Annotated in this window: 92 protein-coding genes, 10 tRNA genes, 3 rRNA genes and 1 pseudogene (2 of these 106 only partly in view); 76 read left to right on the top strand and 30 right to left on the bottom strand. The window is 41.8% G+C overall.

Annotation, left to right across the window (positions count from 1 at the left end):
• From trkA to def, 4 genes are all read right to left on the bottom strand, one after another.
• Positions 1-1,003, bottom strand: partial view of a Trk system potassium transporter TrkA gene (gene trkA / locus JI723_RS18920; RefSeq protein WP_070928783.1) — the 5' portion only. 374 nt of this gene lie to the left of the window's left edge; the window shows 1,003 of its 1,377 coding nt (coding positions 1-1,003); the start codon lies at positions 1,001-1,003; its stop codon lies beyond the left edge, outside the window.
• A gap of 33 nt (positions 1,004-1,036) precedes the next feature.
• A complete protein-coding gene (gene rsmB, locus JI723_RS18915; protein WP_283126825.1) occupies positions 1,037-2,323 on the bottom strand; it encodes a 16S rRNA (cytosine(967)-C(5))-methyltransferase RsmB in 1,287 nt (428 codons plus the stop codon).
• 72 nt (positions 2,324-2,395) lie between these two features.
• Positions 2,396-3,343, bottom strand: coding sequence for a methionyl-tRNA formyltransferase (gene fmt / locus JI723_RS18910; protein WP_272581379.1), 948 nt, complete (start codon positions 3,341-3,343; stop codon positions 2,396-2,398).
• A 24-nt stretch (positions 3,344-3,367) separates the two neighbouring features.
• Complete coding sequence (gene def / locus JI723_RS18905; RefSeq protein WP_070928780.1) at positions 3,368-3,892, bottom strand: peptide deformylase; 525 nt, start codon at positions 3,890-3,892, stop codon at positions 3,368-3,370.
• A gap of 132 nt (positions 3,893-4,024) precedes the next feature.
• Between def and dprA the strand changes: the two genes are divergently transcribed.
• Genes dprA through JI723_RS18880 form a run of 5 tightly spaced genes read left to right on the top strand, consistent with a single transcriptional unit; the run spans position 4,025 to position 7,327 of the window.
• On the top strand, positions 4,025-5,104 hold the full coding sequence (dprA, locus tag JI723_RS18900; RefSeq protein ID WP_319069207.1) for a DNA-processing protein DprA: 1,080 nt from the start codon (positions 4,025-4,027) through the stop codon (positions 5,102-5,104).
• Positions 5,105-5,121: 17 nt separating this feature from the next.
• The gene (locus tag JI723_RS18895) at positions 5,122-5,661 is read left to right on the top strand and encodes a DNA topoisomerase family protein (RefSeq protein ID WP_272581378.1); all 540 of its coding nucleotides are present in this window, start codon (positions 5,122-5,124) and stop codon (positions 5,659-5,661) included.
• Positions 5,662-5,676: 15 nt separating this feature from the next.
• Positions 5,677-6,246 (top strand): L-threonylcarbamoyladenylate synthase type 1 TsaC, encoded by a 570-nt coding sequence (gene tsaC / locus JI723_RS18890; protein WP_272581377.1) that lies wholly within the window; start codon positions 5,677-5,679, stop codon positions 6,244-6,246.
• Between the two features lie 8 nt (positions 6,247-6,254).
• A complete protein-coding gene (aroE, locus tag JI723_RS18885) occupies positions 6,255-7,073 on the top strand; it encodes a shikimate dehydrogenase (protein ID WP_272581376.1) in 819 nt (272 codons plus the stop codon).
• Positions 7,070-7,327, top strand: coding sequence for a DUF1488 family protein (locus JI723_RS18880; protein WP_272581375.1), 258 nt, complete (start codon positions 7,070-7,072; stop codon positions 7,325-7,327). Before aroE ends, JI723_RS18880 begins: the two co-directional genes overlap by 4 nt.
• Here JI723_RS18880 and JI723_RS18875 read toward each other — a convergent pair.
• Positions 7,303-7,848, bottom strand: coding sequence for a gamma carbonic anhydrase family protein (locus JI723_RS18875; protein ID WP_272581374.1), 546 nt, complete (start codon positions 7,846-7,848; stop codon positions 7,303-7,305). The genes JI723_RS18880 and JI723_RS18875 overlap by 25 nt on opposite strands.
• Before the next feature lie 581 nt (positions 7,849-8,429).
• Between JI723_RS18875 and JI723_RS18870 the strand changes: the two genes are divergently transcribed.
• The 6 genes from JI723_RS18870 to JI723_RS18845 all read left to right on the top strand — a co-directional run bounded on the left by JI723_RS18870 (position 8,430) and on the right by JI723_RS18845 (position 13,749).
• Positions 8,430-9,969: ribosomal RNA gene (locus tag JI723_RS18870) — 16S ribosomal RNA — on the top strand.
• An 85-nt stretch (positions 9,970-10,054) separates the two neighbouring features.
• Positions 10,055-10,130 (top strand) — tRNA-Glu (locus JI723_RS18865).
• 242 nt (positions 10,131-10,372) lie between these two features.
• Positions 10,373-13,277, top strand: a 23S ribosomal RNA gene (locus tag JI723_RS18860).
• 139 nt (positions 13,278-13,416) lie between these two features.
• Positions 13,417-13,532 (top strand): 5S ribosomal RNA (gene rrf, locus JI723_RS18855).
• Together the 16S, 23S and 5S rRNA genes with 3 tRNA genes alongside form the textbook arrangement of a ribosomal RNA operon.
• 56 nt (positions 13,533-13,588) lie before the next feature.
• Positions 13,589-13,665: transfer RNA gene (locus tag JI723_RS18850), tRNA-Asp, on the top strand.
• A gap of 8 nt (positions 13,666-13,673) precedes the next feature.
• Positions 13,674-13,749 (top strand) — tRNA-Trp (locus tag JI723_RS18845).
• Positions 13,750-14,029: 280 nt separating this feature from the next.
• On the opposite strand, the gene hdfR is transcribed toward JI723_RS18845, so the two are convergent.
• Complete coding sequence (hdfR, locus tag JI723_RS18840) at positions 14,030-14,875, bottom strand: HTH-type transcriptional regulator HdfR (RefSeq protein ID WP_319068957.1); 846 nt, start codon at positions 14,873-14,875, stop codon at positions 14,030-14,032.
• A 111-nt stretch (positions 14,876-14,986) separates the two neighbouring features.
• On the opposite strand from hdfR, the gene JI723_RS18835 reads away from it, so the two are divergent.
• On the top strand, positions 14,987-15,325 hold the full coding sequence (locus tag JI723_RS18835; RefSeq protein ID WP_070928533.1) for a MaoP family protein: 339 nt from the start codon (positions 14,987-14,989) through the stop codon (positions 15,323-15,325).
• A 233-nt stretch (positions 15,326-15,558) separates the two neighbouring features.
• Here the strand turns inward: JI723_RS18835 and JI723_RS18830 are convergent, their stop codons facing one another.
• Positions 15,559-17,085, bottom strand: coding sequence for a YifB family Mg chelatase-like AAA ATPase (locus tag JI723_RS18830; RefSeq protein WP_319068959.1), 1,527 nt, complete (start codon positions 17,083-17,085; stop codon positions 15,559-15,561).
• A gap of 481 nt (positions 17,086-17,566) precedes the next feature.
• Between JI723_RS18830 and ilvL the strand changes: the two genes are divergently transcribed.
• The 6 genes from ilvL to ilvA all read left to right on the top strand — a co-directional run bounded on the left by ilvL (position 17,567) and on the right by ilvA (position 24,146).
• Entirely contained in the window at positions 17,567-17,668 is a 102-nt protein-coding gene (gene ilvL / locus JI723_RS18825; protein WP_081335957.1) for an ilv operon leader peptide, read from the top strand.
• A gap of 132 nt (positions 17,669-17,800) precedes the next feature.
• On the top strand, positions 17,801-19,447 hold the full coding sequence (gene ilvG, locus JI723_RS18820; RefSeq protein ID WP_319068963.1) for an acetolactate synthase 2 catalytic subunit: 1,647 nt from the start codon (positions 17,801-17,803) through the stop codon (positions 19,445-19,447).
• Complete coding sequence (ilvM, locus tag JI723_RS18815; protein ID WP_070928539.1) at positions 19,444-19,713, top strand: acetolactate synthase 2 small subunit; 270 nt, start codon at positions 19,444-19,446, stop codon at positions 19,711-19,713. Before ilvG ends, ilvM begins: the two co-directional genes overlap by 4 nt.
• An 11-nt stretch (positions 19,714-19,724) precedes the next feature.
• Positions 19,725-20,654: a branched-chain amino acid transaminase gene (locus JI723_RS18810; RefSeq protein ID WP_070928541.1), complete on the top strand. Its 930-nt coding sequence runs from the start codon at positions 19,725-19,727 to the stop codon at positions 20,652-20,654.
• 64 nt (positions 20,655-20,718) lie between these two features.
• Complete coding sequence (ilvD, locus tag JI723_RS18805) at positions 20,719-22,569, top strand: dihydroxy-acid dehydratase (RefSeq protein WP_337979644.1); 1,851 nt, start codon at positions 20,719-20,721, stop codon at positions 22,567-22,569.
• A gap of 2 nt (positions 22,570-22,571) precedes the next feature.
• The gene (gene ilvA / locus JI723_RS18800; protein WP_337979643.1) at positions 22,572-24,146 is read left to right on the top strand and encodes a threonine ammonia-lyase, biosynthetic; all 1,575 of its coding nucleotides are present in this window, start codon (positions 22,572-22,574) and stop codon (positions 24,144-24,146) included.
• Here ilvA and ilvY read toward each other — a convergent pair.
• Entirely contained in the window at positions 24,138-25,034 is an 897-nt protein-coding gene (ilvY, locus tag JI723_RS18795) for an HTH-type transcriptional activator IlvY (protein WP_070928545.1), read from the bottom strand. The two genes, ilvA and ilvY, sit on opposite strands and share 9 nt — an antisense overlap.
• Positions 25,035-25,216: 182 nt before the next feature.
• Between ilvY and ilvC the strand changes: the two genes are divergently transcribed.
• Both ilvC and rep read left to right on the top strand, forming a co-directional pair.
• Positions 25,217-26,692 (top strand): ketol-acid reductoisomerase, encoded by a 1,476-nt coding sequence (gene ilvC, locus JI723_RS18790; protein ID WP_319068969.1) that lies wholly within the window; start codon positions 25,217-25,219, stop codon positions 26,690-26,692.
• A gap of 461 nt (positions 26,693-27,153) precedes the next feature.
• Entirely contained in the window at positions 27,154-29,175 is a 2,022-nt protein-coding gene (gene rep / locus JI723_RS18785; protein WP_070928549.1) for a DNA helicase Rep, read from the top strand.
• 177 nt (positions 29,176-29,352) lie between these two features.
• Here rep and gppA read toward each other — a convergent pair whose 3' ends face one another.
• A complete protein-coding gene (gppA, locus tag JI723_RS18780; RefSeq protein WP_337979642.1) occupies positions 29,353-30,858 on the bottom strand; it encodes a guanosine-5'-triphosphate,3'-diphosphate diphosphatase in 1,506 nt (501 codons plus the stop codon).
• Between the two features lie 11 nt (positions 30,859-30,869).
• Positions 30,870-32,156 carry an ATP-dependent RNA helicase RhlB gene (gene rhlB / locus JI723_RS18775; protein WP_070928553.1) on the bottom strand — a complete coding sequence of 429 codons (1,287 nt, stop codon included), beginning with the start codon at positions 32,154-32,156 and terminating at the stop codon, positions 30,870-30,872.
• A gap of 117 nt (positions 32,157-32,273) precedes the next feature.
• On the opposite strand from rhlB, the gene trxA reads away from it, so the two are divergent.
• The 19 genes from trxA (at position 32,274) to JI723_RS18680 (ending at position 51,416) form a co-directional block, all read left to right on the top strand.
• On the top strand, positions 32,274-32,600 hold the full coding sequence (gene trxA / locus JI723_RS18770; protein WP_070928555.1) for a thioredoxin TrxA: 327 nt from the start codon (positions 32,274-32,276) through the stop codon (positions 32,598-32,600).
• A gap of 803 nt (positions 32,601-33,403) precedes the next feature.
• The gene (rho, locus tag JI723_RS18765) at positions 33,404-34,663 is read left to right on the top strand and encodes a transcription termination factor Rho (protein ID WP_140182136.1); all 1,260 of its coding nucleotides are present in this window, start codon (positions 33,404-33,406) and stop codon (positions 34,661-34,663) included.
• A gap of 1,498 nt (positions 34,664-36,161) precedes the next feature.
• Positions 36,162-37,247, top strand: coding sequence for a UDP-N-acetylglucosamine--undecaprenyl-phosphate N-acetylglucosaminephosphotransferase (gene wecA / locus JI723_RS18760; protein ID WP_070928557.1), 1,086 nt, complete (start codon positions 36,162-36,164; stop codon positions 37,245-37,247).
• A 31-nt stretch (positions 37,248-37,278) separates the two neighbouring features.
• Positions 37,279-38,337: an ECA polysaccharide chain length modulation protein gene (gene wzzE / locus JI723_RS18755; RefSeq protein WP_337979641.1), complete on the top strand. Its 1,059-nt coding sequence runs from the start codon at positions 37,279-37,281 to the stop codon at positions 38,335-38,337.
• A 96-nt stretch (positions 38,338-38,433) separates the two neighbouring features.
• A complete protein-coding gene (gene wecB, locus JI723_RS18750) occupies positions 38,434-39,564 on the top strand; it encodes a non-hydrolyzing UDP-N-acetylglucosamine 2-epimerase (protein WP_070928559.1) in 1,131 nt (376 codons plus the stop codon).
• On the top strand, positions 39,561-40,823 hold the full coding sequence (gene wecC / locus JI723_RS18745) for a UDP-N-acetyl-D-mannosamine dehydrogenase (RefSeq protein ID WP_140182133.1): 1,263 nt from the start codon (positions 39,561-39,563) through the stop codon (positions 40,821-40,823). The genes wecB and wecC overlap by 4 nt, the downstream gene beginning before the upstream one ends.
• Positions 40,820-41,887 carry a dTDP-glucose 4,6-dehydratase gene (gene rffG, locus JI723_RS18740; protein ID WP_319068975.1) on the top strand — a complete coding sequence of 356 codons (1,068 nt, stop codon included), beginning with the start codon at positions 40,820-40,822 and terminating at the stop codon, positions 41,885-41,887. Before wecC ends, rffG begins: the two co-directional genes overlap by 4 nt.
• Positions 41,888-41,896: 9 nt before the next feature.
• Entirely contained in the window at positions 41,897-42,778 is an 882-nt protein-coding gene (gene rfbA / locus JI723_RS18735; protein WP_070928568.1) for a glucose-1-phosphate thymidylyltransferase RfbA, read from the top strand.
• The gene (gene rffC / locus JI723_RS18730) at positions 42,756-43,496 is read left to right on the top strand and encodes a dTDP-4-amino-4,6-dideoxy-D-galactose acyltransferase (RefSeq protein ID WP_319068977.1); all 741 of its coding nucleotides are present in this window, start codon (positions 42,756-42,758) and stop codon (positions 43,494-43,496) included. Before rfbA ends, rffC begins: the two co-directional genes overlap by 23 nt.
• Positions 43,483-44,613 carry a dTDP-4-amino-4,6-dideoxygalactose transaminase gene (gene rffA, locus JI723_RS18725; protein ID WP_140182127.1) on the top strand — a complete coding sequence of 377 codons (1,131 nt, stop codon included), beginning with the start codon at positions 43,483-43,485 and terminating at the stop codon, positions 44,611-44,613. Before rffC ends, rffA begins: the two co-directional genes overlap by 14 nt.
• Complete coding sequence (gene wzxE / locus JI723_RS18720) at positions 44,613-45,863, top strand: lipid III flippase WzxE (protein WP_070928571.1); 1,251 nt, start codon at positions 44,613-44,615, stop codon at positions 45,861-45,863. Before rffA ends, wzxE begins: the two co-directional genes overlap by 1 nt.
• Positions 45,860-46,942, top strand: coding sequence for a TDP-N-acetylfucosamine:lipid II N-acetylfucosaminyltransferase (locus tag JI723_RS18715; RefSeq protein ID WP_337979640.1), 1,083 nt, complete (start codon positions 45,860-45,862; stop codon positions 46,940-46,942). The genes wzxE and JI723_RS18715 overlap by 4 nt, the downstream gene beginning before the upstream one ends.
• Entirely contained in the window at positions 46,939-48,294 is a 1,356-nt protein-coding gene (gene wzyE / locus JI723_RS18710; RefSeq protein WP_319068982.1) for an ECA oligosaccharide polymerase, read from the top strand. Before JI723_RS18715 ends, wzyE begins: the two co-directional genes overlap by 4 nt.
• Positions 48,295-48,303: 9 nt before the next feature.
• Entirely contained in the window at positions 48,304-49,041 is a 738-nt protein-coding gene (gene wecG / locus JI723_RS18705; RefSeq protein WP_319068984.1) for a lipopolysaccharide N-acetylmannosaminouronosyltransferase, read from the top strand.
• 378 nt (positions 49,042-49,419) lie between these two features.
• Positions 49,420-50,811, top strand: a complete 1,392-nt coding sequence (gene thrP / locus JI723_RS18700; protein ID WP_319068986.1) for a bifunctional threonine/serine APC transporter ThrP — start codon at positions 49,420-49,422, stop codon at positions 50,809-50,811.
• Positions 50,812-50,964: 153 nt separating this feature from the next.
• Positions 50,965-51,041, top strand: a tRNA-Arg gene (locus JI723_RS18695).
• Between the two features lie 81 nt (positions 51,042-51,122).
• Positions 51,123-51,198 (top strand) — tRNA-His (locus JI723_RS18690).
• A 15-nt stretch (positions 51,199-51,213) separates the two neighbouring features.
• A tRNA-Leu gene (locus JI723_RS18685) sits at positions 51,214-51,299 on the top strand.
• A gap of 40 nt (positions 51,300-51,339) precedes the next feature.
• Positions 51,340-51,416: transfer RNA gene (locus JI723_RS18680), tRNA-Pro, on the top strand.
• Positions 51,417-53,036: 1,620 nt separating this feature from the next.
• On the opposite strand, the gene hemY is transcribed toward JI723_RS18680, so the two are convergent.
• The 4 genes from hemY to hemC are packed head-to-tail and all read right to left on the bottom strand — an operon-like array spanning position 53,037 to position 57,158.
• Positions 53,037-54,230 carry a protoheme IX biogenesis protein HemY gene (gene hemY, locus JI723_RS18675; RefSeq protein WP_319068987.1) on the bottom strand — a complete coding sequence of 398 codons (1,194 nt, stop codon included), beginning with the start codon at positions 54,228-54,230 and terminating at the stop codon, positions 53,037-53,039.
• Positions 54,231-54,232: 2 nt separating this feature from the next.
• Positions 54,233-55,459 carry a uroporphyrinogen-III C-methyltransferase gene (hemX, locus tag JI723_RS18670; protein WP_337979639.1) on the bottom strand — a complete coding sequence of 409 codons (1,227 nt, stop codon included), beginning with the start codon at positions 55,457-55,459 and terminating at the stop codon, positions 54,233-54,235.
• A 2-nt stretch (positions 55,460-55,461) separates the two neighbouring features.
• Positions 55,462-56,217, bottom strand: a complete 756-nt coding sequence (locus JI723_RS18665; RefSeq protein WP_319068992.1) for a uroporphyrinogen-III synthase — start codon at positions 56,215-56,217, stop codon at positions 55,462-55,464.
• Positions 56,214-57,158, bottom strand: coding sequence for a hydroxymethylbilane synthase (gene hemC, locus JI723_RS18660; RefSeq protein WP_319068995.1), 945 nt, complete (start codon positions 57,156-57,158; stop codon positions 56,214-56,216). The genes JI723_RS18665 and hemC overlap by 4 nt, the downstream gene beginning before the upstream one ends.
• A gap of 603 nt (positions 57,159-57,761) precedes the next feature.
• Between hemC and JI723_RS18655 the strand changes: the two genes are divergently transcribed.
• Complete coding sequence (locus tag JI723_RS18655; RefSeq protein WP_319068997.1) at positions 57,762-60,338, top strand: class I adenylate cyclase; 2,577 nt, start codon at positions 57,762-57,764, stop codon at positions 60,336-60,338.
• A gap of 3 nt (positions 60,339-60,341) precedes the next feature.
• Here JI723_RS18655 and cyaY read toward each other — a convergent pair whose 3' ends face one another.
• Entirely contained in the window at positions 60,342-60,659 is a 318-nt protein-coding gene (gene cyaY, locus JI723_RS18650; protein ID WP_070927845.1) for an iron donor protein CyaY, read from the bottom strand.
• Positions 60,660-60,955: 296 nt separating this feature from the next.
• Here cyaY and lptM point away from each other — a divergent pair, with 296 nt between their 5' ends.
• From lptM to JI723_RS18605, 9 genes are all read left to right on the top strand, one after another.
• The gene (gene lptM / locus JI723_RS18645) at positions 60,956-61,144 is read left to right on the top strand and encodes an LPS translocon maturation chaperone LptM (protein WP_070927843.1); all 189 of its coding nucleotides are present in this window, start codon (positions 60,956-60,958) and stop codon (positions 61,142-61,144) included.
• 21 nt (positions 61,145-61,165) lie between these two features.
• Positions 61,166-61,990, top strand: coding sequence for a diaminopimelate epimerase (gene dapF / locus JI723_RS18640; RefSeq protein ID WP_070927841.1), 825 nt, complete (start codon positions 61,166-61,168; stop codon positions 61,988-61,990).
• A 16-nt stretch (positions 61,991-62,006) separates the two neighbouring features.
• Positions 62,007-62,711, top strand: coding sequence for a DUF484 domain-containing protein (locus tag JI723_RS18635; protein ID WP_070927840.1), 705 nt, complete (start codon positions 62,007-62,009; stop codon positions 62,709-62,711).
• Positions 62,693-63,622 carry a tyrosine recombinase XerC gene (gene xerC / locus JI723_RS18630; RefSeq protein WP_337979638.1) on the top strand — a complete coding sequence of 310 codons (930 nt, stop codon included), beginning with the start codon at positions 62,693-62,695 and terminating at the stop codon, positions 63,620-63,622. The genes JI723_RS18635 and xerC overlap by 19 nt, the downstream gene beginning before the upstream one ends.
• On the top strand, positions 63,622-64,338 hold the full coding sequence (yigB, locus tag JI723_RS18625) for a 5-amino-6-(5-phospho-D-ribitylamino)uracil phosphatase YigB (protein WP_140182107.1): 717 nt from the start codon (positions 63,622-63,624) through the stop codon (positions 64,336-64,338). Before xerC ends, yigB begins: the two co-directional genes overlap by 1 nt.
• Positions 64,339-64,406: 68 nt before the next feature.
• A complete protein-coding gene (uvrD, locus tag JI723_RS18620; protein ID WP_140182105.1) occupies positions 64,407-66,569 on the top strand; it encodes a DNA helicase II in 2,163 nt (720 codons plus the stop codon).
• A 438-nt stretch (positions 66,570-67,007) separates the two neighbouring features.
• On the top strand, positions 67,008-67,934 hold the full coding sequence (locus tag JI723_RS18615; protein ID WP_337979637.1) for a hypothetical protein: 927 nt from the start codon (positions 67,008-67,010) through the stop codon (positions 67,932-67,934).
• Between the two features lie 186 nt (positions 67,935-68,120).
• The gene (locus JI723_RS18610; protein ID WP_319069004.1) at positions 68,121-68,708 is read left to right on the top strand and encodes a 2OG-Fe(II) oxygenase; all 588 of its coding nucleotides are present in this window, start codon (positions 68,121-68,123) and stop codon (positions 68,706-68,708) included.
• Positions 68,709-68,934: 226 nt separating this feature from the next.
• Positions 68,935-69,831 carry a hypothetical protein gene (locus JI723_RS18605; protein WP_319069007.1) on the top strand — a complete coding sequence of 299 codons (897 nt, stop codon included), beginning with the start codon at positions 68,935-68,937 and terminating at the stop codon, positions 69,829-69,831.
• A gap of 210 nt (positions 69,832-70,041) precedes the next feature.
• On the opposite strand, the gene prfH is transcribed toward JI723_RS18605, so the two are convergent.
• The 6 genes from prfH to JI723_RS18575 all read right to left on the bottom strand — a co-directional run bounded on the left by prfH (position 70,042) and on the right by JI723_RS18575 (position 77,987).
• A complete protein-coding gene (gene prfH, locus JI723_RS18600; protein ID WP_319069009.1) occupies positions 70,042-70,653 on the bottom strand; it encodes a peptide chain release factor H in 612 nt (203 codons plus the stop codon).
• The gene (locus JI723_RS18595; protein ID WP_337979636.1) at positions 70,653-71,789 is read right to left on the bottom strand and encodes an RNA ligase RtcB family protein; all 1,137 of its coding nucleotides are present in this window, start codon (positions 71,787-71,789) and stop codon (positions 70,653-70,655) included. The genes prfH and JI723_RS18595 overlap by 1 nt, the downstream gene beginning before the upstream one ends.
• 289 nt (positions 71,790-72,078) lie before the next feature.
• Complete coding sequence (locus JI723_RS18590) at positions 72,079-73,800, bottom strand: amidohydrolase (RefSeq protein ID WP_070927825.1); 1,722 nt, start codon at positions 73,798-73,800, stop codon at positions 72,079-72,081.
• Positions 73,801-73,937: 137 nt separating this feature from the next.
• Positions 73,938-75,290, bottom strand: coding sequence for an APC family permease (locus tag JI723_RS18585; RefSeq protein ID WP_140182095.1), 1,353 nt, complete (start codon positions 75,288-75,290; stop codon positions 73,938-73,940).
• Positions 75,291-76,316: 1,026 nt separating this feature from the next.
• Positions 76,317-77,213, bottom strand: coding sequence for an EamA family transporter RarD (gene rarD / locus JI723_RS18580; protein WP_140187570.1), 897 nt, complete (start codon positions 77,211-77,213; stop codon positions 76,317-76,319).
• Between the two features lie 303 nt (positions 77,214-77,516).
• Complete coding sequence (locus tag JI723_RS18575; RefSeq protein ID WP_070927821.1) at positions 77,517-77,987, bottom strand: thioesterase family protein; 471 nt, start codon at positions 77,985-77,987, stop codon at positions 77,517-77,519.
• 352 nt (positions 77,988-78,339) lie between these two features.
• Between JI723_RS18575 and pldA the strand changes: the two are divergent.
• From pldA to yigL, 4 genes and pseudogenes are all read left to right on the top strand, one after another.
• Positions 78,340-79,125 (top strand): annotated as a pseudogene (pldA, locus tag JI723_RS18570) (phospholipase A); the annotation flags it as partial.
• Positions 79,126-79,337: 212 nt separating this feature from the next.
• Positions 79,338-81,164, top strand: a complete 1,827-nt coding sequence (gene recQ, locus JI723_RS18565; RefSeq protein ID WP_337979635.1) for an ATP-dependent DNA helicase RecQ — start codon at positions 79,338-79,340, stop codon at positions 81,162-81,164.
• A gap of 18 nt (positions 81,165-81,182) precedes the next feature.
• Positions 81,183-82,178: a lysophospholipase L2 gene (gene pldB, locus JI723_RS18560; protein ID WP_070927815.1), complete on the top strand. Its 996-nt coding sequence runs from the start codon at positions 81,183-81,185 to the stop codon at positions 82,176-82,178.
• A 13-nt stretch (positions 82,179-82,191) separates the two neighbouring features.
• On the top strand, positions 82,192-83,001 hold the full coding sequence (yigL, locus tag JI723_RS18555; RefSeq protein WP_070927814.1) for a sugar/pyridoxal phosphate phosphatase YigL: 810 nt from the start codon (positions 82,192-82,194) through the stop codon (positions 82,999-83,001).
• A gap of 103 nt (positions 83,002-83,104) precedes the next feature.
• Here the strand turns inward: yigL and JI723_RS18550 are convergent, their stop codons facing one another.
• Positions 83,105-83,314 (bottom strand): helix-turn-helix domain-containing protein, encoded by a 210-nt coding sequence (locus JI723_RS18550; RefSeq protein ID WP_369427535.1) that lies wholly within the window; start codon positions 83,312-83,314, stop codon positions 83,105-83,107.
• A 429-nt stretch (positions 83,315-83,743) separates the two neighbouring features.
• Here JI723_RS18550 and JI723_RS18545 point away from each other — a divergent pair, with 429 nt between their 5' ends.
• The 4 genes from JI723_RS18545 (at position 83,744) to JI723_RS18530 (ending at position 87,721) form a co-directional block, all read left to right on the top strand.
• Positions 83,744-84,520: a helix-turn-helix transcriptional regulator gene (locus JI723_RS18545; protein WP_319069018.1), complete on the top strand. Its 777-nt coding sequence runs from the start codon at positions 83,744-83,746 to the stop codon at positions 84,518-84,520.
• Between the two features lie 179 nt (positions 84,521-84,699).
• Positions 84,700-85,893, top strand: coding sequence for an MFS transporter (locus JI723_RS18540; RefSeq protein ID WP_337979634.1), 1,194 nt, complete (start codon positions 84,700-84,702; stop codon positions 85,891-85,893).
• Between the two features lie 13 nt (positions 85,894-85,906).
• Positions 85,907-86,683: a helix-turn-helix transcriptional regulator gene (locus JI723_RS18535; RefSeq protein WP_319069023.1), complete on the top strand. Its 777-nt coding sequence runs from the start codon at positions 85,907-85,909 to the stop codon at positions 86,681-86,683.
• Positions 86,684-86,929: 246 nt separating this feature from the next.
• Complete coding sequence (locus tag JI723_RS18530; protein WP_070927804.1) at positions 86,930-87,721, top strand: tetratricopeptide repeat protein; 792 nt, start codon at positions 86,930-86,932, stop codon at positions 87,719-87,721.
• 13 nt (positions 87,722-87,734) lie between these two features.
• On the opposite strand, the gene JI723_RS18525 is transcribed toward JI723_RS18530, so the two are convergent.
• The 4 genes from JI723_RS18525 to rsgA form a co-directional block, all read right to left on the bottom strand.
• Positions 87,735-88,064, bottom strand: a complete 330-nt coding sequence (locus tag JI723_RS18525; protein WP_070927802.1) for a hypothetical protein — start codon at positions 88,062-88,064, stop codon at positions 87,735-87,737.
• Positions 88,061-91,402 (bottom strand): miniconductance mechanosensitive channel MscM, encoded by a 3,342-nt coding sequence (gene mscM, locus JI723_RS18520; RefSeq protein WP_337979633.1) that lies wholly within the window; start codon positions 91,400-91,402, stop codon positions 88,061-88,063. Before mscM ends, JI723_RS18525 begins: the two co-directional genes overlap by 4 nt.
• A 33-nt stretch (positions 91,403-91,435) precedes the next feature.
• Complete coding sequence (asd, locus tag JI723_RS18515; RefSeq protein ID WP_070927797.1) at positions 91,436-92,347, bottom strand: archaetidylserine decarboxylase; 912 nt, start codon at positions 92,345-92,347, stop codon at positions 91,436-91,438.
• Positions 92,348-92,603: 256 nt separating this feature from the next.
• Positions 92,604-93,656 carry a small ribosomal subunit biogenesis GTPase RsgA gene (gene rsgA, locus JI723_RS18510; protein ID WP_319069030.1) on the bottom strand — a complete coding sequence of 351 codons (1,053 nt, stop codon included), beginning with the start codon at positions 93,654-93,656 and terminating at the stop codon, positions 92,604-92,606.
• 111 nt (positions 93,657-93,767) lie between these two features.
• Here rsgA and orn point away from each other — a divergent pair, with 111 nt between their 5' ends.
• The 7 genes from orn to JI723_RS18475 all read left to right on the top strand — a co-directional run bounded on the left by orn (position 93,768) and on the right by JI723_RS18475 (position 96,134).
• Entirely contained in the window at positions 93,768-94,310 is a 543-nt protein-coding gene (gene orn, locus JI723_RS18505) for an oligoribonuclease (protein ID WP_337979632.1), read from the top strand.
• A 117-nt stretch (positions 94,311-94,427) separates the two neighbouring features.
• On the top strand, positions 94,428-94,685 hold the full coding sequence (locus JI723_RS18500) for a type II toxin-antitoxin system HicA family toxin (RefSeq protein WP_140187679.1): 258 nt from the start codon (positions 94,428-94,430) through the stop codon (positions 94,683-94,685).
• Positions 94,679-95,032, top strand: a complete 354-nt coding sequence (locus tag JI723_RS18495; RefSeq protein ID WP_319069033.1) for a type II toxin-antitoxin system HicB family antitoxin — start codon at positions 94,679-94,681, stop codon at positions 95,030-95,032. Before JI723_RS18500 ends, JI723_RS18495 begins: the two co-directional genes overlap by 7 nt.
• A 248-nt stretch (positions 95,033-95,280) precedes the next feature.
• Positions 95,281-95,493 (top strand): YdgH/BhsA/McbA family protein, encoded by a 213-nt coding sequence (locus JI723_RS18490; protein WP_070927787.1) that lies wholly within the window; start codon positions 95,281-95,283, stop codon positions 95,491-95,493.
• A 336-nt stretch (positions 95,494-95,829) separates the two neighbouring features.
• Positions 95,830-95,905: transfer RNA gene (locus JI723_RS18485), tRNA-Gly, on the top strand.
• 40 nt (positions 95,906-95,945) lie between these two features.
• Positions 95,946-96,021: transfer RNA gene (locus tag JI723_RS18480), tRNA-Gly, on the top strand.
• Positions 96,022-96,058: 37 nt separating this feature from the next.
• Positions 96,059-96,134: transfer RNA gene (locus JI723_RS18475), tRNA-Gly, on the top strand.
• Between the two features lie 129 nt (positions 96,135-96,263).
• On the opposite strand, the gene JI723_RS18470 is transcribed toward JI723_RS18475, so the two are convergent.
• Entirely contained in the window at positions 96,264-96,923 is a 660-nt protein-coding gene (locus JI723_RS18470; protein ID WP_319067361.1) for a JAB domain-containing protein, read from the bottom strand.
• An 851-nt stretch (positions 96,924-97,774) separates the two neighbouring features.
• The gene (gene queG, locus JI723_RS18465) at positions 97,775-98,932 is read right to left on the bottom strand and encodes a tRNA epoxyqueuosine(34) reductase QueG (protein WP_319067360.1); all 1,158 of its coding nucleotides are present in this window, start codon (positions 98,930-98,932) and stop codon (positions 97,775-97,777) included.
• A 316-nt stretch (positions 98,933-99,248) separates the two neighbouring features.
• Here queG and tsaE point away from each other — a divergent pair, with 316 nt between their 5' ends.
• The 8 genes from tsaE to hflC all read left to right on the top strand — a co-directional run bounded on the left by tsaE (position 99,249) and on the right by hflC (position 108,206).
• Positions 99,249-99,713: a tRNA (adenosine(37)-N6)-threonylcarbamoyltransferase complex ATPase subunit type 1 TsaE gene (tsaE, locus tag JI723_RS18460; protein WP_319067359.1), complete on the top strand. Its 465-nt coding sequence runs from the start codon at positions 99,249-99,251 to the stop codon at positions 99,711-99,713.
• A 14-nt stretch (positions 99,714-99,727) separates the two neighbouring features.
• Positions 99,728-101,014 carry an N-acetylmuramoyl-L-alanine amidase AmiB gene (gene amiB, locus JI723_RS18455; RefSeq protein ID WP_070925665.1) on the top strand — a complete coding sequence of 429 codons (1,287 nt, stop codon included), beginning with the start codon at positions 99,728-99,730 and terminating at the stop codon, positions 101,012-101,014.
• Positions 101,015-101,025: 11 nt separating this feature from the next.
• Positions 101,026-102,954: a DNA mismatch repair endonuclease MutL gene (gene mutL, locus JI723_RS18450; RefSeq protein ID WP_319067358.1), complete on the top strand. Its 1,929-nt coding sequence runs from the start codon at positions 101,026-101,028 to the stop codon at positions 102,952-102,954.
• On the top strand, positions 102,947-103,885 hold the full coding sequence (miaA, locus tag JI723_RS18445) for a tRNA (adenosine(37)-N6)-dimethylallyltransferase MiaA (protein ID WP_070925663.1): 939 nt from the start codon (positions 102,947-102,949) through the stop codon (positions 103,883-103,885). The genes mutL and miaA overlap by 8 nt, the downstream gene beginning before the upstream one ends.
• Positions 103,886-104,234: 349 nt before the next feature.
• Positions 104,235-104,531 carry an RNA chaperone Hfq gene (hfq, locus tag JI723_RS18440; RefSeq protein ID WP_070925661.1) on the top strand — a complete coding sequence of 99 codons (297 nt, stop codon included), beginning with the start codon at positions 104,235-104,237 and terminating at the stop codon, positions 104,529-104,531.
• Between the two features lie 101 nt (positions 104,532-104,632).
• Entirely contained in the window at positions 104,633-105,913 is a 1,281-nt protein-coding gene (gene hflX / locus JI723_RS18435; RefSeq protein WP_070925659.1) for a ribosome rescue GTPase HflX, read from the top strand.
• Positions 105,914-105,999: 86 nt separating this feature from the next.
• The gene (gene hflK, locus JI723_RS18430; protein ID WP_070925657.1) at positions 106,000-107,202 is read left to right on the top strand and encodes an FtsH protease activity modulator HflK; all 1,203 of its coding nucleotides are present in this window, start codon (positions 106,000-106,002) and stop codon (positions 107,200-107,202) included.
• A gap of 2 nt (positions 107,203-107,204) precedes the next feature.
• Positions 107,205-108,206 carry a protease modulator HflC gene (gene hflC, locus JI723_RS18425; RefSeq protein ID WP_140181090.1) on the top strand — a complete coding sequence of 334 codons (1,002 nt, stop codon included), beginning with the start codon at positions 107,205-107,207 and terminating at the stop codon, positions 108,204-108,206.
• A 46-nt stretch (positions 108,207-108,252) separates the two neighbouring features.
• Here the strand turns inward: hflC and JI723_RS18420 are convergent, their stop codons facing one another.
• Positions 108,253-108,390 (bottom strand): hypothetical protein, encoded by a 138-nt coding sequence (locus JI723_RS18420; protein WP_319067355.1) that lies wholly within the window; start codon positions 108,388-108,390, stop codon positions 108,253-108,255.
• Positions 108,391-108,494: 104 nt separating this feature from the next.
• On the opposite strand from JI723_RS18420, the gene JI723_RS18415 reads away from it, so the two are divergent.
• Positions 108,495-109,793, top strand: coding sequence for an adenylosuccinate synthase (locus JI723_RS18415; RefSeq protein ID WP_070925653.1), 1,299 nt, complete (start codon positions 108,495-108,497; stop codon positions 109,791-109,793).
• A 92-nt stretch (positions 109,794-109,885) separates the two neighbouring features.
• Here JI723_RS18415 and JI723_RS18410 read toward each other — a convergent pair whose 3' ends face one another.
• Positions 109,886-111,088 carry a mechanosensitive ion channel family protein gene (locus JI723_RS18410; protein ID WP_319067353.1) on the bottom strand — a complete coding sequence of 401 codons (1,203 nt, stop codon included), beginning with the start codon at positions 111,086-111,088 and terminating at the stop codon, positions 109,886-109,888.
• Positions 111,089-111,655: 567 nt separating this feature from the next.
• Here JI723_RS18410 and nsrR point away from each other — a divergent pair.
• The 3 genes from nsrR to rlmB form a co-directional block, all read left to right on the top strand.
• Positions 111,656-112,078, top strand: coding sequence for a nitric oxide-sensing transcriptional repressor NsrR (gene nsrR, locus JI723_RS18405; protein ID WP_070925675.1), 423 nt, complete (start codon positions 111,656-111,658; stop codon positions 112,076-112,078).
• Between the two features lie 41 nt (positions 112,079-112,119).
• Positions 112,120-114,594 (top strand): ribonuclease R, encoded by a 2,475-nt coding sequence (gene rnr / locus JI723_RS18400; RefSeq protein WP_283125995.1) that lies wholly within the window; start codon positions 112,120-112,122, stop codon positions 114,592-114,594.
• A gap of 102 nt (positions 114,595-114,696) precedes the next feature.
• On the top strand, positions 114,697-115,343 hold the 5' portion of the coding sequence (gene rlmB / locus JI723_RS18395; RefSeq protein ID WP_140181087.1) for a 23S rRNA (guanosine(2251)-2'-O)-methyltransferase RlmB. The gene runs 91 nt beyond the window's last position; the window shows 647 of its 738 coding nt (coding positions 1-647); its start codon is at positions 114,697-114,699; its stop codon lies off the right edge, out of view.

Raw genomic sequence — 115,343 nt, 5'->3', positions numbered from 1 at the left:
AAGCAGTGCGTTGAATGAGCACCATTGCTTTTTTGGCTCCCATTTTTTTTGCTAGCATAGCTGACATAATGTTAGCTTCATCATCATTGGTCAACGCGATAAACACATCCATCTGTTCAATGTGTTCTTCAGTTAGCAATTCTTGGTCTGATGCATCACCATAAAAAACAATAGTATCGTGTAGCAGTTCGGCGAGCTCTGTAGCTCTTTGCTGGTTTCGTTCGATTAATTTCACGCTATAATCTTTTTCAAGCCGTTTGGCTAAACCAGCGCCAACATTTCCTCCACCTACAATCATAAGCCGTTTATAGGGTTTTTCTAGTCGTTGCAGCTCACTCATGACCGCTCGAATATGTTGTGTAGATGCAACGAAAAATACTTCATCGCCTGCTTCTATGATAGTGGAACCTTGAGGGCGGATTGGGCGATCTTGGCGAAATATAGCAACTACTCTGGCATCAATATGTGGCATATGCTCACGTAAACTAGAGAGCGCGTTACCCACTAATGAGCCACCATAATAGGCTTTAACAGCAACGATGCTTACCTTACCTTCAGCAAAATTAACAACCTGTAACGCACCAGGGTACTGAATAAGTTTATAGATATAATCAATGACTAATTGTTCAGGGGATATCAAATAATCAATAGGGATCTGTTCTGGTAAAAACAGTTTATCCGCTTCACGAATATATTCGGTAGCCCTGATCCGTGCGATTTTATTGGGGGTATTGAAAAGGCTGTATGCTATTTGGCATGCGATCATGTTAGTTTCGTCAGAGTTAGTAACGGCAACTAACATATCTGCATCTTCCGCACCTGCATCACGAAGTACGCGAGGGTGGGAACCATGCCCATTAACGACGCGTAGATCAAATTGATCTTGTAATTGGCGTAAACGATCGGCATTGGTGTCAACGACAGTAATATCATTGTTTTCATCGACTAGATTTTCAGCAAGCGTACCGCCAACTTGTCCAGCACCTAAGATAATGATTTTCATTGATTATTCCTATCTCAGACAAAGTTCATATAGTTAAATGGCTTGTTTTACTAAACGTGCATAAAAAAAGCCATCACCGCCTGCTGCACTTGGTAGTATTTGTAAACCTGCTTCGGTTCCATCGTTGAGTATAGCTTCAGGATGTTTTGCTAAAAAGTTTTTTACTTGAAGGCTATTTTCTTCTGGCATCACTGAGCATGTTGCATAAACAAGTGTTCCACCAACTTTTAAGTAAGGCCAAATTGATTCAAGTATTTGAGACTGAAGCGTAGTTAATTCGTTAATATCAGAATCACGCCTTAGCCATTTGATATCAGGGTGGCGGCGTATTACACCTGTCGCTGAACACGGTGCATCAAGCAGAATGCGATCAAACAGTTGTGCATCTGCCCATTGCTCAGGTTTCGTACCATCGCCTTGGACTACAGCTGCTTGCTGTTTGAGTCGTAACAGATTTTCTTTTACCCGTTTAAGACGATGTTCATCAATGTCGACTGCTAGTACATGGGCTTTAGGGGCGAGCTCTAATATATGTGTTGTTTTACCGCCGGGTGCTGCACATAGATCAAGAATAGAATCACCATTTTGGGGGTCAAGTAATTCAGCGCAGCCTTGGGCTGAAACGTCTTGTACTGTTGACCAACCATCTTCAAAGCCAGGTAACTTTGTTACTGATATGGGTTCAGCTAATCTTATTGCAGAAGGATGTAATGGGTGTAGCTCAGCATTAATTCCTTCATTCGCTAATAATTCTTGGTATTGCTTAGCATTATGATGTTGTGAGTTAACTCTTAACCACATAGGAGGACGCAAATTATTTGCTTCCACAATAGATTGCCAGTCTTGTGGGTATGCGCTTTGTAGACGTTTTAATAGCCAACTAGGATGAAGATATTGGCTAGCATTGCCTGTACTACGTTCTTCGAGTTGAGCTTGTTGTCTTTGAAATGATCTGAGTACCCCGTTGACTAAGCCTTTTAATTGGGGACGTTTGAGTGCAACAGCGCCATTCACCGTTTCTGCTAGTGCTGCGTGAGCAGGGATACGAGTATAGAGTAGTTGATAGATCCCAACCATAATCAGGTAATGCAATGTTCTTTGTTTACCTGTTAATGGTTTTTCCATTAGTTGACTGACGAACCATTCCAACTTAGGTAAATAGCGTAGTACACCAAAGCAAATCTCTTGTAATAGAGGTTTATCTTTATCATTTATATTTTTTTGTAATTCAGGTAATACCGCGCTAAGAGATTGTCCACCATCGATGACTTGGCCGATGGCTACCGCTGCGATACTACGCAAGTTATATGTATTTTTCATAAGTGAGGATGAATTCATTAGTCACTAAAATAAATTTGCCTAATTATAGTATCAGGCAAATTTATTGGTGTTTTAATTAATTTGCTGGCCCGGTACGAACCATTCACGGCGAGAGTTGAGCAAATCTTGGGCGCTCATTGCTTTTTTACCTGGAGGCTGCAATTGAGTGATATTTAGCAGCCCATTGGCAGTCGCTATGCATATGCCATTTTTATCAGCGCTAATGATGGTACCTGGTTTTTCATTATGCTCTCTAGCAATGACTTCAGCGTTCCAAACTTTGATCAGTTGTTCTTGGATCGTAAAATAGCTCATTGGCCAGGGGTTAAAGGCTCTAATACAACGCTCAATTTGTTCTGCTGATAATTTCCAGTCAATTTTAGCTTCTTCTTTCGACAGTTTTTCTGCGTAATTTGCCAGTGAGTCGTCTTGTTTTTCTGGTGCACATTGATGTTTAGAAATAAGATCTAAAGTAGCTATCAATGCTTCAGGGCCGATAACAGCCAATTTGTCATAAAGTGTTGCACTAGTATCTTCAGGCATAATTGGACATTTTGCTTTATAAAGCATGTCACCTGTATCTAGCCCTTCATCCATTTGCATAATGGTTACGCCACTTTCTGCATCACCAGCCCAAATGGAACGTTGAATTGGTGCCGCACCTCGCCAACGAGGGAGTAAAGAGCCGTGAACATTCAGGCAGCCGAGGCGAGGAATGTCTAACACCGCTTTTGGTAAAATAAAACCATAAGCGACAACAATCATCAAATCAGCATCATGCTCTTTAATCCATTGATGATTTTCTTCCTTTTTCAATGTGGTTGGCTGAAAAACGGGTATTTGATGTTCTTCCGCTAATATTTTTACTGGGCTAGGCGTCAATTTTTTTCCTCGCCCCGCAGGCTTATCTGGGGGAGTTAGAACGCCGACAACTTGATGATGAGTTTTAAGTAAAGCAGCCAAATGGCCAGCAGCAAATTCAGGCGTGCCTGCAAAGATAATTTTTAGCGATTCTGACACTGTTATTTCCCTGTATGAAATCTGTTAGTTAGCCGTTTTTGCTTCTTTTGCTCTCATTCTATCCAGCTTTTCAACCTTTTGGCGAATACGCTGACGTTTTAATGGAGATAGATAATCAACAAACAATTTACCAACAAGATGATCCATTTCATGTTGAATACAAATTGCGAGTAAGCCATCTGCTTCAAGTTCAAATACTTCTCCGTTATAGTCAAGAGCACGTACTTTAACGTTTTCTGCTCGTGGAACGAAGCCGTGTTGTTCTGGTATAGAGAGGCAACCTTCTTCAATACCTGTTTCACCTGATTTATCTAATAATTCAGGGTTAATAAGTACGAGGCGCTGATCGCGAGTCTCAGAAACATCAATAACGATAATACGCTGGTGGATGTTTACTTGGGTCGCAGCAAGACCAATACCTTCTTCTTCGTACATCGTTTCGAACATATCATCGATAATACGTTGAATTTCGGCATTAACTATTTCTACTGGCTTAGCGATTGTGCGTAAGCGTTCGTCTGGATAATGTAATACATTTAATACTGACATAAGTTTTTCGAGCAGCGTCCAAAAAGTTAATAGGAATTAATGCCTATTCTAGACATTTCTTGGCCATATTGACAGTATTGGTTATGAATTGTTCACTGATGAACATATTTGCCATAAAGTCAGGGAGATACTATGGAAACCCAAGAAATTTGGTTAAGGATGTCTCAGGTCAGTCGGCTTTCGCCGAGTAGTGCATCAAAAATTATTACTGAACTCATACTATTGGGTAATATAAATATAGCTACCTTGCAGCGGTGTGGGTTGAGTGAGCTGCAAAGTCTACAGTTCATACATTTCCCATCAGTAAAGATAACTCAAGCACGAAAGTGGTTAGAGAAAGAAGAAAATCAATTGATTACTTTTAGTAGTGGCTTATATCCATTTCTTCTAGCCCAAATCGCGAGCCCGCCGTTAGTGCTTTTTACAATTGGGCGCTGTGAATTGATGACGTTAGCCCAAATAGCAATAGTTGGTAGCCGACAAACAAGTGAGTACGGGCGCAAATGGGCTGAGAAGTTTGCAAGTGCATTTGTTAGTTACAAATTGGCGATTACCAGTGGACTTGCTTTTGGTATTGATGCTATTAGTCACCGAGCTGCTCTTGATTCAAATGGCAATACGCTAGCGGTTTTAGGTAGTGGACTAGCGAATATTTATCCTAAACAGCATACTGCTCTAGCTGAACAAATAAAGGAAAATGGGGTTTTAATCTCAGAATATTTTCCTGATGCGCCGCCATTAGCCAAGCAATTTCCGCGGCGAAATCGTATTATTAGTGGCTTATGTAAAGCAACAGTTGTTATCGAAGCTGGGTTGAAAAGCGGTTCTCTCATTACAGCACGTTACGCCATTGAGCAAAATAGAGATCTTTTTACGATACCAGCTCCGTTAGGCCATCCTGCTTTTAGTGGTAATCATTGGCTATTACAGCAAGGAGCATATCCATTAACTGCTCCTGAAGATATTAAACATCACATTGATATTGGTTTAAATTGGTTACCATTAGAGCCATTATCTGAAGAAAAAATGAGTGTTAAGTTTAATCAAGTAGAATGCGAGGTATTAAGCGTACTTGAATATCAACCGACATCTATAGATGTGGTTGCGGAGCGTATGCAAAAATCAATCGCAGAGGTTGCTTCTATTTTGACTGAATTAGAAATAGAAGGTGTAATTGCTTCTGTCGCTGGTGGATATATCAAATTGAGTTAGTTGTCTAAGAGAGAGTCATGTCGAATCAATTGCCTTTTGCAACAGAAAAAAATGAAGTTTGTCCTGAGTGCGGTGCACCGCTCGTGATCCGTAATGGCACACATGGGCCTTTTTTTGCCTGTTCCACATATCCTCAGTGCCATTATATTAAACCTATGCGTCCTTCCACAGAAAACCCTATTATCAAGGTTTTAGAAGGACAGGCGTGTCCTCAATGTGGGCACGATTTGGTTTTGAAGCAAGGCCGATTTGGTATGTTTATTGGCTGTAGTAATTACCCTGAATGTGAGCATATAGAACTTATTGATAAACCTGACGAAACAAAAGTATCTTGCCCTCAGTGCAATACAGGGCACCTTTTACAACGTAAGTCTAGGTTTGGAAAGACTTTTTATGCATGTGACAGCTATCCGACTTGCCAGTTTATTATTAACAATAAACCTATCGCTGGTGAGTGTGAATTTTGTCATTATCCATTACTTATGGAAAAAAAGGGGACTCAAGGAGTAAGATTGTGTTGTGCAAGTAAACGTTGTGGTAAACCACAAAAAGAATAATGATGAGTTAAAAATATGCAAACTAAAGCTACACCTGCAATTGAAAATATTATCGCTTTCCTTAATCAAGAAGAAGTGATTGCTTATCCAACTGAAGCGGTTTTTGGGCTAGGTTGTGATCCTGATAGTGAAAAAGCAGTTAATAAACTACTTGAGTTAAAACAACGCTCTTGGGAAAAAGGGTTGATCCTCATCGCAGATAGTTATGAACAACTAAAAAACTATGTTGATGATAGCCAACTGACAGATAAACAAAAACAAGTCATGCTTGATAGCTGGCCAGGGCCCGTTACATGGGTGATCCCCGCAAAAGAATCAACGCCAAAATGGTTAACAGGACGTTTTGATACATTAGCGGTAAGGGTTACAGATCATAATTTAGTTAAATTACTTTGTCAGCAATATGGTAAGCCGCTAGTATCGACGAGTGCTAATTTAAGTGGGCAAGAGCCTTGTAGAACAACTAGTGAAGTTATTGAACAGTTTCAAGGAAGTATTCCTGTACTTGATGGCGTAGTTGGCGGGCGCTTAAATCCTTCAGAAATTCGGGATGCTAAAACTGGGCAATTATATCGTAAAGGATAATGTATTTTATGGGGTTATATGCGGTTTTTGGTCATCCAATAGAACACAGTAAATCACCAATTATTCACCAAATGTTTGCGGAACAGGTAGGGATCCCGCTGAAATATGAGCGAGTATTGGCGCCATTAACGGGTTTTGAGCAGGCACTGTCTGATTTTTTTTCAATGGGAGGAAAAGGGGCTAATGTAACGCTTCCTTTCAAAGAAAGAGCTTACCAAATGGTTTCGGAATTGACGGATAGAGCGCAATCATGTGGTGCTGTAAATACAGTAATGAAACTCGATGGTGATCGGCTATTAGGCGATAATACCGATGGTGTTGGATTACTATTAGATTTGGAACGACTCAATTTTATTAGTCGCAATAGCCGCATATTGATCATAGGGGCTGGTGGTGCAACAAGAGGGGCTCTATTACCTCTTTTGGAATATGGCTGTCAAATTACGCTAACAAATCGAACTTTTTCTAAGGTAGAAGAATTAGTTAAACAATTTATAAGTTTTGGCAGCATAAAAGGAGTGCAGATCGATCAGATCAGATCTGCTGATTTTGATCTGATCATCAATGCGACCTCTTCGGGTGTCAATGGTGACATCCCTGCGGTTCATCCAAGTGTATTTTCAACACATGTTGCTTGCTATGACCTGTTCTATCAGCGCTCGCTAACACCATTTTTAGCTTTTGCAAGTGCACATCAAGTAAATAGGCTGGCTGATGGTTTGGGCATGTTAGTTGGGCAGGCCGCTTTTGCTTTTAAATTATGGCACGGTATCCTTCCCGAAATAGAGCCAGTCCTTTTAGCATTACAAAAGGAACAAAGAAAGTGAATCAGGCAATACAGTTTCCAGATCGAGAGGAATGGGATGATACAGCTAAGGTTGTACGTTTTCCTGTAATGGTTAATGGGATGCTAGCTGAATGTGTGATATCTGATGCGCTGCTGTATCGCCGTTATGGGCACAATGCTCAACCGATAAGTTTGTTTCAAAATAACCGTTGGGATATAGAAGAAGAGTTTGAAGCCTTGATTGCTCAAGGCCATGGAGTTGATAGCGTTTATTCGCTACCAGAAGAAAGATAATCATTCTTCCACTGAACATAATTATTAGCTGAGTAGCGTAAATGTTCTAATTCATCCTTTGTGAGTTTACGTGCCGCTTTTGCTGGGCTGCCTACATATAGGTAGCCACTTTCTAGAGTTTTACCTTGAGTGACTAAACTATTAGCACCTATAACAACATCACTTCCAATAGTTGCGCCATCTAAGATAATCGAGCCCATACCAATTAACACACGATCGCCTATAGTGCAGCCATGTAGCATAACTTTATGGCCAACAGTGACATCTTCACCAATAATGAGTGGATTTCCTTCGGGGTTATTTTGTGATTTATGCGTAACATGAAGGACTGAGCCATCTTGTATATTGGTTCTGGCACCGATTTGAATATAGTTTACATCACCGCGTAATACCGATAATGGCCAAATGCTAACGTCATCAGAGATCCGTACATCCCCGATGACTACAGAAGAAGGGTCGATAAACACACTAGAACCCGTTGTTGGGTAAATACCTAGATAAGATCTCAAATGTTTGTTCATAGTAATGCCATTGTTTTTAATGAAGTGGACAGATCGTACCACGTATTTGTTAAATAAAGGTGTAGGATCACTCAATGTGAGAAATATTGAAGATACTTTTTATTAGCTTGTTTTGTACTCATTATGCTAGAAAAAAAAGCATAATGATGATTTTATCTTCAAACAGTTATTTTTTTCAAAAAAAGGGTTGCCAGAATTTTCTGACTCCCTATAATGCGCATCCGTTGTCACGACAAACCGCTCCGGTGGTAAGGTTAGAAAAGAAACCTAGTGATGACAGAGGTGAAAAAGAAAGAAAAAGTTAAAAATAATTACTTGACTTTCTGATAGAAAAACGTAGTATACGACACCTCGCGACAACAACCTAAACGGTTAATATCGAAAGATAAAGTCGCAACGCTCTTTAACAATTTATCAGACAATCTGTGTGGGCACTCACAAGACACTATCAAAAAAATATTTGATTTTAAAGTCTTGAAGAGTGACTAACACGTTAATTCATATACATATGAACTAATAGGTAATCTGGTTTCTTCGGAAATCAGGCGACAGTAAAACATTCTTTGAGCATCAAACACTTTTAATTGAAGAGTTTGATCATGGCTCAGATTGAACGCTGGCGGCAGGCCTAACACATGCAAGTCGAGCGGTAACAGGGGAAGCTTGCTTCCCGCTGACGAGCGGCGGACGGGTGAGTAATGTATGGGGATCTGCCCGATAGAGGGGGATAACTACTGGAAACGGTGGCTAATACCGCATAATCTCTTAGGAGCAAAGCAGGGGAACTTCGGTCCTTGCGCTATCGGATGAACCCATATGGGATTAGCTAGTAGGTGGGGTAATGGCTCACCTAGGCGACGATCCCTAGCTGGTCTGAGAGGATGATCAGCCACACTGGGACTGAGACACGGCCCAGACTCCTACGGGAGGCAGCAGTGGGGAATATTGCACAATGGGCGCAAGCCTGATGCAGCCATGCCGCGTGTATGAAGAAGGCCCTAGGGTTGTAAAGTACTTTCAGTCGGGAGGAAGGCGTTGATGCTAATATCATCAACGATTGACGTTACCGACAGAAGAAGCACCGGCTAACTCCGTGCCAGCAGCCGCGGTAATACGGAGGGTGCAAGCGTTAATCGGAATTACTGGGCGTAAAGCGCACGCAGGCGGTTGATTAAGTTAGATGTGAAATCCCCGGGCTTAACCTGGGAATGGCATCTAAGACTGGTCAGCTAGAGTCTTGTAGAGGGGGGTAGAATTCCATGTGTAGCGGTGAAATGCGTAGAGATGTGGAGGAATACCGGTGGCGAAGGCGGCCCCCTGGACAAAGACTGACGCTCAGGTGCGAAAGCGTGGGGAGCAAACAGGATTAGATACCCTGGTAGTCCACGCTGTAAACGATGTCGATTTGGAGGTTGTGCCCTTGAGGCGTGGCTTCCGGAGCTAACGCGTTAAATCGACCGCCTGGGGAGTACGGCCGCAAGGTTAAAACTCAAATGAATTGACGGGGGCCCGCACAAGCGGTGGAGCATGTGGTTTAATTCGATGCAACGCGAAGAACCTTACCTACTCTTGACATCCAGAGAACTTAGCAGAGATGCTTTGGTGCCTTCGGGAACTCTGAGACAGGTGCTGCATGGCTGTCGTCAGCTCGTGTTGTGAAATGTTGGGTTAAGTCCCGCAACGAGCGCAACCCTTATCCTTTGTTGCCAGCGATTCGGTCGGGAACTCAAAGGAGACTGCCGGTGATAAACCGGAGGAAGGTGGGGATGACGTCAAGTCATCATGGCCCTTACGAGTAGGGCTACACACGTGCTACAATGGCGTATACAAAGAGAAGCGACCTCGCGAGAGCAAGCGGAACTCATAAAGTACGTCGTAGTCCGGATTGGAGTCTGCAACTCGACTCCATGAAGTCGGAATCGCTAGTAATCGTAGATCAGAATGCTACGGTGAATACGTTCCCGGGCCTTGTACACACCGCCCGTCACACCATGGGAGTGGGTTGCAAAAGAAGTAGGTAGCTTAACCTTCGGGAGGGCGCTTACCACTTTGTGATTCATGACTGGGGTGAAGTCGTAACAAGGTAACCGTAGGGGAACCTGCGGTTGGATCACCTCCTTACCATTGAAGTGTTTTTGTGAAGTGTTCACACAGATTGTCTGATAGAAAGTAGAGCAGCAAGCGCGTCTGCGAAGCAGAGACTGATGTCCCCTTCGTCTAGAGGCCTAGGACACCGCCCTTTCACGGCGGTAACAGGGGTTCGAATCCCCTAGGGGACGCCAATGCGCCGGTCATCGAGTGAAAGGCGATACCCCAATAATGATTAAGCCCATTACAGTGTAGTGGGTTTAACAATTATGCTCTTTAACAATCTGGAACAAGCTGAAAATTGAAAACAACGCACATTGTTTATCCCTTAAACAATGTGAGAGTCTCTCAAAAATCTCAACTTGAAGATGTCGTCAACAGACAGAAACCGTCGGGTTTCATGTCGACTGACAAAAAAGACACCTTCGGGTTGTGAGGTTAAGCGACTAAGCGTACACGGTGGATGCCTAGGCAATCAGAGGCGATGAAGGACGTGCTAATCTGCGATAAGCGTCGGTAAGGTGATATGAACCGTTATACCCGACGATTTCCGAATGGGGAAACCCAGTGCAATTCGTTGCACTATCGTTTGATGAATACATAGTCAAACGAAGCGAACCGGGGGAACTGAAACATCTCAGTACCCCGAGGAAAAGAAATCAACCGAGATTCCCCTAGTAGCGGCGAGCGAACGGGGAGCAGCCCAGAGTCTTAATCAGCATCAGCATCAGGAGAACGGTCTGGAAAGTCCGGCAGTAAAGGGTGATAGCCCCGTATCCGAAGGTGTTGGTGTTGTGAACTCGACGAGTAGGGCGGGACACGTGTTATCCTGTCTGAATATGGGGGGACCATCCTCCAAGGCTAAATACTCCTGATTGACCGATAGTGAACCAGTACCGTGAGGGAAAGGCGAAAAGAACCCCGGCGAGGGGAGTGAAATAGAACCTGAAACCGTGTACGTACAAGCAGTGGGAGCACCTTCGGGTGTGACTGCGTACCTTTTGTATAATGGGTCAGCGACTTATATTCTGTAGCAAGGTTAACCGTATAGGGGAGCCGTAGGGAAACCGAGTCTTAACTGGGCGAATGAGTTGCAGGGTATAGACCCGAAACCCGGTGATCTAGCCATGGGCAGGTTGAAGGTTGGGTAACACTAACTGGAGGACCGAACCGACTAATGTTGAAAAATTAGCGGATGACTTGTGGCTGGGGGTGAAAGGCCAATCAAACCGGGAGATAGCTGGTTCTCCCCGAAAGCTATTTAGGTAGCGCCTCGTGAACTCATCTTCGGGGGTAGAGCACTGTTTCGACTAGGGGGTCATCCCGACTTACCAACTCGATGCAAACTACGAATACCGAAGAATGTTATCACGGGAGACACACGGCGGGTGCTAACGTTCGTCGTGAAGAGGGAAACAACCCAGACCGCCAGCTAAGGTCCCAAAGTCATGGTTAAGTGGGAAACGAAGTGGGAAGGCTCAGACAGCCAGGATGTTGGCTTAGAAGCAGCCATCATTTAAAGAAAGCGTAATAGCTCACTGGTCGAGTCGGCCTGCGCGGAAGATGTAACGGGGCTAAACCATGCACCGAAGCTGCGGCAGCGACATTTAGATGTTGTTGGGTAGGGGAGCGTTCTGTAAGCCTGCGAAGGTGTGCTGTGAGGCATGCTGGAGGTATCAGAAGTGCGAATGCTGACATAAGTAACGATAATGCGGGTGAAAAACCCGCACGCCGGAAGACCAAGGGTTCCTGTCCAACGTTAATCGGGGCAGGGTGAGTCGACCCCTAAGGCGAGGCAGAAATGCGTAGTCGATGGGAAACAGGTTAATATTCCTGTACTGGTGATAATTGCGATGGGGGGACGGAGAAGGCTAGGCTATCCGGGCGACGGTTGTCCCGGTTTAAGGATGTAGGCAGGTGAATTAGGCAAATCCGGTTCACTACATGCTGAGGTCTGATGACGAGTCACTACGGTGATGAAGTAGCTCATGCCCCGCTTCCAGGAAAAGCCTCTAAGCTCTAGATTATCATTAATCGTACCCCAAACCGACACAGGTGGTCAGGTAGAGAATACTCAGGCGCTTGAGAGAACTCGGGTGAAGGAACTAGGCAAAATGGTGCCGTAACTTCGGGAGAAGGCACGCTGGCGCTAGGTGAAGTGGTTTACCCATGGAGCTGAAGCCAGTCGCAGATACCAGCTGGCTGCAACTGTTTATTAAAAACACAGCACTGTGCAAACACGAAAGTGGACGTATACGGTGTGACGCCTGCCCGGTGCTGGAAGGTTAATTGATGGGGTTATCCGTAAGGAGAAGCTCTTGATCGAAGCCCCAGTAAACGGCGGCCGTAACTATAACGGTCCTAAGGTAGCGAAATTCCTTGTCGGGTAAGTTCCGACCTGCACGAATGGCGTAATGATGGCCAGGCTGTCTCCACCCGAGACTCAGTGAAATTGAACTCGCTGTGAAGATGCAGTGTACCCGCGGCAAGACGGAAAGACCCCGTGAACCTTTACTATAGCTTGACACTGAACATTGAGCCTTGATGTGTAGGATAGGTGGGAGGCTTTGAAGTGTGGACGCCAGTCTGCATGGAGCCAACCTTGAAATACCACCCTTTAATGTTTGATGTTCTAACGTTGCCCCGTGATCCGGGGTGCGGACAGTGTCTGGTGGGTAGTTTGACTGGGGCGGTCTCCTCCCAAAGAGTAACGGAGGAGCACGAAGGTTGGCTAAGCATGGTCGGACATCATGCGGTTAGTGCAAAGGCATAAGCCAGCTTGACTGCGAGAGTGACGGCTCGAGCAGGTACGAAAGTAGGTCTTAGTGATCCGGTGGTTCTGAATGGAAGGGCCATCGCTCAACGGATAAAAGGTACTCCGGGGATAACAGGCTGATACCGCCCAAGAGTTCATATCGACGGCGGTGTTTGGCACCTCGATGTCGGCTCATCACATCCTGGGGCTGAAGTAGGTCCCAAGGGTATGGCTGTTCGCCATTTAAAGTGGTACGCGAGCTGGGTTTAGAACGTCGTGAGACAGTTCGGTCCCTATCTGCCGTGGGCGTTGGAAGATTGAAAGGGGCTGCTCCTAGTACGAGAGGACCGGAGTGGACGCACCACTGGTGTTCGGGTTGTCATGCCAATGGCATTGCCCGGTAGCTAAGTGCGGAAGAGATAACCGCTGAAAGCATCTAAGCGGGAAACTTGCCTTGAGATGAGTCTTCCCTGACTCTTTAAGGGTCCTAAAGGAACGTTTAAGACTAAGACGTTGATAGGCTGGGTGTGTAAGCGTAGCGATACGTTGAGCTAACCAGTACTAATGAACCGTGAGGCTTAACCTGACAACACCGAAGGTGTTTTAGAGAGATTGAGTTGTTTTTGAGTAGTGAGAAGCCGAAAGGTGAAGGACACGCAGCTTGTTTGAGATTGAGGTTCTGGTTTGCGTTGAGATAACTGCAAACGGGAACGAAACAGAATTTGTCTGGCGGCAATAGCGCGGTGGTCCCACCTGACCCCATGCCGAACTCAGCAGTGAAACGCCGTAGCGCCGATGGTAGTGTGGGGTCTCCCCATGTGAGAGTAGGGAACTGCCAGACATTAAATTAAAGACTTATTGCAATGTGATAAGCAGCCGAAAGGTAAAAGAATAAGTGGAGCGGTAGTTCAGTTGGTTAGAATACCTGCCTGTCACGCAGGGGGTCGCGGGTTCGAGTCCCGTCCGTTCCGCCACTTAATTTAGGGGCGTAGTTCAATTGGTAGAGCACCGGTCTCCAAAACCGGGTGTTGGGAGTTCGAGCCTCTCCGCCCCTGCCAGTTACCAATTAAGTAAAAATAAAAGAAGTATCTTATTGATAACCCGATTATTTTAATCGGGTTTTTCTTTTTTTGGCTAGTTTTCTGTTAGTTTTTCTATTTCTTTCCTTCCTATTTTCCCAATTCTAGTATTGCTCCAATCAGTAATTATTCACTGATCGCTTCATGGGCATTTCAAATGAGTTAGTTGTACCTTTAAAATTATTTATTACACATAGAACTGATAAATAAAAACGCTCAATAGGATTTATTGAGCGTTCAAGTTCAGCGAACGGATATTTTAAATGGGGGCGCTGAGTTGAGCATTTTGAATAGGCGTTTTTATTAATTGGTTAATTAGTGCCTGCTGATCATTTCTTTGTAGCCATACCGCGTAAATGGGCTTTGTAATAACGGCCTCTGAGAGCGTTTTTAGTCCAGGGTATTGGGTACTCCAATGTGCGGGTAAAAACGCGGCAGAAAGTGATACAGACAGTAATTGGCGGGCAATATGTGCAGATGTCGTTATCATAACAGGCGTATCATCAGGAGTAAGCATAGGCTCATTTTTGGGATGAAAGTCCGCACTCCATTCAAGTTTAATAAAATTATAATTTGTTAACGCAATATTCTTTTGAGAAGCCATGAGTTGTAGTTCTATTGAGCCAATAATTGTGCTTTCAAATTCATCCATTTTTGGTGGTTCAGTAGCTATTAATAAATCTAATTCTCTAGAGTGTAGCTGCTTTACTAAGGATTGGCGGGTTGAAACTCTAGCTTCAAGGCGAAGTTCATCATGTTGCTCATATAAAGATTGCATCCAATCTGTTAAATAGCCTTCCCACAATGACGAGGTGGCGCCTATTGATAGCTCTGTATGTTGGGATGCGTGCGATATTTCTTTTTTCGCCTGTAGCCATGTGTTCATTAAAGACTCAGCATAAGGAACTAAACGCTCTCCAGCGGCGGTGAGTCGAATATTATTACGGTGTCGAGTAAATAGATTAGTACCAAGCTGCGTCTCTAGCTGTCTTATGCGAAAGCTAACAGCAGATTGTGTTAAATAGAGTGATTCTGCGGCTCGGCCGAAGTGTCTGGTTCTACTGACTTCCAAAAAAGTTTTCAATAACTCAGTATCCACATACATCTCCAATAATTTTTGTCGTGATGATTTAAATGTTTTGTTTTACAGATTGTCAATGCTGTCTAATACTCCGCGCCATAACGAGTTGACAGTAATAAGTTAGGAGTGTGTCAGATGGCAGAAAGCTTCATCACGACTAATCGTTTTTTTGATAATAAACATTACCCACGTGGCTTTTCTCGTCATGGTGATTTCACCATCAAGGAAGCTCAATTGCTCGAACGCTATGGACAAGCTTTTAATGAGCTTGATTCAGGTAAGCGCGCTGCACAAACTGACGAAGAAAAGCTTTTCGTCGCTGTTTGTCGCGGTGAACGTGAACCAGCAACTCCCGAAGAAAAAGTGTGGGCGAAATATTCTAGCCGTATAAATCGTCCTAAACGCTTTCATACTCTTTCTGGCGGTAAACCTCAGATTGACCCCTCAGAAGACTATACAGACACGGATGATTAATATCATCAACATATTTAGAGGGGCTGCGGCCCCTTAATTTATAGTTGCCATATTTTAAATTTAAGTGTTATTGGCAATGATCGTTCGTGTTAGTAGTATATACTTATGTGTTTTAAGTGCGTTATCTTGACAGATTGCTAATACGCTATCTTAGCTACAAAGGCTCTGATGGCATTTTATGTCAGGTTTTATCCATTGTTAGTAACACCACTATTTTGTCACTTCTGCTGTGCTCAGCTTACTTGTTTTTGTAAATGAAGCAATAACTTATCCATTGCTCGGTAGCTTAGTGCCTCAAGAAGATGCTGTTTATCTATCTGTGGTGTATTTTGCATATCTGCAAGAGTTTGTGCGACCCTCAATACTCTGTGCCACGCTCGTATTGATAGCCCCAGTTTATTTAGTGCACTTTCTAAAAAAAGGGCATCTTTAGGGGAGAGTTGGCAGAGCTTTGTTGTTTCTCTGCCTGTTAATTGGCTATTGAGCTTTCCGCTTCTTTCTAGTTGCCTATTTCTTGCGCTAATGACACGTGCTCGTATGAGTTCACTGTTTTCACTTTGATATTTTTGGCTACTAAGTGAGCCTAGTGGCAGTAAGGGAATATCAATCGAAAGATCAAATCGGTCAAGGAAAGGGCCTGAAATACGGGAAAGATAACGTAATATTTTCGCGGGTGAGCTACGGCTGTTCTCTCCTTGATAGTGGCCGGTTGGGCTTGGATTCAATGCTGCTACAAGTTGAAAATTTGCTGGGAAACAAACCTTGGCTTTAGCTCTAGAAATCACGATTTGCCTTGCTTCAAGGGGTTCACGTAATGCGTCGAGTACAGAGCGGCTAAACTCAGGTAATTCATCAAGAAATAAAATACCATTGTGGGCGAGCGATATTTCTCCCGGCTTTGGCAGACTACCTCCACCGATTAAAGCGACCATTGAAGCACTATGGTGTGGTGTTCTAAATGGCCTTTCAGGCCACACCTGATTGTGATTTGATAAATGACATAAACTACGTAGCGCAGCCACTTCTAAGGCTTCTTGTGGTGTTAGAGAGGGTAACAGAGTTTGCAATCGACTCGCTAGCATGGTTTTACCTGTCCCCGGTGGGCCTAAAAGTAATAAGTTGTGTCCTCCACTTGCACTAATTTCTAGTGCTCTTTTCCCTTGTTCTTGACCAATAATATCATTGATATTGTGTTCATAATCAGGTGCTGTTGGTGCACCTGTTGGATAAATATTACTGGGTAATGTCCCTTTTTCATGCAAAAAATGGCAAAGTTCTAATAACGTTTGGGTTAGTTTTACACTATTGTCGGGTAATAAATTGAGTTCATGTTGGCTTTCTAGTGAAAGTATTAATTGTCTTTTTTGCTTTAATGCTGCTAGGGCAGCGGGAATGGCTCCATTGGCATATCTAATATAGCCAGATAGGGCAAGCTCCCCAATAAATTCAAAGTAATGAATTGTTTTTGTTGGTATTTGTCCAGAAGACGCTAATATTGCGATCGCAATAGCGAGATCATATCGGCCACCTTCTTTGGGTAAATCTGCAGGTGCTAAGTTTATGGTTATCTTTTTTGCGGGATACTCGAAGCCGCTATTTATTAAAGCACTACGAACCCTGTCTCTTGCTTCTTTGACGGCAATTTCGGGTAAACCGACAAGTGTCAAACCGGGAAGCCCATTACTGATATGTGCTTCAACGGTAACAAGTGGTGCATCCATACCAATTGATGCTCTCGTATAAACAATCGCTAATGTCATATTCCCTCCCTTTACATAAACAGACTAATATTCTGTTCTTAGGGAAGAAGCTACAACTGAACTTTTGAAGTGTACGAAAACGCTCGAAAACTAATATGTAAGGCAGCTTGTTTGCATCTGTTTTTTGCGATGTCGCACGTAACTTAATGTTTAATCTTAATATTAAAATTTTGTTAGAGACAAGAACTTGATATGAATATTGCAAACAGCGGTAACTGAATAACGTGGGAATTATAATTATTATCAGCAATATTATTTTTTTTAGGTGGAGTATTGGGCTAATTATTCGGCCATTTATAATTGTATTTACTGTTTTTTTAGCAAAACCGCAGTGGATTACTCTGTTTTTATTCTATCTGCATGATTTATAATGAAATATATATTTTGATAATAAAAAAACAAAATAAAAGTTGTCAAAATAATTTTAAAATGATAACTCTTAAATATAGACAATGAACAATAATAGTGAAAATAGATATTCATGAACACATTCTTCCGAGTGATTAGCCTAATTATTATTAGCGTGGTGGTGATTATTATCCCACCGTGCGGGGCTGCACTTGGACGACGAAGGCTAAATTAGTAGCCAGATCTTACGAGAACCCCGCACCGAAAGGCGCGGGGTTTTTTTTGACACTAAGTTTGCCAACATCATTAAATCTAAAAAAACAGAATAAATACAAATAGATAACTAAGTTAAGGACAGGAGAGCGACATGAATGGGGCACAATGGTTAGTTCAAGCATTGCGAACGCAGGGAGTTGATACTGTTTTTGGTTACCCTGGTGGGGCGATCATGCCAGTTTATGATGCGTTGTATGACGGTGGTGTTGAGCATTTGTTATGTCGTCATGAGCAAGGTGCGGTCATTGCTGCGATTGGTTATGCGCGGTCAACATCAAAAACTGGGGTGTGTATCGCCACCTCTGGTCCGGGCGCAACAAACTTGATCACGGGTTTAGCTGATGCCTTGTTAGATTCTGTACCTGTTGTGGCTATTACGGGACAAGTGAGTTCTGAGTTTATTGGCACTGATGCTTTCCAAGAAATAGATGTATTGGGATTGTCGCTTGCTTGTACCAAACATAGCTTTTTAGTGGAGAGTATTGACGATTTACCTCGCATTGTTGCTGAAGCTTTCGCAATCGCAAATAGTGGTCGTCCGGGACCTGTACTGATTGATATTCCGAAAGATATTCAGCTACAGAAAGCAGATTTAGCCCCTTTTTTCATGCCTGTAGAATCTGATTTACCAATACAGAGAGATGCGATTAATCAAGCTAGAGAGTTGCTAACGTTGTCTCATAAACCAATGTTATACATTGGTGGTGGTGTGGGAATGTCAGGGGCTGTTGATGAGCTAAGGCATTTTATCGCGCAGACTGGCATACCTTCTGTCGTGACGCTTAAAGGGCTTGGTGCAGTTGAGCCATCAGAACCTCATTATCTTGGAATGTTAGGTATGCATGGTACTAAAGCTGCAAACCTAGCAGTACAGCGTTGTGATTTATTGATCGCTGTTGGTGCTCGTTTTGATGATCGTGTGACGGGTAAGTTGAACACATTCGCCCCTAACGCAAAAGTTATCCATATTGATATTGACCATGTCGAACTGGATAAACTACGCCAAGCTCATGTGGGGCTATTAGGCGATGCGAAAATGTTGTTACCCGCATTGATGATGGAAAAAGATATTTCATCATGGCAGCAAGAAATACAGCAGCTAAAGCATGATTTTAACTGGCGATATGATCATCCAGGTGAAGCAATTTATGCTCCTTTGTTATTAAAACAATTATCTGATCGTATTGATGCTAACACGGTTGTGACTACCGATGTTGGTCAGCATCAAATGTGGTCAGCTCAACATATCTCGGTGGCATCACCAGAAAATTTTATAACGTCGAGTGGCTTGGGAACGATGGGTTTTGGTATTCCAGCCGCCATAGGTGCTCAAGTTGCACGCCCTGAGGATACAGTCATTTGTGTTTCTGGTGATGGTTCCTTCATGATGAATGTGCAAGAACTTGGCACAATCAAGCGTAAAAAATTACCAGTTAAAATTTTACTGTTAGATAACCAACGCTTAGGTATGGTTCGCCAATGGCAAGAGCTATTTTTTGAGCAACGTTATAGTGAAACTATTTTGACTGATAACCCTGATTTTGTTGCTTTGGCACGAGCATTTGACATTCCTGGGCGCCGTATTACCACCAAATCTGAGGTTGATTCTGCATTAGATGAGTTACTCAATAGCGAAGGTGCTTTCATCTTGCAGGTATCAATAAACGAATTAGAAAACGTCTGGCCGTTGGTTCCTCCAGGGGCGAGCAATGAAAAAATGATGGAGAAACCGTTATGATGCAACATCAAATTGCCATACAAGCCCGTTTCCGCCCTGAGGTTTTAGAGCGTATATTGCGTGTCACCCGTCATCGTGGATTCCAAATTAGTTCAATGACTATGGATCACATGCCAGATGGTGATAATGTAAATATAGCGATGACTGTAAATAGCCAGCGGCCGTTAGCGCAGCTTTATGCTCAGTTAACTAAACTGCCTGATATTTCAGAAGTTGAGATAAAAGAAATAGAATCACGACTATTACGCACACAAAGTGCAATGTAAGGAATTATAAAATGACTAAGAAAGCTGACTATATTTGGTTTAACGGTGAAATGACGCCATGGGCTGATGCAAAAGTTCATGTTATGTCTCATGCTTTGCATTACGGAACCTCCGTATTTGAGGGTGTCCGTTGCTATGATTCACATAAAGGGCCTGTTGTTTTTCGCCATCGCGAGCATATGCAGCGCCTGCGTGATTCTGCAAAAATTTACCGTATGCCAGTCAGCTACAGTGTTGAAGAGTTAATGGAAGCTTGTCGTGCAACGCTGCGTAAAAATAACTTAGTCAGCGCATATATTCGCCCACTTGTTTTCATTGGTGATGTTGGTATGGGGGTTAACCCGCCTGATGGTTATAACACGGATGTTATTATGGCCGCTTTTCCTTGGGGTGCATACCTAGGGGAAGAAGCTTTAGATCAAGGTATCGATGCGATGGTTTCTTCTTGGAATCGTGTTGCGGCAAATACTATTCCTACGGGCGCGAAAGCAGGTGGTAACTATCTGTCATCTCTACTGGTTGGTAGTGAAGCTCGCCGTCATGGTTATCAGGAAGGTATTGCGTTAGATGTTCATGGTTACCTATCTGAAGGTGCTGGCGAAAATATTTTTGAAGTTAAGGATGGTATTTTATTTACCCCTCCGTTTACTTCTTCTGCGCTTCCAGGGATCACTCGCGATGCAATTTTGACCTTAGCTAAAGATATGGGTATTGAAGTGCGTGAACAAACATTGTCACGTGAGTCATTGTATCTTGCTGATGAAGTCTTTATGACTGGAACAGCCGCAGAAATTACCCCAGTGCGTAGTGTAGATGGTATCGAAATTGGTATTGGCCGCTGTGGTCCTGTGACTAAAAAGATCCAGCAAGCATTCTTTGGCCTGTTTGATGGAACAACAGAAGACAAATGGGGTTGGTTGGATCCAGTTAACCCTCAATAATAAATACAGCTTGATTTACAGGCGGTCGTTCCCCGCCTGTTTTTAAAAACACGGGAGTAAAGATATGCCTAAGTACCGTTCAGCAACAACCACTCATGGTCGTAATATGGCAGGAGCTCGCGCATTATGGCGAGCTACGGGGATGACTGACGCTGATTTTGGAAAACCGATTATTGCGGTTGTTAACTCATTTACCCAATTTGTACCTGGTCACGTTCATTTGCGCGACTTGGGTAAACTCGTTGCCGAACAAATTGAAGCTGCGGGTGGTGTCGCAAAAGAGTTTAATACGATTGCTGTTGATGATGGTATTGCGATGGGGCATGGTGGAATGCTGTACTCCTTACCTTCTCGTGAGTTAATTGCAGATTCTGTTGAATACATGGTAAATGCACATTGCGCAGATGCAATGGTCTGTATTTCTAACTGCGATAAAATTACTCCAGGTATGCTAATGGCTGCCTTGCGCCTAAACATTCCAGTTATTTTTGTGTCAGGTGGCCCAATGGAAGCGGGTAAAACCAAGCTTTCAGATCAAATCATTAAATTAGATTTAGTTGATGCGATGATCCAAGGTGCTAACCCGAACGTGAGTGATGCTGATAGCGAGCAAATTGAGCGTTCAGCTTGCCCTACATGTGGCTCTTGCTCCGGTATGTTTACTGCAAACTCAATGAACTGCTTAACAGAAGCTTTGGGTTTATCGCAGCCGGGTAATGGCTCTCTTTTAGCGACTCATGCTGACCGTAAAGAGCTGTTTATCAACGCAGGTAAGCGAATTGTTGAGCTGACTAAGCGTTATTATGAACAAGACGATGAGAGTGCATTACCACGTAATATCGCTAACAAAGCGGCATTTGAAAATGCGATGACATTAGATATCGCGATGGGTGGTTCAACGAATACAGTTCTGCACTTATTAGCGGCGGCTCAAGAAGCTGATGTTGATTTTACCATGACCGATATTGATCGTCTGTCACGTAAGGTTCCACATTTATGTAAGGTTGCTCCAAGTACACAAAAATACCATATGGAAGATGTCCACCGTGCTGGTGGTGTTATCGGTATTTTAGGTGAGTTAAGTCGCGCAGGTTTGTTACAAGAAGATGTTAAAAATATCCTTGGACTGACTTTTAAGCAGACTCTCGAACAGTACGATGTGATGCTAACAAAAGATGAAGCTGTGAAATCGATGTTTTCAGCAGGGCCTGCGGGGATCCGTACTACTCAAGCATTTTCTCAAAGTTGCCGTTGGCCAACGCTAGATACTGACCGTGAAAATGGTTGTATCCGCAATATTGAGCATGCTTATAGCTTAGATGGTGGATTGGCCGTTCTAGCCGGTAATATCGCAGAAGATGGATGTATCGTAAAAACAGCTGGTGTCGATGAAGATAGCTTAACATTCCGTGGTCCAGCAAAAGTTTTCGAGAGTCAAGACGATGCGGTAGAAGCAATTCTAGGCGGTAAAGTCGTTGAAGGTGATGTAGTGGTTATCCGCTATGAAGGACCGAAAGGTGGTCCTGGAATGCAGGAAATGTTGTATCCAACCTCCTATCTAAAATCCATGGGATTGGGTAAGAGCTGCGCTTTGATCACCGATGGGCGTTTTTCTGGTGGTAGTTCAGGGCTTTCAATTGGTCATATTTCCCCTGAAGCGGCGAGTGGTGGTTTGTTAGCGCTGGTACAAGATGGTGACATTATTGACATCGATATTCCTAAGCGAACGATGGTACTTGATGTCAATGAAAGCGAATTGAACAAGCGCCGTGATGCGGAATTGGCACGTGGTGATAAAGCCTATACTCCACGTAACCGTCAACGAGAAGTGTCTTATGCGCTTCGTGCTTATGCCTCGCTTGCGACCAGTGCAGATAAGGGCGCTGTACGCGACAAATCTAAACTGGGAGGCTAATTGTGGCCGCTGCAAAACCATTACCCTCAGCGCCTTCTGGTGCTGATTACCTAAAAGCGGCGCTAAGTGCGCCGGTTTATGAAGTCGCCCAAGTTACCCCTTTGCAAGCAATGAGTAAGATTTCTGCTCGGGTAGGCAATACGGTATTAGTTAAACGTGAAGATAGGCAGCCTGTTCATAGTTTTAAACTACGTGGCGCTTACGCCATGATTGCCAGTTTAAGTGATGAACAAAAAGCCAAAGGGGTAGTAACGGCTTCTGCTGGTAATCATGCCCAAGGGGTTGCTTTATCTGCAAGCCGCGTTGGGGTGAAAGCAAAAATTGTGATGCCTATAGCAACCGCTGATATCAAGGTTGATGCGGTACGCGGTTTTGGTGGTGAAGCCATCCTATTCGGTGCAAATTTTGATGAGGCAAAAGCAAAAGCGATTGAAATGGCGGCACAAGAGGGCTACACCTTTGTTCCCCCGTTTGACCATCCATCAGTGATTGCGGGCCAAGCAACTATCGCATTGGAGCTATTACAGCAAGATGCTCATCTTGATCGCATTTTCATTCCAGTTGGTGGTGGTGGTTTAATTGCGGGCGTTGCTGTTTTAATCAAGCAACTAATGCCTGAAATCAAAATCATTGGGGTTGAAGCGGAAGAGGCTGCTTGTTTAAAAGCGGCGTTGGCGGCTGGGCATCCAGTTGATTTAACACGTGTCGGTTTATTTGCTGAAGGTGTCGCAGTAAAACGTATTGGTGATGAGACATTCAGGCTGTGCCAACAATACGTTGATGATGTGATCACCGTCGATAGTGATGAAATTTGTGCGTCATTGAAAGATATTTTTGAGGACGTACGAGCAATAGCCGAGCCTTCAGGGGCTTTAGCATTAGCAGGGCTAAAAAAATATGTTCAGCAACATAACATTAAAGGCGAACGTTTAGCTCATGTGTTATCTGGTGCGAACATGAATTTTCATGGTTTGCGTTATGTTTCTGAGCGCTGTGAAATCGGTGAGAAACGAGAGGCTTTACTCGCGGTCACAATTCCTGAGCAAAAAGGCAGCTTTTTGCGATTCTGTCAATTATTAGGCCAACGCTCAGTGACTGAATTTAACTATCGTTATACGGATGCTGATCCTGAGCGCGCATGTATTTTTGTTGGCGTAAGGCTAAACGGTGGCGAAAACGAACGGGTTGAAATTGTTCAAGAGTTGAAACAACATGGCTATGAAGTGGCTGATCTTTCTGATGATGAGATGGCAAAGCTGCATGTTCGTTATATGATAGGGGGCCGCCCATCTAAGCCATTGAATGAACGCCTATATAGCTTTGAATTCCCTGAGTCACCAGGTGCGTTATTGAAGTTTTTAGAAACGTTAGGTACCTATTGGAATATCACGCTATTTCATTATCGTAGCCATGGCACGGATTATGGTCGTGTATTGGCCGCTTTTGAGCTTTCTGGCCCTGAAGTTCGTTTTGATAGGCATCTTGAAGCGCTTGGTTATGAATATCATGACGAAACTGGAAATCCATCGTTCCGTTTCTTTTTAGCGCCTCAAGATACACCACAGACATTAGATTAGATTTTCAGGTAGCAACTGCCAAAACGATTTAATCAATGGCTCATTTAGGCGTTTGCTAAGTAAGCAGACGCCTAACTCGAATGGCTCAACTAGCGAAACATTATCAAGCTGTAAGATACGGCTACGGACAGGCTCAGGGCTGTTATCAACAACCACACTGGGTATCAGCGCAATACCACAACCTAGTGCCACCATTGAGACGATTGCTTCATGGCCAGAAACGGTTGCATAAATAACAGGGTTGTTAATATTGTAACGACGAAACCATAACTCGATACGTTTTCTGGAAGGACCATGTTCAGGCAAGATAAAGGGAATAGAAGACCAATCAGGATGTTCTTCTGTTGCCATGCTACGAACAGCACAAGGTAGCGCTGGCGCTATTAGGACTAAGGGGATTTCACCGATTTTGGTAAATCTGACATTATCAGGTAGCCGCTCTGGTTTACCGGCTATCCCGAGGTCTGCCTCCTTAGTTTCGACTTTATCGACGGCATCGGCAGCATCGCCAGTGGTGAGTTTTATTTCTACGAGTGGGTGTAATGCTCTAAATTTATCGAGTACCTGCGGTAAATGGCTATAGGCTGCGGTAACGGAACAAAAAAGACGTAGTTCCCCAGTTAAAGATGGACTTTGTTGGTTTAGCACATGTTGTAATTGCTGATATTGCAATAGTGTTTGCTGAGCAAATTGTTTTAAATGTTCACCTGCTTGAGTGAGTTTTACCGAGCGATTATCTCTAATAAATAATGGATGCCCTAATTGTTCTTCTAAGCGTTGTATTTGTCGAGATAGCGTAGATGGGCTGACATACATAGCTTTAGATGTTCTACCAAAATGGCAGCTTTCTGCTAAGTGTAGAAATAGTTTTAAATCTCGGATATCCATTTAGTGGCTCCACTGGGTGGCATAAAAAATAGTGTTGCATAAACTGCAACATTGTATTGTTAATATATCAATTTAAGCAATGCAAATCATCGCATATAGTAAAACCATAATCGCTTGAGAAAAGCGGCAGGCAACATTGATTGCTTGAAATAACGAACACAACAGAACAATGGAGTAAGACAATGACGAATTATTTTAATACTTTGAATCTGCGTCAGCAGTTAGAGCAGTTAGGCAAGTGTCGTTTCATGAAACGTGAAGAATTTGCTGATGAAGCAGGGTACCTGAAAGGTAAAAAAATCGTCATCGTCGGTTGTGGTGCTCAAGGTCTAAACCAAGGCTTGAATATGCGTGATTCAGGTTTAGATATTGCTTATGCATTGCGTGCAGAAGCTATCGCTGAGAAACGTGCATCATGGCGTAAAGCGACTGAGAATGGCTTTAAAGTGGGTACCTATGAAGAATTGATCCCTCACGCAGATTTAGTGATTAACTTAACGCCAGACAAACAGCACTCAGCAGTTGTTCGTGCGGTTCAGCCAATGATGAAGCAAGGCGCTGCATTAGGTTATTCGCATGGTTTTAACATTGTTGAAGTTGGTGAAGAAATTCGTAAAGACATTACTGTTGTGATGGTTGCTCCAAAATGCCCAGGTACTGAAGTTCGCGAAGAGTATAAGCGTGGTTTCGGTGTTCCAACATTGATCGCAGTTCATCCTGAAAATGACCCGAAAGGTGAGGGAATGGCAATTGCGAAAGCTTGGGCTGCTGCAACAGGTGGTCACCGCGCGGGTGTTCTGGAATCATCATTCGTTGCTGAAGTTAAATCAGACCTGATGGGTGAACAAACTATTCTGTGTGGTATGTTGCAAGCAGGTGCTTTGCTAAGCTACGACAAAATGGTCGCTGATGGCGTTGAGCCGGGCTACGCAGGTAAGTTGATTCAGTTTGGTTGGGAAACGATCACCGAGGCACTGAAACAAGGTGGTATCACATTGATGATGGATCGCCTGTCTAACCCTGCCAAACTGCGTGCATTTGCACTGTCTGAGCAGCTGAAGACGATTATGGCGCCATTGTTCCAAAAACATATGGATGACATCATTTCAGGTGAGTTCTCTAGAACAATGATGGCTGACTGGGCAAATGATGATAAAAACTTACTGACTTGGCGTGAAGAAACCGGTAAGACTCCATTTGAGAATTACCCTGAGTACTCAGGTAAAATCGCAGAGCAAGAGTATTTTGACCATGGTGTTCTGTTGGTTGCAATGGTTAAAGCAGGGGTTGAGTTGGCATTTGATACCATGCTGGAAGCCGGTATTCTTGAAGAATCAGCTTATTATGAATCTCTGCATGAATTACCGCTGATTGCGAATACTATTGCGCGTAAACGTCTGTATGAAATGAACGTGGTTATTTCAGATACAGCGGAGTATGGTAACTATCTGTTCTCATTTGCAGTTGTTCCGATGCTGAAAGACTTTATGACTAAGTTACAAGCGGGCGATTTAGCGAAACCTGTTGCAGACAACGGTACTGATAATGCGCAATTACGTGATGTTAATGAAGCTATCCGTAATCATCCTATCGAGAAAATCGGTAAGACTCTGCGTGGGTATATGACGGATATGAAGAAGATTTCTAGTGCACAATAATTTTTCGTCACTCTTCGCGTGATAGGTGCGTTGGCTTCACTCGGTTACCCAAGTCACATACTAATGTATGCTCCTTGGGATAACCTAATTTTTCGTCACTCTTCGCGTGATAGGTGCGTTGGCTTCACTCGGTTACCCAAGTCACATACTAATGTATGCTCCTTGGGATAACCTAATTTTTCGTCACTCTTCGCGTGATAGGTGCGTTGGCTTCACTCGGTTACCCAAGTCACATACTTAATGTATGCTCCTTGGGATAACCTCCTTTGCCGCCTTCCTCTAACGCGAATAGTTTAGAAAAATGTATTGATGTTATAAAAGAAAAAGAACAAAACCACATCGTTCTAATGAATGATGTGGTTTTTTGCTTTTATAAAGGATCGTTGCTCAAGAGTTGGCTAGGTTTCTGCTACAATCCGTAGTGAGTTCCATTTTGAATAACTAAGCGATGTAGAGAAACCATGCGATTAAATCCAAGCCAACAGCAGGCTGTTGAATTTGTGGATGGCCCATGCCTTGTACTGGCGGGTGCCGGTTCGGGAAAAACCCGTGTTATTACCAACAAAATAGCGCATTTGATCCGCCATTGTGGCTATCAACCTCGTCAAATTGCAGCGGTAACTTTTACCAATAAAGCCGCACGTGAGATGAAAGAGCGTGTCGCTCAGACGTTAGGTAAAAAAGAAGCACGCGGATTGATTATCTCGACATTCCATACGCTTGGCTTGGAGATCATTAAGCGTGAATATAAAGCGCTAGGTATCAAGGCTAATTTTTCTTTGTTTGATGATCAGGACCAAATGGCTCTATTAAAAGAGCTTACCTTTGATTTGCTGGAAGAAGATAAAGACCTGCTACAGCAACTTATCTCCTCGATCTCGAATTGGAAAAATGATCTATTATCGCCAGAGCAGGTCATTGGGCGTGCGAGAAGCGAAAAGGAACATCATTTTGCAGAATGTTATCGTCGTTACGAGTTACATTTAAAAAGCTGTAACGTACTGGATTTTGATGATCTGATCAGCAAGCCCACAATACTATTATCTCAAAATGAGGAAGTTCGTGAGCGTTGGCAGCACAAGATCCGTTATTTGCTGGTGGATGAATATCAAGATACTAATACGAGCCAATACCAATTGGTTAAACTACTTGTCGGTCAGCGGGCGCGTTTTACCGTTGTCGGTGATGATGACCAATCTATTTATTCGTGGCGCGGAGCTAGGCCGCAAAATTTAGTATTGTTAAGTGAAGATTTCCCAAAACTGAATGTGATTAAGTTAGAACAGAATTACCGTTCATCTGAGCGAATCTTAAAAGCAGCAAATATCTTGATTGCCAATAATCCACATGTATTTGAAAAGCAATTATTTTCAACTTTGGGTTATGGTGCTCCGTTAAAAGTGATCACTGCAAATAATGAAGATCATGAAGCGGAAAGAGTGATCGGGGAATTAATTGCACATCACTTTATTAATAAAACGCAATATAAAGATTATGCGATCTTATATCGAGGGAATCATCAGTCACGTATTTTTGAAAAAATGCTGATGCAAAACCGAATTCCTTATCGAATTTCGGGAGGCACTTCATTCTTTTCACGCCCTGAGATTAAAGATCTATTAGCTTATTTACGCGTACTGACTAACCCAGAAGATGATAGTGCTTTTTTACGTATTGTAAATACTCCTCGCCGTGAAATTGGCCCTAAAACAATCCAAAAACTTGGGGAATGGGCAAATCAACGTGGTAAAAGCCTTTATCAGGCTAGCTTTGATTTAGGTTTAGAGCAAACTCTTACAGGTAAAGGGTTAACTGCATTACAACAATTTACCCATTGGATGGATAAAATTGTACAGCAGTCAGAACGTGAACCGCTATTAGCTGTTCGTGATTTGTTACGGGAAATGGACTACGAAAGCTGGCTCTACGAAACATCGGCGAGTACTAAAGCTGCTGAGATGCGGATGAAAAACGTCAATCAATTATTTACGTGGATGAGCGAAATGGTTGAGGGGGATGAATTGAATGAGCCAATGTCATTAAGCCAAGTGGTGACCCGTTTTACTTTGCGCGACATGATGGAGCGTGGGGAAGATGACGAAGGATCCGATCAAGTGCAATTAATGACATTGCACGCATCAAAAGGATTAGAGTTTCCGTATGTCTTCCTCGTGGGTATGGAAGAAGGTTTATTACCTCATCAAAGCAGTATTGATGAAGATAATATTGATGAAGAGCGTCGCTTGGCCTATGTCGGGATCACCCGTGCCCAAAAAGAATTATTTTTCACACATTGTCGTGAACGTCGGCAATATGGAGAGTTAATTCGCCCTGAGCTAAGTCGTTTTTTATTAGAATTGCCGCAAGATGATTTAGAGTGGGAGCAGCAACGCAAGGTTGTGACTGCGGAAGAACGAATGCAAAAAGGGCAATCTGCACTTGCTGATATCAAGGCCCGTTTAGGGCTAAATAAGAAAGGATAGGCAAATATATACTCTAAATGATCCGAGGTGCAGCTAGGCGGCAAGTGAACGAATCACTAGGCGCAGAGAAAACACTGTGACTGGTATGAGTGTATCTTAATGAAAAGCGTTGCAATTTGAAATATGACGAGTATCGTTATTCCCCACACTGATGTGGTAAGTGTGGGGAATAATTGTTTAACTATTAGAGCTATTACGCTCTTCAAGAGTGATAGGCCAATTTACATAACCTTGCCACTGTACTTCCTGTTGCAAATTTTCTGAGCGTAGCGGATGCTCCGCTAGCCAGCGGTATGGCAACATAATCGTCAGAGATGTTGATTCTGCATGGAGCCTCAATGCAGGCAAGGTATCATCACGTCGACGGCTAGCAAAAATAATCGCTAATCGTAACAGACGACATAAATAATAAGCTTGTTGTATTGGCAATGCATTTTGTTGGCTAAGAGTAGCAAGGTCAACAGGGCCTTGCTGATTACGTAATAATGCAGCAAGCAAGCGTTTTTGTGCAGGGGTGAAACCGGGTAAATCAAGATTTGTAATTAAGTATCCCGCATGTTCTGGCCCTTTGCGAAAATCAACGCTTAAACCAATTTCGTGCAGTATACAGGCAGCTATTAATAAATCACGACACCGAGAATCTAAGTTCCAGTCTTTGGAGACCTGCAAAAAGAAATGCTCTGCGAGTTGGCTCACTCGCGAGGCTTGTTCAATATCAACCTGAAAGCGTCGTTGGATGTTACGTAGTGTGCGTGCGCGAATATCTTGCTCAATAGGTAGTTCAAGCATGCCATAAACTAACCCTTCACGTAACGCGCCACCTGCCAATGTCATATTATCAATAGACAGCGCTTCAAAAATAGCAATTAGGATTGATAAGCCACTTGGGAATACCAAGGCTCTTTCAAAAGTCAGCCCTTCAATTTCGAGCTCTTCAAGTTTATGGCACTGAATGGCTTTATATTTGAGCTGTTGGAGCTTATCGAGGGTAATCAGCTCATCCATCCCTTGTGCGATCATGATCTCTTGAATGGCTTGAACGGTACCGGATGCGCCAACGCAAATTTTCCAATCGTGCTGTTTTAAAGCATCAGCGATTGGGGCAACGACTGCGTGAGCGGCTTTTTCTGCTTGAGCAAAATTTTCTTCAGTTAGAGAGCGATCACTGAAATATCTTTCAAGCCAAGTCACACAGCCCATTTCTAGGCTAAACAATTGTTCTGCTTTTGCTCCAGTACCTGTGACGAGTTCTGTACTGCCCCCACCAATATCAACGACTAGGCGTTGATCTGGGCCGCCAGTTGTGTGGGCAACACCTTGGTAGATCAATCGAGCTTCTTCTTCCCCCTGAATAACCTTGACGGTATTGCCGAGGATCTCACTGGCTTTTTGCACGAAAATATCCGCATTTTTAGCCAGACGCAGCGTTGCAGTAGCAACTACTCGTATCTGATTATTTGGTATATCTTGTAAGTGTTCTGAGAAGAGACGTAGACATTGCCATCCACGCTCCATTGCTTGCTCTGACAGCATGTTATTGCTATCTAAACCCGCAGCAAGGCGCACTTTACGTTTCACTCTAGAAATAATCTGAATGCTACCAGCAACCTCACGCACGACCAACATATGAAAGCTGTTCGAGCCTAAATCAATTGCTGCATAGAGAGAAGAGGATTTCAGCATATCGTTATCACTCAGCCTGAACGTTTATGGTTATTACGTGGGCCATTATGGCGACGTGGCGAATTTGAATTACGACGAGGCCCTCCAGGGCGCGGACGATGGCGACGTTTTGGCGCAGGGAGATCAGTTAGCAGTGCTTCGCTATTATATTTACTGACAGGAATAGAATGTTGAATGTATTCCTCAATAGCAGGTAAATTCAATGCATACTCTTCACAAGCGAGACTGATTGAATTACCACTTTCACCTGCTCGTCCAGTACGGCCGATACGGTGCACATAGTCTTCACAATCATCAGGTAAGTCATAGTTAAACACATGCGTTACTGATGGGATATGTAACCCACGAGCCGCGACATCGGTTGCAACTAAAATATCAAGATTACCTTGAGTGAATTCCTCTAAAATGCGTAAACGTTTCTTTTGTGCAACATCACCTGTTAATAATCCGACACGATGCCCATCGGCAGCGAGGTGCGCCCAAATATCATCACAACGATGTTTGGTATTAGCGAAAATAATGCAGCGTTCAGGCCACTCTTCTTCGAGTAATGTTTGCAATAAACGCATCTTTTCTTCATTTGATGGGTAAAACAGCTCCTCTTTAATACGATGACCTGTTCTCTGCAAAGGCTCTACTTCGATATATTCAGGGTTATTCATTTGCTCAAATGCCAGCTCTCTTACACGATAAGAAAGTGTTGCGGAGAAGAGTAGGTTTAGTCTCTCAGTGACCGCAGGCATACGGCGGAATAACCAGCGAATATCTTTAATAAAGCCAAGATCATACATGCGATCAGCTTCATCAAGTACGACAACTTGGATAGCGCCGAGATCAACATGACCTTGTTTCGCATAGTCAATTAAACGGCCAGTTGTACCGATAAGGATATCAACGCCATTTTGCAGTACTTTTAATTGCTCATCATAGCCATCGCCACCATAAGCAAGCCCCATTTTTAAGCCAGTATACTCAGCCAGCTCTTTTGCATCAGAGTAGATTTGCACGGCAAGTTCACGTGTTGGAGCCATGAGCAATGCGCGTGGTTGATTGGCTTTTTTCCCTTCAATAGCGGGATGTGTTAGTAAGTAATGGAATGTCGACGTTAAAAAAGCTAACGTTTTACCTGTACCAGTTTGCGCTTGCCCCGCAACATCTTTGCCTTCGACAGTGAAAGGCAAGGTTGACGCCTGGATTGGCGTACAAAAATTGAAGCCTTTTTTATTAAGTGCTTCAATGACTTTTGGGTGCAAGGCGAAGTCGGAAAACTTCTTTTCTGTCAAGTGTGCTTTACTCATAGTATGGTAGAATATCAGTTAACGGTTGGTTTACGAAAGTGTATCTTTTGAAATAAAGCATACTGATGCCAATTAATGTTACACTAAGACGGTAAAAATGATCCATTGGAGTACAACATGAGCGACAAAATTATACATATAACTGATGCAAGCTTTGAGACCGCAGTACTAAAAGCAAGTTCACCTGTTCTCGTCGATTTCTGGGCTGCATGGTGTGGTCCTTGTAAAATGATCGCGCCAATTCTTGATGAAGTTTCTGAAGAATATACAGGCAAACTGACCATCGCAAAACTGAATATTGATGATAACCCAGCAACGGCACCAAAATATGGTATTCGTGGTATCCCAACGCTTCTACTATTCAAAAATGGTGAAGTAGCGGCAACAAAAGTGGGTGCATTATCTAAATCTCAGTTAAAAGATTTTCTAGACGAAAATCTGTAAGTTATAGCTGATATTTAAGTCAAAACGTTTAGCGGTATATCTATTTTATATAGAGGACCGCTAGACGTCCTCTCTGAAGCATGATAAGTTATCTGCATCCTCGTATAGTATCCGTATGGCTTGCTTTATAATCCGTTGTTCTTATCATAAATATCTGGTTTATCAGTTCAGTTGTGGTTCATTTATTGTGATCTAGGGCTGATAGTGTATTGATTTCAAAAAATTATTAATTTGAATACTGATTGCTCGCGCTTGCAATATTCAGTCATCTCATTTGTGATATTTTGTTATATCAATTTAAGATAGTTATGTTGAAGTATGTTGTTGGTGCTAATTCAAGTCACAGTTGCGTAATGAGTCTTTAATTTGTGTTTTAGTGCTTTGAATGCGGCAAATTTGCTATATTGGGATCAATGTTGTCTTAAATGCACAAAAAAACTATTGCTAATATTGTTTGTGTTTCTAATAATAGGTCGCGCATCATTCTGATGATTCGACGCTAAATGTTAGTGCAGTCTTAGCAGTAACAAGCGCAAGAATTTTTACGCATTGTTAATCTTGTAGTTTGTAGTTATTAACAGGGCGTTATAAAGTTAAACTGACACTATGTATACTCTAATAATTCGAGAGTACAGCTAGGTGGCGAGTGAGCGAGTTGATAGTTGCATAGAAATCTATGTCTCTAATACCCGTGAACATAACCAACAATGCGGTGGCTTGGAATAGGCGAGTATAATATATATAGTTGTCTTCAATTTACGTTCATAGTTCGAGAAATACCCCGAGTTAAAGAACCCACCATTATGAATCTTACCGAATTAAAAAATACGCCAGTATCAGAACTGATTACGTTAGGCGAAAACATGGGGCTAGAAAATTTAGCCCGTATGAGAAAACAGGATATTATCTTCTCGATTTTGAAGCAGCATGCTAAAAGCGGGGAAGATATCTTCGGCGATGGCGTACTGGAGATATTGCAGGATGGGTTTGGTTTCCTCCGTTCCGCAGACAGTTCTTACCTCGCAGGTCCCGATGATATCTACGTTTCTCCTAGCCAAATCCGCCGCTTCAACCTTCGCACTGGCGATACCATTTCAGGAAAAATTCGTCCTCCTAAAGAAGGTGAACGCTATTTTGCGTTATTAAAAGTTAATGAAGTTAACTTTGATAAACCTGAAAACGCCCGCAGCAAAATCCTCTTTGAAAACTTAACCCCATTACATGCAAATAATCGCCTTCGTATGGAACGTGGTAACGGTTCAACTGAAGATTTGACCGCGCGCGTATTGGATCTGGCAGCGCCAATTGGTCGTGGTCAACGTGGTCTGATTGTCGCTCCGCCAAAAGCAGGTAAAACAATGTTGCTGCAAAATATCGCGGCGAATATTGCTCACAATTATCCAGACTGCGTTTTGATGGTTCTGCTGATTGATGAACGTCCTGAAGAAGTGACAGAGATGCAACGTTTGGTTAAAGGGGAAGTAATTGCTTCAACTTTTGATGAGCCTGCTGCGCGTCACGTTCAGGTTGCTGAAATGGTTATCGAAAAAGCAAAACGCCTTGTTGAGCATAAAAAAGACGTTATTATTTTACTTGATTCGATTACACGTCTTGCGCGTGCATACAACACCGTTGTACCTTCATCAGGTAAAGTTTTAACGGGTGGTGTGGATGCAAACGCATTACATCGTCCTAAGCGTTTCTTTGGTGCTGCACGTAACGTTGAAGAAGGTGGTAGTTTAACCATTATTGCGACTGCTCTTGTAGATACTGGTTCTAAAATGGACGAAGTTATTTACGAAGAGTTTAAAGGTACAGGTAATATGGAATTACACCTGTCTCGTAAGATCGCAGAAAAACGTGTCTTCCCAGCTATCGACTATAACCGTTCAGGTACACGTAAAGAAGAGCTGCTCACTTCGCAAGAAGAATTACAGAAAATGTGGATCCTCCGTAAGATTATTCACCCGATGGGCGAAATTGATGCGATGGAATTCCTTATCAGTAAATTAGCAATGACGAAAACTAACGAAGAGTTTTTCGATTTTATGAAACGTTCATAGTCGATAAGCTTTCAGTATTGCTGGTTCGCATAAGCGCTGTTGATAACAGCGCTTTTTTTATATCAGTTTATTGCTTATTTTTCGATTGTGCATACAGGTGATATTGATTTATAAAATCGTATAAGGCCTATCAGGACTAGGAGTGTTCTACTATGGTATATCAATAGTTAAAACAAATTTGAAAGAAAGAAGTATGTAACGTTTGTAAAATATTCGATTTATTTATTTATTGATTTTGCGTGTTAAATGACATTTTAAACTATGGGATCTATACGAGTTTCAATTTTATCCTTCTAAAATAAAATATCGATGATTAAATATCATGTTTACCACGAGTACCCAAACTAAAATGTATTTTGTAAAAACGCCAATAATAATCGCTTAAAATTAGTGAGTTTTGATACGAAACACAAATATATTTCCTGTTAGCAGGATTATTTGTTGTTAAGTATATTGAAGTGAATAATTTCATCAGCTTTATTCTAATGTAATGGTCATAAATGGCTCAGATGATTTATTATCATACAAAATCAATAAGTACACGCTTAGCTCGTGTGAAAGTGTATAACATTATCTATTAACAGTATTTTTCTTGTGTATTATATGAATGATTTGAGATACTACTTTAATCTTTCTGTTTGTTTAAATTAGTTTTGTGAAAGACAGGGGCATTTTTATGTAGGGATACTAAAATCCATGTTTAACACTGCGAATGAAGGCGAGCAACGGAAAGTTGAGAACTGAAAAGTAAGGAAAACATCATACAAGCGTATAGACATGATGGTTATCAATAAAATAATAATTATTGTATTGGATTTTTTCTATCATAAAACGGAGAATCGATTTGTTAAGTAAAATAATTTTTGTTTTATTTGTATGCTGATTAATTGTATATGATACATGCTATTGGTGTATTTATTAACAGAGAATATCATTTGCGCATTGTCTTTTTTTGATTTATCAAAAAAGGTGCAATAATTAAACAAAAAAAAGCCTAAAATTATAATGCTAAAGAGTGACTGGTTTTTATGGCATGTATATTGCTTTATTTGGCATAAGATACATAAATAGGATGTTGTCGTATCCTTGTTATCTACAAAATAGTTTGAAGTGCAGCTGGGTAGCAATAATATCAATCATTGGGTGGGTAAGCCTGTATGATGAGTGTGATTGAAAGTGATGCTGCTATTTGAAGTATAATAGGGATACGGTAATAACCTTATGGGACTAATTTTTAATATATACTCGTCATCTTTCAAGTTGTAGGAGCGTTGACTACGTTCAGCTAGCCGAGTCATAGAGTTTATCTATGCTCCCCGTCTATCTTCGCTTGTCGCCTACCTACAACTCGAATTACTTAGAGTATAGTTATTAAAGACTCGTCTTATAGCGCTTATCTATTTTGAGATGATAATGCATGTGCTGTCGCCCGTGGCTTTGTATGGGAACAAATATTTTAGTTTTAGGTTAGTTAGATAAAAAGATAAGAGAGTGACTCGTGGACACCGCACAATTTTTTGCTAGTCTGTTTTACGTTTTTTTGTTCACGTTAGTATTTATTTTTATCGCTCGTGTTGTAGCAACCAAAATCGGGCTGGTAGATAAACCTAACTTTAGAAAAAAACACGTAGGATTGGTCCCTTTAGTTGGGGGGATAACGGTCTTTTTTGGTATCTGTTTTGCGTTTGTCATTACTGAGGAATATATTCCTCATAAATGGTTATACCTTGTTTGTGCCGGCTTGCTGGTATTTATCGGTGCTTTAGATGATCGATTCGATATTAGCGTTAAATTAAGGGCAGGCGTGCAGGCAATGGTTGCTGTTGCCATGATGATGATTGCTGATCTTAAATTAGAATCGTTAGGTCATGCATTTGGACCATGGGAGTTAGTCCTTGGGCCATTCGGTTATATTGTCACTCTATTTGCTGTCTGGGCTGCGATCAATGCCTTTAATATGGTTGATGGTATTGATGGGCTTTTAGGTGGGCTATCTTGTGTTTCGTTTGGGGCGCTAGGCTTTTTGTTATATCAAAGTGGTAACTACGCGTTAGCATTTTGGTGTTTTGCCTTTATTGCAGCTATTCTTCCTTATATCTTCTTAAACTTAGGCATATTGGGCCGCCGCTTTAAAGTATTTATGGGGGATGCGGGAAGTACCTTGATCGGTTTTACCATTATTTGGATCCTTGTGGAATCGACCCAAGAAACGATACATCCAATTAACCCTGTCACTGCGTTATGGATTATTGCAATTCCACTAATGGACATGGTAGCGATTATGTATCGTCGTATTCGCAAAGGTATGAGCCCATTTTCACCTGACCGCCAACATATTCACCATTTGATTATGCGTTCAGGTTTTACCCCAAGAGGCGCTTTTGTTCTGATCACATTGTCGGCCGCGTTTTTAGCATGCGTAGGAATTATTGGTGAACGTCTAACATTTATACCTGAATGGGTAATGTTGGCACTCTTTTTGCTTGTCTTCTTTATGTATGGTTACTGCATCAAACGAGCGTGGAAAGTGGCTCGTTTTATTAAACGCGTCAGACGTCGTATGCGTAGAGGTGCAGTACGGTAACGACAAACGGAAATAATAGAGGTTCTGTGCAGTGAAAAACTCAGAAACACAACCTAATCAGTATCAGCCGCCGATAGAACCGGAATTGGATATCCGTGGTTTGTGCCGTTCTTTATGGCAAGGTAAAATTTGGATCGTGGCAGTTGCTGTGTTATTCGCAGCAATTGCATTGGGAGCCTCCTATTTTATGCAGCAGAAATGGAGCTCAACGGCGATCACTGACTTGCCAACCGTGAATAATTTGGGTAGTTACTATTCGCAACAACAGTTTTTACGTAATCTGGATTCTCGAATCAATTCGACGGGTCAAGAAGGTCAATTACCCACGATTGCCAATGAAGCATACCAAGAGTTTATTAAGCAGGTAGGTGCTTATGATACTCGACGTCAATTTTGGTTAACAAGGGATTATTATAAGCAGCGCTTAGAGAATGATCAGAAGGCAGATGCCGCACTTTTGGATGAGTTGATCGACAATATTCAATTTACGCCATCCGATAAACTTAAAAATACCAATGACAGCATTAAGTTAATTGCTGAAACCTCGAAAGATGCTAACCAGTTATTACGTGAATATGTTCAGTTTGCTAATCAACGCGCAACGGCAAATCTGAATGATGAAATCAAAGGGACTTGGGCGACTAAATTGCAGTCTATGAAAGCGTTAGTAAAACGTGAAGATATGGTTGCTGAATCCGCTTATGAAAGACGTTTAAATGTTCTTCAGCAAGCACTGAAAGTCGCAGAAAAACAAGGTATTTCACGTAATCAAAGTACTGCACCAGTTGATGAAATCCCAGATTCAAAAATGTTTATGCTAGGGGTTCCACTACTGGAAGCTCAGATTGAAACGCTGAAAGCGACAGGGCCTGATCATGATACTGATTATGATCAAAACATCGCAATGTTATCGACATTGAGTGTAGGGCCAACTCTCCAAGACCATTTTCAGGCTTACCGTTACCTACGGACACCTGAAGATCCCGTCAAACGTGATAGTCCACGCAGAGCCTTTATGATGGTTCTATGGGGTGCTATTGGTGCGTTGGTTGGTGCAGGCGTTGTGCTTGCTCGCCGTCGTCCATCCTGATTTGTATAAGTGGCTGGCATCAGGTCAGCCACTGCATTAAGTCATTATAATTAAATAAAAGCAGCTAACTGCATAGATAAATATAAGAGAGTCACTGTGAAAGTATTGACTGTATTCGGCACTCGACCGGAAGCCATTAAGATGGCCCCACTGGTGCATGCACTTGCTAATGATACGGCTTTTGAAGCTAAAGTATGTGTAACGGCCCAGCACCGAGAAATGCTCGATCAGGTACTGAAGCTATTTGAGATCACACCTGATTATGATCTCAATATTATGAAGCCGGGGCAAGATTTAACCGATATTACCTGTCGTATCCTAGAAGGGCTAAAAAGCGTATTTGCTGATTTTCAGCCTGATGTTGTGTTAGTGCATGGTGATACCGCAACCACGATGGCTACTAGCCTCGCTGCATTTTATCATCGCATTCCTGTTGGGCATGTAGAAGCAGGGCTGCGTACCGGCAACCTGTATTCCCCTTGGCCGGAAGAAGCAAACCGCAAAATTGCGGGGCATTTGGCAATGTACCATTTCGCACCAACGGAAAATTCTCGCCAAAATCTACTGAAAGAGTCACTCCCAGATAACCATATTTTTGTAACGGGCAATACGGTTATTGATGCGCTGTTGTGGGTGCGTGATAAGGTGATGAGTGACCAATATATGGTCGAAAAATTGGCTGCAAATTACCCATTCATAGATGCAAACAAAAAAATGGTTTTAGTGACGGGTCATCGTCGAGAAAGTTTTGGCGGTGGTTTCGAACGTATTTGCCATGCATTGGCTGAAATTGCCCAAAGCCACCCTGATGTTCAGGTAGTTTATCCTGTGCATTTGAATCCAAATGTCAGTGAGCCTGTCAAACGTATTTTGCATGGTATTGATAATATTATTCTTATTAGCCCTCAAGAGTATTTGCCTTTTGTCTATTTGATGAATCATTCTTACTTGATTTTGACGGATTCAGGTGGGATCCAAGAAGAAGCGCCATCACTAGGCAAGCCAGTTTTAGTCATGAGGGACACAACTGAACGCCCAGAAGCTGTCGATGCAGGCACCGTACGCCTTGTTGGTACAGACACACAAAAAATTGTTGCAGAAGTTAACCGGTTACTGACAGATGAAGCGGAATATCATGCAATGAGCCGCGCTCATAACCCATATGGGGATGGTCATGCTTGTCAGCGTATTCTTGAAGCACTAAAAAGCAATCAGGTGAAATTATGAGTTTTGAAACTATTTCTGTTATCGGCCTTGGTTATATTGGTTTACCAACAGCAGCCGCATTTGCCTCGCGCAAAAAGCAAGTTGTTGGCGTTGATGTCAACCAACATGCGGTTGATACCATTAATCAGGGTAAAATCCATATTGTTGAGCCAGAACTCGACAACGTCGTTAAAGCGGCTGTTGAAGCAGGTCATCTGAAAGCCTTTACTAAGCCGCAACCGGCAGATGCATACTTGATCGCGGTTCCAACGCCATTTAAAGGGGAACATGAGCCTGACCTGACTTATGTGAAGGCAGCTGCCGAGTCGATTGCGCCTGTGTTGAAAAAGGGTGATTTGGTGATTTTAGAATCCACCTCGCCTGTTGGTACCACTGAGCAAATGTCAGAGTGGATGGCACAAGCGCGTCCTGACTTAACGTTCCCACACCAAACTGGTGAGCAAGCCGATATTGATGTGGCGTACTGCCCTGAGCGTGTATTACCGGGTCAGGTGATGGTCGAGTTGATTAAAAATGACCGTGTTGTTGGGGGTATGAACCCGAAATCGTCATTACGTGCGAGTGAGCTATATAATATTTTCCTTGAAGGTGAATGTGTTATCACTAACTCAAGAACCGCAGAAATGTGTAAGCTGACTGAAAATAGCTTCCGTGATGTGAACATTGCCTTCGCTAACGAATTATCCCTGATCTGTGCCGAACAAAATATTAATGTTTGGGAGCTGATCAGCTTGGCAAACCGCCATCCTCGCGTCAATATCTTGCAACCAGGTCCAGGTGTTGGTGGACACTGTATTGCCGTTGACCCATGGTTTATTGTGGCACAAAATCCACAACAATCACGTTTGATCCACACTGCACGCTTAGTCAATGATGGCAAACCAATTTGGGTGGTTGATCAAGTTAAAGCGGCAGTTGCAGATTGCTTAGCTGAAACAGGTAAAACTGCCAGCGAAGTAACAATTGCTTGCTTCGGCTTGTCATTTAAACCAAACATTGATGACCTACGTGAAAGTCCAGCGATGCATATCACTAAGATGATCGCTAACTGGAACAAAGGTAAAACCTATGCGGTTGAGCCTCACATTCATGAATTGCCAACATCATTAAAAGGTATCGTTGAGCTCGCTTCAATTGAAGATGCGGTGACAGATGCAGACATCATTTTAATGCTTGTTGATCATAACCAATTCAAAGCGATTCAAGGTTCATTAATTAAACAAAAATGGGTTGTTGATACCAAAGGAGTTTGGCGTTGAAACGCATTTTAATTACAGGCGGAGCCGGTTTTATCGGCTCTGCGGTCGTTCGTCATATTATTGAAAACACCAGCGATAGCGCAATTGTTGTGGATTGTTTGACCTATGCAGGTAACTTAGAGTCATTAAGCGAAGTTTCAGGCAGTGAGCGCTATGCTTTTGAGCAAGTCAATATTTGCGACCGTGCGGAGTTAGACCGCGTCTTTACTAAATATCAACCTGATGTAGTGATGCACTTGGCAGCAGAAAGCCATGTTGACCGCTCTATTGATGGGCCAGCTGCCTTTATTGAAACGAATATTGTTGGTACTTACACCTTGTTAGAGGCTGCTCGCAGTTATTGGATGGCGCTAGACGAATCGAAAAAAGGCCAGTTTCGTTTCCACCATATTTCAACTGATGAAGTGTATGGTGATTTGGAAGGGCCAGATGGATTCTTTACTGAAACAACGCCATATGCGCCAAGCAGCCCTTATTCGGCCTCTAAAGCATCCAGTGACCATTTAGTGCGAGCGTGGCAGCGTACCTATGGTTTGCCAACTATGATCACCAACTGTTCAAATAATTATGGTCCTTATCATTTTCCTGAGAAACTGATCCCGCTGATTATTTTGAATGCGCTAGCAGGCAAGCCTCTTCCTGTTTATGGCAAAGGCGAGCAGATCCGCGATTGGTTATTTGTTGAAGATCATGCACGTGCGTTGCACTTGGTAGCTACAACAGCACTACCGGGTAGTACCTATAATATTGGTGGTCATAATGAGCGCCGTAATATTGATGTCGTTGAAACGATTTGTGGATTGCTTGAAGAGCTATGTCCACAAAAGCCACAAGGTGTTGCACATTATCGTGATTTGATTACTTATGTGACTGACAGACCTGGTCATGATATGCGCTATGCTATTGATGCAGATAAGATTGCCAATGAATTAGGATGGACACCACAGGAAACATTTGAGTCCGGTATTCGTAAAACGGTGTTGTGGTATTTGAATAATGAAACATGGTGGCGTCGTGTTCAAGATGGTTCCTATTCGGGGGAACGTCTAGGTCTGAACCGTTAAGGAGGGATCATGAAAGGTATAATACTTGCTGGTGGGTCGGGAACGCGTTTGCATCCGATTACACGAGGTATCTCGAAGCAGTTGTTACCCATCTATGATAAGCCGATGATCTATTATCCGCTATCAGTACTCATGCTTGCGGGTATCCGCGAAATTTTAATCATTTCTACACCTGATGATTTACCTATGTTTAAGCGGTTGTTAGGTGATGGTCATGAGTTTGGTATTGAATTGAACTACGCAGAACAAGCTTCTCCTGATGGCCTCGCACAAGCCTTTATTATTGGTGAAGAATTTATCGGTAATGACGCGTGTTGCTTAGTATTGGGCGATAATATCTTTTTCGGTCATTCATTTAGCCCGAAACTGAAATCGGTTGCAGCGAGAACCAAAGGCGCCACTGTGTTTGGCTATCAAGTGATGGATCCTGAGCGTTTTGGTGTGGTTGAGTTTGACGATGACTTTAAAGTACTGTCCATCGAAGAAAAACCAAAGAAACCGCTATCAAATTGGGCGGTAACAGGTCTGTATTTCTATGACAATCAAGTGGTTGAATTTGCCAAGCAAGTTAAACCATCAGAACGTGGCGAACTCGAAATCACCTCAATCAATCAAATGTATTTAGAGCGTGGTGAATTGAATGTTGAGCTGTTAGGTCGTGGTTTTGCTTGGTTGGATACAGGGACTCACGATAGCTTGATTGAAGCCGGCACTTTTGTTCAAACCGTTGAAAAACGCCAAGGTTTTAAGGTTGCTTGTTTAGAAGAGATTGCATGGCGTAATGGCTGGTTGACCGATGAACAGGTCCAGAAGTCAGCGAAGCAACTCAGTAAAACAGGTTATGGCCAGTATTTAGAGGATTTACTTCGTGTCCGTCCGCGCCAATATTGATCACCTGCAATGGGAGTCTGATTTTTTCGGACGTTCTACTGCCAAGTTGGACTTCACAGCACAACAAACTGAGATTATCCTTGAAAGTCAATTAGATGACTATGCTATTACTCAGGCAAAAATCTCAGCGGGTGATATTGAACGACTTGATGGGTTATCTCAACTTGGTTTTTCCTTAGTTGAAGGTGAAGTGGATTTTGCTCTGACTATTGGCACAGAAAATGCTTATTTGAACAGTGGCTTATTGGTAACAGAGCGAGTCGATATTGCTGTTGCCGATGAAATCCCTGCATTGCGTCAGGCGGCTGAACAGGTGTTTAGTCAAAGCCGTTTTCGTGCCCCTTGGTACTGTAACGGTGACAGTGGGCGTTTTTATGCATTATGGATAGAGAAAGCGGTTTTAGGCACTTTTGACCACACATGTTTGTTAGTTAAAGAGGCATCAGGGGCGATTTTAGGCTTTGTGAGTTTAAGGCACCTTGATGATGACACTGCACGTATTGGCCTTCTGGCTGTGATGCCTGGAGCGAACGGGCGAGGGATTGGCCGTAAATTGATGTCAGCAGCGTGGGTATGGTGTAAGCAACACCAAAAAAGACAGCTAAATGTTGCCACGCAAATCAGCAATATTGCTGCATTGAATCTTTATTCACGTAGCGGTGCTGCGGTTGCTAGCACTGCGTATTGGTTATATAGGGGACAACATGATTCCATTTAATAAGCCACCCGTTGTAGGAACTGAATTAGCGTATATGAAGCAAGCCATGGATAGCGGCAAGCTGTGTGGTGATGGTGGTTTTACCAAACGCTGTGAAGAGTGGATGGAAAAGCGCTTTGATTGCCCTAAAGTCCAATTAACGCCTTCTTGTACCGCATCATTAGAAATGGCGGCGATCCTCATTAACATTAAGCCAGGCGATGAAGTGATCATGCCTAGCTTTACCTTTGTTTCAACATCCAATGCGTTTGTGCTCAGAGGCGCGACTATTGTATTTGTGGATATCCGTCCTGATACCATGAACATTGATGAAACAAAAATCGAAGCGGCGATCACAGAGCGCACTCGTGCGATTGTCCCGGTTCATTACGCAGGCGTCGCTTGTGAAATGGACACGATTATGGCAATTGCTGAAAAGCATAATCTGTTTGTCATTGAAGATGCGGCACAAGGGGTAATGTCCACCTATAAAGGCCGAGCTTTGGGAACGATTGGTCATATTGGTGCATACAGTTTTCACGAAACCAAAAACTACTCTTCAGGTGGTGAAGGTGGCGCAACATTGGTCAATGATAAGTCACTGATTAATCGTGCTGAAGTGATCCGTGAAAAAGGCACCAATCGCAGTCAATTCTTCCGTGGCCAAGTTGATAAGTACACATGGCGTGACATTGGTTCAAGTTATTTGATGTCTGACCTACAAGCCGCTTATCTATGGGCGCAGCTAGAAGAAGCGGAAAAAATTAATGAACGCCGTTTGCTATTGTGGCAGCGCTATTACGATGCATTAACGCCTTTAGCGCAAGCGGGTAAACTTGCATTGCCTATCGTGCCGGAAGGTTTAAAACACAATGCACACATGTTCTACATTAAGTTAAAAGATGTCGAACAACGCACTGAGTTTAATGACTACATGAAATCCCACGGTATTTTGACAGTGTTCCACTATGTTGCACTGCACACTAGCCCTGCGGGTGAAGAGTTCGGTCGTTTTGACGGTGAAGATCGCTACACGACTAGTGAAAGTGACCGTTTAGTCCGTTTGCCGATGTTCTACAATATGACTGATGAAGAACAGCAAACCGTTATTGATACGATTAAAGCGTTTTTTGCCTAATGTCATTAGCAAGAGCTTCTATTTGGACAGCTGGGTCTACCCTGATAAAAATTGGGGCGGGCCTACTGATTGTAAAACTATTAGCGGTCTCTTTTGGCCCTAGTGGTGTCGGGTTGGCGGGAAACTTTCGCCAGCTCATCACTGTTCTTGGTGTGCTATCAGGGGCAGGGATTTTTAATGGAGTCACTAAATATGTTGCTGAACACCATGAAAATCCTGAAAAGCTACGCGCTGTATTAGGAACGTCATCCACTCTGATCCTAGCATTTTCGACACTACTCGCGTTGATTTTCTTACTATTTAGTGGCTCGATTAGTGAAGGACTGTTTGACAGTAAAGATTACCAGCGAGTTATCCAAGCGGTGGCTTTCATTCAGATGGGGATTGCGTATGCCAATTACTTTTTAGCAATCTTAAAAGGCTATCGAGACGCGTCTGGCAATGCTCAGTCTATTATTTTCGGTAGTATAATTGGCGTTGTTGCTTATTATTTATGCTATACCATGGGTGGCTATGATGGCGCCTTAGCAGGATTAGCATTGGTACCGGCACTTGTCGTGCTACCAGCGGCTTTGATGATTGTACGCCGTAAGCGATTTGCATTATCCATGTTAAAACCCGCTTGGGATAAAGCGATCGCGACAAATTTAGGTAAGTTTACCGTCATGGCGTTAATTACGTCGGTGACGTTACCTGTCGCATACATCATGATGCGAAATCTATTAGCTGCAAAATACAGTTGGGATGATGTAGGCCTGTGGACAGGGGTGAGCACCATTTCTGATGCTTATCTGCAATTTATTACGGCAACATTTTCTGTGTATTTGCTACCTACGTTGTCTCGGCTACAACATAAACATGAAATCTCAGCAGAGATCATTAAAACCTTAAAATTTGTCTTGCCCGCCGTTGCTGTCGCCAGCTTTATGGTGTGGTTACTGCGTGATTTTGCGATTTGGTTACTGTTTTCCGATAAATTTTATGGCATGCGTGATTTGTTTGCATGGCAATTAGTGGGTGATGTTTTGAAAGTTGGAGCCTATGTCTTTGGCTATTTGGTCATTGCAAAGGCAGCTTTACGTTTTTATATTTTGACTGAGGTGAGTCAGTTTATCCTCTTGATGGGCTTTTCCCATTGGCTGATACCTGCACACGGTGCTGTAGGGGCAACGCAGGCTTATATGGCGACCTATATCGTGTATTTTCTCCTCTGTTGTTGTGTATTTTTGATCTACCGTAGGCGAGTATGACAACCTTAATACATGTACTGGGATCTGACCTCCCCCACCATAATCAAACGGTGCTGACATTCTTTAATAATGTGATCTGCAAAGAAAATGCAGAGTCACCAAAGCCGCATTTTATGGTGGTTAGCCTTGATACACAGTTGGCGGATGCCTATCCACAGTTGGATATTGAGGTCTTCGAAAGTAAAAAATTGATTGCTGATGCCGTGATCCGTCGTGCAACGGCTGACCGTCGGGAGCGTTTTTTCTTCCATGGGCAATTTAATGCGCCTATTTGGTTGGCGCTGCTATTTGGTAAAATTAAGTCACATCAATTTTGGTGGCACATTTGGGGGGCAGATCTGTATGAAGACTCCACTTCCCTAAAATTTAAATTGTTTTATATCTTACGCCGATTGGCACAAAAGAAAGTGGGACATGTTTGCGCGACACGGGGGGATTTGTGCTATTTCCAGCAATCAAACCCACGAGTCCCTGCATCAGTCCTGTATTTTCCTACACGTATGGATCCAAGCTTGACCGTTAATACGCCTCCAGTGCGTCAGGACGAGAGTTTAACTATCTTACTGGGTAACTCAGGTGACCGCTCAAATCGCCACATAGAGGCGCTGGGAGCGATTAAACAGCAGTTTGGTGAACAGGTTAACGTGATTGTGCCTATGGGCTACCCAGCTAATAACCAAACGTACATCCAGCAGGTTGAACAAACTGCGCAATCACTGTTTACATCGGGTCAAGTCAACATCCTGAAAGAACGCATGGAATTTAGTGATTATCTGAATTTACTGAAAACCTGTGATCTCGGTTATTTTATTTTTAATCGTCAGCAGGGCGTGGGAACAGTGTGTTTGCTGATCCAGTTCGGTATTCCTTTTGTTATCAGCCGCCAAAATACATTTTGGCAGGATCTGACTGCGCAAAATGTTCCGGTGTTCTTCTATGGTGATGAACTCTCTGTGGGTTTGGTTGAAGAAGCACAACGCCAAATGGCGCTATTAGATAAGCAGCACATTGATTTCTTCGCACCGAATTTTACTGATGGCTGGCATGCAATCTTAGCCGTTGCGGAGGATCAAGCATGACCTTAGCCGAGTTGGGAGGCTTATCGCTTGTTTATCTGATCTCCATTATTTTTATGGGAACGTTGCTGTATAAAGAGTTCCGACGCGTACGTTTCAATTTTAATATCTTTTTTTCATTACTGTATTTACTAACGTTTTACTTTGGTTTCCCGCTGACTTGTGCACTGGTCTTTCAATTTGATGTGGCCATTGTACCTGCGGAATACTTGCTATATGCCCAACTCGCGGCAACCAGTTTTTACGCCATTTATTATGTTACGTACAAAACACGGCTAACCAAAGCGCCTACTGTGGCAAAGCGTCCGCTATTTACCATGAATAAAGTAGAAACTAACCTCACTTGTTTATTGCTGATTGCGGTGGCTGTGGTGACTGTTGGGATCTTCTTCCTGCAAAATGGTTTTTTGCTATTTAAGCTAAAAACTTACAGCCAAATATTTTCCAGCCAAGTTTCAGGGGTGGCGTTAAAACGCTTTTTCTATTTTTTCATCCCTGCGATGCTGATCGTTTACTTTTTACGACCAACGCAAAAGCGCTGGATTTTATTCCTGGTGAGTACGGTCGCTTTTGGTTTTCTAACCTATGTTATCGTCGGTGGTACACGAGCAAATATTATTATTGCATTCGCACTCTTTTTGTTTATTGGTATCGTCAGAGGCTGGATCACATTATGGATGTTGGCTGCGGCGGGGGTTGCAAGCATTGTCGGGATGTTCTGGCTCGCGCTTAAACGCTATGGATTAGACGTGAGTGGGGCAGAAGCATTCTATACGTTCTTGTATTTGACTCGCGATACCTTTTCACCGTGGGAGAACCTTGCGTTACTGTTAAGCAACTACGATAAGATAGAGTTCCAAGGACTGGCGCCGATTGCGCGTGATTTCTATGTCTTTATCCCATCGTGGTTGTGGCCTGATAGACCGGATACGGTCTTAAACTCAGCTAATTACTTCACATGGGAAGTGCTTAACAACCATTCAGGTTTAGCGATATCACCTACCTTAATTGGCTCATTAGTGGTCATGGGAGGCGTGATATTTATCCCGCTTGGTGCCATCGTTGTCGGTTTGATTATCAAATGGTTCGATTGGATCTATGGTATGAGTTTAAAAGAATCAAATCGTTATAAAGCAGCGATCATGCAAGCATTCTGCTTTGGCGCCATTTTTAACATGATAGTGCTAGCCCGCGAAGGGGTGGATTCTTTCGTGTCACGTGTCGTCTTTTTCTGCCTAATTTTTGGGTTTTGTTTGATTTTGGCGAAATTACTGTACTGGTTATTTGAAAGTGCGGGGCTTATTCGTGATAGAGCCGTTTTTTATTTAAAAAACCAACATCGCGACGACCGCTAGAGGAGTTTTATGGAACAGCAATCTATTCCACAATATAGCATCAGAGGTCACCAAATCTGGGGCTTCAGAGATATGGCGCATTTTTTGGATCATCTGTTTGCTGATGGCGAAACCCAGTCTGGCACACTTGTGGCAATTAATGCAGAAAAAGTGATGACCGCAGAAAATGACGAGGCATTAAATACATTACTTGGACAAGCCGAGTACCTCTATGCAGATGGTATCAGTATTGTGCGCGCGATCCGCCGTAAATACCCACAAGCACAAGTTTCGCGTGTTGCAGGAGCCGATTTGTGGGAAGCACTCATGGAACGGGCAGGGAAAGAGGGCACCCCCGTCTTTTTAGTGGGTGGTAAGCCTGAAATTCTCGAACAAACCGAGAACAAGCTACGTGCCCAATGGAATGTGAATATTGTTGGTTCACAAAACGGTTATTTCACAGCGGAAGATCGTGAGGCACTGTTTGAACGTATTCGTGAGAGCGGTGCTAAAATTGTTACAGTTGCGATGGGTTCACCAAAGCAAGAGATTTTGATGCGTGATTGCCGTAAAGTACACCCTGATGCGCTGTATATGGGCGTTGGCGGTACTTATGATGTCTTTACAGGCCACGTGAAACGTGCGCCGAAAGTTTGGCAAAATTTAGGCTTAGAATGGTTGTATCGTTTGTTATCGCAGCCTACTCGTATTAAAAGGCAATTCAAACTACTTAAGTTTTTAGGCTACTACTATAGCGGCAAACTGTAATTTTTATCGTGATATGTCACGGCGTCTGTATTTTGCAACGCCGTGACAATAAAACCTCTTCATTTCTGGCCTCCTACCTCAATTATTTCTATAATCCTTCAAAATTATATGCAAGATATGTGCTTTTGGCTCAAACTCAGGCTTATGGCATTTTTTTCGACTAGTATAATAGTCATTATATGAATGGTTATCATGCTTATTACTACAAATATACCCGAAATCTTTCAAGTTGCAGTGTTGTTGACTACGTTCAGCTAGCCGAGTCACATAGTTTATCTATGCTCCCCGACTATCTTCACTTGTCGCCTAACTGCAACTCGAATTATTTGGAGTATATATAAGTCATAATTGATTTTTAAAGTAACGACAGGGGAATTTATGGAGAGTTCTAAACAAGGACTTCAGCGTGGGCTAGAGGCTCGTCATATTGAGCTGATCGCTCTTGGTGGAACGATTGGCGTTGGTCTATTTATGGGCTCAGCGAGTACATTAAAATGGGCAGGGCCGTCGGTTTTATTGGCTTATATTATTGCTGGGATCTTTGTATTTTTTATTATGCGCTCAATGGGCGAAATGCTTTATGTTGAGCCGGTTACAGGCTCCTTTGCTTCGTTTGGCTATAAATATTTAAGTCCTTTTTGGGGCTGCTTAACCGCATGGGGCTATTGGTTTATGTGGGTTGCCGTGGGGATTTCGGAGATCACTGCCATCGGCGTCTATGCAGAATATTGGTTCCCTGATGTGCCACAATGGGTATTTGCTTTGATAGCAGTGGCTTCTGTCGCTTTAGCGAATCTTGCTGCGGTAAGGCTATATGGCGAACTTGAGTTTTGGTTTGCGATGATCAAAGTCACCACGATTGTGGTGATGATTTTGATTGGATTGAGCCTGATTTTCTTTGGTATCGGTAATAACTTTGAACCGATTGGCCTTGGAAATCTCACCGAGCACGGTGGTTTCTTCGCTGGTGGCTGGAAGGGCTTTTTATTTGCTTTGTGTATCGTCGTTGCATCCTATCAAGGTGTTGAGCTAGTCGGTATCACAGCTGGCGAGGCGAAAAATCCACAGGTGACATTAAAAAAAGCCATTAATAATATTTTATGGCGAATATTGATTTTCTACGTCGGGGCAATTTTTATTGTGGTGACGTTGTTTCCGTGGACGGAAGTGGGTCAACAAGGTAGCCCATTTGTACTGACCTTTGCAAAAGTCGGTATTGTCTCTGCGGCTGCGGTGATTAACTTTGTGGTATTGACTGCTGCACTGTCGGGCTGTAATAGCGGAATGTATAGCGGAGGGCGCATGCTATACGCTTTAGCACATAATAAGCAGTTGCCTCAATCATTATTAAAACTGACGCGTAGTGGCGTTCCTGCACGCTGTGTTGGCTTTACTATTCTCTGTCTATTGGCAGGTTCGAGTCTGAATTATCTTATCCCGAATCCTGAGAAAGTGTTTGTTTATGTCTATAGCGCTAGCGTGTTACCCGGTATGGTGCCTTGGATCGTGATTTTGACGAGTCAATTACGTTTTCGTCAGCAGAACAAAGACAAGCTTGCTGAGCACCCATTCAAATCAATCCTATTTCCTTGGGTGAATTATGCGACTTTGCTGTTTTTAGCTTGTGTGATTATCGGGATGGCAATTAACCCCGATACGCGTTTATCTTTGATTGTCGGTGCGATATTTTTATTGGCGGTTTCTGCACTTTATTTTCTGATCCGCGCTATTAACCGTGGTGGAAGTCAAAGTATAAACCACGCTAAATAAGGTTAGTTATTTAACATTTTCGTGATAAAGAGAGGAAATATGCTCTCTTTATCGACGAAATGAACAAAAGGCAAGCAATCGATATTTTTATTTAAAAAAGGACTAGACAGAGAGTGATTAAATCCGTACTATCCACACCCGCAACGGCGTTAAGCGCCCGTAGCTCAGCTGGATAGAGCGCTGCCCTCCGGAGGCAGAGGTCTCAGGTTCGAATCCTGTCGGGCGCGCCATTTAATTAGCGTGCTGCTACGGTTGGCAAAACAAAGTTGTATGTAGTATGATAGCAACACTTTGAATAAAGTGAAGTTATGGTGGCTATAGCTCAGTTGGTAGAGCCCTGGATTGTGATTCCAGTTGTCGTGGGTTCGAGTCCCATTAGCCACCCCATTTTTTTGTGACATTGCGAGGGTGGCGGAATTGGTAGACGCGCTAGCTTCAGGTGTTAGTGTCCTCAGGACGTGGGGGTTCAAGTCCCCCCTTTCGCACCACGAAAAGATGCAGTCAGTAAGAGTAAAGTAGTGACAATTTCGGCGAGTAGCGCAGCTTGGTAGCGCAACTGGTTTGGGACCAGTGGGTCGGAGGTTCGAATCCTCTCTCGCCGACCAAATTTAAAGAAGCCCGTCTTAACAGACGGGCTTTTTGCTATCCCCGCTTTGCTCATCACACTTCGATCCGTAGCACTTTTCATTAAGTATGGTGGCTGCCTCTGCTACCCAAATCACATACTTATGTATGCTCATCGAGATATCTTCGCCTTGCCGCCTAGCTACAACTCGACTTGTTTAGAGTATAGCCAGTGTTGTTTCTTCAGTTAAAACCCTTTTACAATAATCAAATCAAATCAAATCAAATCAAATCAAATCAAATCAAATCAAATTAACTAACCCAACCTGCATAACCTGCCTTATCGGGTGGTGATAAATGATGATCCTAAGGGGGAGGGGAAGGCGGCTTTAGGGATACTCAATTTATAATGAGAAGCTATTAATTACTTGTTTTTATTTATAATTTGGCGGAGTGATTGGTTTGTGTCGTAAAATAGATACAAATTACTATATTGGTGTCTCTAAATGGAGACATTTTACTGTATGATTTATAAGAATAATTTTTTAAGTTATTTTTGATGTCTCTTAATTGAGACAGCTTTGCTAAAGAAAATTAGGGTGATCAGAAATCATCTCACATATAGCAAAGATGTGGTGGTAAAAAACGATGTGAACAGCGCGAGAGACGTGTATTTTCAGAGTAACTGTGGGTAGATAAAGCGGAATAGTACTTTTAAAAAAGTTGGCACGCATCCTGCATTATTTATTGTGTAGATGCTCATTCCACTTCTTATGATAGCAATGCTTCATAAACCAAGGAATGACGCAAGCCGATTACTGGTGCCTATTGTCCAATTTAGATGAACAAGAGCTAATCCTCTTCTCATCAACCCATGGACGTAACGTTGAGTGAGGCACCATCTGTCTGTAGACCTGATTGTATATTTACACACCTGCTAGTATTGGCAGGTGTTTTTTTTCGTCTGTATACTCGTCATACTTCAAGTTGCAGCGCTTTTCGTTAAGGTATGGTGACTAATCATTCGCGCCAGTCACATACTTTTGTATGCTCTTAGCGACAGCTCGCAATATTTAACTCTTTAATCAAACCTCTTCAATAGTGCATGAAGAGGTTTCCTATTCATTAACGGTTTCTACTACAAAACCATTTGCTGAACCAACGAGTGATGTAGGCGTAGCAAAGAATAATGAATGTAATGATGAAAACGTCTTTATTTAGGTCAACAGTGTCAAAACCTATAATGCTGATAAAAACAAAGGGAGAGCAAATCAACAGTAGCAGATCGAAAAATACTTGCAGGCGATTTGGTGTGGAAATTATCCAACGCCAAATAGTTTTAATTACATTCATATAGAAATCCTGATCCTAGTTAATGCATATATTATTATTTATACACTATGTGAATATTATATTACAGAGTTAGAGCGGTTTTGTTTGAAGCTAGACAACAAAGTATTGTTATTAAAAATAAACAGGTAAAATCATTATTGAGTTAATTATTCTTTTTTTGAATTATTAATGGCAGTAATTGTTATTTTTTATAATTTAAAAAGTGAGTCATTTAGTCGTGTTGATAACGATAAATGATAAGCGAAAAAAAAAACTCCACGATTAAAATGGAGTTTTCAATATAACAAAATCAATTTTTATTGGTGGAGTTAAGAGCGATCTTGCTTCAACGAATGCAATAACGCCTCTTGGCGGATTTTGGCAGCATCTTCAGCCTTATGAAGCTTGTCTAATGCATCCGCTAACCAAGCTGCATCATGGGCATCGAAACGTTGAGCCAGCGCCGCTTTAAAATACGCTTCCGCAGACTCCCATTGCGCATGTTGTAGCGCTATTTGCCCCATCGTACTGTTTAATAGAGGTGTAGCACCTGATTGTTTAATCAGGTGTTTTAATACCTTCTCTAGTGATTCAGGTTTATCAGTACGTAGTCTTGGTGCCAAGAGCAGTAGACGTTCATCATATTGTTGTTTCAAGCCATCAATAATGATTTTTTCGGCGCTTGCCATATCGTCACATTCAATCAGATGTTCAGCTAAGAAAGACTGTAAAGCAGTTTCATGGCGAACTTTGCGTGGTTGCATCTTCCACCAATTTTTTAACCCATCACTGCCATTCTCTGCGATACATTGATTCATTAATCCTTTGTAGGCTTTGAGTTTTAAGGCTTCTAGTTCATCTTCATTGTGCAGTTGCACCTTGGCCATTACAGGCAATAACTCAATCAGTGCTTGATAGGCACCTGAGCGTAGATAAGCTTGTTCTGCAAGGCGTAAAACTTCAGGGTGTCTAGGTGCTTGATCAAGTAGCTTATCAATACCTGTGCGTGCCGCATACACCTCATCTTCTGCTAATTGGATACGAACACGAGTGATATCAACAGGAAGTTGATCGCTTCCTGCAACTTCTGCGGCTCTATTGAGGTATTGATGGGTACGATGCTCATCGCCACGTTGTTGCGCAGCTTCAGCAGCCAGCAGGTAGTTGATCACAGGTTGCTGGGAGAAGTCAGCATGTTTACTCATCAGCTTTTCAACCTGATCGAAGTCACCTTCAGCCAGTTTGAGAAAGGCTTTTTGTGTTTGTGAATGTGCTTTGTGGTATTTACGACCACTGACCCAGCCTTTAGTTCTTGAGGTTGTGCTCATAAAACGGCGATAGCACCAGCCAAGGAACAGCAAAACAAATTGCAGTAAAATAAAGCACAATACTAGGCTAGTCACACTCGTGGTAATGTCGTAATTATCTGTACGAATAAAAACATAACCTTGGTGTCCAGCTAATAGTGGCCCTAAAATAACGCCAGCAATGAGAACGATAAACAGTATGAGTATCTTAATCATAGTTACCCCTTCTGCTCATTGGTTGTTGTTTCCGCGGGTTGAGCTTCTGGTTTAGCTTCAGGCTCGGCGGGCGGCGTTTCGTTTTCAGTCGCTTGAGTGGGTGCTTCAGCGACAGGCGTTGATGTATTTTCATCAGACTGTGATAGTAAGTTACGCACCCGTGCTTGCATCACCTTTTCCAATTTCGGTTGGCTTTCCAACGCGTCAGGCATTTCTGCATCAATTGGCTGGTTTATCAGCTCGTCAACTTCGGTTAAGAAGGCTTTGGTGGCCGGTGCATTCACATCAAAATAGGCGCGAACCCATGTTGAAACTTGCTCCAGAGATTGTTTATAGGTCTCTTCTTGATAGCGCGGTACTGCTTGTGCGGCGATCAGTAGCTGTGAGCGAATATTTTCACGTAGGTAGATATCTTGATTCGGTGCGAGTAGCGGAGCCTCTGAACCATCACGGGCACGGACTGTAATAAAGTCGTTGGTAAAACTTTTCCAACTGCGGGCTAAATTGTCTTTCCAATCGGCGATATCACTAGAAACTTCCTCATCATCAACCTTAGCGTCACCACTATTGATATCATCTAGGCGTAAATTGTCGACTTCATTACTGAGTTGATTTAAACGTAAAATAATACCGTCGTAGTCGACTTGATTGATTGCTGCTAGGCTTGCGATGTCATTACCGATTGCTTTACGAATGTCGAGTAGACTTGGATCGTTCATTTCAGCGAGGCTGGAATCTGCACTTTTCAGTAAAACCGCCGCAGTAATAGGATCGTGATCATTCCACAGTTTTCTACCTGCCATTTTGACCATGAAGTCTGCTTGGGCCAATAACCAATTTTTGACATCAGAGCTGGATAGGGCATTAACATGCGCTTGCAGCTCTTGCATACGGCGATTAAGCTGAGCTTCATATTCAGTAGCGCGTGATTTAATTTCTGACTGTGAGGCAATCAATGAGTCCAAACGCTGCCTATCTGCTTTTTGTTGTTCAGCTAAATCACTTAACTGTTGCTTCAATTCATTGTTTTCATTAACAAGTTGAGCATTGCTTTGTTGAGTGAAGTAATAGATACCACCACCAATAGCGATGATAATAGCGATAGCGATAGCACTACCGATGAGACCTGAACGTTTTTTTTCCGAAGACGGCGTTGTTTGGCGGTTTTTTGGTGTATCCGCTACCGTTTCATGATTAACCGCCTCGGTGGATTTATCTTGTTCCGTCATAATTAGCATCCCATGTCGGTTGAAATTAATGCTTCCAATAAAGCATTATTATCTGCGCTATTTGCCACACAGACCTTTTGCCAGCCATCTTGGCGAGCTTGGTCTGCAATCCGTTCGCTGACAACCAATAAGCGGCGCTTAAACCACCACTCTTTTGTATTCTCAGCAATTAATTCATTAAGTAAGGCTAACATTTGACCGCTACTAATCACAATATCGGTAATGTCGGCGTTAACCCATTTTTGATTAAACTCTGCTTTATCGTATTTCACAGGGTATCTGGTATAACATTCACAATACTCAACTTGTGCGCCGCGAGACCTTAGTGTCGAAGCAAGTAGCTCTCTTCCGCCATTGCCTCGTAATAATAGGGCTCGTTTACCTTCAAGAAACTGTAATTCAGGAAGGCTGAGCAGTGCTTCGCTCGTTTCGCCATGTTCAGGCCAACGGATAGTCGATCCTGTGATTTCTTCAAAATATTGGCCAGTTGAACGGCCAATACCATAATAGGATAACTTATCTGACCAGTTGAGTCCCGTGTGCTTAAGGGTTAAATCTGCATACCAGACCGCATTTTTAGATAAAAGAAACACTAAATCATTTTCATCGAGCTGATGAAGCCTTGATCCTAATACATCAAGCTCAGCCCCCGGTCCAATTTCAATGAGGGGGGCAGCAAAGGCTTCGCCCCCTTTTGCATGAATGGCGGCGATCAGTTCTGCGCCTGATGGCTCGGGCCGAGTGATGAGTACTCTCATTCAGGTGCATTTCCTGCATACACTTTGGCTAGAATTTCACGAGCGCCTTTATCGAGCAGCTCTTCGGCAAGTGAAATACCTGCCTGCGTTGCTTGTTCAGGGGCAATTAAACGTTCTCCTCGAACAACTTGGCTACCATCTGGGGCACCGACGAGAGCACGTAACCAAATTTGATCTGTTTGCCAAATCGCGTAGCTACCGATAGGAACTTGGCAGCCCCCTTCAAGACGCATATTCATCGCACGTTCAGCAAGAACACATACTGAAGTGTTCTGGTGATTGAGTTTTTCCAACAGGCTACGAGTGTATTGGTCATCTAAACGGCACTCAATACCGACTGCTCCTTGGCCAACGGCAGGTAGTGATTGTTCAGGTGTAAGAGCAGTACGAATTCTGTCTTCTAAACCTAAGCGCTTTAAACCTGCAACAGCCAATATGATGGCATCATATTCGCCGTTATCTAATTTTGAAAGACGTGTTCCAACGTTGCCACGCAGATCACGAATAATCAGATCAGGGCGTAACTCTCTGATTTGACATTGACGGCGTAGACTGGAAGTCCCGACGATACTCCCAGCAGGGAGTGCGTCAAGGTTAGCAAAGTGGTTTGAAACAAATGCATCACGGGGATCTTCACGTTCACAAATGGTGACTAATCCAAGCCCTTCAGGGAACTCAACCGGGACATCTTTCATTGAGTGCACCGCAATATCTGCACGTTTTTCAAGTAATGCTAATTCGAGCTCTTTAACGAAAAGGCCTTTACCGCCGACTTTTGCTAACGGAGTGTCTAAAATGATATCGCCTTTAGTCACCATAGGCACCAGTTCAACCTGTAAACCTGGATGGAGTTGCTCTAGCTTTTCTTTGACAAAGTGAGCTTGCCACATGGCTAAAGGGCTTTTACGTGTCGCAATACGGACGATATTCGTTGCTGTCATTTCGCTGCTTTCTCAGGCATTCAATGCCATAGATTAACCATACAATTATTCCTAGTTTTAACATTTTAGCGCCTAGTTTTCCAGTTAACACCGTTAAAGCTTGCTAATCATTGAGACGATTATTGATAGATAGCATCTTTTTATGAGGAATGAATGAGAGATAAAATCATCAAAAACAGAGTAGGTCGCTAAAATTAATTTAGCTAATCGTGCTATTATGTGAGTGAAAAAAGATCATGTTATGACCGTTTTATGGTGAAGCGTGCAAGCTTAGGTGCAATGCGAATTACGTCTATAATGAGTGCAATAAGCGCCTTTTTTGAGTCTGGAAGTAATTTGTTATTATTCCATTGATAAACAAGGGATATTTTCAGGGTATAAAAAATAAAAAGTCTTTTTATACAATATGTTGAAAATTAATTTGTATCAAAAATACACAGAGAAAATTATGTGATCTACTTTACCCTTTTGCGCCAAGGTGTTAAATTGATCACGTTTCCAACAATTCATTTGAAAAAAAATTTAAATATATCTCTATCTATTGCTAGTGGGTGCTGGGGTTTCCCAGATGTGTCGTTTAGTCATTCAAGCCAGGCGTATCCCTTGTATCTCTATATTGAAACTTTAAAACAGAGACTTGATGCGATAAACCAACTTCGGTTAGATCGCGCAACAGCGTCAATGAGTGAAACCTTTTGTAAGGTTTATAGCCTGCTGCCTGTCTTGTTTCATTATCATCACCCAATGATACCTGGTTATATAGAAGGTAATGTTCCTCACGGCGTTTGTTTCTTTACCCCTGATAATGACCAGCAAGTTTGGTTATCTCAATTTGAAAAATATCTTTCACAAGCAGATAAAGCGAATGGTGAATTACCTATTACAGGTATTTACTCGATGGGAAGTACTTCCTCAGTAGGGCAAAGCCAATGCTCAGATATTGATATTTGGGTCTGCCACCCTGCATGGCTGGATCATGAAGAAAAACGCTTGTTACAGAAAAAGTGCACCCTAATAGAACAGTGGGCGGCTTCATTAGGCATTGATGTCACTGTCTTTTTAATTGATGAAAATCGTTTTCGTCATCATGCCAGTGGTCATATTGGCGGCGAAGATTGCGGTTCAACGCAGCACATCTTATTACTTGATGAATTTTACCGTACCGCGGTACGTATGGCAGGTAAAAGATTGCTGTGGGCCATGGTACCAGTTGAAGAAGAGCAACACTATGATGAATATGTCATGGCACTTTATGCTCAGGGTGTATTAACACCTAATGAGTGGCTCGACCTTGGTGGCTTGGGCGAACTCTCCGCAGCAGAATATTTCGGGGCGAGTTTATGGCAACTGTATAAAAGTGTCGACTCACCGTATAAAGCCGTTTTGAAAAGCTTATTGCTCGAATCTTATTCATGGGATTATCCGAAAGGTAAGTTGTTGGCTTTAGAATTTAAGCGCCATTTACATGCAGGTGAGATCGTCTGTTACGGTTTAGATTCCTATTGTTTAATGTTAGAGCGCGTTACCCGTTATTTAATTGAAATCAATGATACCACCCGCCTAGATTTAATTCGTCGCTGTTTTTATCTTAAAGTCTGTGAAAAACTCTCTGAAGATGATGATGTAAACACCTGCTCGGGTTGGCGTCGTGATGTACTTTCTCAATTAGTAGAATCATGGGGCTGGGGAGCAGAACGCTTAGCAATGCTGGATTCACGTAACCAATGGAAGATTGAGCGAGTTCGTGAAGCGCATAATGAGTTACTCGATACGATGATGCAAAGTTATCGTAATTTAATTCGTTTTGCTCGTCGTAATAATTTAAGTGTCAGCGCTAGCCCACAAGATATTGGGGTGTTGACCCGTAAGTTATATGCTGCATTTGAGGCCTTACCGGGTAAAGTAACCTTAGTGAATCCCCAAATAACACCGGATCTGAGCGAGCAACATCTTACCTTTATTTATGTGCCAGCCGGTCGTGCTAATCGTAGCGGTTGGTATCTTTATAACCAAGCACCGCATATCGAAACGATTATTGGTCATCAGCCGTTAGAATATAATCGCTACTTAAACAAATTGGTTGCTTGGGCATATTTTAATGGGCTGTTAACTGAAAATACCCAAGTGTATATGCATCATGGCAAATCTCAATGTGATGAGAAAAAATTGCTTGAGTTGATGCATGATGTATCAGGGCACTTCCCGATCCGTTTACCTGCACCAACGCCAAAAGCCTTATATAGCCCTTGTGAAATTCGTCATTTGGCGATCATTGTTAATTTAGAGAATGATCCAACCCAAATCTATTCTGATCAAGTTGTCCATTTTGACTTCAGAAAGTTGGACGTCTTTAGTTTTGGTGAAGACCAACGTTGCTTAATTGGCAGTATCGATCTCTTGTATCGTAATTCATGGAATGAAGTGAGAACGCTGCATTTTAGTGGCGAGCAATGCATGTTGGAGGCATTAAAAACCATTCTAGGTAAGATGCATCAGGACGCCGCGCCACCCGATGCGGTTGAAGTATTTTGTTATAGCGAGCACTTACGTGGCTTAGTCAGAACTCGGGTACAACAATTGGTTTCCGAATGTATTGAGTTACGTTTATCCAGTAATCGTCACGATCCTGGGCGCTTTAAGGCATTACGCATTGCAGGGCAAACATGGGGTCTGTTCTTTGAGCGTTTAAACGTCTCGGTACAGAAATTAGAAAATGCGGTTGAGTTTTATGGGGCGATTTCTCATAACAAACTGCATGGCTGGCCTGTGAAACTGAATGCAAAAGAAGAGCACCACTTACCTGCTGTCGTTGATGGTTATGCAAGTGAGGGAATCGTACAGTTTTTCTTTGAAAATACAGCGGATAACACAGGGTTCAATATTTATGTGTTAGATGAAGCGAATCGCGTTGAAATATATTCACATTGCGAAGGTTCAAAAGAAGAGCTGGTGCGTGATGTTAGCCGTTTTTACTCATCGTCTCATGACCGCTTTACTTATGGCGCTAATTTTATCAACTTTAACTTGCCTCAGTTCTACCAAATTGTGAACCAGCAAGGCAAAAACCAAGTGATACCCTTTTCAGGGGGAACTTGGCCTTTTGATATCGAAAAGGATGATGACTTAGTGGATGTAAAATCGATTGAGCCATCACCTCAACATCAAGCGCACTACTATTAATAATTAAAAGGTGAACGGTTCACCGCTTTGAAAGGCGATGGCTTGCGCTAACATGTCCGTAAATAGCCCTCCTGAACGATCACAGACCCAATTATTATCTTTATAATCATAATGGTAACCACCTTGCTTGGTCGCTAGCCATATTTGATGGAAAGGTTCTTGTCTGTTGATAATGATTTTACTGCCATCTTCGAAACTGAGCGTCATTACACCGCCATTTGTCTCGCAATCAATATCAGCGTCGCCATCATAGTTATCCAAATGCTCTTCAATGGATGCCATCATTGTGTCTGCAAGTTGGTGAAATTCACTGTCATTCACGGTTAAATTCCTATTTGCTCAAATAATTTGCTACATATACTCTAAATAATTCGAGGTGCAGCTAGGCGACAAGTGAACGTAGTCAACAACGCTGCAATTTGAAGTATGACGAGTATAGAAATTATAGAGGCGAATGTGGATAAGGGTCAATCAACCCGTTTTCAGGTGGTTATCATATTGTGGATAGGGAAGAAAATCGCATTTCAATTGATTAACAATAGTGATTTGCACAAGCACACCTGTTAATCTGTTAGCTATATTCAGACGTCAAAAGTTAGTGTTACAGGCGAAACATCATGAAAAAAAGTTTAGTTGGGCTATCTGCATTGATTATTTTATTGTCACTTTCAGGCTGCGGTTTAAAAGGGCCTCTTTATTTTCCACCTGAAGAACAGGCGACTCCTGCAAAAGCATCAGATGTAGAGCCTAAAGCAGCGGACAGTACGGCGGCACAATCGCCTACATCAGTATCAAATCCCCAATAAGCTGCTGCGATGGAGCGGAATATGCAATTTTCTAAAATGCATGGCTTAGGTAATGATTTTATGGTGGTAGATGGCGTTACACAAAACGTCTATTTTTCGCCTGAATTAATCAGCCGTCTCGCGGATAGGCATACAGGTGTTGGTTTCGACCAATTGTTATTGGTTGAAGCGCCTTATGATCCCGACTTAGATTTCCATTATCGTATCTTTAATGCAGATGGTAGCGAAGTTGCTCAATGTGGCAATGGTGCTCGTTGTTTTGCTCGTTTTGTACGTCTTAAAGGGCTCACCAATAAACAAAAAATTAAAGTGAGTACTCAAGCGGGCCGTATGGTTCTTACTGTGAATGATAACGATGACGTGTGTGTCAACATGGGAGAACCTGAATTTGAGCCACAGAAAGTGCCATTTCGTGCCATTAAAGCGGAAAAAACTTATATTATTCGTGCGCTAGAACGTACAGTGTTATGTGGTGTTGTTTCAATGGGAAATCCCCACTGTGTGATCCAAGTTGAAAGTGTGCACACCGCAGAAGTCGAAATATTAGGGCCGGTATTGGAAAGCCATGAGCGCTTCCCTGAGCGGGTCAATGTTGGTTTTATGGAAGTAGTCAGTGCGAACCACATCCGTTTACGTGTTTATGAACGTGGCGCCGGTGAAACGCAGGCATGTGGTAGTGGCGCTTGTGCCGCGGTTGCGATTGGTATTCAGCAAGGGGTGTTGGCAAGTCGGGTTAAAGTTGATTTACCGGGGGGCTCACTCGATATCAGTTGGGAAGGACCGGGTACACCGTTGTATATGACTGGGCCAACTAGCCATGTCTATGATGGAGTTTTACAGCTTTAGTTATTAAGAGGTTATGATGGATAAAACGAAAATTGCATCAGAAAGCTGTCATCAATTAGATGAGCGCCAAGTGGTGCAGTACTTACAGGAACAACCTGATTTTTTTATCCGTAATGCTTCGCTCGTTGAACACCTTTTGATCCCACATGCTATACAGGGGGCGATTTCGCTCCCTGAAGCGGTAATGAACCGCCAACGTTTAAAAATCAAACAACTGGAACAAGATATTCGTTTTATGGTCGAACAGGCGCATGAAAATGGCCAGTTATTTGATGAGCTTTTATACTTAGTGATTGAAATGTCGATGGCTGAAAGCCTTAATGGGATGCTCACAGCGCTCAATCGTTGGGCGAAAAGGTTAGGCTTATCGGGGGCTTCAGTGCGTTTATTTAGTGAATGCTGGCGGCTTTCTGCCCCTTTGGATGCACAGGCACTGGTAGTATCACGCAGCGCATTCGAATCTATTCGTATTCAACGTTTTGGTGATAGAACCAATTACTTAGGCCGTTTAAATGGTCCAGAAATACAACTTTTGTTACCTGATGCGCTAAATGTTGGTTCAGTCGCTGTCTCTCTGTTTGGGCATCATGGCGAGTCAGGCATGGTTATTTTTACTAGCCGCGATCGTGACCATTACCAGTCAGGCATGGGCACAGTGATGTTAGAGAAAGTCGCACAAATCTTGCCGAGGTTACTATGTCGATGGATAGAACGCCTCTAACTGCTCAGCCACAGGGGCTGATGATCCAAGTCGAATCCTTTCTACGCTATTTACATGTTGAGCGTCGGCTAAGCCCTGTCACTATTACTAATTATCGCCGCCAATTAACTACCGTTGTTGAGATGCTTAATGACATGAAAATGGCGCAGTGGCAGCAATTAGATACGGTGAAGGCGCGTAATGTTGCAGCCAAAAGCCGTCGAGCAGGGTTACAGGCGGCAAGTATGGCGTTACGTTTATCTGCTTTGCGTAGTTTTTGCGATTGGATGGTTCAACAAGGGGAGCTCCCTGCTAATCCAGTTAAGTCTGTACATGCCCCCAAAGCTAAAAAACGGCTACCAAAGAATATGGATGTCGATGAAGTGTCACAGCTTCTGAATATGGAAAGTGGTGATCCGTTGGTCGTTCGTGACCGCACAATGCTTGAGGTGATGTATGGTGCAGGGTTGCGCTTATCTGAACTGGTAGGTCTAGATGTTCGTCATTTGGATCTGGCTACCGGTGAAGTGAGAGTAATGGGTAAAGGTAGCAAAGAGCGTAAGATCCCAATGGGCAAAACCGCAGTCCGCTGGCTAGAACGTTGGCTGGAAATGCGTGAACTGTATGATCCAGAAGATGATGCAGTCTTTATCTCTACACAAAGCGGTAAACGTATTTCGAATCGTAATGTACAAAAGCGTTTTGAACAGTGGGGCATCAAACAAGGGGTGAATAGCCATATCAACCCCCATAAGTTGCGACACTCGTTTGCAACACATATTCTTGAATCAAGTGGTAATTTACGCGGTGTGCAAGAGCTACTCGGTCATGCAAATTTATCCACAACACAAATCTATACACACCTTGATTTTCAGCATCTGGCAAACGTTTATGATGTAGCTCATCCCAGAGCAAAAAGGGAGAAACCCTAATGCATTTTTACCGACCGTTATCACCGATCCAAGCGATGACTTTTGACTTGGATGATACTTTATATGATAACCATCCAGTCATTGATAAAACGGAAGAAGAGGTATTACGTTTTGTCCGCGAATATGATCTGCGATTTAATCATTTTACCAATGATGACTTATATACATTCCGTAATATTGTTGCCGATCAAGAGCCTGAGATTTGCCATGATATAACGCGCTGGCGTTGGTTATCATCGAAAATGATGTTTTGCCATTATGGCTATAGCCGTGAAGATGCTCAAAAAGGGGCTGATGACATCATGGCGCATTTTACTTATTGGCGAAACCAAATCGACGTTCCTCTGGAAACTCACCAAATATTGACGCAGCTAGCTGAAAAATTACCGCTGGTAGCGATCACCAATGGTAATGCAGAGCCAGATGCATGCGGGCTAGGACAATATTTCCAATTTGTCTTAAAGGCTGGTCCCGATGGTCGTTCGAAACCTTATTGTGATATGTATCGGTTGGCAGCACAAAAGTTAGAGTTAGAGCCGCACGCTATCCTTCATGTTGGTGATAATTTACTGACAGATGTTGAAGGGGCTATTCGCAGCGGTATGCAAGCTTGCTGGATCAACAGTGACAATAGAACATTGATGGAAGAAAAAGATGTGCGTTTATTGCCACATGTTGAAATTTGTCGGTTGGCTTCTTTATTGTCACTGGTATAATCATTTTTCTGTATATAAACACAGTGGTGGTATAAATATACCACCACTGTCTTGCTTTGATGGTAATTATGGACGTCTCTAATCTGCTCGAAGGTCTTAATGATAAACAGCGTGAAGCGGTTGCAGCTCCACGTACTAATCTCTTGGTTCTTGCAGGTGCAGGGAGCGGAAAAACACGTGTGCTAGTTCACCGAATTGCTTGGTTGATGGCCGTTGAACATGCATCGCCGTTCTCTATCATGGCGGTTACCTTTACCAACAAAGCTGCAGCAGAAATGCGCCATCGTATCAATCAATTGATTGGTTCAAGCGAAGGTGGCATGTGGATTGGCACTTTCCACGGGCTGGCGCATCGTTTATTACGTCAACATTATTTAGATGCGGGGCTACCACAGGATTTTCAAATTTTAGATAGCGATGACCAATACCGCTTAATTCGTCGTTTGCTTAAAGCGATGAATCTCGATGAAAAGCAATGGCCTCCACGTCAAGGCATGTGGTACATCAACGGTAAAAAAGATGAGGGGTTACGTCCTCAACATATTGAAAGCTATGGTAATCCAGTTGAAAGCACATGGCTGAAGGTCTATCAAGCCTATCAAGAAGCGTGTGATCGTGCTGGGCTGGTGGATTTTGCTGAATTACTCTTACGAGCTCATGAATTGTGGTTAAATAAACCGCATGTCTTACAACATTATCGCGAACGTTTTACCAATATCTTAGTGGATGAGTTTCAGGATACCAACAGTATTCAGTATGCGTGGATCCGCGTTTTGGCTGGTGAAACAGGCAAAGTGATGATCGTTGGTGATGATGATCAGTCAATTTATGGTTGGCGTGGCGCACAAGTTGAAAATATTCAGCGCTTTTTAAACGATTTCCCTGGAGCAGAAACCATTCGCCTTGAGCAAAATTATCGCTCAACCAATAATATCTTGAAGGCGGCTAACGCCTTGATTGCTAATAACAGCGATCGGTTAGGTAAAAATTTATGGACAGAAGGCGGCGATGGCGAGCCAATTTCTCTCTACTGTGCCTTCAATGAATTAGATGAAGCACGCTACGTAGTGAGCCGTATTAAACAGTGGCAAGAAAATGGTGGTGCATTGCAAGATTGTGCCATGTTATATCGTAGTAACGCACAGTCACGGGTATTGGAAGAAGCGCTTATTCAGAGTGCGATGCCATACCGTATTTATGGCGGGCAACGCTTCTTCGAACGCCAAGAGATCAAAGATGCTTTATCGTATTTAAGACTCATTGCTAACCGTAATGATGATGCTTCTTTTGAGCGCGTCGTCAACACACCAACGCGTGGTATCGGCGATCGCACCTTAGATACCGTGCGCCAAACCGCCCGAGATCAGCAACTGACCCTATGGGAAAGTTGTGAATACTTATTGCGTGAGCAAGTTCTGGGCGGACGTGCAGCAGCAGCGATTGAGCGCTTTTTAGAGCTAGTTGATGCTTTAGCCAAAGAAACGCAAGAAATGCCATTGCATGTACAAGCGGATAGGGTAATTAATGACTCTGGTTTGCGCGCAATGTATGAACAAGAAAAAGGTGAGAAAGCACAGGCACGTATCGAAAACTTGGAAGAGCTTGTCAACGCAACGCGTGACTTTAGCTATCAAGACGAAGATCAAGATTTAATGCCATTACAGGCATTTCTTTCTCATGCGGCCTTGGAATCAGGTGATGGTCAGGCTGATGTGCATCAAGATGCCGTTCAGCTAATGACACTGCACTCAGCAAAAGGTCTGGAATTCCCAATCGTATTTATTGTTGGCATGGAAGAAGGCATGTTCCCAAGCCAAATGTCGATGGATGAAAGTGGTCGTTTAGAAGAAGAGCGCCGCTTAGCTTATGTGGGGATTACGCGGGCGATGCAGAAACTCACGATCACATACGCTGAAAGCCGCCGTTTATATGGCAAAGAAGTTTACCACCGGCCATCTCGTTTTATTGCTGAGCTACCCACAGAGTGTGTGGAAGAAGTCCGTTTACGTGCAACCGTTTCACGTCCTGTTAATCATCAGCGCCTTGGTACACCAATCACTCAGAATGACTCAGGTTATGCATTAGGTCAACGTGTCGTTCATCCTAAATTTGGTGAAGGTACAATTATAAACTTGGAAGGAAGTGGCGAACATTGTCGTTTGCAGATAGCCTTCCAAGGGCAAGGTATTAAGTGGCTGGTGGCATCTTATGCACGGCTAGAGAATGTCTAACTCATGATTTAGTGGTATTTCATTCAATTATTTTACTGAGTGAAATACCATTAATTAAGGATATAAAATCATTTTTTTTAAATATTTTTGTTGTTATTCAATAATGATTAAAACTAATCATGTTATAAAATAATTATTAATGATAATTAATTTATAAATTTGTTTTTTAATTGAATTTTTTATTCAGAATGATATGTAATAAAAATTTGTATCTAACAAAAAGTTAGATTAGCATTCATTACTGCATTATTTATATAACATAGATATACTCGTCATACTTCAAGATACAGGGGGGGTGATTGCGCTCAGCTAGCCGAGTTACATAGTTCATCTATGCTTCCCGTCTATCTTCGCTTGTCGTCTACCTGCATCTCGAATTATTTAGAGTATATACCTATTATAGTTTATATTAATTAAGTTTAAAAAGGAGTTAATAAAGTGAATACATGGAATGTAAAAAATAGATTAAGTGATACAATTGATTTTAATAGAAATTTAAGCATTACAAATCTTAAAACTGATACAGATGAATTAGCAAAAGAACAATATAATCAAATGGAAGGGTTATGTTCAGAGATATCCGTTACAGTCAGAAAGGCTGAAAGAGATGTTCGTATTTTAAATCGTCGAATGGCAAAAGTAGATAAATCCTCGCCAAAATATAAAAGCTATGAATCTCGTCTTAATAAAGTTAAATCACTCTTAACTGAGTTGAAAACTACGGCTGAGGAAATGAACGCTGCCACTTTTAACCAAATGGTTACAGTTCATTATTTCAGAAACACGATGGATAAAGCAGAAAAAAATATGCATAACATCATTACCGACTACTCTAAAGGGAATTTTAGTTTAGATGAAATGCAGGTGAAATTAAATAATCTGAAAAATAATACTATGAATCATATGGAAAAGTTACTGCCATACAAAAAAGTTAATGAACTAATTGGCGGGAAGGTTGCTTCTGGACTTGAGTTGTTTAATGAACATAGTAAAAAAATAAGTTTAATTTATAAAGATTCTATGGCATCACTTTGTAAGCGTATTGATACGATTACAGAAATTGTAAAATTTTATGAGGAGCAATCTGACATAGTAGTACCAGAAGCTCAGCTCACTGGAACAGAAGTTTTTTTAGAGCAGATGGATGTAGAAGGAAATGTACCATTGGAATTAGAGCTTACGCAGGTGGAAGGAAATCATTCACGCTTATCTACTGAACTTGCATCAGCTGATGTTTTAAATCAACAAATGTCTGAGTTTGAAAGTGGTCATAATGGCACAAGTGTATTTACTGGCAAGCAAGTGGATCAATCTATAACTCGACAGCAATATAGCTGTGTTGGGATTTGTAGGGTAATGCATTAATTATTCAATAAGATAGAGCCATTTAAAATTAAGATGCTCATTCATTTCATGAGCATCTTTTATCGTAACTTTTATAGTTGGTTACTTTGATTTAAGAGTCTAATCATCAAGATTTAAGTTTTTAATTTTGATTTTTCCATACAGTGAAGTATAAAATCACACCGAAAAACCTTTCTCGTATTTATCATGTCATTAAATAACTTAATTGATTCTCTCGCCACCAATGGTTGGTATGTATGGGATGACTTTGTGACTCCTGAACAACGTCAGGCAATCAAGGATTGCATCCCAGATATTGCTTTGAAAGATGCGCGTATTGGCAATAAAGCATCATTACAAGGCAATAAAACCATTCGCGGTGATCAAACGGTATGGCTAGAACCTGAAATGGGTGTGCCTATTACACAATATATGGATAAAATGGATGCTATCCGTGAAGAGTTAAATCGTCAGTGTTATATGGGGCTGCGTGATTTTGAAACCCATTTTTGTCGTTACCCTAACGGTGCATTTTACAAAAAACATATTGATAACTTCCAAGGACAAGGCATTCGTAAAGTCACCACTGTGATTTATTTAAATGAAGAATGGCAATCAGGTGATGGTGGGGAGTTGGTCGTGTATGATTTACAAGATCAAGAACTATTTCGATTAGAGCCATTGGCTGGACGGATGATTGTGTTTATGTCCGAAAACTTTCCTCATGAAGTTTTGCCTACCCAAAAAAAGCGTGAAAGTATTGCTGGTTGGTTTTTAACTGAAAAAATACTTTGACCCTTATTCCATTAAGCCGCCCCGAATAGGGGTGGGCTGTTTTAATATTCATATTATAAATATTATTAGGAATAGTAGATAAAATCTTAGTTTGTTATTTTCTTTACTCTATATTAGCTTGAATTAGAGGCTAATGACTTTGTTGTTCTTGATAACTTTTAGCTTAATAATAGTGTTTTTATATATTATGAATTAATTTTTTATAAACAATAAGGATGTTAATGCTATGAACAATAATAAAGAAACGAAATCAATATTAGATTATGAAATAAATCAGTTTTTCGATAAAAAGATTAATGGCATCCCCGCAGAGAAAATAATGGAACAAGTCTGGCACGGGGTCGATATTCTCGATGAGTATATCATAAATATAAGTGGTATTCATCAGGAGTGGCTTGAGTTAGCCAACCAACTATTAAGTAAAACTAATAATAACCTATATATTGAAAATTATTTGTCTACACTTAATGATATGTTTAATGATGCAGCTCAGAGTTATAATGAAATATATGATTCTATGAGTTCTGTTATGTTTTCGTATAATGACATATTAAGGTCAATAATCTCTGATTCTGAAGATATTAGATGCGATATATCTATATTAGAAAAACGATTGTTAGCAGAAACACCAAAATTTTATGAGCCTATAGAAAATCATAGTGATATGGGGCCATTGTTCCATCAATTAACCAAAAAAACTAACGAATTACTTTCAGCTTTTCGTGATGCTAAAGATATCGCACATAAGGTAGTTCCTAAAATTCTCTCTTTATATAAATACCATGTAAAACCAAAATTACTTAATGATGCTAATTCTTTAATTAATGATCTGGTCACTGGTGATGTTATTTCCATTGCAACGATGCTGACACATAGAGTAGAAAATACGTTAGAAGATATGCGATATTGGTCTGAGTCAGCGCCTATTTTAAAAACTAATCAACAATCAGTTGGCACAGAAATAATTTCTAGCATAGAAAACCGCATGATTGATGCAGTATCATGTTTTGGAGCAGGTGTGGATAGTAGTGGAATTAACATGGATAACCTAATTATAAATGACAAAGGGCTTAATCTGTTATCAATGACAGCCCCACGCCGTGAAATAGTATCGATTGTATAATGGGGTAATTGAGATTGATGAGTATATACTCGTCATACTGCAAAACACAGGGGTGCCCGCATTACGCTCACCGAGTCAGCGAGTTTATTAATGCTTCCTGTCTATCTTGGCTTGTTGTTGACTTGTATCTCGAATTATCCAAAGTATATATAACCACCTGCTAATGCAGGTGGTTATGGTTTAATGATGACGATGACAATATATTAAAATTTAAGTCAATATAGGCTTAAACTCTTTTCCACTAAATATCTTTTTTGCATTACCTCGTTCAATTTGATAATGCGAAACATGTCTCTGCTTATCGAGTGCCGAAACTTGTTGTGTTTGGTATTCATGCAATCGCCAAAAAATAAGTTGTTTCGCTAATTTTTTATTCGCATGTTGACTGCGTTCTGACTGTACTTTCACGCTGATATTCGTCGCGATATGTTTTGCTCTCACGGCTGAGCAAGTTTTATTGACATGCTGCCCTCCTGGTCCTTGAGATTTGATAAACTCAAATACAATTTCACTGTCTTCAATAGCTTGCAAAGGTGAAAAACGTATTACACTGAGAAACCAATTTTTTCTCTTATGTTTAGGCCGTATAGGGCTTTGACATTGCCACTGAATAGTACCAGACCACATATTCGCTAACGTTTCAGTATCGCTACCTTCTAGTGAAACTAAAGCAGACTTTAAACCTTGCTGCGATGGTAAAGACTCTAATATATCAACAATAACATCATATTGTTTTGCTTCATTTAAAAAGTAAGCTAATGCTTTTTCAACAGCGATACAGCATTCTTCAGGGCCTTGAGCAGAGGAGAATTGTAATAACATTATGCACACTCTCCACTGGTTTTATAGGTTATCACTGGCCGTAAGCGTGCAATAACATCAATCAGTCCAGCTGCAACCATACTTTCAATCACAGTATCAATAGATTTATATGATTGTGGGGCTTCTTCGTAGATCAATTGCTTGTTAGCACAAATGACTCGGCTACCTAATGATGTGCGTGATAATTGTAATGGCGTATATTTATGCGATAAGCGGCCTTTACATTCGGTACGCATCCATTTGCGGCCAGCGCCATGCGCTAATGAATTCAGGCTGATATCATCGTTGTTTGGCATCACCAGATAACTATAATCACCGCGTGAACCGGGGATCACCACCATACCTCGATCAGAAGGAGTCGCGCCTTTACGATGTAACCAGCCTTCAATGCCGCGAAAAGTGTAGGGTTCAACAAGATTATGGTTGATATCCAGACGCATTTCACCGGTGGCTTTAACTTGCTGAAGCATACGTAAGCCTATTAATTGGCGGTTAGTTTCTGCAAATTGCAATGCATCTTGATGTGCAAGTAGATAAGCGCTAGCTTCATCCGTATTTTCAAGCAGACCACTATGGTTGTGCTGCTCAACGTGTTGGCGTAAAACCGATTGACCTAACCCACGAGAGCCACTGTGAACCAGTAGTAGCGCTTGTTTCTTATTAAAACCATGTTGCTTGAAACGTTCGTTATCAATAATTTTATCAATGTGCTGGAATTCGGCAAAGTGGTTGCCGCCCCCAATGGAACCTAATGATGCGATAAAATCATGTGACTTCATTTGCTCTGGCGCATTCGCCTCCAGCCACTCCATTGAGGCAATGTCTGATAGGGTTGATAATTGCTTTTCAAATTTATCTAAATTTAACTTAGCAATTTTGATATCTGTTTGAAATAAACTCATCCCACAGCCAATGTCATTACCTACCAATGCAGGGTAAAAACGCTGTGTTGAGAAAAATGCGGCACCAATAGGATAGCCACGACCTGGATGTAAATCAGGCATGCCAACGACAGCAACCATGTCAGGCAGATTAGCCGTAATTTGTAATTGTTGGATCGCTTTACTTTCAATCCATGTATTTTCTGTTGCGATATAACTGACGTTATCGCCGACAGAATGAAGGGTATTGCCCATAAGCTATTAACTCATTTCTAAGAAAAAATAAGGTGATTTAGCGGGCAGTAACGAGAGAGATAGAAAAAACTATTTCTGAGTAGACCCGCAAAGAGTTTGATGAATTGTTGTCATGATGTACCTCCTTGCTGTGGGTTAAATAAGTGGTATTAGGGAATAAAAATCGAGCGGATGATAACGAGGTGAATTGGCTATTGCAAGGAAATTTTTAATTAATCCGCTTCTTTAGGATTGATAGAAAAAATAAGGCACAAGTTTGTGCCTTATGGATAAATCTAAAAATTAGCCTTTATGAAGCAATATGCACCGTTTTACCACCAATAATGGTACGTAATACTTTTACATTTTCGATATCGTCCGCAGGGATCTCAAACACATTACGATCAAGCACGATCATATCAGCAAATTTACCTGCTTCGAGTGATCCAATGACGTCTTCACGATGTTGGGCAAATGCAGAATCAATAGTCGCTGAGCGTAAGACTTCGATCACGGTCAGATCACGGTCATTATCCAAGCGCGGCGCTGGTTGACCATTAATATCACGGCCACGACGCGTCGCAGCGACTTTTAAGTCGTACCATTCGTCAAAATCATCAATAGGCCAATCGCTACCAAATGCGACAACAGCACCAGCATCAATAAATTTAGCGATCGGCTCTAGTTGTTCAAAGCGTTCTTCACCTAACATATTGCACTCAAAAGCCGCTAGCTCAGGTGTTGGAGCTGCCCATTGAAACGATAAGCAGGCAATTGTTTTTAAGCGAGCAAAACGCTCATAGTCCTTTGGATGTACTAATTCGTTATGCGCTAAACCTGGACGGATATCTTTTTCTGGATGCGCCGCCCGCATTTTTTCAATCGCATCAAGAACAATGGATACAGCACCTTCACCAACGGTATGTAAATGTGGGTCATAGCCAGCCGCTGCAATTTTTTCCATTAATTCATCAAGGATCTCTGCGGTGAAGTAGAGATCACCGTAGTTATCTGTTTCAACCCAGTTTGGCGCACTGTCAGTGCCTTGATTGATTCGATAGGGTTGTAACAATGAAGCCGTCATGGTTGGGTACTGTAAAACACCATCAACAAACATTTTTATGTTACGCAGGCCGATGCCTGGCTTGGGTGTCCAATCTGCTTGGTGCCATTTTTTTGCAAAAGCAACCGCTTTATCAACAGCAGCAGCGACAGCAGCCACATTTGGTGTATCGTCAGGGGTGATTTCACGCGCGGCTTGGAAACGCAGTGTGAGTTCGTCACGACGTTGTAATTCCGCGAAAGCTTCAAGCTGCTGCTCTGAGACTCGTGCATCCATAACTGTGGTAACGCCCTGTTGGTTAAGCACTTTTTGCACCAGCTCTGCGACTTCAACGGCTTGGTCATCACGGATTGAAGGAATGCTGTCAGCTGCACGCATTGCGGGAGCATCTTCTAAAATACCATTCAGTTCACCATTATCGTATTTACCAATTTTGCCATCAGGTGGCTCAGGTGTCTCTTTGGTGATCCCAAACAGCTCTAACGCACGGCTGTTAGCAAGAAGTGTATGACAGTCATTGGAAAACAGTACCACAGGGCGGTTAGTTTTCAATTTATCCATGTCTTCGCGGTACATATCAATACCAGCAGGTAACATGCCTTGACGCAGCCATGCAGTAACTTTTAGCCAGTCATTTTCTCCTGTACGGGGATCTTTATCTAAATGGTCTTGGACGCGCTGTAAGATTTGATCAATAGTGAGGGACTCATAGTTGAGGTGGCAACCAAATAACTGAATGCCTCCCCAAAATGGGTGCATATGGCCATCAATGATGCCAGGCATCATCATTTTGCCTTCTAAATCGATACTTTCGGTTTCTGGCCCAACATACTGGTGCAACGCTTCTGAAGTACCACTCGCGATAATATAGCCATCTTGTACGGCAATGGCATCTACAACGCTATCTTGTTGATCGGCGGTGTAAATATAACCGTTGAAGTAAATGACATCAGCAACTTTATTATTCATTTCTATCACAGTCTTTATCAAGGGGCTCAACCTGTATGGAGCCAAAATAGCAAAGGGGATACTCGTCATACTTCAAGTTGCAGCGTTGTTGGCTAAGCCCTGCTGCAACTCGAATTATTTAGAGTAACGCCATGAGTTTAATTAATGATCATATTCGTCTCATCATCCGAAATTGCTGGAGGGCGACGTTTGAAACCATGAGTCAATAAGGTTAAATAAATAGCACCGGCTGCCAACCAACATAGGCCGACGGTAAAGGCTTCTTTATCTAAACTTGTCCATAGCCATAAAGTCAGTATGACACCAATTGACGGCATAATCAGGCAAGTAATTAATTTTTTCCCATCTAAGGCTTCTTTGCGGTCAATGTAGAAATGCTTAATGACTGACAAATTCACAAAGGTAAAGGCGATTAATGCGCCGAAGCTAATCATGGATGCCACCATGCTCAATGACAAAACCAAAGACAGCAGTGAAGCGATTGCGACAAAAATAATGGAATACACAGGCGTATTCAGCCTTGGATGTAAGTAAGCAAAAATCGAGCGCGGTAGCACACCATCACGTCCCATCGCATAGAAAATACGCACGATACTGGCTTGTGAGGTCATTGCAGAAGCAAATACACCAATCACATAAGCGGTAATAAAACTCGATGCCATCATTGCACCGCCCACCTGTTTCATGACAGCAAGGCTCGCTACATCGGTATTTGGGATGAAATCTTGCCACATTGGATAGCTTAAATGTGCGCTATAAGAGATAACCACAAATAGTGTACCAGCAATAAATACGGTATAGATAATGGCTTTTGGTAGCGCACTACGTGCATCTTTGGTTTCTTCTGCCATGGTTGAAATGGCATCAAAGCCTAAAAACGCTAGGCAGAGTACCGCGGCACCTGCAAATAACCCAGACATTTGGTCTGAAGCTAACGTTATAGGCGCTAATAACGCATCAGTATCGAGTACGAAGTTAGTCTTAAAACTCAGGTATAAAAATACGGCAATAAAGATGAGTTGCATGGCGATGATCAGCATATTCATCGAAGAAACCAATTTGATCCCTAAGATATTCATCAGGCTGACAACGACAATAGTACTACAGATAATCACTGGCATCGGGATATTGGGGAAAGCTTCGTGAACGAAGATCCCGATCGCGATATAGTTGATAATCGGTAGAAATAAGTAGTCAAGCAATTGTGCCCAACCGACTAAGAAACCCAGTGTGCCGCCAAACGTTTTTTGTACGTATGAATAGGCGGAGCCTGCAAGTGGCAGTGCACTTGTCATACGGCAATAACTCATGGCAGTAAATAGAACAGCGGCTAATGTAACAAGGTAAGCAATAGGTAAATGACCTTCACTTAACACTGTAACTTGCCCATAGGTGGTGAAAATTCCGAGAGGCACCATATAGGCCAACCCGAAAAAAACTAACGCAGGTGTGGTCAGTACACGTTTCATTTGAACGGTATTCTGTTGCATGTTTAAGCCCTTCCCAAAAGCCTTTAACAACCATCAACTCTTATACTCGTCATACTTCCAGTTGCAGGACTTTCGTTGAAATATAAGTGACTACGCTCAGCTCGTCGAGTCACATAGTTTATCTATGCTTCCCGCCTATCTTCACTTGTCGCCTACCTGCATCTTGAATGCTTTAGAGTATATCCAAGAGTGAACCTTGCATGTAGCTGACCCGTTATATACTCGTCATACTTCAAGTGGCAGGGGGGATATCGCTCACTTGCGCCAGTCACATAGTTTTCTATGCTTCTCGCGACTCATTCGCTTGTCGCCTACCTGAACCTCAAATTATTTAGAGTATATTTTGAATCACAGTATTATTATTTTACTGTATCCAAAATAACGAAGGGCCTATAACATCGGTCATAGTGCTACATTATTGTATTAAATTAAATTTTAGAACCGACCTGTATCCAATTTCAGAAAACCTCGCACCAGGACACTAATTAATATATGTCATCGTGCGCACTTTAATGAAACGTCAGTGATGAATCGGACCATCACCATCCGCTGGGGTGAATACAAGCGGCGTACAATATAGTGATGATGCGCTTATTACGCAATCATTTATTTTGAAAAATAAAAATATTATGCTAATTCAACGGGTTGATTTTATTTCTGATATTAATCAGAAGCGGATTTTAGATAAAACTCATCATAACCAATTTTTTGATTAAATCAATACTTATAGATCATCATTAACAAGTTGATAAATAAAGAATTATTGTTTTTTTGTTCGGAGGGAACTAAAATAGAGGTTAATTACAGAAGATTATTTCTCTCAGGGAAATGATAATGATTTATTTTAATCAGAAATAAGTTATTTAAAATGAATTTAGTTTAAAGTTGTTATTTTAATTAACATTAATAGTTTATGAATTCAGAAAATAGATAAAATAAACTAATAACTTCTGTTCCATAAAATGAAACATGGCACTTATCGTTATTAAAACAATAAGTGCCATGTTGGTTAATCAACGAGATTTATTAGGCAGTTCTTCTTAGCTTTTGTTGAGTGTAAAGTGCATCTAAGGTAAACAAAATTAATGCAACCCAAATAAAGCCAAATGTTACCAATAGCTCGGATGTCATTTGTTCGCCATAGATAAATACGGCAAGCAAGAACATAATGGTTGGCCCGAGGTATTGGAAGAAACCTAGTGTTGATAATCGCAAGTGGTTCGCCGCTTCTGTGAATAACAAAAGAGGGACAGTTGTGATAATCCCTGCGAGGATCAGTAAAAGATTTAAATGCCAATCATTCATCATCATATTGCTTGTCGGACTATCAGCAAAGAATAGTAAGAAAATGATCCCTACAGGAAGTAACCATAATGTTTCGAAGGTCATCCCAATTTGTGCGTCAACACCTAATTTTTTACGTAACAGGCCATAGGTGGCAAAAGTGACGGCTAAACTTAATCCGATCACGGGCACAGAGCCGAATTGCCATAACTGGATCAAAACACCAGTCAGTGCTAATCCTACAGCAATCCACTGCATGCGACGGAATCGCTCTTGCAAAAATAGCATGCCAAACAGCACGTTAACCAATGGGTTAATAAAATAACCTAAACTGGCCTGTAACATGTGCCCATTGTTAACGGCCCAAATATAAATTAGCCAGTTGGAAGCAATGGTGACCGCTGTTGCACCCAGTATGAGTATTTTTTTGGGGTGCTTTAACACTTGGCGCATGTAGCTCCAGTGTTTTGTGGCAGTTAATAAAACCAACATAAAGAAAAATGACCAAATAATACGGTGAGTCAGGATTTCTTCTGCCGGCACTTGTTGGATCGTTTTAAAATAAATGGGGGCAACTCCCCAAATCAAATAGGCTCCCAAGGCACATAGTACGCCTTTGGTGGTATTTTGCTGGCTCATTATTGACTCTGAATTTGAATTTAAAGAAATAGCTAAAAATAATTTGGTTCTTATACCCTAAATAATTCGAGGTGCAGCAAGGCGACAAGTGAATGAGCCGCTAGGAGCATTCGGAAGTATGTGACTAATGCAGGTGAGCGTAGTTACTATACCTTCACGAAAAGCGCTGCAACTTGAAATATGACGAGTATAAATCGAGCATGAATATAAATAGGCTCGATTTATGACTCGATAATGTGACATTGTGAGGTTTTTTTTACAAGTTATTAGTTTACCGAGCAACTAAATTTTTACTTTTTATTTTCATCCAATCAGATAAGTCGCTGTCGCAGTAGCAATATGTTGGTTACGTTCATTGTGCAATTCACAGCGAGTGACGGCAATTTTATTACCATCTCGCAATAAACTGGCACTTGCCGTAAAGGTTTCACCGCGACCGGGGCGCAAATAATCGACTCGTAGATCAATCGTGCCCATTTTAGACATTTTATCTGCAATGTCTTGATGCACTAGAGGGGTGATGCGTTGAAGGATCCGATTAATACAAACCATTCCACCAGCAACATCGAGAATAGACGCAATCACGCCACCATGTAGGATATTTTGGGTAAAATTACCAATCAGCTCCGGTCGATTATTAATGGTTAATTGAACAAAATCATCGGTCATATGAGCCAATTTGATCCCCAAAAGGTGATTAAAAGGCATTTTATAGATAAACGCATCACTCATGAGCTTGGTTGCTTCTTCTAATGTGTAAGTACGGTCATTCATCTTTAATCCTATTCATCCTTTAAAAATGTAAATAACAAGTTAACACTATGTATAAAATATGTCTCTAGTAAAGCAATGAATAATCTTTCAGCAACCCTAAGATTTTGCGTGTAGAATGAGACAAACTTTACCTTTAAGTCTATATCCGTCATCCTTCAATTTGTAGAGGTGTTGACTACGCTTAGTTAGCCGCCTACCTGCAACTCGAATGATCTAGGGTATACTTCAGAATAGGAATGATAGGATGCGCGTTCTTTACAAATTACTTGGAGCTGTACTCTGTTGTTGGTCTGTTTCATTGATGGCGGCCGAAAATACGGATATGGCATCACCCACAGAAGCCAACCATAACTCTCCTGTCAGAGGAAGTATCATTTCAGGGTTACTACAAAATTACGATAACCCTTTTGTCCTCTACCCTTATGAATCAAACTACATTATTTACACTTATACCTCCTCAATGAATAAAGATGCGATCAAAAGTTATGATTGGGGTAAAGATGCATTACGTGATGAAGTAAAATTTCAATTGAGCTTAGCCTTTCCTTTATGGCGGGGGATTGCTGGGGATAACTCAGTGCTAGCTGCATCCTATACTCAACGTTCTTGGTGGCAATTAAGTAATAAAAAAGAATCTTCGCCATTTCGTGAAACTAACTATGAGCCGCAAATCTTCATTGGTTGGGCGACGGATTATCAGCTAGGTGGCTGGACACTACGTGAGTTTGAAACAGGTTTTAACCATGAATCAAATGGACGTTCAGATCCCACATCGCGTAGCTGGAACCGTATTTATGCACGAGCAATGGCACAAAATGGTAATTGGCAGGTTGACTTAAAACCGTGGTATCGCCTTCCTGAAAGTGACAGCAGTGATGACAATAAACACATTACTAAATATATGGGCTATTACCGCTTAAAAGTGGGTTATGCACTCGGTGATAGTGTGATTAGTGCAACTGGTCGTTATAACTGGAATAGTGGTTATGGTGCCGCAGAGCTTGGCTGGAGCTATCCAATTACTAAGCATGTGAGGTTTTATACCCAATTATTTAGTGGCTATGGCGAATCCATGATTGATTACGATTACAGACAAACACGCTTTGGTATTGGTGTAATGTTGAATGATATGCTTTAGTCGTTAGCGGTTATTTGCTAGCATACAACCGCTTTGCTTCAAGTATAAGTTTTAAATAGAGTTGAATGCTTGAAAAGTGCTACCCTAAATCTTTCAAGGTGCAGTTCTTATTTCTTAACGGAAGGTGCTGCAACTTGAAGTATAACGGGTAGAACCCGCTACTATTTTGCTGCTCGATTGGGCAGCTATCTGTTTGTAATTTGAGGATCCGCGTGTCTACTGCTGAAGTGATCTCCCAATTGTCACTTGCTGAAAGCATACTCAACAGTACTTTCGGTTATCAGTCTTTCCGCCCTGGGCAGGAAGCAGTGATCCATGCCATTTTAGATAACCGTGATTGTTTGGTTTTAATGCCAACAGGTGGCGGGAAATCTTTGTGCTATCAAGTGCCTGCACTGGTTAAAGAAGGTGTGACTTTAGTTGTTTCCCCGTTGATCTCATTAATGAAAGATCAGGTTGACCAATTGTGTTTGCATGGCATTAATGCAGCTTGCTTGAATTCCTCTCAGACGGCTCAAGAGCAGCGGGAAGTGATGGAGTCATGTGCACGGGGTGAACTTAAATTACTGTATGTCGCGCCAGAGCGGTTATTAACGGATTATTTTCTCAGTCAGCTAGCCAGCTGGAAAATCGGTTTATTAGCGGTTGATGAGGCGCATTGTATTTCACAATGGGGTCATGATTTTCGTCCTGAATATCGTGCATTAGGTCAGTTAAGGCAACATTTTCCAAATGTTCCTGTCATGGCGCTAACCGCAACCGCCGATGAAACCACTCGTGCTGATATTGTTCGTTTATTGGATCTTCATGATCCACAGATTCAAGTTAGCAGCTTTGATCGACCAAATATTCGTTACACTTTAGTTGAAAAATATAAGCCACTTGACCAGCTATGGTTTTTTATTAAAGGGCAAAAAGGCAAGGCAGGCATCGTTTACTGCAATAGCCGTAGTAAAGTGGAAGATACCGCAGAGCGCTTGCAAAAACGCGGTTTGAGCGTTGCTGCTTATCATGCGGGGCTTGATAATCAACAACGTGAGTGGGTACAAGACGCCTTTTTGAAAGATAATTTACAAATCGTCGTGGCAACGGTTGCGTTTGGTATGGGGATTAACAAATCCAATGTGCGTTTTGTTGCCCATTTTGATATTCCGCGCAATATTGAAGCCTACTATCAAGAAACAGGGCGAGCAGGGCGGGATGGTGTCGAAGCCGAGGCGGTGCTGTTTTACGATCCCGCTGATATGGCATGGTTGCGTCGTTGCCTAGAAGAAAAACCTGCGGGTATGCAACAGGATATTGAGCGACATAAACTGAATGCGATTGCAGCATTCGCAGAAGCACAAACTTGCCGTCGCCTCGTGTTACTGAATTATTTCGGCGAAAATCGACAGACGCCATGTGGTAACTGTGATATCTGTTTAGATCCACCCAAACAATACGATGGGCTGGTGGATGCGCAAAAAGCTCTTTCCTGTATTTATCGTGTTGGTCAGCGTTTCGGTATTGGCTATATTGTTGAAGTATTACGTGGCGCAAATAATCAGCGTATTCGTGATTTAGGCCATGATAAATTACCCGTGTATGGTATAGGCAAAGATCAAAGTAATGAACATTGGGTGAGCGTGATCCGCCAATTAATCCATCTTGGCATGATCACACAGAATATCGCGCATTTTTCTGCTCTACAGCTGACAGAAGCTGCGAGGCCAATATTACGTGGTGAAACGACATTATTGCTTGCTGTTCCACGTGTATTAGTGACAAAAAGCCGTAATCAGCAAAACAAAGTTTATCGAGGCAACTATGATAAGAAATTATTTGCTAAGTTGCGCAAACTACGTAAATCTATTGCTGATGAAGACAATATTCCGCCATTTGTTGTATTTAATGATGCGACATTGATTGAAATGGCAGAACATTGCCCAACTTCTCCTGTGGAATTGTTATTAATTAATGGTGTCGGAGAGAAGAAGCTTGAACGTTTTGGAGATGCTTTTATGGCATTAATCCGAGATCATCTTGAAGGTTATGAATGACGAAAGGATAACCACATAATGACCCCTGAAAAGCTAAAAGAGAGTTGGTTAAATCGAGAAACGCAATTTTCTGCATTTACCAACGGGCCTCTTTTAGATTTTTGGCAGCAGCGAGAAGAAGCTGAGTTTTTAGGGGTTGATGACTTACCGATCCGCTATGTGCGTTTTACTCGAGCGCAACATGATAAAGCCATTGTTATCTCTCCTGGACGTAGCGAAAGTTATGTTAAATACCCTGAAATTGCTTATGATTTCTATCACCTAGGTTTTGATGTATTCATTGTTGATCATCGTGGCCAAGGGCGATCGGGCCGCATGTTAGATGATCCCCAAAAAGGCCATGTCGAAAAGTTCACTGACTATATTGATGATTTTGCCAAGTTTGTTGAACTTGAAGTGCAATGTCGGCATTATCTCAAATGTTATGCTTTAGCTCACTCAATGGGTAGTGCTATACTTGCGGGTTATTTATTGCGAGATAAGGTCACATTTGATGCAGCGGCATTGTGTGCACCCATGATTGGCATTAATTTGCCAATACCGCATTGGCTGGCAAGTTTTATTGTCGAAAGGGCAGAATCGCATCCTAGTGTACGTACGGATTATGCCGTTTCGACAGGCAAATGGCAGCCATTACCTTATTTAATTAATGTCCTGACACACAGTCAAGAACGTTATCGGCGTTATTTACGCTATTACGCCGATTACCCTGAATTACGCCTTGGTGGTCCCACTTACCATTGGCTAAAAGAAAGTTTTGCAATTGGCGATGAGCTAATTGCTAAAGCGGGAGAAATTGATGTGCCACTGATGCTGTTAGAAGCCAGCGAAGACAAAGTGGTCAGCAATCGAGAGCTACAGGCTTTTTGTCAAAGTCGGCAAAAAGCGCAGACAGGAAGAGAAGAAAAATTACCTCTCGTTATCGAAGGGGCACACCATGAAATCCTGTTTGAAGTGGATGCACTTAGAGCTATGGCTCTGAATGCTATCTGTGATTTTTTTGAGCAGTATTAGTTAGGAATTAAGTATGAAATATCCTGTTGTTGCCTCTGATTTGGACGGTACACTTTTATCTCCCAATCATGATTTAACCGCATTCACCAAGGAAACATTGAAACAACTTGTTGATACACAAGATATCCACTTTGTATTTGCCACTGGTCGTCACCATGTTGATGTGGCACAAATTAGAGATAGTCTTGGTATTGATGCTTACATGATCACATCTAATGGTGCGCGAGTGCATAACACTAAAGGTGAACTGATTTTTAAGCATAATGTTGATCCTGATATCGCTCATGAGCTGTGTTTAATGGAATTTGATCATCCCGATCTTGTCACCAATTACTATGGTGGTGATGACTGGTTTATTAACCGTGAAAGCCCAGAGCAGAAAGAGTTTTTCAAAGAGTCTGTTTTTCAATATAACCTATTTGATCGTAATAACTTTGATACTTCGGATGTTTGTAAAGTGTATTACACTAGTGAAGATCACGATATGTTGGTGGATCTACAAAACCGTATTCGTGAACGCTGGCAAGATCGCGTTAATGTCACCTTTTCACTACGCAGCTGTCTTGAAGTCATGGCAGGTGTTGTATCTAAAGGCGAGGCGTTGCAGCAAGTTGCGGCACTTCAAGGCTATCAAGTCCATGATTGTATCGCGTTTGGTGATGGTATGAATGATAAAGAGATGCTGACTCTATCAGGCAAAGGCTGCATCATGGCTAATGCACACCAAATGTTAAAAGATGAATTACCGCAACTGGAAATTATTGGTTCTAATGCTGATGATGCGGTTGCCCATTATTTAAGAAATAAATATTTAAATGGCTAGTTATTACTATTAACTTTCCTTAAAAAATCGAGATAATTATGAAGGTTATCTCGATTTCGTATAAATTCAAGAAACATAAAATATCTTTTCATGTGTTATTAAATCATTGAACAATACTTATTCCGTTATCATTTTTCTCCTTGTAACGAGAAGGCCAAATTTCCTCGGGCTTCATCTCTAAATACTCAGCAATGATCCGCTCTCCTTTTGGCCATCGGCGTACTAAAGTATTATTAAGTGTCGAAGAACTTAAGCCAGCTAAAGGTGATATTTGCGATAATGTTGATCCTCTTTTACGAACAGCCGCAATGATATCTGCTGGATGCTAATCTTTTTCCATAACTTCTCCAATAAAAATATGAATAATGTAAGATTTAATATGATAGTTATTGATATATCTTTCTACGTTAATAAATTAAGGGGTGTTTATTTATAAATTAATTCTAAATATTATTCTGTACAATTATTGTTACATTAATTTATTTCAATTTTCTTTGAATATAAAAAATATTTTACATTTATTTTTTATGATAATAGTCTATGGTTTTCTTAATTAGTTACTTATTGAGGCTATGAGAAAATTATTTGACAATCGAAAATATAATGCCCTATTTTTAAGATGGTGGAGTTTAAATTAAACTGTAGACGTTTTTAATTGGCTTTTTATTTATTATGTTATTAATTACGGTTTTATTATTAAGGTGATTATTTGTTTGTTAATTATTTAAAATAAGGAGAGTTTATGAATGTAAAAAGTGATTTTCTTGAGAGTGCTTGTCGGCAATTTACAAATAAAATAGAATGTTTTTTTGACTTAAAGGTGACAGATGTTTCTTTAATTCGTATTGATTTGGAGAGGGAAAAAATTAATGGTATTTCTAGCCACTATGATTGGTTACTAATGAATTGGGATGATGACTTAGATTTGCTAGTAAGTGAACGAATATCTTCAGGTATACAATTTTGGAGTAATTACTCCTCTGCATACGCAAATACTTTTTCTAGGATAAAAAATAATAAAATGAAAGTGGATATTTGCCATAAGACAGGATCTGTATATGAAATTATTTCAATAAATACTAAAAAAGATATTGGAGTAAAAGATATATTAAACTTATTTAAAATGCGTCCAGTGCTCTCTGATTTTACTCATAAAATTTGGCAACAAAAAGACAATATAGATTTGCCTCTAAGAGAAAAGATTGTTCCATCTGAAACGACAGTGGTTGCTGCTGATGGACAGACAAGTGACTTATTCAATATTCATAATCATATGCGGTTTGGCAATATTCGTTTAACGCAAAAAGAGATGCTAACAATTCGTATGTTACTATCACAATGTAGAACAAAAGAAATTAGTTATATTCAAGGTTGTTCTATTATGACAGAGCATAAACGTATACAAACTATCAAAGAAAAACTGGGTTGCCCCAATGCATCATCAAGTGGATTATTTAAAGCTCTCAATGAGCATGGGATCACAACTGCATGTTTAGATTTGTTCTTCACTAAACAATAGAAGCCCTAATGAATGATAATGGGATGAATATTTTATCTAGTTTAGGTCGTATTTATATTCATAGAATGATTATCGACATATACCCAAAATTCTTCAAGTTACAGTATTTTGGGCTAGGCTCAGCTAGTCGCCTAACTGTAAATCGAATTATTTGAAATATAACAATATGGAGGTTAATTTTGAAATGGAAATATCGCTTCGGTGCTGTAATGGGAAATGCACTAGAATCTTATGAAATTGCCATCTTTGCAGCAATTTCACCTTATTTAAGTGCTGAATTAAATCGATTAGGCTATGAACAAGCGACTGAAATGGTGTGGGGAATATTTGCATTACGTTTTTTATCAAGGCCAATAGGCGGTTATATTATTGGTCTATATGCAGAGAAAGTGGGTAAGAAATCAGCTCTTATATTGATGAGTTTTATTACGGGACTAGCCACATTATCTATGGCATTTTTACCCATTGAATTACTCGGAGCATATACACCAATAGCCATACTTATTATTCAATTAGCATTATCTTTTAGCTTTGCAGGTGAATACCCATCATTGGTTACATATTTATTTAAAGATTCAAGCCTAAATGAACGTGCAAAAATTTCAGCTATGATTGCTTGTAGTGGTTTATTAGGATTTGCTATTTGTTTAGGTATGGTATTTGTACTCGATAAGGTGTTACCTCAAGAAACAATGCAAACTATTGGTTGGCGTATACCATTATTTCTTGGGTTAATTAATGTTATTATTAGTTTTTGGTTTAGAGCTAAATTACCAGAGCAACCAATAAATAACTTAAAGAATAAATTGAGTATAAAAAGTGTTATTGCTGTTATTTTTATTGCTATACCTGGTGCTGTTATTTTTTATATGCAGAGTATATCTTCGATAATAATTATTTCCCATTTAAATCTTGGTGATTTTAAAAGTTTATTCATGGTTGTGTCTACATGTATTTTAATCTCACTGATTATCATAATTGGTTGGTGGACCGATAAATACAGTTCACCAGAAAAAATTTTTAGTGTTGGAGTTTGGGGCGGAATGTTACTTTCAATACCGCTCTACTATTTATTAGAAGGCACTAATATTACATTTGTTTTCATTGCGCAATTTTTATTACTCATATTCTCATCATTGATTTTAAGTGCAACAAGCTCTGTATTGTTCTCTGGCTCATTAGGTAATGTGGTGGTATTGGCATTAGGCAATAATATTGCACAAACCTGTATTGGTGGTTTAACTCCATTAACGGTTAATTACCTAAAAAACTATGGCATTGCATATATAGGGTTATTTATTTCATTGATTTATTTGGCATATATTATGTATGGTTACTTAACTAAAAATTATCATATAAAGCAATCTATTTAAATAAGGATATACTATGGATATTAAAAGTGATTTTTTAGAAAATGCATGTTGCAATTTTAAAAGAAAGTTTAATAATGTGTTTTATTTTACTGACTATGATGTGGCGTTTATTAGAATTGATCTCGATAATAAAAAAATTAATAGCGTCAATAGTAATTATGATTGGATACTAATGAATTGGGCTGATGATTTAGATCTCATGATAAGTGAACGAATATCATCAGATATACAATTTTGGAGTAATTATTCCCCTGCATATATGAATACTTTTTCTAGAATAAAAAATAATAAAATGAAAGTGGATATTTGCCATAGAATTGGAAATGTCTATGAGTTAATCTCTTTGAATAGCAAACATGATTTGACGGCGAAAGATATTTTAAATTTATTTAAAATACGTCCGATGATCTCTGATTTCACACATAAAATTTGGCAACAAAAAGACAATATAGATTTGCCTCTAAGAGAAAAGATTGTTCCATCTGAAACGACAGTAGTTGCTGCTGATGGACAGCCAAGTGACTTATCCAATATTCATAATCATATGCGGTTTGGCAATATTCGTTTAACGCAAAAAGAGATGCTAACAATTCGTATGTTGCTATCACAATGTAGAACAAAAGAAATTAGTTATATTCAAGGTTGTTCTATTATGACGGAACATCAGCGCATACAAACTATCAAAGAAAAACTGGGTTGCCCCAATGCATCATCAAGTGGATTATTTAAAGCACTGAATGAGCATGGGATCACAACTGCATGTTTAGATTTATTCTTCACTAAACAATAGAAGCGCTAATGGGTGAGGGTAGGTGAACATTTTCCTACCTAACCCATATCATATTCACTGTTACATCAACGAAAAATGCTTTTTTTAAGATTACGCTACTTTTCCTATTCTTTCTGGGTAAAAGTGGCATTAAACTATTAGCTAGTTGTCTACAAAGCCCCCTATTGCATAGTCGTGGCTTGTCGATAACAAAGGATCACACTGTTTTCTCAGTCGGTTTTTTTGCACTGTTGAGGGTTGTTTAGGATGAAAAAAGTCGCGTTAGCATTATTGTTAGGTTCTGTTTGTTATAGTTCACTATTACTTGCCACCACCTCGAATACCTCCACTCCGACTCAACAGACAATCGAGCAGATCACACAGCTAGCACAGAAAGGTGATGCAGATGCTCAATACTTACTTGGCCAACGCTATTTTAAAGGTGAAGGCGTATCACAAGATTCCAAAATAGCCGCACAGTGGTTTATCAAAGCTGGAGATCGAGGCAATTCAGATGCGCAGTTCCAATTAGGTACGATGTATGTGAATGGTTTCGGTGTACGCCGTGATTATGATAAAGCAATGCTGTGGTATGAAGAAGCGGCAAAGAATAATGACGCCCGAGCTGAAACTAACATGGCGATGATGTACGCTCAGGGCCTTGGTGTTGCTCAAGATCTCGATAAAGCTGCGTATTGGTTTAGAAAAGCGGCACAGGGTGGTAATGCTATCGCTCAATTTCAGATTGGACAGATGTATACGATAGGTAGTGGCGTTGAAGTGGATAATGAAAAAGCGGTTTTTTGGTTCCGTAAAGCCGCTAAACAGCGAGATGCAAAAGCGCAAGATCGCCTTGGGGTGATGTATTCTGAAGGTAAAGGTGTGAAAAAAAACCTTCAACAGTCTTATGCATGGTTGGCCACCGCGGTATACAGCGGTAATAAAGAAAGTCATCGCTTACAAGAAAAAATTGCGTCACAGCTTAATGACAATGAGTTAAAACAAGCGCAAAAATTAGCGGATAATTATATTCAAACCTATGGATTTAAAGCAGGCTAAAGAGCAAATTCGATTAGTGGGATATTACTCGGTATCCCACCATGATAATTGCAGATAATACCAGATACGCCCAACTCATTCGGTAAAAGCGGTTATATCCCCGACCCCTACGTACACTCAACTGTAACGGTTGATTAGATAATTTACTCACCAATATGCGATAGCTAACAATATAGAGCAGAGTTAGCAACTGCCATAAATACAATATATTGACAGCAAAAGATTTACCAACAACGAGTAATATCACCAATGGGATAAGAAAAAATAGAATTGAGCCAACTTTCTCAAATTGGCTGACTCGTAACAGAGTCAGCTCATCTTCTGGTGTTATCGCCGTTTTCATAACTCACCAGACTTACGTGTAGGATTACGGCTCGAAAGGTTATTGGTGGCACTTTGTAGTGCATTATCACGAACATCCACTCGTGCTTGGAATGGTGGGAACGGCAGAGGAATGCCTTGTTCGGCAAATGCAGCCAATATATTTTGATGGATTTCGTGACGAGCGGGCAGTCGATGTCCCATTTCAGCGGCATAGACGCGCAACTCGAAAATTTGAATACCCTGCTGGAGATCCACTAAATAGACTTCAGGATTGGGGTTTTCTAATATCATTGTTGAGCGTTCAGCTGCATTGAGTATGGTTGATGTCACCAGTTTGCTGTCTGCATCAGCAGGTGCTGGAATTGTCATGACAATACGTGTGATAGTGTCACTCAAAGACCAGTTAATAAACTGCTCAGTAATAAAGGCTTTATTTGGCACAATGATCTCTTTTCTATCCCAATCTGTCAGCGTTGTTGCTCGGGTATTAATTTTTGTAATACTCCCCGTCAGATTGCGGATAGTCACCGTATCACCAATACGAATCGGTTTTTCGAATAAAATCATCAGACCTGAAATAATATTGGCAAAAATCTCTTGTAAACCAAACCCTAAACCGACCCCCATTGCAGCGATTAACCATTGCAATTTAGACCAATCAATCCCTAACATTGAGAAACCAACAATGGTACCGATGATAGTCAGTGAATATTTGGTTAATGTGCTGATAGCATAGCCAGTACCCGGTGTTAAATCTAAATGTTGTAATACCGCAAGCTCAAGCAATGCGGGTAAATTACGAACTAACTGCGTAGTGACAATAATGATCAATATGGCAATGAAAATTGACCCCATCGTGATTGGCTGGACGGTATCCACACCATTAACGGTTGAGGTAACATCCCATAGACGAATATTTTCGAGAAATGAAAACGCGCTATGTAGCTCGGACCATAGCCAAATGAGGGAAACTAAGGCAATCATCGTTAGGATCGAACGTACCAACCCGACGGATTGTGCGCTAATTGCATCGAGGTCAATCACTTGCTCATCAATGTCAATCGCACCTTCGCCACTTGCATTTGGTAGTGGAGAATCTTCTTCTCCCTTTGCCCGTTGCGCTAAGATATCAGCACGACGTTGTTTAGCACGTTCAAAAGCTAACTTACGACGTTGTATTGACATCCAACGACGAATTGCATGATAAACAATTAACAAGACAAACCAAATTGCGACCGAAGTTTCTAAGCGGCCTAATAAGGCTTGAGATGTTGAAAAATAGCCTAATAAAGAGAAAAAGGCAGCGACAACAGGGGCAATCAACAACATCCACCATAGCGCTTTATTGATCAGATTCTCACCTGAGCCATGTCGGTCTAAATAAAGCGGAACATGGGTACGACGTAAATTGTTGGTCATTAAGCTTAAAGCAACACACAACAATAAGAAGCAGAAACGGCCAATAGTGGCGGCGAATTCCCTATCGCTGTAATACTCAAAGGTGATCAGCGCCATCATTAACGGGACGATCACGAAAATTGCGAGGCGATAGTAGCGCATTGCCCGTTTGACCGCGTCTTTATCCCACCCAAAGTGAGCAATAAATAAACCGGTAGGGCGTGAAAAAGTCTCACTGATCATAAATAGCCATAGTACAGGCGTGGTGGCACTGACACCGTATCCAATCGCCGCGGCCATTGGATATTGCCAAGCGCTTTGCAGCCCATAACCAATGGCTGACCACATCATCGGCAGAGGTAATGCAACGATGATTGACCAAAAAATCGTTCGTATTGTCAGATAAAAGTGATCTTGAGTGACTTTACCAATTCGTAGGCTTGCACGATCGAGAAAGTCTTGATAGTGGCGGCGCGTACTGATGCTGAAAATGACTAAAATAATCGACCCAAGCAGATATAAGAAAGTATCTTGGGTTGTTAACATCACCTCTAAAGCCCCTGTTAGCTGTGACAAGGTATCTAAGGAAAGCAGTTGGGTAATATCGGTGATCAAAAGTACCGGATAATGCAGCGTCACTGGTGGGGCATCCGCAATCCAAAACAGATAACGGTGTGATGCGTCTTTAACTTCTTTTAAGGCATCAGTGAGCTGGCTGGTGGCAACATTAAGTTTTGTGAGCTCCAGCATCTCGGTATCAAAACCAGAAATCAGAGCGGTCAATAATTCTTTACGCGTTTTTATTAATGAGGTGTATACCTGCGCTTGTGCGGCGTTTAAATTATTTTCAGTTTCTTGACTAGAAATATCTAATTTAGATAAGCGCTCTAGCGTATCTTCATAATTTAATCGTTGTACACGTAAATCAGCCATATCGCGATTAAGCTGCTGACTTTTCGGTATTTCAGGTAGGCGCGATAGTTGAGTACGTAATGCTTCACCTAAAGTACTGGAACCGTTTAGCCACTGAGCTTGTTCGCGGATTGTTGTCAACGCTTGACGTGCATCTTGTATACCCGCAGAAATTTCGGTTTGGCTGACGCTAATACTATTCATACGAACGGCTTGGTCAGTCAGTGCTTGTGATAACTTACGGTTAATATCGATTTGCTCTTTAAGAAAAGGGGTTAATTCACCCTGTTCGGCAAGCATCTCGGTGTGCTCTAAGGCTAATACCGCTTTTTGTTGGCGCAAGGTGCTTTGAACTTCACGTAATTTTTGGAGTTCTAGCTCTAGGCGATTGTAGCGTTTTTTATTCAGTTCTAATGTGACTCGGGAAATTTCTTGGCGATTATTGGCTGATAACTGCGCCATTTCGAGTTCATTAACTTCTGATTTGCGAGCACTTACTTCGGCTTGAGCAAGTATAGCTTGGGCTTCTGCAAGTGGAGTCGCTGGTGTGCTTAACGACTGTAAGCGAAAGGAAGCTTCAGAGAGTAAGCGTCGTGCTTCAGATAATTGCTGAGGCAATGCACCAAGTGATTCGCTGATTTCGCGGCCTTTATCTTGCTCTTGCTGGGTTTTACGGCCTTGTTCCAGTAGTTGGCTGCTCACTTGAACAATTTGTTGTTCAAGTTCAGAGAGGCCAATATTTGAAGGAATAGGATTAGGTTCATCGCTCTCATTGAGCAAATCTTGCCTCAATCCTTTAATAATTTGAGGGAACTTATCAATAGCTTCTTGATAAGACTTTGCTTTTGCATCAGAGTCATTGGCTTCATTGATCCAATTGAGTGCCCCTTGCAATGCTTGAGCAATTTCAGCATCTTTGGGGTTTTTGCTTGGATCAAGTTGCGCTAGCTCCTGCTTAATCTGTGCTTCATTCTGCGTGGTGTTAGAAGCCCCAGCCGCAGAGAAGGCGATTAGCAGGCTGAAAAAAAAACTGATAATCAAACGCACAGTCAGGAGCTCCTTCAAGCAATTAATAAGATCTTACTGAGTTTCAACCGAACTATTAATAGAGTCAGTGTCAGTTTCATCAACGATCACTTCCGCTAATAATTCTCCCATACGTGTTGCATAACCAGGGATCAGCGAAGGATTAAAACGTATGGTATTAGGTTCGAAGAGGTTGATCACTGTCGAGCCTAATTTAAAGCGGCCCATTTCTTCGCCTTTTTTCAAAAATACTGCATTTTCAGCGAGTTGTTCAGGGTAGGTCCAGCGTTTGATTACGCCTTCACGCTGATTATTCACACACCCACTCCAAACTGTTTCAATACTACCTACAATGGTGGCACCCACTAAAATTTGTACCATAGTGCCCATTTCAGTTTTGAAAACACAAATAAGGCGCTCATTACGGGCAAACAAATTAGGCACATTGGCCGCAGTCAGTGGGTTTACCGAAAACAGATCACCTGGGACATAAATCATTTCAGTCAATAAACCATCACATGGCATATGGACGCGATGGTAATCACTTGGTGACAGGTAAGTGGTGATAAAGTCACCATTACGGAATTTATCCGCTAATTGGTAATTACCTGCTAGCAGGGCTTCCACAGTATAATTATGGCCTTTGGCTTGGAAGATTTGGTCATCTTGGATAAGGCCTAATTGACTCACCGCACCATCAGCAGGTTGCGCTAATTGGTGATTACCAGAAACCAACGGGCGCGCTTCTTCTTTTAGTGGTCTAACAAAGAAATCGTTAAACGTTGCATATGCGGAGAATTCACTTTTCTGTGCTTCACTCATATTCACCTTATATGCTTTTGCAAATAGTTTTATTGCCCATTGAGTAACAAAGCCAACATTTCGGCTAGCAAACCAGCCAGCAAATTGAGTAAGGCCTTGCTTAGGCAGCATATATTGCAAACGTATTTTAATTTTCTCTAGCACGTTAACCTCAAATTCGTAAACGCTAATTAGCCTATAACAGCCATTGAAATTGTTGGTGGAGAAGGTTGCCTTCCATTAATTTCACAACTTCTGTTGGCTGCCAAATACACTCTATTTTTCGCAAGCCGGCATTGTACCTTTGCCTATCTAAATAGTATATTTTGTTTCGACGAACTGAAAAATCTTTACCATCAAGTGAGGACTTTTCAATATATAATGTAAGTGCTCACTTACTATATTTGCTCTGCAAAAAGTATTATTTCTCTTTACCTGTAAAATTACCGCGTGGTTTAACTTGTTCCATGCTTTCTAAAATACGGTGATAATTTTCAAAGCGTGATTCAGCAATGTCCCCTCGCTCGGTGGCTTCGCGTATTAAACAGCCCGGATCATCTAAATGTTTACAATCACGGAATTTGCAACCCCCTAGGTACTCTTTAAATTCGACAAAACCTTTCGTCACTTGTTCCGTAGAAAGATGCCATAAGCCAAATTCACGTACACCTGGTGAGTCAATCACATCACCCCCTAGCGGGAAGTGATAGAGCCTTGAGGTCGTGGTCGTGTGTTGGCCTAATCCTGAATTATCGGATACCTGATTCACTAAAATGGCTTGTTCATTATGGGGCAACAGCGTATTCAGTAAACTGGATTTACCCACACCAGATTGGCCGACAAATACCGATATTTTGCCTTCTAGCGTGTTAGTAAGTGCTTCCATTCCTTCATTGGTATGACTGGAAACTTCGAGGACTTGATAGCCAATATCGCTATAAATAGTCATCAAATCACTCACCCATTCACGGTTTTCTTCATCTAATAGATCAATTTTATTTAAAACGATGATGGGTTTGATGCCTAATGTTTCGCAAGCTACTAAATAGCGGTCAATAATATTCAGTGAAAGCTCGGGTAAAATTGCCGAAACAACGACAATTTGGTCAATATTTGCGGCGATCGGTTTCAATCCATCATAATAATCAGGGCGAGTTAGCACTGAGTGGCGCTCGTGTACCGCTTCGACAATGCCATTGATTTTAATGTCAGTTTGCGTATTGAGCGCAGGGCGCCAAACAACACGATCGCCCGTCACAAGGGATGAGATGGTTCGGCGTAAGTTACAACGCTGTATGGTGCCATCATTTGCTTCAATATCCGCATGTTGACCGAATCGGCTGATCACCAGCCCCTCTTGGGCTTCGCCGAGTTGGCTATCATCAATTTCTACAGCATGTTGCTTTTTCAATCGTTTCTGATGATTTGCTTGTACGCGGCGCTGCTGGCCTTTCGACAGTTTTTGCTTAGCCACCTGACCTCTCTTGATAATGTTGGCTGAGTTTTGTTTATTTGAGTCGTTCGCACCGATATCTCAAACGCGCTATTATAGCATGAACTTTAGTGGATCAAATTAGGGCATATGATGCAAAAGAATGAGAATAATTTAATCTGGATCGATTTAGAGATGACAGGACTCGATCCTGAACGTGACCGTATCATCGAGATTGCGACGATTGTGACGGACAGTCAACTTAATATTTTAGCACAAGGCCCCGTAATAGCGGTTCATCAAACACAAGCTCAGCTTGATTTGATGGATGATTGGAACGTGAATACACACACCAATAGCGGTTTAGTTGAACGTGTCAAAAGTAGCCAATTTAGTGAGCGCGATGCTGAATTAGCTACGATTGAATTTTTAGAGCAGTGGGTGCCGAAAGGCGTATCACCGATTTGTGGCAATAGTGTTGGCCAAGATCGCCGTTTTTTGTTCCGCTACATGCCTGAGTTAGAAAGTTATTTTCACTATCGTTACCTTGATGTGAGCACACTAAAAGAGCTTGCACGTCGCTGGAAACCAGAGATCTTAGATGGTTTCACCAAAAAAGGCTCTCACCAAGCACTGGATGATATTCGTGAATCTATTGCGGAATTAGCCTACTACCGCGAAACCTTTATTAAATAGTGGTTACCTAATCAAATGATTAAAGCAATTGGCTGCGAGTGGGCAGCCAATTTTTTTGATATAAGCAGATAAGCTTTAGTTGTTTTAAATGGTATTAAATAATGATACCATTTTAGTATGAATAAACGACATCTAAAGACACTTTCAGATGTGTTTGCTCGCCCTGTTAATGGGTCAATAAAGTGGTCAGAGATAGAGGTTCTGTTTATTGCTCTTGGAGCTGAAATACATGAAAGGGAAGGATCAAGGATTGCGGTTTTATTGAAAGGCGAAAAGCGTATTTTTCACAGACCTCATCCAAGGCCAACGACTGACAAAGGGGCGGTTAATTCTATTCGTAACTGGCTGGATAGCCTAGGGATTAAACCATGTTAAAAAATACAATGACAATTGATGGATGCGTGGCGGTTATCACATTTGATCCTGAAATTGAAATGTTTAGAGGTGAATTTATTGGTTTGAATGGTGGTGCTGATTTCTACGCATATAGCGTTGATGAATTGAAGAAAGAAGGCGCTATATCCCTCGCTATATTTTTAGATGAATGCCAGAAAGAAGGGATCGCACCTTATAAAAATTATAGTGGTAAAATTTCAGCTAGATTGAAATCTGAAGATCACCATGCATTGACGATAGTCTCACAGGCTTCAGGCTTGTCTATTAATGAGCTATTAAACGAAGGTGTAAAATTAGTATTAGCAAAGCATGAATCATGTTCATAGTGTTTGTGTGGCTAATCATTGGCTGCCTGCGGGTGGCTAATTTTTCTTTTCCTATGGTTTTGCTATTAAAAGTATTACTGTAATTTTCCTCTCTGTGATCTAAATCTCAAAAAGTTCCTTCAAATTTTTTGTCTAACAAAGGCAAATTTAGTTACTTTCATTGGTGGGTGATAGGAGATAGATTAACTCCATCGCAGATAATATCGGTTATCTACTCAGTCTAAAAAAATAAATGAAGGATAAAAATTATGAACATGATTAAAACACTAACAACAGCCTCTCTGTTATCTTTACTGGCTTTTGGTGCTTCAGCTCAAACGATTACTGCAACAGGCGATACACTTTCTTCTACTGAAGCAATCATTGCTCAGAAAGCAAAAGATGCGGGTGCAGACAATTACACCATCACAAGTGCACGTGTCGGTAACTTTGTGACTATGAGTGCAGATCTTAACAAATAAGTTTTGCTATCCCGCCGAGTTAACGGAATGCCTATTTAGGCACTCCGTTGCTTGTTTATGCCAACCAGCCATCAGCGATATATCAATTTAGAATGTCTTCAATATTTATACTCTTCTGTTCAATATCGATAAAAGTGAAAAATGTTAATCGATTGAAATCAAAAGTTTACTTATGATGCTGATAAAACCATCATAATGTCGAATTTATCAGCAAACGAACAAAAAAATAAAAAATTTGCGTCAAGGGGCTTGCCTGACGTGCAATTTTTCGTATAATGCGCTCCCCGTACCGATGAAGATTTTCGTTAGTACGGCAAAGCAAAAAGAGTGTATTTTGCGGGAATAGCTCAGTTGGTAGAGCACGACCTTGCCAAGGTCGGGGTCGCGAGTTCGAGTCTCGTTTCCCGCTCCAAACTCTCTTAATGTTTTAGCTAAAACACTATTTTCGGTCTGCGGGAATAGCTCAGTTGGTAGAGCACGACCTTGCCAAGGTCGGGGTCGCGAGTTCGAGTCTCGTTTCCCGCTCCAATCTCTCTTAGTGTTTTAGTGCAGTAACCCACCAAATGCGGGAATAGCTCAGTTGGTAGAGCACGACCTTGCCAAGGTCGGGGTCGCGAGTTCGAGTCTCGTTTCCCGCTCCAAAAATTTTATAAAATTCAAAAAAATCCCATCTTTAAATATCTAAAATTTACAATGCTTATATTACTGGCTGGCAGCTATTTGAAATTTTGTATCGTAAAAACACAAGTGGGTAATAGATTGATGTGAGATTAATCAGATGAAATTATCTTTTTGACTTCAGTCATGCTAATAGAAAGAATATTCGCAATTTCTTCAATACTCATTTCTTTATTAAGCAGTGTATTTACTAAAATTTTAGATTGATTTTGAGCCGTTTTCTCTGCATGTTTGGCGGAGTTAACCTTATTTTTGGCAATTTCCTGCTCTTCCTTACGCACTTTCTCCACCGCTTGATATGTTGGTACATACTTCAAACTGTTCTCCAATTCATCCATTAGTCCCAGCGCGCGAAAGCTTTGATAGTCTTCTGTACTAATAATTAAATGGTCAATCAGTTGGATATTTAAAATACGACCTACTTGGATCAAGCGATCGGTAATATCTTTATCTTGCTCAGAGGGAACCAGTCGCTTTGAAGGATGGTTGTGGATGGCGATAACACGTGTGGCATTTTTCATGACTGCAACACGAAATACATTCATTGGTTCGATAGGTACAGATCGCACCGTACCCAGTGCAATTAATTCAATATACAGAATAAAGCCAGCTTCGTTCATCCCTATGATCCAGAAATGTTCCTTTTCCTGATCTATCTTATTTTCACGCTGTAAAATTTTCGACATGACCCCGAATACATCATCAGTGCCTTCTATATAGCGTTTGTCGTTTTTTCCAAGCTGAATGTCCATAACTTTCCTGTCGTTAGATAGCCGTACAAAAAAATATAGCATAATTTAGCGCTGACAATAATCAATCATAGTGTTTTATGTGATTGTGTTAATCCAAGCGGTAGATATCACATTGAAGTAGATTACTCTGCGTAGACCTAATTGCTAGGTGGGCGTGCTAGCCACTCTATTTAACGTTTTATCACTCTTCAACTTTTTCTTTTCTATGTGTTCTTTTGATGTGAATAAATTATGCGTTATGGATATTTGCCATTTATAGATTTGTCATCTATAAATATTAGAACAAAAAATAGACACATGAGGATCATCACATTTCTTACGATCTTTTTTCGATCTTGTGGTTTTTTCTGCTTGCATTCATCGGGTTGTCGCCATAGAATAGCCTCCCCTTAGCGATAGGGGCTATCAATAAGTATCCTGATTGTTATAATTTCGTTTGTAACAATAAGCAAAAAGCCTATTTTTGGCTATTTCAGTTAATTTCTTGTTTCAATCTAAAGTTTTTATAACTTTACTTGCTCTGTGAGTAGTTAAAAAGTCAATTTATTTATTTTCCCATTGTTATCGAGTTATCCACAATCTATTCGCGAAATCATATCGCCTATAAGGCTCTGTAATACTTTATTACACAGAGTTATCCACAGGGTGATGGGCTAGGTATTTTTATGTGCCCATAAAAATACTTGCGTTATGTTATTAGTTATATAATTGAATTTAAAAATAAAATATTTTTATTTAAAATGTGGGTAGCACAACTTGCAAATTCTTTAGCTATTGTCTATTAAGCAGTTTTTTATTTTATGCACACAAGATTGACTTTTATTGAATTGGGTTATATAGGCGTATTATTTTTAAGCGTCTCTTGGTAAACCTTTAGATATGGCTCGTACAAGGCGTTTTTGTTGTGAAGTTTGAATTGTTACTTGGTTTTCTTCCCTGCGTTTTAATTGCTGTTGTATTGCCCATGTAAGGTGCTCATCCAACATATCATTTAATTGCAAACGAGAACGTAGTGCAGTCACGATAGTGTCTTGATAGGGGGCATTACCTAATGCCACACTAATATTTCTCAGCCATTTCAAATAGCCAATACGGCGGATGGCAGAGCCTTCAGTGACTTTTAAAAATGTTTCTTCACTCCAACTAAATAGCTCAAGCAGCTCTGGTGTATGTAATACGCGCCTTGGACTAAAATCTTCTTCGTCTGTTAATTGAGAAAAACGGTTCCAAGGACAAATGAGCTGGCAATCATCGCAGCCATAGATACGATTGCCCATTAATGGGCGAAACTCTTCTGGAATAGGGCCATCAAGTTCGATGGTCAGATAGGAAATACAACGTCTTGCGTCAACGACATAAGGCTCGACAATCGCGCCAGTTGGGCAGGTTGTCATACAGGCTACACAGCGGCCGCACTGCTCTTCAATTGGTTGATCGACGGGAAGAGGTAAATTAACCAGTAACTCACCAAGAAAAAACCAAGATCCAGCCTCACGATTGAGGATCAGGGAATGTTTACCTGTCCAGCCTAAACCCGCTTTAACCGCAAGTGGCCGCTCTAAAATAGGCGCGGAATCAACGAAGGGGCGAAAATTAAGATCATCAGAACAAAGGTGCTCGCGGCAGTATGCTAAAATGCGATCACTGAGTAGTTTTAACCGCTTCTTGAGTAATTTATGATAGTCTCTACCTAAAGCATAGCGGCTGATATAGCCAAGTTTGGGGTTATTGAGTGTGCTAGCAAAGGCCGCTTTTGCAGGCAAATAGTTCATTCGAACACTGATGACGCGAAGTGTTCCGGGGTGTAATTCATGTGGTCTTGCGCGCATCATGCCATGGCGTGCCATCCACTCCATATCGCCATGATATTGCTTATCCAGCCATGCTTGTAGCTTAGGCTCTTCTAATGATAAGTCAGTATCGCAAATACCGACTTGCTGAAACCCTAATTCAAGGCCCCATTGTTTGATATTTTGTGCGAGAAGATTGAGATCGAGAAGTGTTGCCATGTGATTTTATCAGGGTATTAAACTCAGTATAATTGCAGCGGCACTTTATCACGCTAACGCTGTTTCACAAAGTATCTCCGTTGCAAAAAGATTGGCCTTAATAAGGATCAAGCGGTTATCTGATATCCATAATTTGAATATTTCTGTAATGTTATATTTCAAGTTGCAGCACTTTTTGTTGAGATAGAGTGGCTCTATTTACTGGCTGCCTAGCGATACTCCGAATTATTTAGAGTATTTTTAAGGAAAATAAAGTGGCTTGAGTTAATATAGTCACTAAATTGATCTATTTTTTATAAAGCTGATTAAACCATTCATGAAAGAACGCATTTTACAACTTGCTAACGAAGAACAGACCGTAGCACTAGGGCGTGCTGTCGCAGCCGCTTGTAAACAAGGGGCCGTGATCAATTTATATGGCGATCTTGGTGCAGGCAAAACGACATTTAGCCGTGGTTTTTTACAAGCGTTAGGGCATCAAGGGCATGTGAAAAGCCCTACTTATACACTTGTAGAACCCTATGATCTTCCTGGTAAGCAAGTTTTTCATTTTGATCTTTACCGTTTGGCTGATCCAGAAGAACTGGAATTTATGGGGATCCGTGATTATTTCTCCCCTGAGTCGATCTGTTTGGTGGAATGGCCTCAACAAGGCAAAGGTTTTTTACCTGAAGCTGACCTTGAGCTGCATTTAACTTATCAAGGTGAAGGTCGTCAGGCTCACTTTATTGCTTTTTCTGCAAATGGGGAGTCGTTGTTAGAAGCATTACAAGCACTCTAAGGGATATATTGCTCATGACGAATGCATTGCCAATAAAAATAACAAAAAGGAGCTTCTTCTCCTTCTTATTATTGTTGACTATTTTTGCGTTATTGTTGGTTGCTCGCCCTATACAAGCAGCCACCTTATCGAATATTCAGGTAAACAACAGTCCATCAAATGCAGAGGTGACCTTAACATTTGCAGATGGCAGCCCTGATTACAAATTTTTCCCTTTGCATTCGCCAGAGCGGCTGGTTATTGATCTGAAACAAAGCGGTGAAATCATCGGATTACCTATGAAATTGCCCGCGGGTGATCTAGTCAAAGTGATCCGCGCTAGTCAGCCACCGACAAGTCAACATAAACGTATTGTTTTAGAATTAGCGGCAGCAGCAAAAGCTCAAGCATCACTTAAACAAGTGGCTGGTCAGTATCAAGTCGTCTTTACGCTTTCTACAGGCAAAGGAAATTCGGCCACTACATTTAATAATAGCGCCCAATCTGCCCAAAGCAGAAGTAATGCTGTCCCAGATAAACAGCTAAAAATGAATTCGCCGTCGGCTGCGGTACCTGTGCCTGTGAAGACAAATAAAACGATGCCCAAAGGTTCTAAACAAGTTGTGATTGCAATCGATGCAGGCCATGGAGGCAAAGATCCTGGCGCCATCGGTAAAAATGGTTACCGTGAAAAAGATGTTACTTTAAGTGTGGCACGTAAGTTATATGCGAAATTAGATGCAGACCCCATGTTTAAACCCGCAATGACCCGTGATGGTGATTATTTTATCTCGGTAAGTGGTCGTTCGGATGTCGCTCGTAAAAAAAATGCCAATATGCTTGTGTCTATTCACGCTGACTCTGCGCCAAATAGTCGAGCTCGTGGTGCATCGGTATGGGTACTTTCTAACCGCCGAGCAAATAGCGAATTAGGTAGTTGGTTAGAGCAACGTGAAAAACAATCTGAATTGCTTGGTGGTGCGGGAGATGCTCTGAATGGGGCTGATCCTTATTTAAGCCAAGCGGTACTTGATTTGCAATTCGGCCACTCACAGCGCGTTGGCTATGATGTTGCTGTGCATGTGATACGTCAGTTACGAAAAGTGGGTAATATCCATAAAAGTAGTCCGGAACACGCAAGTTTAGGTGTGCTACGTTCGCCTGATATTCCATCGATTCTTGTTGAAACCGGTTTCATCAGTAACAGTGCGGAAGAGCAGTTACTAAAATCGGATGCTTATCAGGAACAAGTCGCAGAAGCTATTCATCAAGGTTTACGTCAATACTTTTTAGCAAACCCTCTGCAAGCTGCACCTAAATAAGGAGATATGGCATGGCGATACAGATCCTTTCTCCCCAACTTGCCAACCAAATTGCTGCGGGTGAGGTTGTTGAGCGTCCCGCCTCTGTTGTCAAAGAACTGGTTGAAAATAGCCTAGATGCGGGGGCAACACGTATTGATATTGATATTGAGCGTGGTGGAGAAAAGTTGATCCGTATTCGTGATAATGGCTGTGGTATCAGTAAGGATGAACTGATCCTTGCATTAGCTCGCCATGCTACGAGTAAAATTGCGACATTGGATGATCTTGAGGCGATTGTGAGTATGGGGTTTCGTGGTGAAGCCTTAGCGAGTATTAGCTCAGTGTCGCGTTTAACTCTAACATCAAAACCCGTGCAGCAGAGCGAAGCTTGGCAATCATATGCAGAAGGGCGTGATATGGCGGTGACTGTCAAGCCTGCGGCTCACCCTAATGGAACAACGGTTGAAGTATTAGATCTTTTCTATAATACGCCAGCAAGACGCAAATTCATGCGTACGGAAAAAACGGAATTTGGTCATATTGATGAAATTGTACGGCGTATTGCGCTTTCTCGTCCTGATGTCGCCATTAATTTGAATCATAACGGTAAGTTAGTTAAGCAATATCGTGCTGCACAAGATGACACGCAGCAAGAGCGTCGTTTAGCCGCGGTGTGTGGTACCGGTTTTATGCAAGGTGCATTGGCTATTGCATGGGATCACGGTGACCTTGGTATTAAAGGTTGGATCGTGTCGCCCTCTGCTGGGTCTGTTAGCGATATTCAATATTGTTATGTGAATGGACGAATGATGCGGGACAGGTTGATTAACCATGCTATTCGCCAGGCCTATGAAGGGCATCTAGATGAAAATCAGCAACCAGCCTATGTGCTTTACTTAACGGTTGATCCTCAACAGGTTGATGTTAATGTGCATCCAGCTAAACATGAAGTGCGTTTTCATCAAGCGCGGTTAGTGCATGATTTTATTTATCAAGGGGTGCGGACTGCGCTATTAAATGCACATCAAGCGGATGAATTACCGGGAATAGAACCTGTTACTCATGAAGTGGTGAACAGAACCGCAGCGGGTGATAATTATTTTGCCCCATCAGCAGTGCCTCTGACAATAAAGCCTGAGCGAGAGGCTCTTTCTGAAACAGAGCATTTGTACAGTGAAAAACCACGTTCATCATCATCGGAGCCAATCGGCCATGTAAACCGAGCAAAGGGTGGGTTTGAACACACAGCACCAACATACGATCGTAAAGCAGGTCAACTGTATCAGGCATTAATGTCAGTTCCTGTTGCTGAAGATGATAAAAAACCATTATTCCCAACTCGCCCTCCATTAGATGGCTCGGTTATTTCTTCTCAGTCTGTTGCAGAAAATGCCAATAGCTATACTTTTGGTAAAGTATTGACAATTTACGCAAAAAACTTTGCATTAATTGAGTCTTCATTAGGGTTAATCCTGTTATCCTTAACCGAAGCAAATTACTTGTTGAAGTTGGCGCAATTATCTCCAACAGGAGAAGCGTTAAAACCTCAGCCGCTGTTGATCCCGCTAAAATTGACACTTAGTCATGATGAAATTGCGATTTTTCAGCGTAATAAGGAACAATTGACATTATTTGGTATTGAAGCCACGATATCTCATGGAAAAGTTACTATTCATGCGGTATCGTTACCGTTAAGAACGCAAAATTTATCACAGCTTTTTGCCAATTTACTGGCGTTTTTGTCGTCAAAAGAGCATTTATCACATCAAGATATTGCACAGTGGCTTGCAAAAACAGTTTCACAAGAAAAAATGCAAGAAAGCTGGAGCTTAGCACAAGCAGTACAGTTACTCGCTGATGTTGAGCGGCTTTGCCCGCAGCAGGTTAAAAAGCCGTCACCAACATTATTACAATTAATTAATTTACAACCCGTGGTAGCTACGCTAACAAATGAGTGAATTGGTAACTCAAAACAAACCGAATGCAATATTCCTGATGGGGCCTACGGCCTCAGGTAAGACCGCGTTGGCGATTGCTTTGCGTCAACACTTGCCTGTAGAGATAATCAGTGTCGATTCGGCGCTGATCTACCGTGGTATGGATATCGGCACAGCGAAGCCAAATGCAGAGGAACTGAGTCAAGCACCTCATCGTCTGATCGATATTCTCGATCCTTCTTTACCTTATTCCGCTGCCGATTTCCGGCGAGACGCACTAAATGTAATGGATGAAATTACCGCTCAAGGTAAAATTCCATTATTAGTGGGCGGCACAATGTTGTATTTTAAGGCTTTGCTTGAAGGTCTTTCGCCATTACCTTCAGCAGATCCTGTTGTGCGTGCAGAAATTGAACAAATAGCACAATTACAAGGGTGGACTGAAATACATCGCCGTTTAGCTGAGGTTGATCCTGTTGCGGCAGCTAGGATTCATCCGAATGATCCACAAAGATTATCCCGAGCTTTAGAGGTATATCTCATTTCAGGGCAAACTTTGACTGAAATGACACAAACAGCAGGTGAAGAATTACCTTATAATGTGTTTCAGTTTGCTATTGCGCCCCAAGATCGTAAAATTTTACATGAGCGCATTGAACAACGTTTTCATCAGATGTTAGCCGCTGGTTTTGAAGAGGAAGTTCGTGCTCTTTATAAACGAGGTGATTTACATGTTGATTTACCTTCAATCCGTTGTGTGGGTTATCGACAAATGTGGTCATATCTGGAAGGCGAAATAAATTATGATGAAATGGTTTATCGGGGAATTTGTGCAACACGCCAATTGGCAAAACGCCAGATTACCTGGTTGAGAAGCTGGGAAAATGTTCATTGGTTAGATAGTGAACAACCACAGCAGGCGCTTAAGGCAGTTATGCAGGTCATACGCTAATTAATTTGAGGTGTATACTCTAATAATTTTAGGTGCAGCGAGGCGACAAGCGAGCGCACCGCTAGAAGCATGAAAATTATGTGACTAGTGTGAGTGAACGTAGTCAACCATGTCGTAGCTTGAGGTATGACGAGTATAGTTAGGTAACAAGTCACTGAGCCGTTAGATACGTAAATGACTATGTAACGGGTACAAATGAATGTTGCCAACAACCCTGTAACTTGAAGTATATACGTGCATAGAGCCATTGTTTGTGTACAATTAGAACGGTTAAGCGCAATTTTTGAGTAGTTACTTTTTGGAGCCGTAAGGTTCTCATTTAAAAACAACAAAATAAGGAAAACATAGAATGGCTAAGGGGCAATCTTTGCAAGATCCGTTCCTGAACGCATTACGTCGTGAAAGGGTTCCGGTCTCAATTTATTTAGTTAACGGCATCAAATTGCAGGGGCAGATTGAATCTTTTGACCAGTTTGTCATTTTACTGAAAAATACAGTAAGTCAGATGGTTTATAAGCATGCTATCTCTACTGTTGTCCCTGCTCGTCCTGTTTCTCATCATAGCGGTAGCGCTGCTGGTGGTGCAGGCAATGGTAATTATCACGCTGGGGCTCCTGCTCAACAGGATGGCGAAGCTGCTGAGTAATACCAGTTGCACGTTAAAATTCAAGGAAAACATAGGTAGGGAGACTTTACCTGTGTTTTTCCTTTGTCTTTATAGTGATTAAGCCTAAGAGGTTATAGCCCTTGTTTGATAGGTATGAAGGCGGTGAGCTGGCTGTATTGGTACATGTCTTTTTTTCTCAAGAAAAAGACACTGAAAATCTGGCGGAATTTGAGTCACTCGTGACATCTGCGGGGGTTAAACCCGTACAGATAGTAACAGGCAGTCGAAAGTCCCCTCATCCTAAATACTATGTCGGGGAAGGGAAAGCGGAAGAAATCGCTGATGCAGTAAAGGAAAGTGGTGCAGATGTGGTGTTATTTAACCATACTCTTAGCCCTGCTCAGGAACGTAACCTTGAACGGCTATGCGAATGTAAGGTTGTTGACCGTACAGGCGTGATTTTAGATATATTTGCGCAAAGGGCGCGGACGCACGAAGGGAAACTGCAAGTTGAACTCGCGCAATTACGTCACTTGTCCACTCGCCTTGTGAGAGGATGGACGCACCTTGAGCGCCAAAAAGGTGGAATCGGTCTACGTGGTCCTGGTGAAACTCAGCTTGAAACTGACCGTCGGTTATTAAGGGGAAAAATCAGTCAGATTTTATCCCGCCTTAGTCGAGTCGAAAAGCAGCGAGAACAAGGCCGGCAAGCACGTAATAAAGCAGATATCCCAACGATATCGTTAGTGGGTTATACCAATGCGGGTAAATCAAGTTTATTTAACCGAATGACATCGTCAGAGGTTTATGCAGCTGATCAGCTGTTTGCAACACTTGATCCAACATTGAGGCGTATTGACGTTGATGATGTTGGGACGGTTGTGCTTGCAGATACAGTTGGGTTTATTCGTCACTTACCACATGATTTAGTTGCGGCTTTTAAAGCAACGTTGCAGGAAACACGTGAAGCAACTTTATTGTTACACGTTATTGATGCAGCGGATAACCGTTTGGATGAAAACATTCATGCGGTCGAAAGTGTTTTGGAAGAAATTGAAGCTGATGAGATCCCGACACTATTAGTTATGAACAAAGTGGATATGCTGGAGGATTTTGTCCCGCGTATCGACAGAAATGAGGATAACAAGCCGGTTCGTGTCTGGGTTTCAGCGCAAACGGGTGAAGGTATCCCCTTGTTGCTACAAGCACTGACGGAACGCCTTTCAGGTGAAATCGCACACGTTGAAATGCGTTTGCCACCAAGTGCAGGTCGTCTACGTAGCCGTTTTTATCAGCTCCAAGCTATTGAGCGTGAATGGCAAGAGGAAGACGGCTCAATTGGCCTTGAGGTGCGTATGCCAATGGTTGATTGGCTGCGTTTGTGCAAACAGGAACAACAATTGCCTAGCTATGTGATTTAATATGTCGCTAGGAGATGGAATTGATATTAAGAGTAATGCTTTGCTCTTAACCCGAAAAATCAATCATAAAGATATGGAGCTAAAACATGGCGTGGAATCAGCCCGGTAATGACGGACAAGACCGCGATCCGTGGGGAAGCGGCAATAAAGGCGGCAACTCTGGCGGGAATAAAGGTGGTCGAAAACGTGGGGCTTCTGATCTCGACGATCTCTTTCGTAAGCTGAGCAGTAAGCTTGGTGGTAAAAAAGGCGGCAATGGTGATGGTGACAATAAGCAACCATCACAAATCAGTGGCCGTCTTGGTATGTTGGCTCTGGCTGCGGTAGTCGTTGTATGGGCCGGTTCAGGTTTTTATACCATTAAAGAAAGTGACCGAGGCGTTGTGCTACGCTTTGGCGAATATAGCGGTATTGTAGGGCCTGGTTTGAACTGGAAACCAACGTTTATTGATAGAGTGATCCCAGTTAACGTTGAAACAGTCCGCGAACAAGCAACTAACGGCATGATGCTGACATCAGATGAAAACGTGATCCGCGTTGAAATGAACGTACAGTATCGTGTGACCGATCCTGCTGAATACCTGTTCAGTGTGACTAACCCTGATAACAGCTTACGCCAAGCTTTAGACAGTGCGGTACGTGGTGTTATTGGTCAGTCAGCGATGGAACAAGTCTTGACGACAAATCGTGCATTTATTCGTGATGTAACGCAAAAAGAGCTCGAAGCGACTATTGCCCCATACAAAATGGGTATCACATTGCTCGACGTCAACTTCCAAGCAGCTCGTCCACCTGAAGATGTTAAAGCAGCATTTGATGATGTGATCGCGGCAAGGGAAGAAGAGCAAAAAACGATTCGTGAAGCGCATGCTTACCGTAACGAAGTTCTGCCAATGGCAAAAGGTAACGCGCAGAAGCTGATCGAAGAAGCTGAAGCTTATAAGGCCAGTGTGGTGTTTAAAGCAGAGGGTGAGGTGGCTAGCTTTGCCAAAATGTTGCCTGAGTATCGTGCAGCACCTGAAATCACTCGTGAGCGTCTCTACATTGACACCATGGAGCGTGTGTTAAGTAATACACGTAAAATTATTGCTAATGATAAGAGCAACAGCATGTTAGTTCTACCACTGGATCAATTAATGCGTGGTAGTGACAACAGTGCGGCACCAAAATCAAGCTTAGCACCTAAAGTGATGAATCCAAACACTAACAGTTCATCATCTTATGGTTCGGCACCAGCACAGCCAAGCAGTGGCGTTCGTGGTGATGCTGTTAGAGTAGGGAGACAATAATCATGCGTAAATCGCTAATTGTTATCGTTATTGCCATTTTGGCAGTCGCTTACGCATCAATCTTTATTGTTCCTCAAACTGATCGTGGCATTGTGTTGCGTTTTGGTAAGGTATTGCGTGACTCTGAAAACAAACCGATCATTTATGAGCCGGGTCTGCACTTTAAAGTTCCGTTTATTGAAACGGTGAAAATGCTAGATGCACGTATTCAGACATTAGAAATTCAAGCAGACCGTTACTTAACTAGCGAAAACAAAGACTTGATGGTGGATTCGTACCTGAAATGGCGCGTCACTGACTTTAGCCGCTATTATGTGGCAACGGGTGGTGGTAACCCTTATCAAGCGGAAACACTGTTAAAACGTAAGTTTAGTGACCGTTTACGCTCTGAGTTTGGTCGTTTAAGCGTAAAAGATATCATCACAGACTCTCGTGGTCGTTTAACCATTGATGTACGTGATGCGTTGAATAAAGGCACTGCGATTGATGGAACAGCAGAAGAGGCTGATGCTGCTATCGCTTCTGCTGCGGCACGTGTAGAACAAGAAACTAACTTGAAGCCACTGGTTGTTAACGCAAACAGTATGGCTGCGTTAGGTATCGAAGTGGTTGACGTTCGAATCAAACGTATTGAACTGCCAAACGAAGTTTCTGAGGCTATCTATGCACGTATGCGTGCAGAACGTGAAGCCGTTGCACGTCAACATCGTTCGCAAGGTCAGGAAGAAGCGACGAAGATCCGTGCGGTTGCTGATAAAACGGTAACTGAAACTTTAGCCGAAGCTGAGCGTACAGCATTGACGCTGCGCGGTGAAGGTGATGCGATGGCAACAAAACTGTTTGCTGATGCCTTCAATCAGGATCCTGAGTTCTATGCCTTTATCCGTAGCTTACGTGCTTACGAGCAGAGCTTCAAAAATGGTGATGATGTTATGGTGCTTAGCCCAGATACTGACTTCTTCCGTTTTATGAAAGCACCAACTAAGTTACGTGCGACTGATTAAGTTACATGTAATCGCTTAAGTTACGTGCAACAGTTGAAAATAACTGTTAATCTAGTAAAGAAAAGCCTGCTTCGCGGGCTTTTTTTTCGCCTGTCATTTTAAGTTTCGGATTTTTCAGGGAAAATTCATGCTGCTCAAGCAGATTACGGTCAGTTTGGGTTATGACAGAAATAAAAAATGCCATCTTTTTGGCTTTCCAGCAAAAAAATTTTTACTGTGCTAAAAATCACTGGAACAGATTATTTTAGATGGTAGAATTCATTTTTAAGCAACCGAGTGTATTTCGAAATGGGTAAGAACGTTGTCGTACTGGGCACCCAATGGGGTGACGAAGGGAAGGGCAAGATTGTAGACTTGCTGACAGAGCGCGCTAAATACGTAGTTCGCTATCAGGGCGGCCATAATGCTGGCCATACTCTTGTTGTAAACGGTGAAAAAACCGTTCTCCACTTAATTCCATCCGGTATTCTTCGTGAAAATGTCATCAGTATTATTGCTAACGGTGTGGTACTTGCGCCTGATGCATTGATGAAAGAGATGAAGCAATTAGAAGAACGCGGTGTGCCTGTTCGTGAACGTTTGTATATTTCTGAAGCATGCCCACTGATCCTGCCTTATCACGTTGCGTTAGATAATGCGCGCGAAAAAGCACGTGGTGCGAAAGCGATCGGTACAACAGGTCGTGGTATCGGCCCTGCTTATGAAGATAAAGTTGCTCGTCGTGGACTACGTGTTGGCGATTTGTTTGATAAAGCAGCTTTTGCCGAGAAGTTAAAAGAAATCGTTGAGTACCATAACTTCCAGCTGGTGAATTACTATAAAGAGCCAGCGGTTGATTATCAAAAAACGCTCGACGATATCATGGCAGTTGCTGATATCTTAACCGGTATGGTAATTGATGTTTCTGATCTGCTCTATAAAGCACATCAGAAGAATGAATTAGTCATGTTTGAAGGTGCACAAGGTACATTACTGGATATCGATCACGGTACTTACCCATATGTAACCTCTTCAAATACCACTGCGGGTGGTGTAGCAACAGGTTCAGGCTTAGGCCCACGTTATGTTAGCTATGTATTAGGTATTATTAAAGCTTACTCAACGCGTGTTGGTGCGGGTCCATTCCCAACTGAGCTGTTTGACGAAACGGGTGAGTTTTTGCGTGAAAAAGGCCAAGAGTTTGGCGCAACTACTGGTCGTAAACGTCGTACAGGTTGGTTAGACATTGTTGCTATTAACCGTGCGGTTCAGATCAACTCATTGTCTGGTTTCTGTATGACGAAGCTGGACGTTTTAGATGGTCTAAAAGAAGTTAAAATCTGTGTAGGCTACCGCCGTCCAGATGGTCAAGTTCTTGAAACCACACCGTTAGCAGCTGACGAGTGGGAAGGTTTAGAACCAGTTTATGAAGTCATGCCTGGTTGGAATGAAACAACATTTGGTGTTAAAGACAGAGCGCTATTACCTCAAGCCGCTTTGAATTACATCAAGCGCGTTGAAGAACTAACCGGTATCCCAGTTGATATTATTTCAACAGGTCCTGATCGCTCAGAGACTATGATCCTACGTGACCCGTTTGACGTATAGTCTACAGATAGCGACTTGCTAGAAGCATGCATTAAAAAGTGCTGATAAGCAGATGAAAAAACACCGATTTATTCGGTGTTTTTTGTTATTTGTTACCGATATTTTAAACCCGCTAAGTCACTTCCGGATGGGTGTTGATAGATCCGTAGTTTAAAGTAGTTTGCAGACGCATTAACATACTCAAAAATTTCCGATTGGACTTCTTCATATTCAACCCAAGTGGTTGAACGGGTGAAACAATAGATTTCGACAGGTAGTCCATTGGGTGTTGGTGGCATGGTACGTATGACTAAATACATATCGGTTCTGACATCACCGCGCATTTTTATCCAATTCAAAATATATTTTCGAAATAGCTGTAGGTTAGTGACGCCATTATTCATTATCCAGTCATTTATATCACCGATATCACCTCGTTCTTCTAGCATATTTTCTATACTCTGACGTAGCGGAGTGGTATTTTTTAATTCGCTGATCAGATCTTCAGTTGCAAAGCAGATAGATGATTGGTCAATATAAAAGCTGCGCTTAATGCGACGTCCTCCTGAAGAAAACATCGGTTGCCAGTTAGTATATTTTTCGGTCAAAAAATCTTTGGTGGGAATACGTGAAATAGTGTTATCCCAATTTCGAACCGTAATAGTATGTAGTGCTATATCAATGACTTCTCCGCTGATATTACTGCTGGGTAATTCGATCCAATCATACAGTTTTAATACCTTTCCATTTGATACCAAAATATTGGCGACAAACGATAACAGCGTATGCTGAAATACAAACATTAATACTGCCGCGATAGCACCGAAGCTGGAAATGATAATGATTGGAGATTGTTCGGTCATCAATGCGATGATCAAGATAAAGGAAATTATCCAAACGACAATTTTAGCTATTTCAATATAGCCCTTGATCGAATTATTGCGATGTAGCACTTTTTTTGATTGGCGCAGGATAAATACATCTAGCCCATCATTCACTAATGCGGCAACATTAATAATAATCAGCGCCCAACAGATAGTTTTAAAGGTAATGTTCACTTCATCAGAAAATGAAGGCAGCATCTGATTGATATAAAGTACCAACGTCACAGCAACGATCGACGCTATTTTTCGCGCAACTCCATCAATTAATTCATCATCACTTAAATTAGTGAGTAATGGTAATAATCTTCTAGCAAACCGCAAAAAAATCACTTTTCCAACAAACCATGTGAGTAGCAATATGGCCACTAGAAGGGAAGTCATTAAGAAGGTGTTCCCTGATATATAATTATATATTTCAATAATTTGTTCCATAATTTCCTATGTCACCTCTTTATGGTACTAACCGTTCATTGTAAAGCAGATCAAATTAAAAGATTTGATATTAAAAGTGGATCCAGCAGTATCTATTCCGTTATGACTCTTTCTAAACAGTATAGATAAACTAAGGTAAGCTCAAGAAACACGAGTCGCTAAAAAATATGTGCTATTATGTGTTCGATTGTTCTTTGATATTCTTTGTTGTCAAGGTAGAGCGAAAAAGGGTGACAACTAAACACCCTATAATGGTAATTGCTGATCCTACTATCTCATGATAGAGCCATTTTTCTTTGTTGATAAGTTAAGTTAAACGCTATTTTGCGATGTCAAATTGAAGCGAAATTAGTTCCATTATCTTATTGTTAGGGTGAGTTTATTCATTTGAGAATAGGATTACTGATACTGAGTGACTGTAGCGCGAATACCAATAACGTGAAGTCTAGTGGTGATTAAGGTATTGGCCTCACGCAACACGTCGACAATAATTTTTCTATAATTTGAGATTGAAAAGGCACAGATGGTGAGATTGCCATTGGCCTAGCCAAAAATTTTGAGGTGATTGTGCAGCTAACAAGTTTTACGGACTATGGATTACGTGCATTGATATACTTGGCATCGCTCCCTGAGGGGAAAATGACCAGTATCACAGAAGTCACTGAAGTTTATGGTGTCTCGCGTAATCATATGGTTAAGATCATTAATCAGCTCAGTCACCTTGGCTATATTAAAGCAACACGTGGTAAGAATGGCGGGATTACATTAGGCCAAGCAGCAGAAACAATACGCATTGGCGATGTTGTTAGGGCACTTGAACCCTTAACATTAGTTAACTGTAGTGGCGAATTTTGTCATATAACACCAGCCTGTCGATTGAAGGGTGTGCTTCATCAGGCGATACAACAATTTTTACAAGAACTTGATAAACATACGCTGGCTGATATGGTCAAAGACAACAGCCCGCTTTATCAATTACTGCTTGATTAGATAGGCAGTAATAACAAATTCTGATGACAACGGAGGTAACGATGTCACATGATCCTTTTCAGGAAAGAGAAGCAGAAAAATACGAATCCCCTATTCCGAGCCGAGAGTTTATTCTTGAACTCCTGACCAAGCGGACTGCACCCGCAAAACGTGAAGAAATTGCACAGCTATTAAACCTTTCTTCAGAAGAAGAACTCGAAGCCTTGCGCCGCCGCTTGCGGGCAATGGAACGCGATGGACAATTGGTCTTCACTCGCCGTCAATGTTACGCCTTACCAGAGCGCTTAGACCTACTGAAAGGTAAAGTTATTGGTCACCGTGATGGTTATGGTTTTTTGCGCGTTGAAGGTAAAAAAGAAGATTATTATCTCTCACAAGATGAAATGAAACGCGCCCTGCACGGTGATGTCATTTTAGCGCAAGCTTATGGCCAAGATCGTAAAGGGCGTACTGAAGTTCGAGTCGTTCGTGTACTTGAACCACGTAATAATCAAATTGTGGGTCGCTATTTTATTGAATCAGGTATGGGGTTTGTGGTGCCTGATGATAGTCGCTTAAGTTTTGATATTTTAATTCCTAAAGATCAAATTAATGGTGCTCGCATGGGCAATGTAGTGGTGGTTGAACTGGTTTCAAGACCTCAGCGCCGCGCTCAAGCAGTAGGTAACATTATTGAAATTTTAGGTGAAAGCATGGGCACAGGTATGGCGGTTGAAATCGCTTTGCGCACCCATGAAATTCCACACACATGGCCTCCTCAAGTTGAGAAGCAGGTTGCTGATTTAAGCGAACATGTACCTGAGTCAGCTAAAAAAGGTCGAGTCGACCTGCGTGATTTACCATTAGTGACCATTGATGGTGAAGATGCTAGAGACTTTGATGACGCAGTACATTGTGCACCGAAAAAAGGTGGTGGCTGGCGTGTATGGGTCGCGATTGCGGATGTTAGCTATTATGTACGTCAACAAACAGCCCTTGATGATGAAGCTCGAAGCCGTGGTAACTCCGTTTATTTCCCATCACAGGTAGTGCCGATGTTACCAGAGGTACTATCCAATGGCCTCTGCTCATTAAATCCAGGGGTAGATCGCCTGTGTATGGTCTGTGAAATGACCGTATCAGCATCGGGGCGTTTGTCATCCTTTAAATTCTATGAAGCGGTGATGAATTCACATGCAAGGCTGACTTACACAAAAGTTTGGAAAATTTTGCAGGGTGATGAAGAGCTGCGTGAACATTACAAAACATTAGTTCCGCATATCGAGCAGCTACATGCACTGTATAAGACATTAGATGCTGCGCGTATTGAGCGAGGTGCAATTTCGTTTGAATCAGAAGAGGCGAAATTTATTTTTAATGCCGAGCGACGCATTGAACGTATTGAACCTGTCGAGCGTAACGATGCTCACAAGTTAATTGAAGAGTGCATGATTTTAGCCAACATTGCAGCAGCGCGTTTTGTTGAGAAAAATGAAGAACCTGCGCTATATCGTGTGCATGACCGCCCGAAAGAAGAGAGCGTGATGAACCTGCGTTCGGTGTTCAGTGAACTGGGACTCACATTACCGGGTGGCATGAAACCAGAGCCAAAAGATTATGCACAAGTGATGAATGATGTGGCAGAGCGCCCTGATCATGAATTGCTGCAAACGATGATTTTACGCTCCATGAAACAAGCGATTTATGATCCTGAAAATCGTGGCCACTTCGGGCTGGCACTAAAATCCTATGCGCACTTTACATCACCAATTCGTCGTTACCCTGACCTTACTTTGCACAGGGGGATCAAATATTTACTGGCGAAAGAACAGGGGCATTCGGATCATCGTTGGACACCAACAGGTGGCTGGCATTCTGATATGGATAGCATGTTACAACTCGGTGAGCATTGCTCAATGACTGAACGTCGTGCTGATGAAGCTACTCGCGATGTCGCCGATTGGTTAAAATGTGACTTTATGCAGGATCAAGTGGGTCAAGTGTTTACAGGCTTGATCACCAGTGTTACCGGTTTTGGCTTCTTTGTGCGCCTTAATGACTTATTCATTGATGGTTTAGTCCATGTCTCGACATTAGATAACGATTATTATCGCTATGATGCAGTCGGTCAGCGTTTGATTGGTGAATCATCAGGTACCACTTATCGTCTTGGCGATGAAGTGGAAATCCGTGTTGAAGCAGTACACATGGATGAGCGCACCATTGATTTCGCCTTGATCTCAACAACGCGTAAGGCGAAAAATCCGGGCAAAACAGCTCGTGATAAAATGAAAAAAGAAGTTAAAAATGCCACGAAATCAGCGCGTGGTAAGCGTGATGTCAGCAAAGAAAAGAATTTTGAACCTGATTCAGCGTTCCGTCGTTCAGAGAAGAAAGGCAAGAAAACGGATAAAAAAACCGATAAAAAAGCGGATACCAAGGCAAAAGCGAAAAAAGCCTCTGATAAGACGAAGAAGATCACTGCAAAATTAAAAGCAAAACGCGCAGCAAAAAAAGCTGAGAAGCAAGCAGGCTAATATAAGTAAAGGGGGTAGCGTAGGCTACCCCAAACTGTGAGCCAACAAATTAGGTTAGGTGACGTGATGTCACCTTGAATTCCATCAACAAAAAAGATATTTATGAGCGAAATTATTTACGGCATTCATGCGGTGAAAGCCTTACTTGATCGTGATGCGTCACGGATCAAAGAAGTTTATATTTTAAAAGGGCGTGAAGATCGCCGTTTGATGCCGATTATTCATGAAATCGAGGCGCTTGGCATTGTTGTGCAAGTTGCTAATCGCCAATGGATGGATACACAAACGGAAGGGGCCGTGCATCAAGGCATTATTGCAAAGGTGCTGCCGGGTAAACAGTATCAAGAAGGTGATTTACCTGATTTTCTGGAAAGTACAGAAGCGCCATTCTTATTAATTTTAGATGGTGTGACAGATCCCCATAACTTGGGTGCTTGCCTACGTAGTGCCGATGCGGCAGGCGTACATGCGGTGATTGTGCCTAAAGACAAATCCGCACAATTGAACGCAACTGCCAAAAAAGTGGCGTGTGGTGCAGCAGAAAGTGTACCACTGTTCCGTGTGACTAACTTGGCAAGAACATTGCGTTTGTTGCAAGAGTATAATATTTGGATTGTCGGCACTGCTGGCGAAGCAGACCATACGCTTTATCAAAGTAAACTGACAGGGGCAATGGCTCTAGTAATGGGCGCTGAAGGTGAAGGAATGCGTCGTTTAACCCGTGAGCATTGTGATGAGCTAATTAGTAT

The sequence above is a fragment of the Providencia manganoxydans genome, from assembly GCF_016618195.1.
In the GTDB taxonomy this organism is placed as follows: domain Bacteria; phylum Pseudomonadota; class Gammaproteobacteria; order Enterobacterales; family Enterobacteriaceae; genus Providencia; species Providencia manganoxydans.
This window is presented reverse-complemented; position numbering and strand designations above follow the sequence as displayed.

What these genes read in the sequence shown, in the direction of transcription:
- rsmB (WP_283126825.1), bottom strand. Translation starts at nt 2,323, where the DNA reads ATGAAAAATACATATAACTTGCGTAGTATCGCAGCGGTAGCCATCGGC.
- def (WP_070928780.1), bottom strand. Translation starts at nt 3,892, where the DNA reads ATGTCAGTATTAAATGTATTACATTATCCAGACGAACGCTTACGCACA.
- dprA (WP_319069207.1), top strand. Translation starts at nt 4,025, where the DNA reads ATGGAAACCCAAGAAATTTGGTTAAGGATGTCTCAGGTCAGTCGGCTT.
- JI723_RS18895 (WP_272581378.1), top strand. Translation starts at nt 5,122, where the DNA reads ATGTCGAATCAATTGCCTTTTGCAACAGAAAAAAATGAAGTTTGTCCT.
- tsaC (WP_272581377.1), top strand. Translation starts at nt 5,677, where the DNA reads ATGCAAACTAAAGCTACACCTGCAATTGAAAATATTATCGCTTTCCTT.
- aroE (WP_272581376.1), top strand. Translation starts at nt 6,255, where the DNA reads ATGGGGTTATATGCGGTTTTTGGTCATCCAATAGAACACAGTAAATCA.
- JI723_RS18875 (WP_272581374.1), bottom strand. Translation starts at nt 7,848, where the DNA reads ATGAACAAACATTTGAGATCTTATCTAGGTATTTACCCAACAACGGGT.
- hdfR (WP_319068957.1), bottom strand. Translation starts at nt 14,875, where the DNA reads ATGTATGTGGATACTGAGTTATTGAAAACTTTTTTGGAAGTCAGTAGA.
- JI723_RS18835 (WP_070928533.1), top strand. Translation starts at nt 14,987, where the DNA reads ATGGCAGAAAGCTTCATCACGACTAATCGTTTTTTTGATAATAAACAT.
- JI723_RS18830 (WP_319068959.1), bottom strand. Translation starts at nt 17,085, where the DNA reads ATGACATTAGCGATTGTTTATACGAGAGCATCAATTGGTATGGATGCA.
- ilvL (WP_081335957.1), top strand. Translation starts at nt 17,567, where the DNA reads ATGAACACATTCTTCCGAGTGATTAGCCTAATTATTATTAGCGTGGTG.
- ilvG (WP_319068963.1), top strand. Translation starts at nt 17,801, where the DNA reads ATGAATGGGGCACAATGGTTAGTTCAAGCATTGCGAACGCAGGGAGTT.
- ilvM (WP_070928539.1), top strand. Translation starts at nt 19,444, where the DNA reads ATGATGCAACATCAAATTGCCATACAAGCCCGTTTCCGCCCTGAGGTT.
- JI723_RS18810 (WP_070928541.1), top strand. Translation starts at nt 19,725, where the DNA reads ATGACTAAGAAAGCTGACTATATTTGGTTTAACGGTGAAATGACGCCA.
- ilvD (WP_337979644.1), top strand. Translation starts at nt 20,719, where the DNA reads ATGCCTAAGTACCGTTCAGCAACAACCACTCATGGTCGTAATATGGCA.
- ilvY (WP_070928545.1), bottom strand. Translation starts at nt 25,034, where the DNA reads ATGGATATCCGAGATTTAAAACTATTTCTACACTTAGCAGAAAGCTGC.
- ilvC (WP_319068969.1), top strand. Translation starts at nt 25,217, where the DNA reads ATGACGAATTATTTTAATACTTTGAATCTGCGTCAGCAGTTAGAGCAG.
- rep (WP_070928549.1), top strand. Translation starts at nt 27,154, where the DNA reads ATGCGATTAAATCCAAGCCAACAGCAGGCTGTTGAATTTGTGGATGGC.
- gppA (WP_337979642.1), bottom strand. Translation starts at nt 30,858, where the DNA reads ATGCTGAAATCCTCTTCTCTCTATGCAGCAATTGATTTAGGCTCGAAC.
- rhlB (WP_070928553.1), bottom strand. Translation starts at nt 32,156, where the DNA reads ATGAGTAAAGCACACTTGACAGAAAAGAAGTTTTCCGACTTCGCCTTG.
- trxA (WP_070928555.1), top strand. Translation starts at nt 32,274, where the DNA reads ATGAGCGACAAAATTATACATATAACTGATGCAAGCTTTGAGACCGCA.
- rho (WP_140182136.1), top strand. Translation starts at nt 33,404, where the DNA reads ATGAATCTTACCGAATTAAAAAATACGCCAGTATCAGAACTGATTACG.
- wecC (WP_140182133.1), top strand. Translation starts at nt 39,561, where the DNA reads ATGAGTTTTGAAACTATTTCTGTTATCGGCCTTGGTTATATTGGTTTA.
- rfbA (WP_070928568.1), top strand. Translation starts at nt 41,897, where the DNA reads ATGAAAGGTATAATACTTGCTGGTGGGTCGGGAACGCGTTTGCATCCG.
- rffA (WP_140182127.1), top strand. Translation starts at nt 43,483, where the DNA reads ATGATTCCATTTAATAAGCCACCCGTTGTAGGAACTGAATTAGCGTAT.
- wzxE (WP_070928571.1), top strand. Translation starts at nt 44,613, where the DNA reads ATGTCATTAGCAAGAGCTTCTATTTGGACAGCTGGGTCTACCCTGATA.
- JI723_RS18715 (WP_337979640.1), top strand. Translation starts at nt 45,860, where the DNA reads ATGACAACCTTAATACATGTACTGGGATCTGACCTCCCCCACCATAAT.
- wzyE (WP_319068982.1), top strand. Translation starts at nt 46,939, where the DNA reads ATGACCTTAGCCGAGTTGGGAGGCTTATCGCTTGTTTATCTGATCTCC.
- wecG (WP_319068984.1), top strand. Translation starts at nt 48,304, where the DNA reads ATGGAACAGCAATCTATTCCACAATATAGCATCAGAGGTCACCAAATC.
- thrP (WP_319068986.1), top strand. Translation starts at nt 49,420, where the DNA reads ATGGAGAGTTCTAAACAAGGACTTCAGCGTGGGCTAGAGGCTCGTCAT.
- hemY (WP_319068987.1), bottom strand. Translation starts at nt 54,230, where the DNA reads ATGATTAAGATACTCATACTGTTTATCGTTCTCATTGCTGGCGTTATT.
- hemX (WP_337979639.1), bottom strand. Translation starts at nt 55,459, where the DNA reads ATGACGGAACAAGATAAATCCACCGAGGCGGTTAATCATGAAACGGTA.
- JI723_RS18665 (WP_319068992.1), bottom strand. Translation starts at nt 56,217, where the DNA reads ATGAGAGTACTCATCACTCGGCCCGAGCCATCAGGCGCAGAACTGATC.
- hemC (WP_319068995.1), bottom strand. Translation starts at nt 57,158, where the DNA reads ATGACAGCAACGAATATCGTCCGTATTGCGACACGTAAAAGCCCTTTA.
- lptM (WP_070927843.1), top strand. Translation starts at nt 60,956, where the DNA reads ATGAAAAAAAGTTTAGTTGGGCTATCTGCATTGATTATTTTATTGTCA.
- dapF (WP_070927841.1), top strand. Translation starts at nt 61,166, where the DNA reads ATGCAATTTTCTAAAATGCATGGCTTAGGTAATGATTTTATGGTGGTA.
- JI723_RS18635 (WP_070927840.1), top strand. Translation starts at nt 62,007, where the DNA reads ATGGATAAAACGAAAATTGCATCAGAAAGCTGTCATCAATTAGATGAG.
- xerC (WP_337979638.1), top strand. Translation starts at nt 62,693, where the DNA reads ATGGATAGAACGCCTCTAACTGCTCAGCCACAGGGGCTGATGATCCAA.
- yigB (WP_140182107.1), top strand. Translation starts at nt 63,622, where the DNA reads ATGCATTTTTACCGACCGTTATCACCGATCCAAGCGATGACTTTTGAC.
- uvrD (WP_140182105.1), top strand. Translation starts at nt 64,407, where the DNA reads ATGGACGTCTCTAATCTGCTCGAAGGTCTTAATGATAAACAGCGTGAA.
- JI723_RS18610 (WP_319069004.1), top strand. Translation starts at nt 68,121, where the DNA reads ATGTCATTAAATAACTTAATTGATTCTCTCGCCACCAATGGTTGGTAT.
- JI723_RS18605 (WP_319069007.1), top strand. Translation starts at nt 68,935, where the DNA reads ATGAACAATAATAAAGAAACGAAATCAATATTAGATTATGAAATAAAT.
- prfH (WP_319069009.1), bottom strand. Translation starts at nt 70,653, where the DNA reads ATGTTATTACAATTCTCCTCTGCTCAAGGCCCTGAAGAATGCTGTATC.
- JI723_RS18595 (WP_337979636.1), bottom strand. Translation starts at nt 71,789, where the DNA reads ATGGGCAATACCCTTCATTCTGTCGGCGATAACGTCAGTTATATCGCA.
- JI723_RS18590 (WP_070927825.1), bottom strand. Translation starts at nt 73,800, where the DNA reads ATGAATAATAAAGTTGCTGATGTCATTTACTTCAACGGTTATATTTAC.
- JI723_RS18585 (WP_140182095.1), bottom strand. Translation starts at nt 75,290, where the DNA reads ATGCAACAGAATACCGTTCAAATGAAACGTGTACTGACCACACCTGCG.
- rarD (WP_140187570.1), bottom strand. Translation starts at nt 77,213, where the DNA reads ATGAGCCAGCAAAATACCACCAAAGGCGTACTATGTGCCTTGGGAGCC.
- JI723_RS18575 (WP_070927821.1), bottom strand. Translation starts at nt 77,987, where the DNA reads ATGAATGACCGTACTTACACATTAGAAGAAGCAACCAAGCTCATGAGT.
- pldB (WP_070927815.1), top strand. Translation starts at nt 81,183, where the DNA reads ATGACCCCTGAAAAGCTAAAAGAGAGTTGGTTAAATCGAGAAACGCAA.
- yigL (WP_070927814.1), top strand. Translation starts at nt 82,192, where the DNA reads ATGAAATATCCTGTTGTTGCCTCTGATTTGGACGGTACACTTTTATCT.
- JI723_RS18545 (WP_319069018.1), top strand. Translation starts at nt 83,744, where the DNA reads ATGAATGTAAAAAGTGATTTTCTTGAGAGTGCTTGTCGGCAATTTACA.
- JI723_RS18535 (WP_319069023.1), top strand. Translation starts at nt 85,907, where the DNA reads ATGGATATTAAAAGTGATTTTTTAGAAAATGCATGTTGCAATTTTAAA.
- JI723_RS18530 (WP_070927804.1), top strand. Translation starts at nt 86,930, where the DNA reads ATGAAAAAAGTCGCGTTAGCATTATTGTTAGGTTCTGTTTGTTATAGT.
- JI723_RS18525 (WP_070927802.1), bottom strand. Translation starts at nt 88,064, where the DNA reads ATGAAAACGGCGATAACACCAGAAGATGAGCTGACTCTGTTACGAGTC.
- orn (WP_337979632.1), top strand. Translation starts at nt 93,768, where the DNA reads ATGCAAAAGAATGAGAATAATTTAATCTGGATCGATTTAGAGATGACA.
- JI723_RS18500 (WP_140187679.1), top strand. Translation starts at nt 94,428, where the DNA reads ATGAATAAACGACATCTAAAGACACTTTCAGATGTGTTTGCTCGCCCT.
- JI723_RS18495 (WP_319069033.1), top strand. Translation starts at nt 94,679, where the DNA reads ATGTTAAAAAATACAATGACAATTGATGGATGCGTGGCGGTTATCACA.
- JI723_RS18490 (WP_070927787.1), top strand. Translation starts at nt 95,281, where the DNA reads ATGAACATGATTAAAACACTAACAACAGCCTCTCTGTTATCTTTACTG.
- JI723_RS18470 (WP_319067361.1), bottom strand. Translation starts at nt 96,923, where the DNA reads ATGGACATTCAGCTTGGAAAAAACGACAAACGCTATATAGAAGGCACT.
- queG (WP_319067360.1), bottom strand. Translation starts at nt 98,932, where the DNA reads ATGGCAACACTTCTCGATCTCAATCTTCTCGCACAAAATATCAAACAA.
- tsaE (WP_319067359.1), top strand. Translation starts at nt 99,249, where the DNA reads ATGAAAGAACGCATTTTACAACTTGCTAACGAAGAACAGACCGTAGCA.
- amiB (WP_070925665.1), top strand. Translation starts at nt 99,728, where the DNA reads ATGACGAATGCATTGCCAATAAAAATAACAAAAAGGAGCTTCTTCTCC.
- mutL (WP_319067358.1), top strand. Translation starts at nt 101,026, where the DNA reads ATGGCGATACAGATCCTTTCTCCCCAACTTGCCAACCAAATTGCTGCG.
- miaA (WP_070925663.1), top strand. Translation starts at nt 102,947, where the DNA reads ATGAGTGAATTGGTAACTCAAAACAAACCGAATGCAATATTCCTGATG.
- hfq (WP_070925661.1), top strand. Translation starts at nt 104,235, where the DNA reads ATGGCTAAGGGGCAATCTTTGCAAGATCCGTTCCTGAACGCATTACGT.
- hflK (WP_070925657.1), top strand. Translation starts at nt 106,000, where the DNA reads ATGGCGTGGAATCAGCCCGGTAATGACGGACAAGACCGCGATCCGTGG.
- hflC (WP_140181090.1), top strand. Translation starts at nt 107,205, where the DNA reads ATGCGTAAATCGCTAATTGTTATCGTTATTGCCATTTTGGCAGTCGCT.
- JI723_RS18420 (WP_319067355.1), bottom strand. Translation starts at nt 108,390, where the DNA reads ATGGCATTTTTTATTTCTGTCATAACCCAAACTGACCGTAATCTGCTT.
- JI723_RS18415 (WP_070925653.1), top strand. Translation starts at nt 108,495, where the DNA reads ATGGGTAAGAACGTTGTCGTACTGGGCACCCAATGGGGTGACGAAGGG.
- JI723_RS18410 (WP_319067353.1), bottom strand. Translation starts at nt 111,088, where the DNA reads ATGGAACAAATTATTGAAATATATAATTATATATCAGGGAACACCTTC.
- rnr (WP_283125995.1), top strand. Translation starts at nt 112,120, where the DNA reads ATGTCACATGATCCTTTTCAGGAAAGAGAAGCAGAAAAATACGAATCC.